A 113889-nucleotide genomic window follows, 5' to 3' on the forward strand; every position below is an offset into this window, starting at 1 on the left:
GCGAGGTCACCGCCGCCGAGCACCGGCTTGTCCTCGGGCGACTCGGCGGGCATCGGGAAGACGCCGACCAGGTTGTCGAGGTCCGCGATGACCTCGTCGGGCAGCACACCCTCCTGGGCGACGAAGTTGCCCTGGCGGTACATGAAGCAGCCCGGCGGCTCGTCGAACAGCGGGAAGGCCGCGGTGCCGAAGTTGTTGCTGGCGATCGACTGCCGGCCACCGTTGGTCCGGCCGTCGGCGAGCAGCAGCTCGTCCATCTGCTCGAGCGTCTCGACGACCGACGGGTCGTTGAACGGGATCTCGTGGTTGACCCACTCGTTGTAGGCGTCGGCACCGTTGTTGATCACGTACAGGTTCTCGACCCAGTCGGTGGCCGGCCAGCCGGTGGCCGCCTCGGACTCGATGCCGAAGCACCACGGGGTCGTCCCGGTGGCTGCGATCTGGTCGGTGAGGGCGACGAGGTCCTCGTAGGTCTCGGGGATCTCGAAGCCGGCGGCCTCGAACGGCTGCTTCGGGTAGAACACGATGCTCTTGACGTTGATGCTCATCGGGACCGCGTACTGCGTCCCGTCGACCTGACCGGTCTCGAGCACGCCCTGCACGTGCTGCTCGAGCTCGCCCGCGTCGACCACGTCGGAGAGGTCGGCGAGCAGGTCGCGCTCGGCCATGTCGCGCATGATCCCCGGCTGCGGGAACAGGGCGACGTCGGGCGCGTCGTTGCCCTGGACGCGGGTGTTGATGAGCTGGTTGAAGTTGCCGGTCTGCGAGAAGTTGACGGTGTAGCCGTTCTCCTCGGCCCACGCGTTGACCTCCGCCTGGAAGCCCTCCTCCTGGCCACCGGCGAAGGCGTACATGACCTCGATGGTGTCGCTGGTGTTGGAGTTGCCGCCGCCCCCATTGCCACCTTCGCTGAGGCAGCCGGCCGTGAGGACGGCGACGGCGCCGAGCGTGGCGGTCGCTGTGAAGCTCGATCTGATGCGCATGTGCACTCCTTCGGACACTGGCTTGGTCGACGGGACGGCCCGGTCAGCCGCGGAGCGGCCGGCCCGGGGGGCGGACAGGTCGGTGGATCAGGCCTGGCTGACGCGGGTGGCCCCGCCGGAGGGCGGCGCCGCGGAACCGGCACCGGTGGCGCTCACGACGTCGCCGGAGACGCGCCGGCCGTCCGCGGTCGAGAACACGTGGACCTCGGCCGGGTCGATCTGGATGTGGATGGTCTCGCCCTTCATGGGCGGCCTGCGGGCGTCGACGCGCAGCGTGATGAGCTTGTCGCCCTCCTTCGAGCGCGACGTGTGCATCGTTCCGTAGGCGAAGGCGTCCGACCCCAGTTCCTCGACCACCACGACCTCGAACGGGTAGCCCTCGCCCTCGCCGACGACCCGCGTCGACTCCGGCCGGAAGCCCAGCGTCGCCGTCGTCGAGTTGTCGGCCGCGAGCGCGGCCATCGTCTCCCGCGGCAGGGAGAACGAGCGGCCGCCGAGCGTGACGCCGTCCTGCTCGAGGTCGACCTCGATCAGGTTCATCGCCGGCGAGCCGATGAAGCCCGCGACGAACACGTTGTCCGGCTTGTCGTAGAGGTTGCGCGGGGTGTCGACCTGCTGCAGGTCGCCGTCCTTGAGCACGCACACCCGGTCACCCATCGTCATGGCCTCGACCTGGTCGTGGGTGACGTAGACCGTGGTGACGCCGAGCCGCCGCTGCAGCGCCGCGATCTCCGTGCGGGTCTGCACGCGAAGCTTGGCGTCGAGGTTCGACAGCGGCTCGTCCATCAGGAATGCCTGCGGCTTGCGCACGATCGCCCGGCCCATGGCGACCCGCTGGCGCTGGCCACCGGAGAGCGCCTTCGGCTTGCGGTCCAGGTACTGCTCGAGGTCGAGGACCCGCGCGGCCTCCTCGACCCGCTGGCGGATCTCTTCCTTCTTCATGCCGGCGATCTTGAGCGCGAAGCCCATGTTGTCGGCCACCGTCATGTGCGGGTACAGCGCGTAGTTCTGGAAGACCATCGCGATGTCCCGGTCCTTGGGGGCCAGGTGCGTGACGTCCCGGTCGCCGATCCGGATGCTGCCCTCGGTCACGTTCTCCAGCCCCGCGAGGGCCCGCAGCGACGTCGACTTGCCGCAGCCCGAGGGCCCGACCAGGACGAGGAACTCTCCGTCGGCGATGTCGAGGTTCAGCGCGTTCACCGAGGGCCGCTCGGCTCCGGGGTACTGGATGGTCGCGTGGTCGTACGTGATGCCGGCCATGTGGAGTCCTCTCCGCTGGTGCCCTCGGTCAGCGTGCACCGGGCCGTCTCGGAACCCCCGAACACGCAGGTGGCCGGGGTGGCCGGTGCTTGAGGGAACCTTGGCACGCCGTTGTGTCGCACGCCACAGTTCGGCCGCCTACCGGGATTTCCGTTACCCAGCGGTGACCCGCGGAAGAGGCTCAGCGGTCGCCGGTGCCGCTCACCGCGCCCCGGAGCACGGGCCCGGAGAGCTCGTGATCGCGCAGGTCGGGGCGCACGGAGCACAGCGTCGCGGCGACCTCCAGCACGACATGGGCGGGCTCCAGATCCATCCGGCGGCTGGTCGATCCGCCGTCCTCCCGGCGCACGCCGATCTCGGCGGTCAGCTCACCCGGCCCGGTCGGGCACGTGAGCCGGACCGAGAGCGGGATCTCGATCTCGCCACCGGCGCCCACCGGCCGCGCCCCCTCGTCCCGCATCCGCACGCGCACGCCGGCACCGGTGCCCTCGACCGCGGTGACCGACACCGGCAGCGGCCCCTCGTTGCGCACCACGAGGAAGAACCGCACCTGACCGCCCGGCGGGTCGGTCGAGGAACTGGCGATCCCGACCGTGGTCTCGAGCGCCACCCGCTCCCGCCGCTCCTGCTCGGCGGCGCGCTCACCCACGAGCACGACCCCCGCGACGGCGACGGCGACCACGAGCAGCGCCACGAGGACCCGGCGCCCCGGGGGCGGCAGCGCGGCCCAGGCCCGCCGCCACCAGGGCGGCCGCAGCCCGCCCTCCAGGACGTCCACCTGCTCGGGGCCGTCGGACACACGGCCATGGTGCCCGTTCGTCAGTCGGCCCCGGTGACCCTGCCGGTCTCGCCCCGCCAGCTGGCCAGGCGGCCGGCCCGGCTCACGGCGCGCAGGCGGCGCTCGGCCTCGGCCCGCGAGCGCCGGGCCGACACCAGCAGCGCCTGGTCCCCGCGCATCAGCCGGGTGGTGTCGTCGGGGACGAACGAGCGACCGTCGCGGACGATCAGGACGACCGCGGCGTCCTCGGGCAGCCGGAGCTCCGGGAGGTAGACGCCGTGCAGGCGCGAGCCCGGCGGGACGGTCAGCTGCATCAGGTCGGCGTCCAACTCGTCCAGCGGCGCCGACTCGACCTCGACGTCACGCGGCGTGATGGGGGCGGCGATCTGCAGGCGCTTGGCCACCCACGGCAGCGACCAGCCCTGCACGAGCGTGAAGACGACGACGAGCACGAAGACCGTGTCGAAGATGACCGTCGCGCCCGGGACGTCGAAGGTGAGGGGGAAGGTTGCGAGGACGATCGGGACGGCGCCGCGCAGACCCGCCCAGGACACGAACGCCTGCTGGGCCCAGGGCATGCGGAACCAGACGAGGCTCAGCGCCACCGAGAGCGGGCGGGCCACCAGCAGCAGCGCTCCGCCGACGACGAGCGCGGGGCCGAGCGCGCCGAGCAGCCGCTCCGGGGAGGCCAGCAGCCCCAGGAGCACGAACAACCCGATCTGGGCGAGCGAGGCCATGCCCTCGGCGAACCCGATGCTGGCCGAGCGGTGAGGCAGGGCCGCATTGCCGAGGAGGACCCCGCAGAGGTACACCGCGACGAACCCCGACGCGTGCGCCAGCGAGGCGGTCGCGAACGCGAGCACGCAGAGGGCGAGCAGCGCCAGGGGGTAGAAGCCGGCGACCGGGAGCGCCACCCGGCGCAGCAGCTCGGCACCGAGGTAGCCGATCAGGACACCGACCACCGCGCCGCCGGCCAGTTCGAGGACGATCTCGCCGAGGAGGAACCACCACGCGTGCGCCTCGCCGTCGGTGAGGTACCCCGCCAGCGCCGTCACCAGGAGGATCGCCGGGGCGTCGTTGAGCCCGCTCTCGGCCTCGATCGAGGCGGCCAGCCGCCGCGGGAGGGGCAGCCGCCGCAGCGCCGCGAAGACCGCGGCCGCGTCCGTCGAGCTGATCACCGCAGCCAGGAGCAGCGCGAACCCCCAGGACGCGTCGAGCAGCCAGACCGTGACCGCCGCGGTCACGCCGACGCTCACGCCCACCCCGACGGTGGCGAGGGTGACTCCCGGACCGATCGCCCGCCGGACGTCGGACCACCGGGTCGTCAGCCCACCCTCGGCCAGGATGATCACCAGCGCCGCGACGCCGAGGGTCTGGGTGAGCTCGGCGTCCTCGAAGTCGACACCCAGGCCGCTCTCCCCCAGCCCCAGGCCGAGGGCGAGGTAGAGCAGGAGGCTGGGCAGCCCCAGCCGATCGGCGACGCGCAGCGCGACCGCGGCCACCAGGACGACGACCGCACCGATCGCCAGAGCGACGGTGACCGTGGTGTTCACCGGCCGCCGCTCCCCATGGCCGCAGTCTTCCGTACCGGGCGGTGCGCCGGGCGTCACCTCCGGTCGGGGATGATGGACGCCGTGAGCTCTCCCGGTCCCTTCCGCGCACTGGCCCCGCAGGTCGACCTCCCCGCCCTCGAGCAGGAGATCCTGCAGCGGTGGGAGGCCGACAAGGTCTTCGCCCGGTCGATGGAGGCCACCTCCGACCGCCCCCAGTGGGTCTTCTACGAGGGCCCGCCCACCGCCAACGGACGTCCCGGCACCCACCACATCGAGGCCCGCGCGTTCAAGGACGTCTTCCCGCGCTTCAAGACCATGCAGGGCTGGCACGTCCCCCGCCGGGCGGGCTGGGACTGCCATGGCCTGCCGGTGGAGATCGCCGTCGAGCAGGAGCTGGGCTTCGCCGGCAAGCCCGACATCGAGCGCTACGGCATCGCCGAGTTCAACGCCCGCTGCCGGGAGTCCGTCGAGCGGCACGTCGACTCCTTCGCCGCGCTCACCCGCCGGATGGGCTACTGGGTCGACATGTCCACCGCCTACTGGACGATGGACCCGGCCTACATCGAGAGCGTCTGGTGGTCGCTCAAGCAGGTCTTCGAGAAGGGCCTGCTCGTCGAGGACCACCGGGTCGCCCCCTACTGCCCCCGCTGCGGCACCGGCCTGTCCGACCACGAGGTCGCCCAGGGCTACGAGACCCTCACCGACCCCTCGGTCTACGTCCGGCTGCCCGTCACCAGCGGCGAGTGGGCCGGCAAGGCCGACCTGCTGGTCTGGACGACGACGCCGTGGACGCTGCCGTCGAACACCGCCGTCGCGATGCACCCCGACGTCACGTACGTGGTGGCACGGACCGAGGCCGGCACCTTCGTCGTCGCCGAGCCGCTGCTGGCCGCCGTCCTCGGCGACGAGGCCGAGGTGCTGGCCCGCACGTCGGGCGCCGACTGGGAGCGCGTCACCTACCAGCGGCCGTTCGAGCTGGTGGAGTTCCCCGAGCCCGCGCACTACGTCGTGCTCGCCGAGTACGTGACGACCGAGGACGGTACCGGCCTGGTGCACCAGTCCCCCGCCTTCGGCGCCGAGGACCTCGCGGTCTGCCGCGGCTACGGCCTGCCCGTCGTGGTGCCGATCGACCCGACCGGGCACTTCCTGCCCGAGATCCCGCTCGTGGGCGGCCACTTCTTCAAGGCCGCCGACCCCGCGCTGGTCGAGGACCTGAAGCAGCGCGGGATCCTCCTCCGCGAGCTGCGCTACGAGCACAGCTATCCGCACTGCTGGCGGTGCCACACGCCGCTGATGTACTACGCCCAGCCGTCCTGGTACATCCGCACCAGCCAGATCAAGGACCAGCTGCTCGCCGAGAACGAGAAGACGAACTGGTACCCGGAGAGCATCAAGACCGGGCGCTACGGCGACTGGCTGAACAACAACGTCGACTGGGCGCTGTCCCGCGACCGGTACTGGGGCACGCCCCTGCCGATCTGGCGCAACGACGCCGACCCCGCGCGGATGATCGCCGTCGGCTCGCTGGCCGAGCTCTCGGAGCTCACCGGCCGCGACCTCGCCGACCTCGACCCGCACCGGCCGTTCATCGACGACGTCACGTTCACCCGGCCCGGGGAGGAAGGCACCTACCGGCGGGTCCGCCAGGTCATCGACGCCTGGTACGACTCCGGTTCCATGCCCTTCGCGCAGTGGGGCGCGCCGCACCGCAACAAGGAGGAGTTCGAGGCCGCCTACCCGGCGCAGTTCATCTGCGAGGCCATCGACCAGACCCGCGGCTGGTTCTACACGCTGATGGCCGTCGGCACCCTGGTGTTCGAGAAGAGCTCCTACGAGAACGTGCTGTGCCTGGGCCACATCCTCGCCGAGGACGGCCGGAAGATGAGCAAGCACCTGGGCAACATCCTGGAGCCGATCCCGCTGATGGACCGGCACGGCGCCGACGCCGTCCGCTGGTTCATGCTGGCCGGCGGGTCACCGTGGTCGGCCCGCCGGGTCGGGCACGAGACGCTGTCCGAGGTGGTCCGCAAGGTGCTGCTCACCTACTGGAACACCGCCAGCTTCTTCACCCTGTACGCCGAGACCAACGGCTGGGACCCGACGGGTGGGCGGGACGGTGGCATGGCCCCGGCGCGGGCGGACCGGCCGCTGCTGGACCGCTGGGCGCTGGCCGAGCTGGCCTCGGTCACTCACGGCGTCACCGACGCGCTGGAGGACTTCGACACCCAGACCGCAGGCCGGCTGATCGCGCAGTTCGTCGACGACCTGTCCAACTGGTACGTGCGCCGCTCGCGGCGCCGGTTCTGGGACGGCGACCCCGCCGCCCTGGCCACCCTGCACGAGGTCCTCGACGGCCTCACCCGGTTGATGGCGCCGTTCACGCCGTTCGTCACCGAGGAGGTGTGGGGCCGGGCCGTCCTGCCGGGGCTGGCCGGGCGGAGTGCGCCCGACTCGGTGCACCTGGCCACCTGGCCGACCGTCGACCAGGACGCCCGGGACGAGACCCTCGTGGCGCAGATGACCCTGGTCCGCCGGCTCGTGGAGCTGGGGCGGTCGGCGCGCACCTCGGCCAAGGTGCGCACGCGCCAGCCGCTCGCGCGCGCCGTCGTCGCCGCCCCCGGCTGGTCGACCCTGCCGCGCGACCTGGTCGCGGAGGTCGCCGACGAGCTCAACGTGGTGGAGATGGTCGAGCTCGCGGGCGCGGTCGGCGGCGAGCTCGTCGACGTGAGCGTCAAGATCGACTTCCGCGCCGTGGGCCGCCGGCTCGGCAAGCAGGTGCAGGCCGTGGCGACGGCGGTCGCCGCCGCCGACCCGGCAGCCCTGACCGCCGCCTACCGGGCGGGCACCGCGACCGTGGAGGTCGACGGCTCCCCGGTGCCGCTGGAGGACGGCGACCTGGTCATCACCGAGACCCCCCGGGAGGGCTGGACGGTCGCCAGCGGCGGCGGCCTGACCGTCGCGCTGGACCTGACGCTGACCCCCGAACTCGAACGGGCCGGGCTGGTCCGCGAGGTGGTCCGGCTGATCCAGGAGGCCCGCAAGAACAGCGGCCTGGAGGTCAGCGACCGGATCGAGCTGTGGTGGACCGCCGGCGGCGCGCTCGCCCAGGCGCTCGAGGAGCAGGCGGAGCAGGTGGCCGCCGAGGTGCTGGCGGTCACGGTCCACGCCGCGACGGCGGGCTCCGGCGACGGCGTCGAGGGCCCCGAGGGCTCGCGGTTCTGGGTGGCGCGGGCCGCCTAGCCCCGCTTGCGGGCGCGTTCCCGGTCGGCGAGGTGCCGGTCGGGGGTGCACCAGCCGCACGGGGTGAAACCGTCGGTGCGGGCCTCGTCCAGGGGCAGCGGGATCGTCTCCCTGCGGGAGAGGAAGCGACAGCCCTCGAGGTGGTACCGGGGGTGCTCGTCGACGACGAGCACCTCATCGGTGAGGTCGACCACCAGGAGGAGGTCGGTGACCTCGACCTCCTCGACCGGCGGCTCGTGGGCGTCGTCGGACACCGGCTGCTCGGGAGCGGCGTGCGAGCCGGTGGAGGTGGCACTCGCCGACCCGGCGGCGGTCGCGCCGGGCGTCCGGTGCGCCGTCGCGTGCACACCGGCGGGCACCGCGTCCCCGGTCGCCGGAGCCGCGTCGTCCGCGGTCGAGCCGCCGGCGTCCACGGCCGGCTGCTCCGCGGTGCGCGCCGCCGCCTTCGCGGCCGGCTCGTCCCGGGCCGGCTCGGCCGGCGCGGCGCGCAACTGCCTCCGGGAGGCGATCAGCAGCACGGCGGCCACGGCGCAGGCGGCGACGCACGCCCAGTAGAAGGCCGTGGCACCGGTGAGGATGCCGGCGACGAACAGGCCGAGGCCCAGGAGCACGAGCAGTCCGGCAGCCAAGATCACGCGGGAACTGTATCGGCGCACCGGCTCTCCCACAGCGTCGAACGACGACAGGCCCGGAACCGTGACGGTTCCGGGCCTGTCGTGGTCCGACGCTCGAGCGAGCCTCAGGCGTGCTGCGTCTGCCGCGCGTTGGACGCCGGCTCGGCCGAGCCGCGGCTGTCCAGGTCGCGCAGGTGCGACTCGAGGTAGGAGCGCAGGCGGGTGCGGTACTCCCGCTCGAAGGTCCGCAGCTCCTCGATCTTGCGCTCGAGGCTGCTGCGCTTCTCCTCGAGCGTGCCCATGACCTCGGTGTGCCGGCGCTCGGCGTCCTGCTCGAGCGCAGCGGCCTTGGCCCGCGACTCGCGCTCCATCGTCTCGGCGCGGGTTCGCGCGTCACCGATCATGCTGTCGGCGCGGTGCTTGGCCTCGGCGACCATCTGCTCGCTCTTGGTGCGCGCCTCGGTCATCATCCGGTCGCTGTTGGTCTTGGCGCTGCCGAGCATCTGCTCCGCCTGGGCCTTGGCCTCGTTGACGTAGCGGTCCGCGGTCTCGGTGGCCAGCGCCAGCATCCGCGAGGCCCGCGCGCTGTCGTCCTCGCGGGGCTGCTGGACCGGGGGCGGCGGGGCCGCGACCGGGGCAGGCGTCGGAGCCGGAGCCGGCATCTCCTCGGAGCGGGGGCCGCGAGCGGCGCCCGCGCCGGCGCGCAGCTCGTTGTTCTCCTCGATCAAGCGGGCCAGTTCGGCCTCCACGACGTCGAGGAAGGCGTCGACCTCGTCCTCGTCGTAGCCCCGTTTGCCGATGGGCGGCTTCTTGAAGACGACGTTGTGCACGTCGGCAGGCGTGAGTGGCATCGGGGTCACCTCGGGTCGGACGGCGGGAACAGGGACGTTCTCGGGCGGGCGGCGGCTGACCACGGCCGTTCCGCGTCCATGCCCCCGGGGGAAAGTGCTGTCACGCGTTGATGGCGAGTCGGGTCGTGATGCTCCGGAGGATCACCACGGCGATCAGCAGCACCATAAACCCGAGGTCCAAACGGATGGACCCCAGGTTCAGGGGCGGGATGACCTTGCGGACCGCTTTCAGCGGCGGGTCGGTGGTGCTGTAGACGACCTCGAGACCCGCAGCCACCAGCCCCGAGGGCCGCCAGCTGCGGGCCAGCACCATGACCCAGTCGACGACGAAGCGTGCGAAGAGCAGGACGAGGAAGACGAGCAGCACCGACGAGACGATGTACCAGAAGCTAGCCACAGTCCTCGTTCGTTCGGGGCACCGCGCGTGCCGTTGTCACCATCACGCCCCATTGTGGCGCAGGGACTCAGGACTGGTTGAAGAAACCGCCTTCACGGATCCGCGCCTTGTCCTCAGCCGTCACGTCGACGTTCTGCGGGCTCAGCAGAAACACCTTCGCCGTGACGCGCTCGATGCTACCGCGCAGCCCGAACGACAGTCCGGCGGCGAAGTCGACCAGCCGCTTGGCGTCGGCGTCGTCCATCTCGGTGAGGTTCATGATCACCGGCATGCCGTCGCGGAACCGCTCACCGATGGTGCGCGCCTCGTTGTAGGTGCGCGGGTGCAGGGTGGTGATCCGGTAGGGCTGCGGGGCCGGCGCGGGGGCGGGCTCCGGGGCGACGGCGACGATCGGCTCGCGCACGGCCAGCCCGGCGGCACTCACGGGGCCGCTGCCCATGGCGCTCACGCGGGCCCCGCCCGAGCCGGACCCTCCCCCGGTGGGGGCGAGGCCGAGCGGGCGGTTGGGCACCACACGGCGGGTCGAGATCACCGGCTCGGGCTCGCGCACCGGCTCGGGCTCCTCGTCGTCGTAGTGGTGGTCGTCGTAGTGGTCCTCGTAGTGCTCGTCGGCGTACCGGCCGTAGCGCCGGTCGTCGTGGGGCTCGGACTGACGCGAGTCGTACCGCCCGTATCCACGCGGGTCGTCGTCCTCGACGAGCCCCAGGTAGATACCCATCCTCCGCATGGCTCCAGCCATCGGACCTCCCCCTCTGCCGGCGTCCTCAGCGTCCCGCCCGAACTCGTCACGCCGGGGCGCGCGGGACCCGTGTGACTGGTGTGACTCGGTCTTCCCCGGAGGGTAGGGGGCGCTCCCCGAACAACGCGGTTCCGACACGCACGATCGTCGCCCCGGATGCGACCGCTTCCTCGAGGTCGCCGCTCATGCCGGCGGAGACGTCGACGGCGGCCGGATGGTCGGCCCGCACCCGGGCGGCCAGCTCGGCGAGCCGGGCGAACGCCGGACCGGGGGCGACCCCGCGCGGGGCGACCGCCATGAGGCCGCGCAACCGCAGCCCCGCGGTCGTGGCGACCGCGTCGCACAGGGCGGGCACCTCGGCGGGATCCGCCCCGCCGCGGGCCGCCAGGTCACCCTCCGGTCCGCCGAGGTCGACCTGGACGAAGACCTCGACCGGCCGCCCGGCCTCCTGCCCGACCCGGTCGAGCGGGGCGATCAGCGCCGCCCGGTCGAGCGAGTGGACGACGGCGCCGGTCCGCGCCACCGCGGCGGCCTTGTTCCGCTGCAGCTGGCCGATGAAGTGCCAGCGCAGCGGCAGGTCCGCCAGCTCGAGATCCCGCAACTGCTGGACCTTCGCGAGCAGCTCCTGCGCCCGGTTCTCCCCGAAGTCCTCCTGCCCGAGCGCGTGCAGCGCCCGGACGGCGTCGGCCGGCCACGTCTTGCTCACCGCGAGCAGCGCCACCGACCCGGGGTCCCGGCCGGCGGCCCGCGCCGCCGCGTCGATCCTGGCCCGCACCGCGCGCAGGTTCTGCGCGAGCGCCGTCATCGACCGCCCCGGTCCAGCCACACGAGCCCGGCCTGACGCCCGGTCACGCCGTCCCGCCGGTGGGAGAACAGGTGCGGGTCCTCGGCCGTGCAGCGCGGGTCGTGCACGACCTCCCGGACACCGGCCCGGGCCAGCAGCTCGGCCAGGCCCAGCCGCAGGTCCAGGCCCGGCGTGCCGGCCCGCGTGCGCACGGCGGCCGCGGGCGCCACCCGGGCGACCTCGGCCTGCATCGCCTCGGGCACCTCGTAGCAGGCGCCGCACACCGCCGGCCCCAGCAGCGCGGTGACGTGCCGGGCCCGCGCCCCCAGGCTCGCCATCGCCGACAGGGCCGCCGGGAGCACGCCGCGGCGCACCCCCTCCCGGCCGGCGTGGACGGCGGCGACCACGCCGGTCTCGTGATCGGCCAGGAGCACCGGGACGCAGTCGGCGACCAGCACGCACAGCACCAGGCCGGGCGTCGCGGTCACGAGCGCGTCGACGTCGGCCACCGGCCCGTCCTGCGGCCCGTCGACGACGGCGACTCCGGTGCCGTGCACCTGGCTCATCCACACCAGCCGGTCACCGGGGACGCCCAGCTCGCGGGCCACGCGGGCGCGGTTGGCCGCGACCGCGCCCGCGTCGTCGCCGACGTGGTCCCCGAGGTTGAACGAGTCGTAGGGCGACAGCGAACGGCCGCCCCGCCGGTCGGTCACGACCCTGCGGGGTCGGACCGGCGACGGGGCGGCCGGTTGCGTGCTCATGTAGGCGAAGCCTACGAGGTGACGTGCTGGCACGGCCCCCTGCAGGGGCCCGCCGCGCGCTGGCGAGCGGTGGGGGCAGGGGGTCCTTCGTCAGCCCTTGAGGAACTCGGGGATGTCGAGCTCTTCCTCGAAGTCCTCGTTGGACAGCGGGCGCCGACCGGCGACCGGACCCGGGATCGGCGGCAGCGGCGGCACGGTGATGCCGCCCCCGTTCACCGCCGGGCGGGCCGGCGGCGCGGGTGCCTGCGCGACCGGGCTCGGTGTCGCGGGCTGCGCCGGAGCCGCGGCGGCCGAGGGCACGAGCCGCTCCCCCGCCCCCTGCGGCGCCGCGTGCGTCGACATCGGGCGACGGTGCGGGGACAGCCCGCCGGCCACCGGCGCCGAGACGGCCGTCGGGACCGCCGATGTACCGGCGTCCTTCCGGCTGCTGGGTCGACCGCCGTCGAATCCGGCCGCGATCACGGTGACCCGCACCTCGTCGCCCAGGGCGTCGTCGATGACGGCACCGAAGATGATGTTGGCGTCGGCGTGGGCGGCGTCGGAGACCAGCGAGGCGGCCTCGTTGATCTCGAACAGGCCGAGGTCGGAGCCACCGGAGATCGACAGCAGGACGCCGTGGGCACCTTCCATCGAGGCCTCCAGCAGCGGGCTCGCGATCGCCTGCTCGGCGGCCAGCAGCGCGCGGTTGTCCCCGCGGGCACTGCCGATGCCCATCAGCGCCGACCCCGCCCCCGACATGACCGACTTGACGTCGGCGAAGTCGAGGTTGATCAGGCCGGGCGTGGTGATCAGGTCGGTGATGCCCTGGACACCGGAGAGCAGCACCTGGTCGGCGGTGCGGAAGGCGTCCATCACACTGACGTTCCGGTCGCCGAGCTGCAGCAGCCGGTCGTTCGGGATCACGATCAGGGTGTCGCACTCGTTGCGCAGTTCCTCGATGCCCGACTCGGCCTGCACCGCGCGTCGCTTGCCCTCGAAGGCGAACGGGCGGGTGACGACGCCGATGGTCAGCGCGCCGAGCTTGCGGGCGATGGACGCGACGACCGGGGCACCACCGGTGCCGGTGCCGCCTCCCTCGCCCGCCGTCACGAAGACCATGTCGGCCCCCTTGAGGACCTCCTCGATCTCCTCACGATGGTCCTCAGCCGCCTGGCGGCCCACGTCCGGCTGCGCGCCGGCCCCGAGACCGCGCGTCAGCTCGCGACCGACGTCGAGCTTGACGTCGGCGTCGCTCATGAGCAGCGCCTGGGCATCGGTGTTGATGGCGATGAACTCGACCCCCTTGAGGCCGACCTCGATCATCCGGTTGACCGCGTTCACCCCGCCGCCGCCGATGCCGACGACCTTGATGACCGCTAGATAGTTGTGCGGAGGTGTCATGCGGCGCTCCCCAACTGGACCCTCATCCTCAAGTTCAGCCTTACAGTTATGTCAACTCGGTCCGACTGGGACGAAGTTAGGTGGGTCCGGAGGGCGCCACAAACACCCTCCGGGGGTCGGCGTGTCGGTGGACCGGGATCGCACGAATCACTGGCGACCCGATCGTCACATCAGCACCACTGGATGTGACGACCCGCCTGGGAAACGTCTCATCCCAGGGTCAAGACCCGGGAGATGCAGCGTCTGCGGAACTCTCGAAAACGACTTCGCGTGTCGGGCGTGTCGCACTGGACGGCGTGTCGGTCGGACGTTCTCGGATCCACCCCCGCATCCGCGCGGTCACCGTCGGCGACCGGTCAGGGGCGCGGCACCCGCCCCATCAGGTAGAACTCCTCGTTCGGCGGGATCGCCGCCCAGTGCGCGAGCCGGTTGGACAGCGCGAAGAACGACACGATCGCGCCGACGTCCCAGACGTCGTCGGTGCTCAGGCCGTGCGCCCGCAGCCCCGCGAGGTCCTCGGCGGTGACCTCGGCCGGGCGGACGGCCAGCGTCATGGCGACCTCGAGCACCGCGCGCATCCGTGCCTCCAGCGGCGCCTTCCGCCAGTCGACGGCGACCTGGTCGGCGAGGTAGGGGTCGCGGGCGCGGACCCGCGCGATCGCGCCGTGCGCGATCACGCAGTAGAGGCAGTCGTTGGCCGCGCTCGTCGCGACGACGATGAGTTCCCGCTCGGCCTTGGACAGCCCGGGGGTCTCCTTGTCCATGAGCGCGTCGTGCATCGCGAAGAACGCCGTGGCCTCCGCCGGTCGCCAGGACAGCGCGGCGAACACGTTGGGCAGGAAGCCCGAGCGTTCCTCGACCGCGGCGAACCGCTCCTGCAGGTCGGGCGGCAGCTCCGACCGGGGCGGGACGGGGAATCGACTGATCGGACCGGCTTCGGCGGGATCGGGCACGGGCCCATCCTGGGGCCGGGAACTACCGGAGCACCACCGCGTCGGGAGCGCTCACGTCGATCGTCGTCGCCGGTTCGAGCGACCCCGAGGCGATCTGGTCCACCAGGGCGGCCAGCGCGCTCGCCTTCGCCGGTGAGTCCTCGGCGCTGCCCCACCGCACGATCGTGCCGTCGGTCAGGGCCATCGAGATGTCCTCGGGATCCGCGGCGGCCACCCCGGCGACCTGCTCGCGGAGCGCGTCGGGCAGCGAGCCGATCGCGGTGAGCGCGGCGGTCGTCGCGGCGTCGTCGGGACCGGGGTTCTCGACGACGAGCTGCACGACACCGGCGGGCGGCTCGCCGGACACGGAGTCGAAGAGCACGCCCTCGGCGTCGACCAGCGAGCGCCGGCCCGGCTCCCCCACCACGGCCACCGGCACGCGCTCCACGACCGTGACGACGACGGTCTGCGGCCACCCACGGGTGACCTCGACCGAGGCCACCTGCGGCAGGTCGGCCACCCGCGCCTCGGCGGCGTCGACGTCCACCCGCAGCAGCGGGGTGCCCTGCTGCACCCCGGCCGCCTCGCGGACCAGCTCGGCCGACAGCGACGAGACGCCGTCGACCCGCACGGTCGACACCGCCAGGAGCGGACCGGCCCAGACCAGCCAGACGGCGAGCCCCAGCGCCAGCACCCCGGCTCCCGCGAGCACCGTGCGACGGCGGCGGCCGCCGCGCCGCGGGCGGCGCCGGGTGGCCAGGGGCGTGACCGGCGAGGAACCGCCGTGCCGTTCCGCCGTCCGTCGCGGTGCCCGGATGCGGTCCCGCGTGGTGGTACCGGTCCGGCTCACCGGGGCCCCTCCCCCGGATCGTCCTCCCCCGGGACCCGGCCGGCGAGCGCCTCGAGGACCTCCGGCCCGACCATCGACACGTCGCCGGCGCCCATGGTCAGCACGAGGTCGCCGGGGCGGGCCCGTGCGGCCAGCGCCGGCGCGGTCGCCGACCAGGACGGCTCGAACACCACCCGGTCACCCGGCAGCGGCACCGCGTCGGCGACCATCGCGCCGGTGACACCGGGCACCGGGTCCTCGCGGGCGCCGTAGACGTCCATGACCACGACCTCGTCGGCCAACCCGAGCGCCGCGCCGAACCCGGCGGCGAACTCCCGGGTGCGGCTGTAGAGGTGCGGCTGGAAGGCGACGACCAGGCGTCCGCTGCCGGCGACGGCGCGGGCGGCGCGCAGCTGCGCGGTGACCTCGGTCGGGTGGTGGGCGTAGTCGTCGTAGACCCGGACCCCGCCGGCGACACCCTTGAGCTCGAAGCGGCGGTGGACGCCGCCGAAGCGGGCCAGCCCGTCGACGAGGGCGTCGCCCGGCAGGCCCAGCTCGAGGCCGGCCAGCAGCGCGGCGGCGCTGTTGAGCGCCATGTGCTCGCCGGGGACGCGGATGCGCACCCGGCCGAGCACGGTGCCGTCGAGGACGGCGGTGTAGCTGGTCCCGTCCTGGGCCACGTGCAGGTCGACCAGCCGCAGGTCGGCGTCCTCGGCCCGGCCGTAGGTGCGCAGCCGCGCCGGTCCCTCCACCGTCCGCAGCCGCGCGGCACCCGGATCGTCGGCGCAGACCACGACGAACCCCTTCGGGTCCACCGTCTGCAGGAACCGGTCGAACGCGGCCTCGACCGCGGCCAGGTCGCCGTAGTTGTCCAGGTGGTCGGCCTCGACGTTGGTGACCACGGCGCCGAAGGGATCGAGCAGGAGGAAGGAGCGGTCGCTCTCGTCGGCCTCGGCGACGAAGACGTCGCCCTGCCCCGCGTGCGCGTTGCTGCCCGACTCGTTGAGGTCCCCGCCGATGGCGAACGAGGGGTCCACGCCGCAGGCCTGCACCGCGACGGTCAGCATCGAGGTGGTCGAGGTCTTGCCGTGGGTGCCGGCCACCGCGATGCTCCGGCGGCCGGCCATGACCGAGGCCAGGGCCACCGCGCGCGGGAGCACCCGCAGTCCCCGCTCCCGCGCCGTCGCGAGCTCGGGGTTGTCCGCCCGGATGGCCGTGGAGACGACGACGGTGTCGGCGTCGCCGAGGTGCGCCGGGTCGTGCCCGACCTCGACCCGGGCGCCGAGGGCGCGCAGCGCCAGCAGGGTCGGGGTGTCGCGGCGGTCGCTGCCCGAGACCCGCACGCCACGGGCCAGCAGGATCCGGGCGATGCCGCTCATGCCGGCCCCCCCGATGCCGATGAAGTGGACCGCGCCGAGCTCCTCGGGGGACGGCACGGGGTCCGTCCAGGCCGCCACGTCAGCGGCGCTCACTGCTCGCCACCTCCAGCACGATGTCGGCGAGCCGCTCGTGGGCGTCGGGGACCCCCGCGTCGGCGGCGTGCCGGGCGTAGCCGGCCAGGGCTGCCGGATCGGTGAGCAGCGGCAGCAGCTGCGCCTCGATCCAGGCGGGCCCGAGGTCGGCGTCCTCCACCAGCAGCCCGCCCCCGGCGTGGACGACGGGCAGGGCGTTGCGCCGCTGCTCGCCGTTGCCGATGGGCAGCGGCACGAAGGCCGCGGGCAGTCCCACGGCCGAGAGCTCGGCCACGGTCACCGCACCGGCCCGGCACAGGGCGAGGTCGGCGGCGGCGTAGGCGAGGTCCATGCGTTCCAGATAGTCCACGACGACGTAGGGCGCGCTCCCGGCGGGGCGGGGCGGCACGATCACGTCGGTGTTCTTGGGGCCCCGGGCGTGCAGCACCTGGACGCCTGCGGCGGTGAGCGCGTCCGCGGCGGCCACCGCGGCCCGGTTCAGCGAGGCGGCGCCCTGCGATCCGCCGACGACCAGCAGGGTCGGCCGGTCGGGCTCCAGCCCGAACTCGGCGCGGGCCTCGGCCCGGCGGGCGGCCCGGTCGAGGGTGCCGATCGCCGTCCGCAGCGGCATGCCCACGTGCTCGCCGTGGCGCAGCGGGGTGCCCGGCACGGTCACCGCCACGCGGGCGGCGAGCCGCGCCCCCACGCGGTTGGCGAGGCCGGGCAGCGCGTTCTGCTCGTGCACCACGATCGGGACCCGGGCCCGCCGCGCGGCGAGATAGGCCGGGAGCGCCACGTACCCGCCGAACCCGACGACGACGTCCGCGCCCACCTCGTCGAGCACGGCCCGGGTCTCGGCCACGGACCGGCGCACGCGACCGGGCACGCGGAGCAGGTCGAGCGTCGGCGTGCGGGGCAGCGGCACCGGCGGGATCAGCCGCAGCTCGTACCCGCGGGCCGGCACCAGGCGCGTCTCCATGCCGCGCGCGGTGCCGAGACAGGTGATCCGGATGTCGCCGTCGCCCCGGCGGCGCAGCGCGTCGGCCAGCGCGAGCATCGGCTCGATGTGCCCACCGGTTCCGCCCCCGGCCAGGACGACGCTGACCGGGCGGCTCATCGCGGCCCGCCCGGGCGGCGGGCCGCGCCCGGGGCCGGCTGCCGGCGGGCGGCGGGCGGCGGCGACTGCCGGCGGGCGGCGCCCGACGGTGGTTGCCGGCGGGGCGGGACGGCGCCCGTGGCGTGCACGACCGTGCGACCGCCGCCGGCCACCGAGCGCGCCGGCACCCGGTCCTCGGGACGGCGCCGCGGCCGGACCGGGTCGACGGCGACCGCGGGCACCGGCAGGAGGAGACGGGACAGCCGGCCGCGCGGGTGGGTCCGCTGGCTCTCGATCGCCGCCGGCTCCGCGCGGGCGAAGCGGGCGAGCAGACCGACGATGAACAGGGTGAGCACCAGGGACGTGCCACCGGCGGAGATCAGCGGCAGCTGGACGCCGGTCACCGGCAGCAGTCCGACCACGTACCCCATGTTCATGGCGGCCTGGCCGATCAGCCACACGGTGATCGCCACGCTGGCCAGCTGGACGAACCGATCGGCCGACCGGCGGGCGATCCGGAAGCCGGCGTAGGCCAGCACCCCGTAGAGGGTGACGACGACGAGGCAGCCGAGGAAGCCGAGCTCCTCGCCGATGATCGCGAAGATGTAATCGGACTGGGCGTGCGGCAGGAGGTTCCACTTCATCGCGCTGTTGCCCAGCCCCACGCCCCACAGGCCTCCGGTGGCCAGCGCGTACATGCCGCGGATGGCCTGGAACCCGCCGTCGGCGGGGTCGGCGAACGGGTCGAGGAACGCGGTGATGCGGGCCATCCGGTAGGGCGCCAGCCAGACCATCATGGCGATCCCCGCCGCGGCGACGCCGATGAGGATGCCGAACCAGCGCAGCGGCATGCCGCCGGCCCAGAGCAACCCGATCAGCACCAGCCCCAGGCTGACCACGGCGCCGAAATCGGGTTCGGCGATCAGCAGCAGCGACAGGATGCCGAACACCGGCAGCACCGGGACCAGCAGGGACGTCGTCGTCAGGTACCGCTCGCGCAGCGCCAGGACGTGCGCCCCCCACAGCGCGAAGACGAGCTTGGCGATCTCGGACGGTTGCAGGTTGGCGAAGCCCAGGTCGAACCACTGCCGCGCCCCGTTGAGCTTCAGCCCGATGCCCGGGACGAGGACCAGCAGCAGCATCGCGACGACGACGAGCAGGGCGATCGGCGACCAGCGGCGCACGAGCCCGGTGGGCAGCCGGAGCGCGACCAGCATCGCGCCGACCCCGATGCACGCCCAGATGAGCTGCTGCACGCCGGGCGCCCAGGCCGGCTGGTCGTCGAGGGCGGCCTCGATCGCGGAGGCGGAGAAGACCATCACGAGCCCGATGGCCAGCAGCAGGCCCGCGGCTCCGAGCACGAGGTGGCAGCTGGTCATCGGGCCGTCGAGCCAGGCCGGGCCGACGAGGCGGGGCGGGGCCGGGCGCTCCACGCGCGTCGTGCGGCCGCCCGGGCGCAGTGGCGCCTCGGTGCTGCTCACGCGGGGCCGCCCAGCGCCCGGACGGCGTCGGCGAACGCCCGCCCCCGGTGGGCGTAGTCGCGGAAGACGTCCATCGAGGCTGCCGCCGGCGCCAGCAGCACGGTGTCGCCGGGTCGGGCCAGCCCGGCCGCGGCGGCGACGACCCGGGTCATCGTCTCCTCCGCAGCGGTCGCCGTCCCGTCCATCCGGTCATCGTCGCCGCTGGCGACCGTGACCAGTGGGACTGATGGGGCGTGTCGCGCGAGGGATGCGGCGATCCGCTCCCGGTCGCGGCCGAGCAGCACCACCCCGGCCAGCCGCGGCGCGACCGCGGCGACCAGGGGGTCGACGTCGGCGCCCTTGAGCAGCCCGCCCGCGATCCAGACCACGCGGGGGTAGGCGGCCAGGGACGCGCCGGCCGCGTGCGGGTTGGTCGCCTTGCTGTCGTCGACGTAGTCCACCCCGCCCACGGTCGCCACCAGGACGTTCCGGTGCGCGCCGCCGCGGAAGCCGGCCAGCCCCTGGGCGACCGCGTCGGCCGGGACCCCGGCTGCCCGGGCGAGGGCGGCGGCGACCAGGGCGTTGACCGTGTTGTGCGGTCCCGGGAGCTCCAGGGCGGTGCGCTCGAGGAGCACCTCGCCCGCCGGGTCGCCGGAGAAGGCCCGGTCGACCAGCACCCCGGACCGGACACCGAGCTGGCCGGGGCCGGGCTCACCGAGGGTCACGGTCACCGGGTGCGGATGCGCCGCCACCAGCGCGGCGGCGACCGGGTCACCGGCGTCGGCGACGGCGACCGGCGCGTGCCGGAGGATCGCGGCCTTGGCATCCCGGTAGGCCTCGAAGGAGCCGTGCCAGTCGGTGTGGTCGTCGGCCACGTTCAGCACCGCGGCCGCGGCGGGGGCCAGCGACGAGGACCAGTGCAGCTGGAAGCTGGACAGCTCGACGGCGATCACGTCGTAGGCGGGCGCGCCGTCGTCGCCCCGGGCGGTGACGACCTCGACCAGCGGCCGCCCGACGTTGCCGGCGGCCACCGCGCGCCGGCCGGCGGCCAGCAGGATCGCCTCGAGCATCGTCACCGTCGTGGTCTTGCCGTTGGTGCCGGTCACCGCGAGCCACGGGGCAGCGGTGCCGTCGTCGGCGCCGGCGCGCAGCCGCCAGGCCAGCTCCGGTTCCCCCACCACCTCGACGCCGCGGCGCGCGGCGTCGGCCAGCAGCGGCGCGTCGGGCCGCCAGCCCGGGGAGGTGACCACCAGGTCGACGGAGCCGGGCACCTCGGACAGCGCCCCGAGCCAGCTAGCGCCGGCGGCCACCAGGTCGGCGACGACCGGCGGCTCCGCGGCGTCGGTGAGCAGCACGTGGGCCCCGCCGTCGAGCAGCACGCGGGCCGCCGCAGCACCCGAGACCCCGAGCCCCGCGACCAGGACCGTGCGACCGGCCAGATCGGACATCACAGCCCGACGAAGTTCAGCCAGTCGGCGTAGAACAGCCCGATCCCGAACGCCACGGCCATCCCGGTCACCAGCCAGAACCGGACGATCACCGTGTTCTCGGTCCAGCCGGCCAGCTCGAAGTGGTGGTGCAGCGGGGCCATGCGGAACACCCGCCGCCGGGTCGCGCGGAAGAACGCCACCTGGATCACGACCGAGAGGGTGACGGCGACGAACAGGCCCCCGGTCACGACCAGCAGCAGCTCGGTGCGCGTGACGATCGCCAGCCCGGCCAGGACGCCGCCCAGGGCCAGCGACCCGGTGTCGCCCATGAAGATCCGCGCCGGGCTGGTGTTCCACCACAGGAAGCCGATGCACGCGCCCAGGCCGGCCGCCGCCACGAGGGTGACGTCGAGCGGGTCCCGGACGGTGTAGCAGCCCTCGATGAGCTCGTTGGCGCAGTCGTGGGTGAACTGCCAGAAGGAGATGAAGACGTAGGAGGAGAACACCATCGCCGAGGAGCCCGCGGCCAGGCCGTCGAGACCGTCGGTGAGGTTGACCGCGTTGGAGAACCCGGCGATGAACAGGTAGGCCAGGATGACGAACCCGACCGCGCCGAGGGCGAACGGCGCGATGTCGCGGACGTAGGAGACCGTCGTCGACGCCGGCGTCACGTCATCGCTGTTCGGGAAGTTGAGCGCCAGCACCGCGAAGGCGACGCCGATCACCAGCTGGCCGACCAGCTTCGCCGTCTTGTTCAGCCCGAGGCTGCGGCGGTGCCGGATCTTCAGGTAGTCGTCGAGGAACCCGACGGTGCCCATGCCGACCATGAGGAACAGCAGCAGCAGCCCGGTGGCCGTGAAGCCCCATCCGGGCCGGCCGGCCAGGGGCAGGTGCGCGGCCACGTACCCGACGACCGTCGCGCCGACGATCACGGTGCCGCCCATCGTGGGCGTGCCCTGCTTGGACAGGTGGGTCTCGGGACCGTCGTCCCGGATCTCCTGCCCCAGGCCCTGACGCCGGAACAGGCGGATCGCCAGCGGCGTGATCAGGATCGAGATGATCACGGCGATGCCGGCCGCGATGAGGACCGATCTCACGAGGCGCCCCCGTCGGTCAGCAGGTCGGCGGCCAGGAGCTCCAGGCCGTAGGACCGGCTGGCCTTGACCAGCACCACGTCGCCGGGACGCAGCAGGTGCGCCAGCAGCTCGCGGGCTGCGGCCCGGTCCGGCACGTGCACCGACTCCTTCCCCGCGCGACGTCCGGCAGCGGTCGCGCCCTCGGCTATGCCTACCGCATCGGCACCCACGGCCACGATCAGGTCGACCCCGGCGGCGGCCGCGTCGCGGCCCAGCCGCTCGTGCTCGGCGGCGGCGCCCTCGCCGAGCTCGGCCATGGCACCCAGGACGGCGATGCGCCGCTCCCCCGCCATCCCGGTCAGCGCGGCGAGCGCGGCGCGCATCGACTCCGGGTTGGCGTTGTAGGCGTCGTTGACCACGGTGACGCCGTCGGGACGGCGACCCACCTCCATGCGCCAGCGGCTGCGAGACTCGGCGGCCGACAGCGCCTCGGCGACGGCGGCCGGCGTCATCCCGACAGCCAGGGCGGCCCCCGCCGCGGACAGCGCGTTGGCCACCTGGTGCTCCCCGACGACGCGGAGGTCGACCGCGTGCGCCTCGTCGGCGGCGAGCAGCGTGAAGCGGGCCCGACCCGACGGGTCGAGGACCACGTCCGTCGCCCGGACGTCGGCGTCGTGGCCCCGCCCCACGGCCAGCACCCGCGCGCGGGTGCGGGCTGCCATGCCCCGCACGCGCGGGTCGTCGTGCGTCAGGACGGCGGTGCCGTGCTCCGGCAGCGCCTCGACCAGCTCGCCCTTCGCCGCGGCGATGCCCTCCGGGCTGCCGAACTCGCCCAGGTGGGCCGAGCCCACGTTGAGGACGACGCCGACCTGCGGCGGGGCGACGCGGCAGAGCCGGGCGATGTGCCCGGGCCCGCGCGAGCCCATCTCCAGCACCAGGAAGCGGGTGCGCTCGTCGGCGCCGAGCACGGTGAGTGGCAGCCCGATGTCGTTGTTGTACGAACCCGGCGGGCTGACCGTGGGGCCGGCCGTGGCGAGCACCTGACCCAGGAGGTCCTTGGTCGACGTCTTGCCCGACGACCCGGTGATGCCCAGCGTCGCCATGCCCCGCGCGCTCAACCGCTCGTGGACGCCGGCCGCCAGCCGGCCGAGCGCGGCGACGGGGTCGGGCACGACCACGCAGGCCAGCGAGTCGTGCGGTCGCGTCGTGAGGGCGGCCACGGCCCCGGACGCCGCGGCGGCGTCGACGAAGTCGTGTCCGTCGACGCGCTCGCCCGGCACCGCCACGAACAGGTCGCCGGCCCCGACGGTGCGCGAGTCGAGCGTCACCGAACCGGTGACGCGCCCGTGTCCCCCGGCACCGGTGAGCTCGCCGCCGACCAGCGCGCTGATCTCGGCCAGTGAGAGTTCGATCATGCGTGCGTCCCCAGCTCCGCGAGCACCTCGCGCAGCACGTCGCGGTCGTCGAAGGGATGCACCGTCCCGGCGACCTCCTGTCCGGTCTCGTGGCCCTTGCCGGCGACGAGCAGCGTGTCGCCGGGGCGCGCCAGGCGGACGGCGGCGGCGAGCGCGGCCCGCCGCCCCGGCACCTCGTGCACCTCGGCGCGGCGTTCGGCCGGGACGTCCTGGACGCCGGTGAGCATGGCCGCGCGGATGGCGGCGGGATCTTCCGATCGCGGATTGTCGTCGGTCACGATCAGTACATCGCCGCCGGCGGCCGCAGCGGTCCCCATCGCGGGACGCTTCCCGGGATCGCGGTCCCCGCCGCAGCCGAGCACCGTGATCAGCCGCCCCGGAGTGGCGGCCCGCAGTGCGGCGAGCGCTGTCGCCACGGCGTCCGGGGTGTGCGCGTAGTCGACGACGGCGACGAACTGCTGCCCGGCGTCGACCGGCTCCATGCGGCCGGGCACGACCGTGTCGGCCAGGCCGGCCAGCGCCGTCCCGACGTCGACACCGACGCCGTCGAGCAGGGCGACGGCGAGGACGGCGTTGGCGACGTTGAACCGGCCCGGCAGCCGCAGGCGGGCCGGCCACGACCGGCCGCCCGGGCCGTGCAGGGTGAAGGTGGACCCGCCGTCGTCGGCCGGCGCCACCTCGGTCGCCCACCAGTCCGCGCGGCCCTCGGCGGAGACGGTCGTGGCGTCCGGGCGCAGGGCGGCCAGGCGCCGGCCGCCGTCGTCGTCGACCGTCAGGACCTCCCGGCCGGCCCGGCCGTCGAACAGCAGGGCCTTGGCGCGGAAGTAGTCCTCGAGGTCGCCGTGGAAGTCCAGGTGGTCGCGGCCGAGGTTGGTGAAGCCGGCGGCGGCGAAGCGCAGCCCGCCGACCCGGCCCAGCACGAGCGCGTGGCTGGAGACCTCCATGACCACGGCGGAGACGCCCGACTCGGCCATCGTCGCCAGCAGCGCGTGCAGGGCGGGTGCCTCCGGCGTCGTCCGGACGCTCGGGAAGGCCGTCACCGTCGGGGCGCCGTCGGCCCCCGTGCCGCGGGTGCGGGTCTGCACCGTGCCGATCAGGCCGGTGCCGAGACCGGCGGCGGCGAGCCCGGCCTCGACGAGGTACGCCGTCGTCGTCTTCCCGTTCGTGCCGGTGATGCCGACGACGGTCAGCCGGCTGCTCGGCTCGCCGTAGACCCGGTCGGCCACGGCGCCGAGCACCACGCGGGGGTCGTCGACGACGCAGACCGGGAGGCCCGACGCCAGCGCGGCGTCGCGACCGGAGGGATCGGTGAGGACGGCGACCGCGCCGCCGGCGACGGCCTGGTCGAGGTGGGCGACCCCGTGCGTGCGGGCGCCGGGCAGCGCCGCGTAGAGGTCTCCGGGGCGCACGTCGCCCGAGGCCAGGGTGACGCCGCGGATCTCGGGGTCCGCACCCGAACCGGCGGCCACCGCCTCGCCCACGAGGTCGGCTCTCCCCACCATCGGCTCGCCCACGAGGTCGGCGAGTCGAGCCAGGGGCACCGGCGCGTTCCCGGCAGGCCGGGGCGCCGACCCGGGGGCGGTCGGGGTCACGGGGCTCCAATCTACCGGCGGGACCGTGCACCCCCGTGCAGGTGACGAGTGTCCGCCCGGCGCGGCAGGTTCCGACGGCCGGGCCAGGTGCGGGCGCGGCCGGCCGTCAGGGGGTGCCGGTGAGGACGAACTCCGGCCGCGGCGTGCCCGACGGGACCACGCCGTTGGCCGTCAGTGCGTACCGCATCACGTCGCGGAAGACCGGTGCGGCGACCTGGCCACCCTCGGCCGAGCTCGTGGGGCGCTCCAGGTCGACGGCCACGACGTAGCGGGGCTCGTCGGCCGGCGCGAACCCGACGAAGGTCGTGACGTAGCCGCCGCCCTCGTAGCAGTTGCACTCGGGGTTGGCCCGCTGCGCGGTGCCCGTCTTGCCGGCGACCCGGAAGCCCTCGATCTGACCCAGCGGCGCGGTGCCGCCCTCGCCGACGACGGCCTCGAGCATGTAGGCCATGTCGTCGGCCGTCGCCTGGCTGATCACCCGGGTGCTCTCGGGCTCGGGCGCCGCCGTCACGTCGCCGTCCGGGCCGGTCACCGCCTGGACCAGGCGCGGCTCGATGCGCACGCCGCCGTTGGCGATGGTCTGGTACATGGAGGCCATCTGCAGGGTGGTGACCGAGACGCCCTGGCCGATCGGCACGTTGGCCGCGCGGCTGGCCGTCCAGTCCGCCGAGTCCTCGAAGATGCCGGCGCTCTCGCCCGGCAGCTCGATCCCGGTCCGGCTGCCGATGCCGAACGCCCGCATGTACTGCTCGAGCGTCTCGTCGCCGACCTCGCGCGCCAGCATGATCGTGCCCACGTTGCTGGACTTGGCGAGGATGCCGGTGACCGTCCAGTCGATCGGGGCGTGGTCGTGCGCGTCGGTCACCCTGCGGTCGCCCGCGTCGATGTGCCCGTTGACGGTCAGGACGGTGTCGGGCGTCGCGACGCCCTCCTCGAGGGCCGCCGCGAGCGTCACCGCCTTCATCACCGACCCGGGCTCGAAGACGTCGGAGACGACCGGGTTGCCGAGCAGGTCCGGATCGGTCGAGGAGTAGGAACCGGGGTCGTAGCCCGGGCACGAGCCCATGGCCACGACCTCACCGGTCGCGACGTCGAGGACCACCGCGGAGGCGCGCGTCGTCGCGCCGTCGGCGCACGCCTGCGCCAGCCGCTGCTCCATCACGTACTGCAGGTCCTGGTCGATGGTCAGCTGCACGGTGCTGCCGTCGACGGCGGGGGTCGACTCGTCGATGCCCGACGGGATGGGGTTGCCGCCGCTGCCCACCTCGACGGTGCGTTCCCCGGGGGTGCCGGACAGCTCCTCGTCGAAGGTCTGCTCGATGCCGGCCAGGCCGGTGTCCTCCCGGCCCACGAAGCCGACGACCTGCCCGCCGACGGCCCCGGCCGGGTAGAGCCGCACCGGGTCGTCCTCGAACAGCACGCCCGGCAGCTCCAGCGCCTCGATGGCGTCGACGGTCTCCGGGGAGATCTGGGTGGCGAGGATGACGTACCGGCCGTCCGCCGACAGCTTCTCGGTGAGCTCGGGCACCGGCACGTCGAGCAGGGTCGTCAGCGCCAGCGCGGTCCGGGCGGGGTCCTCGACGACCGTCGGGTCGGCGACCACGCGCGAGGCGTCGACGGTGTAGGCGAACGGGCGACCCTCGCTGTCGAGCACCGCGCCGCGCAGTGCCGCGACCGGGTAGGTCCGCAACCGGTCCTGCTCGGCGGCGTTGGCGTAGGCCGCGCCGTCGACACCCTGCAGCACCGCCAGGCGGCCGACCACCAGGACCAGCAGCGTGATCATCACGATCAGGCCCCAGCGGTTGCGCAGCCCCCGCTGGTCGATGGAGAGCCCGGCGCCGCTGCGCCGGCTGCCGGGGGCGCGCCGCGACGTGAACGCACCCGGCGTGCCGCGACCGCCGGGCGGACGCTGCCCCGACCGGGCGATCGTGCGTCCGGTCGTGCGGGGGCCGACCGTGTTCGGCACCGCTCAGCCACCGTCCGTGGGCTCGGCGTCCGGTGCGGGAGCCGGCTCGGGGGTACCGCGCAGTTCCACCGATCCGTCGGGCGCGATGACCAGGTAGCCGGCCGGCCCGGCCGGCACGAGGCCGGCCGCGGCGGCGGCAGCGGCGATCTGCGCCGGCGACCCGCCGGCGACCACCCGCCGCTCGAGCCGCTGGACGTCCTGGGCCCGCTCGGCGTTCTCGGCCTGCAACTGCGTGGCCTTGAGGGAGTCGACCGCGATCGCGGTGTTGAGGATCAGCAGGCCCAGCGTGGTGCCCACCAGCAGGCCGACGACCAGGAGCACGAACGGCGCCCGGCGACGGGTGGCGTCGTGCCGGGTGTGGCGCCGCGGGCGGGCGCCGGCCGGCGCAGCGGTGCCGACCAGCCGCAGCTCGGGGCGCACCGGCGTGGCCCGCTTCGCGGGCGTCCGGGGCACCGCGGTCCGGGGGGTGGTGGCGCGGGCTGTGGTGGCGCGGGGGGTGGTGGCGCGGGCTGTGGTGGCGCGGGCCGTGGTGGCGCGGGCCGTGGTGGCGCGGGCTGTGGTGGCGCGGGCCGTGGTGGCGCGGGCCGTGGTGGCGCGGGCCGTGGTGGCGCGGGCTGTGGTGGCGCGGGCCGTGGTGGCGCGGGCCGTGGTGGCGCGGGCCGTCGCGCGGTCGCTCATGCCGCCCTCCGGATGCGCTCGGCGGCCCGGACACGGGCGGATGCGGCCCGCGGGTTGGCCGCGACCTCGCTGTCGGAAGCGGCCTCGCCGCCGCGGGTCAGCAGGCGGAGGACCGGTCCGAGCTCGGGGACGGGCACCGGGAGGTCCGGCGGCGTGCGGTCGGCGGCCCCCGCGGCGAGGGTCTGCTTCACGATGCGGTCCTCCAGCGAGTGGAACGTGATCACCACGACCCGCCCGCCGACGGCCAGCGCGTCGATCGCGGCCGGCAGGGCGCGCTCGAGCGCACCCAGCTCGTCGTTCACCTCGATGCGCAGCGCCTGGAACGTGCGCTTCGCCGGGTGCCCGCCGGTGCGCCGGGTCGCGGCGGGGATCGAGTCGCGCACGAGCTCGGCCAGCCGGGCGGTCGTCGTGAAGGGCTGACGGGCTCGCTCCCGGTCGATGGCCGCGGCGATCCGCGAGGCGAACCGCTCCTCGCCGTAGACCCGCAGCACGCGGGCCAGCTCCTTCGGCGAGTAGGTGTTGACGACGTCGGCGGCGGTCCGCCCCGCGCCGGGGTCCATCCGCATGTCCAGCGGCGCGTCGGTCGAGTAGCTGAAGCCGCGCTCGGGCCGGTCGAGCTGGAGCGAGGAGACGCCGAGGTCGAACAGGACGCCCTGCACCTCGTCGATCCCGAGCCGGTCGAGCACGTCGGGGAGCTCGTCGAAGACGGCGGGCACGAGGGTGGCGCGGTCCGCGTACCCGGCGGCCTCGATGCGGCGGGCGGCCTCGGCGCGGGCCTCGGGGTCGCGGTCCAGGCCGATCAGCCGCAGCTCCGGATGGGCGGCGAGCATGGCCAGCGAGTGCCCGGCGAGGCCCAGGGTGGCGTCGACGAGGACGGCGCCGGGCGCGCTGCAGGCAGGGGCGAGGAGTTCGGTGACGCGTTCGAGGAGGACGGGCACGTGCACCGCGGGCCGCGAGGGCTCGGGCGCCGCGGCGGAACCCGTGCTGCTCATCGTCGACTGCCTCTCGAAGGGTCCGGGTCTGCTCCCGGAATGGTGCCGCGCGCGGCCGCGCGGCGGTGGGACGCGGGGCCATGCGATGCGTAACGGTTCCGGTGGAGCCGAGTGGGGCGGTGGGCCGCGGTGGGGCCGGTGGGGCGCAGTGGGGGCGGTGGGTCCGAGTGGGGCCCGTACCCGGTGGCGGGCCCGCTGCCCGCCACCCGCGGGGCCCGCCTGGCGTCGGGGAAGAGCGCCAGGTGGAGCCCCGCGGGGGTGGGGTGGATCTCCTGGGCCGGGAGCGGGTCTCCGTTTCGTCCGGGACCGAGCCGCGGGGAAGGCGGCTGGGGCCCGGGTCCGGTCGAGCCGCGGGGAAGGCGGCTCGTTCGGGTGCGGTCGCGGAGGCCCGCAGGAGCGGTTGCTGCTGGCCGGCAGGCGATCCCGGGATTCACGACAGGGTCGGCATCCCCTCGCTCTCCATGTCGGCGTACGCCGCTTCCTGCTCCGCCACGTAGGCGTCCCAGGTGCTCTGGTCCCAGATCTCGAACCGGGTGTCGACTCCGACCACGACGACGTCGCGGTCGAGGTGCGCGTACTCCCGGAGGCTCGCCGGGATGGTGATGCGACCGGTCTTGTCGGGTTCGATCTCGACCATCGACCCGAAGCTCATGCGGGCCCGCATGCGGGCCGCGGCGGTGTCGGAGGGGGCCATGGCGGCCACGGCGGCGCTCTGCTCGGCGACCCGGGCCATGGTCAGGCCGTAGATGCAGTGCTCCTGGCCCTTCTTGATCACCATGCCGCCGGCCACCTGGTCGCGGAAGCGGACGGGCAGGGCGAGCCGGCCCTTCTCGTCCAGCCGCAACTGGTAGCTGCCGACGAACACCGGATCACCCCCTGCATCGGTCCTCCTATGGCTCCGCAGTGACCCCTGGTCGGTCCCTGCCTCCCCACCGGGCGACACAGTAACCCACTAGCCCCCACTCGACACCACTCGTCGCCGTGTCGTGACCTGTCCGCCCCACTGCTCCCGCAGCCCTCCCGGCGCTGGTCAGCGGCGCGCGGAACGGCTCCGGAGCGTCGCGGCGCCGAGACCTCTCCCAGAGCGCCCGCGGCCACGTACGGTGGATGACGTGACGGAGGCGACACGGACCGCCGACGGACCGGCCTCCTCGGTCGACGTCGCCGCGGAAGGCACGCGGATCGCGGCCAACATCGGGCGCGTTGTCCAAGGCAAGCCCGACGTCGTCCGGCTGGCCCTCGTGGTGCTGCTGGCCGAGGGCCACCTGCTGATCGAGGACGTGCCCGGCGTGGGCAAGACCACGCTGGCCAAGGCGCTGGCCGCGTCCGTCGACGCCACCGTCCGGCGGATCCAGTTCACGCCCGATCTCCTGCCCAGCGACGTCACCGGGGTCGCGATCTACGACCAGGAGTCGCGGGAGTTCGAGTTCAAGCCCGGCGCAATCTTCGCCAACATCGTGGTGGCCGACGAGATCAACCGGGCCTCGCCCAAGACGCAGTCGGCGCTGCTGGAGTGCATGGAGGAGCGGCAGGTCACCGTCGACGGCGTCAGCTACGAGCTGGCCCGGCCGTTCCTGGTCATGGCGACGCAGAACCCGCTGGAGATGGAGGGCACCTACCCCCTCCCCGAGGCCCAGCGCGACCGGTTCACCGCCCGCGTCTCCATGGGCTACCCCGACCGCGACGCCGAGCTGTCGATGCTCGACGAGCGGTCGGTGGCCGACCCGCTGACCACCCTGGCCCCGGTGGCCGATGCGGCGACCGTCCGCGAGCTCGTGGCCGCGGTCGGCCGGCTGCACGTCTCCGACGCGGTCCGCCGCTACGTCGTCGCCCTGGTCGAGGCCTCCCGCCGCTCCCCCGACCTGCGCCTGGGCGCCTCACCGCGGGCCGGCCTCCAGCTGCTGCGCGCCGCCCGCGCGGCGGCGGCCCTGACCGGCCGCGACCACGTGCTGCCCGACGACGTCCAGGCGCTGGCCGGCCCCGTGCTGGCCCACCGCCTGCTCCTCACCGCCGACGCGGCCCTCGGCCGCCGCAGCACCGAACAGGTGGTCGCCGACCTGCTGACCACCGTCCCGGTCCCCCGCGGGCGCTGACCTCCCGTGCGCGGGCCGGCCGGCAGGGTGCTGTCCTTCCTCACGCTGCGGGGCCGCTGCCTGGTCGGCGGCGCCGGAGCGCTCCTCCTGCTGGGGATGCTGCTCGGCGAGCGGCCCCTGGTGCAGCTCTCGGTCTTCGCGCTCGCGCTCCCGCTGCTGTCCTCCGCCGCCGTCGCGCGAGAACGCTTCCGGCTGACCGCGCGGCGCACGCTGTCCCCCGCCCGGGTCCCGCGCGGCGACAGCGCGGACGTGCTGCTCGAGGTCACCAACGCCGACGGCCGCGCCGGCGGCCTCTGGATGCTGGCCGAGCAGCTGCCGCCGGAGCTCGGCCCCGCCCCGCAGTTCGTCGTCGAACGGCTCGGCGGCGGCGCGACCGCGGCCCTGCCCTACCGCGTGCACGGCGCCCGCCGGGGCCGGCACGCGCTGGGCCCGCTGCGCCTGCGACTGGTCGACCCGTTCGGTCTGGTGGAGCGGACCGCCGTCGGCGCCGGCACCGCGCCGCTGCTCGTCGTCCCCCGGGTGCGCCCGCTCGGCCCCGGCGGGCCGGCCGGAGGGCACGGCGGCGGCGGCGACGGGGCGCGCCGCTCGATCGCCGTCCACGGCGAGGACGACGTGAGCACCCGCGAGTACCGCCACGGCGACGACCTACGCAAGGTGCACTGGCGGGCCACCGCCCGCGTGGGCGAGCTCATGGTTCGCCTGGAGGAGCGTCCCTGGCGGGCGCAGGCGACCCTCTTCCTCGACACGCGGTCACGGGCCCACGTCGTGGCCGGCCGCGCGACGGAACTCCCCGCGACCGGCCCGGCCGGCGACGACTGCCCGCCCCCCGACAGCCTCGAGTGGCTGGTCGAGGCGGCGGCGAGCATCGGCACCATGCTGGCCCGCCGGGGGGCGGCGCTGCGCCTGGTCACCGACGTCGGCGAGCTGGTCCCCACGACGGGCCGGGGCCGGCTGACCCCCGACGACCTGCTCGACCGCCTCGCGACGGTCGGCCCGTCCCGCGTCCCGTCCCTCGCGCACGGCATCGAGCAGCTGGGCCGGGCCGCCGGGGAGGGGCCGGTCGTCTGCCTCCTCGGTGCGGTCGGGCCCGACGACGTCGTCGACCTGGTGCGCGCGCGATCCGGGCCGACGCGAGACTTCGCGATCCTCGCCGACCTCGGCAGCTGGGCCGCCGGCCCGGCCCGCGGTCGGCGGGCGCTGTCGGCCGCCTCCCGGGAGACGCTCGACCGGCAACGGGAGGACGCCGCGAGGCTGCTGCGGGCCGCTGGCTGGCAGGTGGCAACCGCAGGCGCCGACCTGTCGGTCGCCGACGTGTGGGCCTCGCTCGGCGGGCCCGTCGCCGCCGCCCCGTCCGTGCCCGGCGGGTTGGGGGTGCCGGCATGACCCGCGCGGACGTCCGGACGGCGGTGACCGCGGCGCTGGCCACGCTGCTGGGTGCGCTCGCGCTGCGTCCGGTCTTCGCCACCGGCCGCTGGTTCCCGCCGGCCCTGGCCGCCGTGCTCGTCGTCCTCGCCGGGGGCCTCCTGCTCCGCGGCGGTGGACCGGTTCTCTGGTCGTGGCTCTCCCGCGGGCGCCCGGTGCCCGACCGCGTGGCGGGGCTCGGCGTGATCCTGGTGCCCGTCGGTCAGCTCGTGCTGCTGGCGGGTCTGCTGTCCGCCCTGTACGCGCCGGGCGGGGCGTTGCTCGGCCTGCTGCCCACCCCGGCGAGCCTCACGGAGGTCCTCGGCGTGCTCGCCGACGGCGCGGCCGAGGTGCGCGAGCAGGCGCCCCCCGCGCTGGCGCTGACCGGGCTGGTGTCGCTGACCACGCTGCTCGTCGGGTTCGTCGCCGTCATCGTCGACCTCGTCGCCGTGGCGGGGCGGCAGGCGGCGGTCGCGGGGCTCGGGCTGCTCGTCCTCTACTGCGTGCCGGTCGGCACGATCACCGGCGGCATCGGGCTGCTCCCGGTCGCCGCGCCCGCGGCGGGCCTGGCCCTCCTGCTGTGGACCGACCAGCACCGGCGGCTGGCCGACCGGGAGCGGTCCGCACGCAGCCGCGGCGGCGGGCTGCGTCCCGGCACCGGCACGGTCGCGGCCGCGCGCATCGGGTTCTCGGCGCTGATCACCGGCCTCGTCGTCGGCGCCGTCGTCCCGACCCTGGCCGAGGGTTCCCTGGCCACCGGCCTGGGAGGCGGCACCGGCGGGAGCACGGGCACGGCGCTCGACCCGGTCGCCGAGCTGCGCGGCCAGCTCACGCTGCCCGAGCCGATCGACCTGTTCCGGATCAGCACGTCGGTCGACGACCCGGGCTACCTGCGCGCGGTGGCGCTGGACCAGTTCGACATCGAGGCCGGCTGGACCTTGAGCAACCTGGCCGGCGAGACCTCCATCGCCGAGGACGAGCGGCTGGCCCCACCGCCGGATCCGGGAGAGGCGCGGCCGGTCGATGCCCGCATCCGGAGCATCCGGCACGACGACCGCTTCCTCCCGGTCCCCGGCAACCCGCTGTCGGTGCGCATGGACGACGGCAGCGACGAGAGCTGGCGCTTCGACCCGGCCACCGCGACGATCTACGGCCGCGAGGTGACCACGGCCGGCGTCAGCTACTCGGTGTCCGCCCTGGAGGCGCGACCGTCGGCGGACGTGCTCGCCGCAGCGCCCCAGCTGCCGCCCGGTGACGAGATCCAGGACCGCTACACGGCGCTGCCCCCCCTCGACGCGACGGTCACCGACCTGGTCACCGAGCTCACCGCGGGAGCCGAAGGGCCCTACCAGCGGGTCCGCGCGATCCTGGACCACCTGACCAATCGGGCCAACGGCTTCATCTACAGCCTGTCCACGGCCCCGGGCACGAGCGGCGACGACCTCGTCGACTTCCTCCGGCTCAAGCGCGGCTACTGCGAGCAGTACGCCGGGGTCATGGCGGCGCTGGTGCGGGTCGCCGGGGTGCCCGCGCGGGTGGTGCTGGGCTACACCCCGGGCAGCGAACGCTCCGACGGCAGCCGGGTGGTCACCAGCGACGACGCGCACGCGTGGGTCGAGGTCTACTTCGCCGGGCTCGGCTGGGTGCCCTTCGACCCGACGCCGATCGCCGCCGATCGCGCCGTGGACCTGCCCTGGGCGCCGCGGGTGGGCGGACCGACCGCCGATCCCGGCGTCGACGAACCGGTGCCGACCGCGGCTCCGCTGCCGAACGTGCCGCGCGAGGACCGCGCGAACGAGCCCGTGCCGACCACCCCCGGGAACGCCTCCGAGACCGGCCCGCTGAGCACGCTCCTGCCGGTCGCCGGCGCGGTCCTGCTGGTCGCCGGCCTCCTCGCGCTGCCTGCGGGGGCACGGACCTGGCAGCGCCGGCGCCGCATCGCCGACGGCAGCGCGGGAGCCCTGTGGGACGAGCTGACCGCGACCGCGCTCGACCTGGGACTCCCCCGCAACCCGGCGTGGACGCCGCGGCAGACCGCGCGCGAGCTGGCCGGCGCAGCACGCACGGCCGACCCCGCGGTCGGGGACGCCGTCGCACGGCTCGCGCGGGCCGAGGAGGCGGCGAGCTACGGGCCGGCCGGCCGGGACGTCGCGGGGCCGGAGCTGCTCGAGGCGCTGCGGACGGCGCGGCGCGGGTTGCTCGGGGCGTCCTCCCCCCGCACCCGCGCACTGGCGCTGGGCTGGCCGGCCTCGTTGCGGGCCGCCGTCCGCGACCGGGTGGCCGGCTGGCTCGACCGCCGTCCGGTGCTGCTCGGCGGCCGCCGCTCGCGGACGGTCTGAGGGCTACTGGTCGTAGCGGCGGCGGAAACGCTCCTCGAGGCGGCTCTTCAGCGGCTGCTTCCCAGAGCGGCCACCGCGGCCGGAGCGGCCCGACGAGGTCGAGCCGCGGCCACCGACGGGCCCACCGCCGGCCTCGACGGCACCGGTGGCGGCCTTGTAGTGGAAGACGCCGAGGGCGACGCCGGCGAAGGCGATCAGGAAACCGAGCACCCCGAGCGGCACCGACCGGGCCACCGCGCCACCGACCAGGACGGCGAAGCCGACCAGGACGAGGAGAGCGCCCAGCTGTAGCTTCCGGCGCGCCTTGAGGCGCCGGTCACCGGTACGGACGGTCGACGCGAACTTCGGATCGTCATCGACGAGTGCACGCTCGATCTGCTCCAGCAGACGCTGCTCGTGCTCGGAGAGCGGCACGTCGACCTCCAGGTGGGCGGAGCCATGGCCGTCGGAGGCACCCTCCGGCGGTGACATCGAGGATACGAGCCGTTTGCAGGCAGCGAAAGGCGGCCGTGCGGCGGTGCCCCAGGATCATCGTTTGGTCACTCCTCCGAGTGGCGTTCGTCGGTGGCCCGGCGGGACCTTCGACACCTCTGGGGAACGTCGTCCGCGCAGGTCAGCCGGGTCGGCGGTCGCGGTGCAGCAGGGTCGCCGGCCGGACGGCGCCGGCCCCGAACCGCCGGGCGGCCCGGTCGGCGGCGAGCTCGGCCTCCCGGCGGCCGTGCTCGCGCGCCCCCAGCTCGAGCTGCTGGGGCGCCGTGTCGGCCTCGACCAGCCGCTCGGCCCGCACGCCGACGAGCCGGATCCGCGCCCGGTCCAGCCCGAGCGCGTCGAAGAGCCCGCGCGCGGTGTCGTAGATCTCCTTGCCCACGTCGGTCGGGACGTCGAGCGTGCGACTGCGGGTGATGGTGGCGAAGTCGGCGAAGCGCACCTTGATGCTCACCGTGCGGGTCAGCCACCCCCCGGAACGCAGCCGGCCCGCCGTGCGCTCGGACAGCAGCAGCAGTTCCCGGTGGATGACCACGGGATCGTCGATGTCGGTACCGAAGGTCTCCTCGTGGCCGGTGGACTTCTCCGGCTCGTCGGGGACCACCCGCCGCGGGTCGCGCCCCCACGCCAGATCGTGCAGATGGCTGCCGGCCGCCGAGCCCAGCGCCCGCTGCAGGGTCTTGGCCGGCACGTGCGCCAGGTCGCCGACGGTTCGCAGGCCCAGCCGGAGCAGGACCTCCTCGGTCTTCGGGCCCACCCCCCACAGCGCGCCGACCGGCAACGGGTGCAGGAAGTCCATGACCTCCGCGGGACGGACGACGCGCAGACCGTCGGGCTTGGCCGACGTCGAGGCGAGCTTGGCGACGAACTTGGTGCCGGCCACGCCGACCGAGCAGGTGATGCCCTGCTCGTCGAAGACCCGGGCGCGCAGGTACTCACCGATCTCCGCCGCGTCGCCCAGCCGGCGGCGGGATCCGCGGACGTCGAGGAACGCCTCGTCCAGGCTCAACGGCTCCACGAGCGGGGTGATCGAGCGGAACAGCGCCATGACCGACCGGGAGACCTCGGCGTAGAGCGCCAGGTCACCCGGCAGCACCGTCGCCGTCGGGCACAGCCGCAGCGCGCGGGAGGTCGGCATCGCCGCGTGCACCCCGTAGCGGCGCGCCTCGTAGGTGGCCGAGGTGACCACCCCCCGGTTGCCCGCGCCCCCGACGATCACCGGGGTGCCGGCCAGCTCGGGGCGCCGGCGCACCTCGACGCTGGCGAAGAAGGCGTCCATGTCGACGTGCAGCACGGTGCACCCCGCCGCCCGGCCGCCGGTCACCTGCCACCTCCTCGACACGTCGAACACCTGTTCGACTCAGGAGGAGAGTAACGCCCCCCGGCGGCCGCGGCCCGGTTCGGCGCGCGGGCAACCAACCCACGACCACGATCGAGGACGCCGGTGCGCACGAACGGTCCCGAGCGCGGATCACCGCACCGTTCCGGCCTGCGTCCGGCGGCTCGGATGGGCATGATCGTCATCGGTGGACAGCGCCCGATCGGACCGCAGGACCGCGGCCGGCGCGACGACCGGATCGGAGATGACATGGCACTCGACGACGACGACATGACCAGCACGGAGGGCCCGGCCGACGGCGGAGCTGACGGCGGGGCCGACGGTGGCGCTGACGGCGGTGCCGACAGCGGTGCGCACGGCCCGGCGGACGGTGGCGCGGACGGCGGTGCCGACGGTGGAGCGGACGGCGGTGCCGACGGTGGCGCTGACGGCGGTGCCGACGGTGGCGCCGACGGTGGCGCAGACGGTGGCGCAGACGGTGGCGCAGACGGTGGCGCAGACGGCGGTGCCGACGGCGGCGCGGACGGTTCCGCCTGACCGAGAACCCGACCTCGCAGGACCGGGCGGAGCATGCGCTCCGCCCGGCCCTGCGGCGGTGCACGAACCTCGACCCGGAGGTGTTCGCGGAGCAGTACTGGGCCCGCCGCCCCCTGCTGACCCGGGCCGCCGACACCGGCGACTCCTTCACCGACCTGCTCGACCTCGCGGCCGTCGACGAGCTGCTCTCGACCCGTGGCCTGCGCACCCCGTTCCTGCGCATCGCCAAGGACGGCGCCGTCGTCGACCCGAAGCGGTTCACCTCCTCCGGAGGCGCCGGCGCGGAGATCGCCGACCAGGTGTCCTCCGACGCGGTACTGCGCCTGTTCGCCGACGGCAGCACCGTCGTCCTGCAGGGGCTGCACCGCCTCTGGCCGCCGCTGATCGAGTTCGCCGACCAGCTGGCCGCCGACCTGGGCCACCCCACCCAGGTCAACGCCTACATCACGCCGCCGTCCTCGCGCGGTTTCAGCCCGCACTACGACGTGCACGACGTCTTCGTGCTCCAGGTGGCCGGCGAGAAGCACTGGCGGATCCACGAGCCGGTGCTCCGCGACCCGCTGCGCACCCAGCCGTGGAACGACCGCGCCGCCGCGGTGGCCGCGGCCGCGGAGGGCGAGCCGGTCGTCGACGCCGTCCTGCGCCCCGGTGACGCCCTCTACCTCCCCCGCGGCTTCCTGCACTCGGCGACGGCGCTCGGCGAGATCAGCGCCCACCTGACCGTCGGCGTCCACTCCGTGACCCGCTGGGCCGCGGCCGAGGCCGCCCTCGACCTGGTGCGGTCGCTGGCCACCGACGACCCCGAGCTGCGCGGCTCGTTCCCGCTCGGCGTGGACCTCGCCGACCCCGCGACCCTCGAGGCCGACATCGGGGAGGTGCTCGGCGCGCTGCGCGCATGGCTGGACCGGGTCGACCCGGCCGAGGTGGCCGAGCGGCTGCGGGCCCGCACCTGGGCGCAGGTGCGCCCCGAGCCGGTGGCACCGCTGGCCCAGGCCTCGGCCGCCGCGGCGCTGACGTCGGACTCGGTGCTCCGGATGCGCCGCCGGCTGCGCTGCGCGCTCCGCGACGGCACCGAGGGCCGCGTCGAGCTGCTGGCCGGGCGCCGCACGCACACCTTCCCCGGCGAGGTGCGCGCCGCACTGACCGAGCTGCTGGCCGTGGGCGAGCTCAAGGTGGGCGACCTGCCCGGGCTGGACCCCGACGACCGGATGACGCTGGCCCGACGACTGGTCACCGACGCGATCGCCACGGTCCCCGACGGACCCGATCGGGCCGCCAGGCACGATGGGAGCCGTGGGGACGCGAACGGGAGCGACCGATGAGCCGGTCGGAGGCGTGACGGGCGGCTCCCCTGCCGACGCTCCCGCCGTCCCGGTCCGGCCGCTCGGCCGGCTGGACGACAGCCGCTGCTCGGTGCAGGCGCTGTCGCGCGGGGACTCCCCCGTCGCGACGGCGGCGCCGGCCCAGCGGTGGGTGCTGATCGAGCAGCCCGGGCCGTGGGGGCGGGACGCGCTGGCCGAGTCGCGCTTCGACCGTCTCGTCGCGCCCGCCCTGGCCCGCCGGTCCCGGGCGGAGAACGTGCGGCTGCTGCTCGTCCGGCGGCCGGGCGGCCGCCTCGCCGACTCGGGCCGGCGGTGGGCATACGCCGACAGCCACCCGGGACGCGAGGGCCTCTGGTGGTCGGTGCGCTCGAGGGACGCCGACCTGCTCGACGCGCCCTGGGACGGCTCGGTGGGCGAGCCGGCCAGCGGCCCGGTCTACCTGGTGTGCACGCACGGCGGCCACGACGCCTGCTGCGCGCTGCGCGGGCGGCCGCTGGCCCGGACGCTGCCGGCGCCGGGTCCCGCCGACGTGTGGGAATGCAGCCACCTGGGCGGCGACCGGTTCGCCGCGAACGCCGTGGTGCTGCCGTACGGCTTCTACTACGGGCAGGTGCCCGGCGACGGCGCCGACCTGGTCGCCGCGCACAGCCGGGGCCAGGTGGCGCTGCCGTGGCTGCGGGGGCGCGCCGGGGTGCCGCCGCCGGCGCAGGCGGCCCAGCACGAGGCCCGGCGGACCCTGGGCCTGCTCGGCATCGACGACCTCCCCGTGGTGGCGGTCCGGCAGCTCACCCGCCCCGGCGAGGAGGTCGAGCGGTGGGTGGTCACCCTCGCCGGGCCGTCCGGCGACGTCGTGGCCGCGGTGGAGAGCCGCCCGTCGGTGGAGGCGGTGCACCTGACCTGCCGGGCCACGCACGCCGCCCACTCGCGCACCTGGCACGTGACGCTGGGCGCAGATCTCAGCTGAGGGCTGCCCCGCGGGCGAGCAGCAGCGGGATCGCGGTCTCGGTCGCGGTGATCGAGCCGTGGTAGCCGATCAGCCGGCTGGGGCCGGGCTCGCGCTCGGTGGCGGTGAACGCCCAGGTGCCGCGGGCGAGAGCGACGACGTCGCCGATGCGGGCGGCCAGCGCGTCGTCGACCCGGCCGAACACACCGCTGGCGATGGCCTCGTCCCGCGAGGTCACCCAGGCGCGGTCGCCCAGGACGGTGCTCCATGCCGCCAGCACGTCGTCCGCGGCACCGTCGACCGCGTGCACGTAGCGGGCGCGGGGCTCCCCCGCGAGCAGGCGGACCCCCTCGTCGAGGGCGGGCTCGGAGTCGAGATCGACCCGCGTCGAGGCCGGGATGTCGAGCATCCCCTGGTCCGCGGTGATCAGGAGGGCGGCGTCGGCGGGCAACGTGTCGACCACCTGCTCGACGATGCGGTCGATCAGCGCGAGCTGCGCCCGCCAGGCGTCGGAGTCCACACCGCGGACGTGCCCGGTCAGGTCGAGTTCGGCCAGGTAGCCGTAGACGAGCGCGCGGGGTGCCGCCGTGAGCGCGTGTCCCATCTGCGCGGACAGGTCGCCGGGCCCGACCGACCCGGGGTAGTGGGCTCCGCGGTAGACGGCGCGGGTGAGACCGGAGCCCTTGTAGAGGTAGGGGCCGACCGCGGTCACCTCGACGCCGTCGGCGGCGGCCTGCTCGAAGACGGTCGGTCGCGCCTGCCAGGCGGCCGGGTCGGGGTCGTCACCCCACTGGACGTGGTTGAGGGTGCGCTCCTCCCCCGGGACGGCGGTGACGAAGCCGAGGATGCCGTGGGCGCCCGGCGGCATGCCGGTGCCGAGGGTGGCGAGGCTGACCGGGGTGGTACTCGGGCACGGCGCGGACAGGTCGCCGGCGGGGCCGCTCATCGCGGCGAGGGTCGGCGCGAGGTCCGCGTGCGCGCGGATCAGGTCGGCCCCGAGACCGTCGACCAGGAGGACGGCGACGCGCCGCGCCCCGCTCAGCGCGGCGGTCAGTCCCAGCGGGTCGGCCGGCAGCCCGTCGCGCTCGACGCGGACGCCGAGCGCGGCCCCGACCCCGGGCAGCACGTCGGCGAGCGAGGCCGAGCCGTAGGCGGGCTGGTGCAGGTCCGCCGGCAGGCTGGCACCCGGGTGGTCCCCGCCCTGGCCGCTCATGGGCGGCTCACTTGCGGGCGGCGAGGACGTGCAGGCCGGCCGCCACGTCGCGGTAGGGCGAGGCCTCGGCCAGCGCGAGCTCCAGCGTGCGGACGGCGTCGGGGGCGGCGTCCGAGCTGGCCTCCAGCAGATCGGCGACCACGGACACGCCGCGCCACGGACCGGGCTCGAGCCCGGCCGACCGCACGAGGGCCAGCAGGCCCGCGGGGTCGAACCGGCGGCGGGCGGGGCGGGCCCGGCCCGGCGTGGGGTCCTGGTCGGCCAGCAGCGCCAGCGCCTCGCGGGGATGGCCGCCCAGGGCGCGGGCGAGGACGGCACCTGCTCGGTTCGCCGTCGCCACACTCACCTGGCCGCCCGGCCGCAGGGCGCCGGCGATCTCGCGGAGGGTGACCGCCGGGTCGTCGACCACCTCGAGGACGGAGTGGCACAGCGCGAGGTCGTAGCCACCGGTGTCGTCGGCGGGCGGGAGCACGGCGTGGAGCCGGTCGCCGTCGCCCTGGACACCGCGGACCCGGGCACCGACGCCGGCGGTGTCGGCCCGGCGGCGCAGCGTGGCCAGCGCGTCAGCACTGGGGTCGACGACGGTCACCTCGTGGCCCAGCCGGGCCAGCGGCACGGCGAACATGCCGCTGCCGCCGCCGACGTCGAGGACGCGCAGCGAGGTGGCCCCGCCCACCACCGGATCGAGCGCGGCCCAGACGGCGGCGGTCCGGGCGGGCAGCTGCTCGGCAGCGGGCGAAGCGGTCGGCACTCCCGGGAGCCTAGTGGCGGGCTCCCGGCCGCACCGGCCCGCGCCGCCGAGGGCGCTCAGACCGGGACGCTGTCGGCCGCCCGCCTGATCTCCGCGACGTCGATGCGGCGCATCTGGAGCATCGCCTGGGTGGCACGCTGCGCCCGTTCCGGGTCGGGGTCCTGCAGGAGGCTCATCGCTTCGGTGGGCACGACCTGCCAGGACACCCCGAACTTGTCCTTGAGCCAGCCGCACTGGCTCTCCTCGCCGCCCTCGGTGAGGCGGGTCCAGTAGTGGTCGGCCTCCTCCTGGTCCTTGCACATGATCTGGAAGGAGATCGCCTCGCTGAAGGGGAACTGCGGCCCACCGTTGAGCCCGGTGTACTCCTGCCCGTCGAGGGTGAACTCGACGGTCATGACGTCGCCCTCCTTCATCGGCGGGGGCATGTTCGGCCCGTAGCGGGTGATGTCGCCGATGCTCGAGTTGGGGAAGATCGAGGTGTAGTGCTGCGCGGCCTGTTCGGCGGTGCCGTCGAACCACAGGCACGGGATCTGCTTGGGCATCGCTCGTCCTCTCCGGAATCCGGCTGTCCCGCCGGCTGACAGGTAGACCTTGCCCCGCACATGAAGTCATCGGTGGGCGATGGAGCGCCGTGCGCTCGTCACCGATGGTGGGCGGATCCCGCCGACGCGCGGGAGCCGCGGTCGACGGCCCGGCCGTGGTCGGAGCAGCCGGCTCGACGGCCCGGCCGGTGTGGTCCGGGCAGCCTCGCTCGAGCCGCGGCCCGGATGGCGCGCGCCTGGATCCTGCGGATTCAGAAGGGCGGTGGGTCGTCGTCGGGGTGGTCCGGGGGTGGTTCGGGTGGGCGCAGGCCCGGTGGCCGGGTGGTGCGGGTGATCCCCGTCGGGGTGGTGACGTGCAGGGTGCCGTCGGGCTCCATGACGAACTGCCAGCCGCGGGCGAAGGTCTTCAGCCGGTGATGCGACCGGCACAGGCAGCACAGGTTGGTGCAAGCGGTCTGCCCGCCGCAGGAGTGCGCGACGACGTGGTCCAGGTCGGCCCAGCCGACCCGCTGCCCGCAGTTGGGCATCCGGCAGGTGCGGTCCCGGGTCTTGGTGAACGTCTGCTGCCGGCCGGTGGGCTCGTAGCGATCGGTGGCGGCGGGCGCGCCCAGCACCGGGCAGCCGCAGTCCTCGCCCGGGTGCTGCGCGCAGCCCTTTCTGGCCACCCGCAGCAGCTCGGCCACCGTGGTGGTGGCCAGCAGCCGCCCGTCGGCGTCGGTGACCGCGAAGGTGAGGCTGCCCCCGTCGGGGGCGTGCAGCCCGAGGGCGCCGATCCGGGCGAGCAGCTCGCGGGCGTGCGCGGCGGTGACCGCCAGCCCGTTCACGGTGCCGGCGGTCGTGGCGGTGCCGGCCAGCGAGTCGAGGGTGGCGGTGATCGTCAGCTGCGCGGCCACGCCGGGCTGGCCGGGCCCGCCGGGGCGGCGCAGCAGCAGCGAGAACAGCTCGACCCGGATCGCCGCGATCGGCCGGGGGTCGCCGTCGGCCTTGGCCAGCCGGGCGAGCTGGTCGATCAGCGCGTAGGCCTCCGCGGCCTCGTCGGCGGACAGTTCCGCGCCCAGGGTGGCCATGCCATCTTGACCGGGCTGCAGGAACACGTCCGCGGACCGCTGGGCCCGCTCGCGGCGCTGGTCGGCGGCGGCGGCGTCCAGCTCGGCCAGCAGCTCCAGGGCGCGGGCCCGCAGCCGGGCCACCGACAGGTCCACCGCCTCGGGCAGCAGCCGGGCCTCGACCGCCCGGGCCAGCTCCGGGCGGGTGGTGCCGAGCACGTCGGCCAGCGCCGCGGCTCGTGCCACGTCCAGCTCCCCGGCGGCCAGCGCCGCGTAGGTGGCGGGCAGGTTCTCCCGCCACGCCAGCGCCCGGTGATGCAGATGCCGCGCGGTGCCCCGGCCGCGGTTGAGCACCAGCGCCAGCTCCCCGGCGAAGAACTCACTCACCCCGGAAGCCTCGTCGTCCCCGGCCGACCAGCCGGGCGTGCGCGCCCCCGGGCTGCCGGGCTGCGGGTCGTCGCCGTCGGGGGTCAGCTCGGCCAGCCGCAGGATCAGCTCCGCCTCGTAGGCGGCGTCCATCGCCTGCCGCCGCTGCCGCCGGGCCAACTCCGCGGCCGCCTGCCGCCTCGACAACAGATCCACCGGCAGCTGCGGCGGATCGACCGGCTGGCCCAACGACCAGTCGATCAGCACGCCCTCGAAAGTCGAGGAGCCAGAGATCCGAGACACACCGACACGCTATGGCGGGGGTACGACATTTCCGTCGCTGTCGTTCGAGGGGACGGCCGTGCGGGACGGCCCGGCGGACCGGGTCCGCGCCGAGTCGATGAGCTAACGCTCCCGGACCGCGTAGGTCAGGTGGGTCACTCGCTGCGTCGGCTCCGCGCGGACCTGTTCCAGGGCTACCCGGCCCGCGTCCACGCCCTCGAACAGGCGGATTCCGGAGCCGAACAGCACGGGTGACAGCGCGATCGTGAACTCGTCGATCAGGCCGGCGTTCACGTACTCGAGGATGGTTGCGCCACCGCCCGCGATGCGGACGTCGCGGTCGCCGGCGACCTCGCGGGCCTGGTCGAGCGCGGACTCGATGCCGTCGTCGACGAAGTGGAAGGTGGTTCCGCCCGGCCGCTCCCAGGGGTTCCGCTTCTCGTGCGTCACGACGAAGACCGGCGTGTGGAACGGCGCCTCCTCCGGCCACATCTGCTCGCCGGCGTCGAACATGCGCTTGCCCATCACGCTCGCGCCGGTGCGCTCGAACGTCTCCCGCACGATGTCGTTGTCGCGCCCTTGCTCGCCACCCTCGCCGAGCTTCAGGTTCTCCCGGAAGAACCGCGTCGGGAAGACCCACGCCTGCAGCTCCATCCACTGCTGCCCCATCAGGTCCGAGAGGGACTCGGGCGCGATGAAGCCGTCCAGCGACATCGACACGCTGAAGAACACCTTTCCGGCCATCAGCTCTCCACTCCCGTCCGAACCATCTCGGTGACGTAGGCGGCCAGGTTGCCCAGGGTCTGTCGGCCGCCCTCGATCGCGTGGTACTTCTCGACCGCCTCGTCGCGCAGCTCCTTGGTGGGGAACACCGTGCGCATCTCGATCCGGGTCGCCGCGCCGTCGGGCGCGAACGTCAGGACCGACTCGAAGGCGTTCGGGTCGCCGCGGGACTCACCGTGCAGCAGCGCGATCCGCTCCGGCGGGACGATCTCGATCCAGGTGATCCACTCCTGGTAGTCCGTCCCGTCCGGTCCGTGCATCACGAAGTCCCACTCCCCGCCGACGCGGAACTCGAACGCCCGCGTGGTGGTGGTGAACCCCTCGGGTCCCCACCATCGCGACAGGTGCCGGACCTCGGTGAACGCCTCGAACACCAGCTCCCGCGGGGCACTGATGACCCGCGAGATCACGATCTCGCGGTCAACCGTCGCTGGGTGCGCCGGCGCATCCCGTCCTGTCGATGCCATCGGTCACTCCACCCGCCTTGCCTGCTCGAGGTCCTGCACATAGGCGTCCAGCCGGTCGAAGCTCTCGTTCCAGAACCGCTCGAACCCGCCGGTCCACTGGTGGACCGGTCGCAGCCCGCGGGCGTCAAGGCCGTACAGGCGCTGCTTGCCCGCCTTGCGGTCCCGCACCAGCCCGACCTCCCGGAGCACCCGCAGGTGTTTCGACGCCCGCGGCTGGGCCATCCCCAGCTCCTGGGCCAACTCGGTCACCGGCCGCTCGCCCGCCCGCAGGAGCACCAGGATCTCCCGACGCTGCGGCTCCGCGATCGCGTTGAAGACGTCCGACGTCGTCGCTGCTCGTGCCATGGACGCCATCGTATGCCTATATCGGCATGCGTCAATCCTGCGATGCTGGCCGAGTGGTGCCGGTTGTCCTCCGCGTAGAACCCGATGAGGAGTTCGAGGAGTGCGCGCTCCTCTGTGTGGACGGAACGGTGTCCGGAGCACGGCATCGGTTCGTGCTGGATTCCGGGAGTCCGACCACGCAGATCGCGGACCCCGATGCGCTGATCTCGGCCTCCGTGGTCGGCGAGGACACTGCAGAGGGTCTCTTCGGCCGCGCCCCCGTCGAGCGGGTGGTCCTGCCGGATCTCACCGTGCCCGGCCTCACCGCAGGACCTCGCACCGTCGCGCGGCTGCGCACCGGCGGTGCCGGTGCACGTTCACTGCTGGGGCTCGACGTCCTCGGTGAGCACGCACTCCTGCTCGACGGCCCGGCGGCGACCCTCTACACGACGGTGGCCGGTGGTCTGACAGCCGACCTGCCACTCGAGCGCGGCACGCGGGGGCACTGCTACCTGCCGGTGGCCCTGCCCGGAGGAAAGGTGGTCCGGGCACTGTGGGACACCGGTGCCGATATCACGGTGGTCGATCGGGAGCTGGTGACGTCGCATCCCGAGCTGTTCACCGCGATGGGGAGCGCCAGTGGAACCGACTCCTCGGGGACGACCGCGGTCACGGACGTAGGCCGCATGGCGGGCTATCGGATCGCGGATGTGTCCTTTGCGAGCCATACCGTCGCCATCGCCGATTTCGGGGCCGTCGTCGAGCTCCCCGAGCCCTTCACGATGGTCCTCGGCTACCCGACGTTGCACCAGGCGATCTGGTCCATGGATCTGCCGTCGGGGCGATGGGCAGTGAGCCGCCCGAGCGTCTGCTCGACAGCTGAGCCGGTTCCCTAGAGGCCCATCTCGTGCTGCACGTTCAGTGGCCCGAGCTGCCCGGGCTGGAATGCCAGAGCTTGCGGGGTGGGCCGGACGCCGCCCGCCGGGCCGCGACCTTGGAGTCCTCCCCCGCCGGCTTGATGTCGGCGTAGGGCGACATGCGGAAGCCGGTCGGGTGCACGAGCACCGGCCGCACCATGACCGGCCGCGAGTTGCGGGACGCCGCCGCCCCGGCGATCGCCCGCTCGGTGAACTCCCCCGTAGCCGCCATCAGCTCGCGGACGCCCTCGAGACCGTCGGCCTCCCACGCCTCGTGCAGCGCCGGCAGCTCCCAGGCCCCGGTCGCCCGCAGCGAGACCCCGCGCGGGCCGGTGCGCCGCAGCACCCCGCGGATGACCAGCAGCCACGAGTGGAACACCGTGGCGGCGTAGGGACCCTGCGCGTCCTCGAAGAACGTGGAGTCGGTGCAGCCCGAGCCGTCGTCGAGGGTCACGAACACCACCCGTCGTCCGGAGCGGATCGGCGGGGTCTGGGTCGCGACCTTGACCCCGGCCACCAGCACCTCCGCCCCGCTGCGGCAGGTGAGCAGCTCCCCCGCCGGCACCGCCCCGAGCGCATGGAGGAACGGCCGGTAGAAGTCGATGACGTGCCGGCTGGCGTCCAGGCCCAGCACCTCCAGCTCGGCGCGCACCAGCTCGGCGTCGGTGAACTCGGGCAGCCCGCTGCCCTCGGCCCAGCTCGGTGCGGCCGCAACGCCCTCCTCCGCGACCCCGAGATCCGCCGACTCGGGCAGCTCCAGCCCCATGAGGTCGAGGCTCAGCTGCCCGTTCGAACTCTTCTTGGCACCGCTGCGGCTCCACCGGTCCAGCTCGCCGATCTGCAGCAGCAGGTCGCGCCGGGTCACCTGCCGACGGCGGTGGGTCGGGCGCCCGGCCTCCCGGTCGCGCACCCCGAAGCCGTACAGCGAGTCGAACCCGCCGGCGAGCACCAGCCGCTCCACCACCGGCCGTGACACCGAGCTCCGCGACCAGAAATCCGTCAGCGACCGGTAGGGCTGACCGGCCACGATGCGGGACACCTCGTCGTCGGAGATGCCCTTCACGTCGGCGAGCGAGACCCGGACGCCGTAGCGGGACGGGTCGGCCATGGCGGCCGGCATCCACTCCGGCCGGGGCCTACCCGCCGGCACCCCCTCAGGCTGCGACAGAACCTCGACCTCCACCTCACCCTCAGGGTCGGCGTCCAGCAGCTCCACCCGGTAGGTGTCGGACGAGGCGTTGACGTCGAGGCCCAGTACCCGGATGCCGAAGTTGCGGGCATCGTCGAGGATCAGCCGCTTCGGGTACATGCCGGGGTCGTGGGTGAGCACCCCGGCCAGGAATGCCGCCGGGTGGTGGGTCTTCAGCCACGCCGACTGGTAGGTGGGCAGGGCGAACGCCGCCGCGTGCGCCTTGCAGAAGCCGAACGACCCGAAGGCCGCCAGCACCTCCCAGACCCGCTCGGCGACCTCCACCGGATAGCCGGCCCCGATCGCCTGCGGCACGAACCACGCCCGCACCTCGGGATGGGCGTCCTTCTCCCCCAGCGCCCGGCGCACCTCGTCGGCCTCGGCCAGGGTGCAGCCGGTCATGCGGGCGACGATCTGCAGCACCTGCTCGTGGAAGACCACGACCCCGGCGGTCTCCTCGAGGGCGAACTCGAGGTCGGGGTGCGGGTAGACCGCCGCGTTCCAGCCGTTCCGGGCCATGAGGAACGGGGTGACCATGTCGCTCTTCACCGGCCCGGGCCGGAACAGCGAGATGTCGATGATGATGTCCTCGAACGTCTGCGGCCCGAACTTGCCGACCAGCTCCCGCTGCCCCGGCGACTCGATCTGGAACATGCCGAGCGTGCGGGTCGAGCGGATCAGCTCGAACGTCGTCGGGTCGTCGCGCGGGACGGCGTCGATGTCGACGGTCACGCCGTCGACCCGGGCCACCTCGTCCAGCGCGTGCGCGATCGCCGACTGCATCCGGATGCCCAGCAGGTCGAGCTTGAGCAGCCCGAGCTCCTCGACGTCGTCCTTGTCGAACTGGCTCATCGGATAGCCCAGGTAGCTGCTCTCCACCGGGGTGCGGTCGAGCAGCGTCGCGTCCGACAGCAGCACCCCGCACGGGTGCAGCGCGATGTGCCGGGGCAGGCCGTCGAGCCGGGCGACGAGGTCGAACATCAGGTCGAGATCGCCGCTGCCCCCGGACCGCTTCGAGCCCAGCCGGCTGGCCCGCAGCTCCGGCAGGTCCTTGAGCGCGGCGTGCACCTGGTTGGCCCGGATGTGCGGGAACGCCTTGGCGACGGCGTCGATCTCGGCCGGCGGCAGCCCGAGCGCGGCGCCGACGTCGCGGATGGCGTGCCGCACCCGATAGGTGTCCATCATCGAGATGCAGCTGACCCGGTCGGCGCCGAAGCGGTCGATGACCGCGTCGTAGACCTCCATGCGCCGCGCGGACTCCACGTCGATGTCGACGTCGGGCAGCTGGTGGCGCAGCGGGGAGAGGAAGCGCTCCATCAGCAGGCCGTAGCGGATCGGGTCGACGTCGGAGATGCCGAGCAGGTAGGTGACCAGGCTGCCCGCCCCGGACCCGCGGGCCGCCGCCCGCACCCTCAAGCTCTTGATGAGGTCGACCACGTCGGCGACGGTGAGGAAGTAGGACGGGTAGCCGAGGGAGTCGATGACCGCCAGCTCCTCCTCCAGCCGCTGCCGGACCCGCTCCGAGGGCGCCATGCCGCGCCGGCCCAGGCCCGCCTCGCAGCGCGCCCGCAGCACCTGCGAGGGGCTCATCCCGCGCTCGGCGACGGTGGTGACGACGTCGAGTTCGGGATAGCGGACGCTGCCGATGCCGAGGTCCTCCCGGATGTCGACGGTGCACTGCTCGGCCAGCCGCGCGGTGCGCTCGAGCAGCCGCAGCGCGGCGTCGCGGTCGGGGCCGACGAGGTCCTCGGCGACCTCGGCCATCTCCTTGCCCGACTTCAGGTACCCCTCGGCGGTGCGCCGGTCGACGTGCCGCAGGTCGAGCGCGACCAGCCGGCGGGACGCGTCGAGCACGTCGACCGTGGGGGCGTCGAGGGCGTCGACGTACCGGACGGCGTTGCTGAGCACCACCGGCACGCCCTGCTCGGCGGCGAACCGCAGCATCGCCTGGGCGCGCTGCCGGTCGCCGCGCCCGCGGTGGTGCACGACCTCGAGCACCAGCCGGCCCGGCCCGAAGGCGGCCCGCCAGGCGTCGAGGTGGGCGGCGGCGTGGTCGGCCCGGCCGGTGAGCAGCGCCCGACCCACCGGCGAGTCGGGCCCGAGCACCGCGATCAGCCCGGAGGCGTGCTCGGCGGCCGTGGCCAGCGAGCTCACCGGCTCCCCGCGCGTGCCGCGCAGGTGCGTGGCGCTGGTCAGCCGGCACAGCGAGCGCCAACCGGCGCCGTCGCGGGCGAGGAAAGTGACCCGCGGCAGCCGCGGGTCGACGCTCGCCCCGCCGCGGGCGGGGCTCTTGCGCAGCGGCGCAGCCGTGCGCAGCCGTGGCGGCCGGGCGCCGGACTCCTCGCCCCCCAGCGCGGTGGCCCGCGCCGGGTGCGACGTGGCACCGAGAGCGGGAGCGACGGCGAGGTCGACGCCGAAGATCGGCCGCACGCCGGCCGCACGGCAGGCGAGGGCGAACTTCACCGTGCCGTACAGCCCGTCGCGATCGGTGAGGGCCAGCGCCGACATGCCGTGCTCGGCGGCGCGGGCCACGAGGTCGGCGGGGTGGTTGGCCCCGTACTGCATGGAGTAACCGGACGCGACGTGCAGGTGGACGAAGGGGTCGCTCACGCGGACTCCTCGCTGGCGCTCGTCGACCGCGTGAGCGTGGCTGCTGCGTCTACCGGTGAGCTCGCAAGCTCGCTCACTTCCGTGATCCGGCGCCACGAGCCGGCGTCGGACGGCGGAACGGTGAGCGGGGCGGCGCGGGCAACGCGCCGAGGCAGTTCTCCACCACGGCGAGGAAGCCGCCGACGTCGCGGACCAGGTCGTCGGCCTCCCGCTCGGTGACCGCATGGGAGAGCCCCGCCTCGGCCGCCGCCCGCTTGGCGGCACCGGCGGCGAAGAAGGTGGCCCACTCCCCCATCTCGGGCGCGACCTGGGCCAGCAGCACCCAGGCGCTGCGCGGGCGGCGGCGGGCGGGTTCGGGCCGGGTGCGGGCGGCCAGCACGGCGGCGGCCGCGCGCAGCGCGCCCAGGTGCGCCGTGGCGTACCGCTCCCGGGGATCGGTGGCGGCCGACGCCTCGGCCAGCGCGCGGTGCGCCTGGTCGAGGAGCTGGCCGGCGGCGGCGGGCAGTGCCGGGGGCAGGGGCAGCTGACCGGCGGGCACGGCGCGGACGGCGCCCATCAGTCGTGCACCCGCACGAGCCACCAGCGGTTGCCGGCGGCGTCCCACGACAGGTCGAAGACGCCGGCGAAGCTCATCCGCGACCGGCCGGCACGCACCGCCTCGACCCGCCACACCTCCCGGGTGGCGACGAGCTCGGCGGAGGCGCCACCGGGAGCCCCGCCCAGGACCGAGGTGTCGCGCAGCCACCACGGCGCGGTCTCGACCCACGAGTCGAGCAGCTCGCCCACCACGTAGCGGGAGGAGCCGCGCCAGAACTGCACCGGCCCGAGGGCGCCGCGCTCGACCTGCACCTCTTCACCGACCCGACCGACGGTCTCACCGAGCACCCGGCTCATGACAGACTCCCCACCTCGTACCCGCACCCACCCCGCGCCGGCCCCGGCCACCGCTCCGGGCGGGGAAGGGCCGAGGAGCGGTGGTGGACCGGCGGTGTCCTGCTTGTTCGAACACGTGTTCGAACGACTCCAGTAGACCCGACCCCGTCCGCGCCGTCAAGACCGGCGGCGACCGTGTCGGCACCGGTCCGAGGCCGGTGGCAGGATCAGCCGCATGACCGCACCCGAGCACCCACGGGTGGCCGAGGTCGCCCGGCTGCTCGCCGACGCCGGCGCCCAGGCGGAGGTCCGCGTCCTGCCCGCCGAGGTGCGCACCGCCGCCGCGGCCGCCGCGGCACTCGACGTCCCGCTCGGCGCGATCGTCAACAGCCTGGTCTTCGCCGTCGGCGACCTGCCGCTGCTGGTGCTCACCAGCGGCGCCCACCGCGTCGACGAGCCCACGGTCGCCGACCTGCTCGGCGTCGAGCGAATCGCCCCGGCCCCGGCCGACTTCGTGCGCCGGCACACCGGCCAGGCGATCGGCGGGGTCGCCCCGATCGGGCACCCCGCGCCGATCGGCACCCTCGTCGACGTCGAGCTGGCCCGCTACGAGCGCGTGTGGGCCGCCGCCGGCCACCCCGCCGCCGTGTTCTGCACCAGCTACGACGAGCTGCTCCGCCTGACCGAGGGCACCGCGGCCGAGGTCGGTGCGGGCCCCACCCACACCCAGGCGACTGCATCCGGCCCCGTCCCGGTCCCCGAAGGGCAGGTGTGCACCTCATGACCGGCACCAAGCCGACGACCCGCGTCACGGAGCTGTCCACCGCCTGGCTGCGCGAGCACATGCACGAGGCGCTGATCATCTACGGGCTCGCCATGGGCTACGACTCGTCGGTGGTCGCCGGCCGGTACGGCTACGCGATCCAGCACACCGACCGGCCCGGCTTCCGTGCCGTCGGCGCGTTCGCCGAGACCGACAACGACGACCAGCTCGTCGGCTTCGGCTACGGCTACCTCGTCGAGCCCGGCCAGTGGTGGCACGACCAGGTCCGGGCGGCCCTGGACCGGCGGACGGCGAAGCGCTGGCTGCCCGGCGCGTTCGAGGTGTGCGAGCTGCACGTCCACCCCGACCACCAGAGCCAGGGGCTGGGGCGCCGGCTGCTGCACGCCCTCGTCGACGGCCTCCCCTATCCCGCCGCGCTGCTGTCGACCCCCGACGCCGACACCAAGGCGTTCCGGCTCTACCACGCCGACGGGTTCGTCGACCTCGCCCGCGGCTACCACTTCCCGGGCGATGCCCGGCCCTTCGCCATCCTGGGCGCCACCCTGCCGCTGCGGCTGCACGGCGCCGGAACGGGTGCCGGCAGCTCGCGCCCCCGGTGAGCCCCGGCGACACGACCGCCGACGTCGTCGTGGTCGGCTCGGGCCACAACGGGCTGGTCGCGGCCTGCTACCTGGCCCGGGCGGGCCTGCGCGTCGAGGTCGTCGAGTCCGACGAGGTGCTCGGTGGCGCCGTCTCGACCGTGGAGCGCTGGCCCGGCGTGCGGGTCGACCGTGGCTCGAGCGCGCACGTGATCGTGCGTCACAGCGGCATCGTCGAGGACCTCGACCTCGCCGCCCACGGGCTGCGCTATCTCGACTGCGACCCGTGGGGCTTCGCCCCGGCGCCCGCGCCCGGAGATCCCGGCCCGGACGGGCAGCCGCTGCTGTTCTCCGTCGACCTCGACGCGACCTGCGCCTCGATCGCCGCCGCCTGCGGGGCCGCCGACGCCGAGGCCTACCGCCGGTTCGTCGGCGTGTGGGGCCCGCGCAGCCGCGCCGTCGCCACCTCGTTCTCCCGCCCGCCGACCGCGGCCGGCCTGGTGCGCTCCTTCTGGCCGCTCGGCGCCCCGTCGAACGGGCAGCCGCGCACCCCGGGGGGCGACCTCGCCGTCGACTTCCTGGGCTCCGGCGACGCCCTGCTCGACCGGTGGTTCGGCAGCGAGCGGCTCAAGGCGGCACTGGCCTGGTTCGGCGCGCAGAGCGGGCCACCGATGTCCGAGCCGGGCACCGCCGCGATGGTCGGGTGGGTGGCCCTGCTGCACGACGTTCCCCCGGGCCACCCGGTCGGCGGCTCCGGCGGGCTCACCGCGGCGCTGCGCCGCAGGCTCGAGGCCGACGGCGGGCGCGTGACCCTCGGGGACGGCGCCGCGCGGCTGCTGGTCGAGGACGGCCGGGTGACCGGCATCGAGACCGTCTCCGGACGGCGGATCGACGCCGGCGCCGTCCTCGCCGCCTGCCACATCGGCGCCACCCGGACGCTGGCCGGTGACGCCGCACCACCTGCCCTGGCCGACGCCGACCCGCCGATCGGCAACGGGTTCGGTCTCGTCGTCCGGGTGCTGACCGACGCGCTGCCGGCCTACCCGGGCGTCGACCCGGCGCTGGCGCTGCAGGGCCTGCAGCTGCTGTGCACCGACCGCGCCGAGCTGGCCGCGGCGCACGGCGACTGGGGCGCCGGCCGGCTCCCCCGCTCCCCCGTCCCGCTGGCGATGAGCTTCTCGGCGAGCGACGAGACGCTCGCGCCGCCGGGGCGGCACGTCGTCACGATCTGGGGGCAGTGGTACCCCTACGCGCTCGCCGACGGCGGGGACTGGGACGCGCTCGCCGACGCCGAGGCCCGCCGGCTGGTCGACGCCGTCGACCGCTTCGCGCCCGGCTTCGCCGCGTCGGTGCTCGACACGTACGTCCAGACCCCGCTGGCGCTGGAACGCGAACTGTCCCTGCCCCGTGGCAACGTCATGCACGTGGAGATGGGGCTGGCCAGCATGTTCGCCTTCCGGCCGAGCCCTGCCCTGTCCGGCTACCGGGTGCCGGGGCTGGCCGGCCTCTACCTGGCCGGTGCGTCGACCCACCCCGGCGGCGGGGTGTCGGGCAACTCCGGCCGCGCGGCCGCGCGCACGCTGCTCGCCGACCGGCGGCCGCTGCGCCGGCTCCTCGCACGGGCCCGCCGATGACCACGCAGGTGACCAAGCCGCGGAGCACGGCGGTCGCTCCGCGGTCGCTGCGCCCCAATCCCGCGGCGGTGCCGCTGGTCCTCGCGCTGCTGCTGATCGCGACCGCGATCGCCTACCCGCTGACGTCGGGCGGGGCGCGCGACGCCGTCTCCTGGACGATCGTCGGCCTCGGCTCGGCCCTCTCGCTGGTGCACGCGGGCACCAGCCGCGGCCGGCGCACCGCGCTCGGCCTGCTGCTGCTCGTCGGTGGAACCGCGGTGGCGTTCGAAGCGGTCGGGCTGGCCACGGGTTTCCCGTACGGCGAGTACCGGTACAGCGACGCGCTGGGCCCCACCCTGCTCGGGGTCCCGTTCCTGGTGCCGCTGGCCTGGCTGATGATGGCCTGGCCGAGCTTTCTGCTCGCCGAGCACCTCGCCCGCCGGCGCCCCGTGCGGATCGCCGTGGCCGCCGCGGTGTTCGCGGCCTGGGACGTCGTGCTCGACCCGCAGATGGTGCAGGCCGGCTACTGGACCTGGACGCATCCGCAGCCCGGCCTCCCCGGCATCGACACCGTCCCGCTGACCAACCTGGCCGGCTGGCTGCTGGCCGGCACCGTGCTGATGACCGCGCTCGATCTGCTCGTGGCCCGCACGCGGGCCGCCGGGTCACCGCGGATCGGCCCCGCCGCTCCCCTGCTGGCCCTGGCCTGGATGACGCTCGGCGGCGCGCTGGCCCACGCCGGCTGGCTCGGCCTGCCCGGCTCGGCGGCCTGGGGCGTGGCGCTCGCCGTACCGGTGCTGGGAGCTCTGGCCCTCCAGCGGTGGCGCCGGTGAGCGGTCGGGCGCTGCGCGCGCTGGCCGGCGTCTCGGTGCTCGGCGCCGTCCACGCGGCGCTCAACATGGCCCTGCTGCGGCGTCCCCCGGCGGAGCCACCCCCGGTCCGCCGGCCGGTCACCGTCGTCCTGCCGGTGCGGAACGAGGAGCGGCACGTCGCGGCCTGCCTGGCCAGCCTGCTCGACCAGCGCGGCGTGGCCGACCTGCGGATCGTCGTCGTCGACGACGGCTCCACCGACGGCACGGCGAAGGTCGTCCGCGAGGTGCCCGATCCGCGGGTCCGGCTGGTCACCGCCGATCCACCGCCGCCCGGCTGGCTGGGCAAGCCGCACGCGTGCGCGACCGGGGTGGCCGCCGCGGGGCCCGGCGACGACGGCGTGCTCGTGTTCGTCGACGCCGACGTCCGGCTGTTCCCCGACGCCCTGGCGGCCGCCGTCGCCGTGCTCGACCGACAGGGTCTCGACCTGGTCTCCCCCTGGCCGCGCCCGCTGGCCGAGGGGCTCCCGGAGCGGCTGGTCCAGCCCCTGGCGCCCTGGCTCTGGGCCACGACGCTGCCCGTCCGGCTCGCCGAACGGTCGCGGCGGCCGTCGCTGTCGGCGGCCAACGGCCAGTTCCTCGTGCTCACCGCCCGCGGGTACGCCCGCGCCGGCGGGCACGCCGCGGTGCGCGGCGAGGTCGTCGAGGACGTCGCCCTGCTGCGCGCGGTGAAGCGGTCCGGCGGCCTCGGCGGCCCGATCGACGGCTCCCGGTTGGCGGCCTGCCGCATGTACGAGGGCTGGGCCGAACTCCGGGAGGGCTACGCCAAGTCGTTGTGGCAGGCGGTCGGCGGCTCGCCGGCCGCCAGCGTGGCCGCGGCCGCAGCGCTGACCGCCGTCTGGGTGGCGCCCCCCGCCGCCGCGCTGCGCGGCTCGCGGGTCGGCCTGCTCGGGTACGCGGCCGGGGTGGCCGGCCGGGCGGTCGTCGCCGCCCGCACCGGCGGCCGGGTCTGGCCCGACGCGCTCGCGCACCCGGTGTCGGTGCTGCTCCTCGACGTGCTCATGGCGCGGTCGCTGCGCGGCCGCCGGAGAGGGACCCTCACCTGGCGCGGCCGACCGCTGGCCGCGGCGCCCCGAGCGCAGTGGGTCACGATGGACCGGTGACCGACTCCCTGCCCCGCGTGACCTTCGATCCGGCCGAGATGGAGCGCACGGCGTTCTACCGGGTGCTCAACTCCGTCGTCGTCCCGCGGCCGATCGCCTGGGTGTGCAGCCGGTCGGCCGACGGCGTGGACAACCTGGCGCCGCACTCCTTCTACACGGTGGCCTGCGTCGCGCCGCCGATCGTGCAGTTCACGTCGGTCGGCCGGAAGGACTCCCTGAACAACGTCGAGGCAACCGGGGAGTTCACCGTCAACCTGACCCCGGAGGCGCTGTTCGAGCAGGTCAACGCCACGGGCACCGACTTCCCGCCCGACGCCAGCGAGGCCGAGCAGGCGGGGGTGCGGCTGGAGCCCGCCGAGCGCGTGGCCGCCATGCGCGTGGCGGAGTCGCCGGTGTCGATCGAGTGCACGCTGCACGCCACCCTGGGCCTCGGTGACAGCACGCTGGTGCTCGGCCGGGTGGTGCAGATCAGCGTCTGGGCGGACGCCGTCCGCGACGGTCGGCCACGCATCGAGCAGCTCAAGCCGCTGGCCCGGCTCGGCGGCAACGAGTGGGCGACGATCGGCGAGGTCAAGGAGATCCGCCGGATCCCCTATCAGAAGTGGGCCGCGGACCCCTCGATCGGAGAACGCGTCCGGGGCGAGTGAACCGGGGCGGGTGACCTACGGCAGGAACGCGGCGACCTCGTCCGCGGCGTCGCGGCCGAACGCCTCGGCGAACCGGCCGAGGAAGCTCTCCCGCGGGAGGTCGTACTCCTGCGTGCCGACGACCTCGACGGCCGCCGTCGCGACCGCCGACCCGAGCTGGGTGGCCCGCTCGAGGCCGAGGCCCCACATGCGGCCGGCGATGAAGCCCGCCCGCAGCGCGTCGCCGCCACCGGTCGGTTCCACCGGCTTGGTCTCGGGCACGGCCAGCACCGACAGCGGCTGCTCCCCCGCCTGCCGCACGAGCACGCCCTCGGCGGCCCGGGTGGTCACCCAGGTGCCGACCCGGGCCAGCACCTCGTCGGCGTTCCACCCGGTCTTCTGCAGCAGCAGGGCCGCCTCGTACTCGTTGGTGAACAGCAGCTCGGCACCGTCGACCAGGTCGCGGATCATCTCGCCGTCGGCCCATGCCAGCTGCTGGCTGGGGTCGGCGGCGAAGGCGAAGCCCCGCTCCCGGCACTCCTGGGTGTGGCGCACCATCGCGGTCGGGTCGTTGGGGCCGATGACGACGAGGTCGAGGTCGCCGACGCGGTGGGCGACCGGCGCCAGCTCGATCTGGGACGCCTCGGACATCGCGCCCGAGTAGAAGGAGGCGATCTGGTTGTTGTCGGTGTCGGTCGTGCAGACGAACCGGGCGGTGTGCTTGAGCTCCGACCAGTGGACGCTGCGGGTGTCGACCCCGTGCCGGGAGAGCCAGGCCTCGTAGTCGGCGAAGTCGCTGCCGACGGCGCCGACGAGCACCGGCTCGAGACCGAGCAGGCCCATGCCGTAGGCCATGTTCGCGCCGGCCCCGCCGCGGTGCTGGACCAGGTCGTCGACGAGGAACGACAGGGAGACGTTCTCCATCTGGCCCTCGACGAACTGCTCGGTGAAGCGGCCCGGGAAGGTCATCAGGTGATCGGTGGCGATCGAGCCGGTGACGGCGACGGGCACGGGGGATCTCCCTGGGTGGTGGCGCTGGGAGGAAGGTCCAGCGGCCGGACGGCGACGGGCCCGTGAACGGTCGGGGCCCCGCACAGCCTAGGAGCCGCCCGGGCCGGGCGCTCGCCCGGAGGCCTCCGGACCGGCCAGGACACCGCGGAACCAGAGCCCGAGCTGGACGGTGCCGACCGCCCCGAGCGCCGCGCCGACGCCGGTCCCGGCGAGCACGACCAGGTCGGCGTGGCCGAGCCCGGCGACCACTCCCGCGCCCCCGAGGGTCATCCCTGCCATCGCCACGCGGGTGGGCCGCTCCCAGACCGAGAGGGGGCCGGTGCGGTCGATCCCGGCCTGACCGGCCCGCGCGCGCAGGTAGTCGGGCAGCCAGCACAGCGCACCGAACGCGACCGCGAGCCAGCCCGGCGCACCCGCGGCCCACAGCGCTGCGGCGTACGCGGCCTCGGTCAACCGGTCGGCGACGGAGTCGAGCACGAAGCCCCGCTGCGACGCCCGCCCGGTGCCGATGGCCAGCGCGCCGTCGATCGAGTCGACCAGCCCGGAGAGCCCGATCAGCAGCCCGGCCGCGATCAGCCACGCGCCCCCCGCCGCTGCCGGCACGATCGCCGCGGCCGCGACGACGACACCGAGCGCGGTCGCCACGGCCGGGGGGAGGCCGGCGATCGGCCGGGCCAGGGCGTAGGCGATCGACAGCCACCCCCGCACCAGCGGGCTGGCCGTGCCGGTGCCGCCGTGCCACTCCGACCACGCGGCGAGGTACTCCTCACGGCTGCGCACCCCGCCGCCTCCCTTCCCCGCCACCGAACTGCCGACATCGATTGCCGTCACGCGGGACAGTAGGGGTGTGCTCGTCGGTCTCTCCCCCGCGCGTCGGCGGTTCCTCCTCGGCGTGGCGGCCCTCGTCGTCGTCGCGCTGACCGCGCTCGCCGTCGTCCTCGTGTCGCGGGGCTCGGCTCCGGCGGCCGAGCCGGTGTCCCAGGAGCGGCCCGGGCCGGTCCTGCTCGTCCCCGGCTACGGCGGTTCGACGTCGTCCCTGCAACCGCTGGCCGACCTGCTGACCGCCCAGGGCCGGGACGCCACGGTGGTGCGGCTGCCCGGTACCGGAACCGGTGACCTGGCGGAATCGGCGGCCGCGCTGGGCGCCGCTGCCGACGCGGCGCTGGATCGCAGCGGCGCCGACAGCGTCGACGTCGTCGGCTACTCCGCCGGCGGTGTGGTGGCCCGGCTGTGGGTGGCCGACGGCGGGGCCGCCGTCGTCCGGCGGGTGATCACGCTCGGGGCCCCGCACCACGGGACCACGCTGGCCGACCTGGCCGGGGAGGTCGCCCCCGACCAGTGCCCCCTGGGCTGCGTGCAACTCGGCACCGGCAGCGCCGTCCTCGCCCGGCTCAACGCCGGCGACGAGACGCCGGCCGGGCCGACCTGGGTCTCGATCTGGACGACGCAGGACCGCACCGTCACCCCGCCGGACTCCGCCCGGCTCGACGGGGCGCTGAACCTGCCGGTGCAGGAGGTGTGCCCGCAGGCGCAGCTGGGTCACGGCGAGCTGCCGCGGGACGCCGTCGTCCAGGCGATCGTGCTGGCGCAGCTCGCCGCCGGGGACCCGGTGCCGCTCGACGCGGGCGACTGCGCCCGCCTCGGCGGCTGAACTCAACTGGTGACGTCCTTGGTCGTGAAGTTCGCCCATGCCGCCGCGAGCAGCACGCCCACGTAGACGCCCTGCAGCGCCAGCCCGCGGGTGATGTCGCGCCAGTGGATCGGGTCGCGGAAGAAGTCGACGAACGCCAGCCAGTACCGGGTGGGCAGGTAGGGCGCGATCGGTGAGGCCGCGTCGAGGGTGAACAGCAGGGACGACGCGACGAGCACCGCCAGCGCACCCATGGTGGCGCCCAGCGGGGAGTCGGTGAGCGTGGAGAAGAACAGGGCGAAGGCGGCGACGCCCAGCATGGAGACGGCGACGTAGCCGATGGCCAGCAGCGTCCGCACGGAGAGCTCCTGCGAGCTGAGGGACGTGCCCGACACCGACGTGCCCGCCGCCGGCTGGGCGTCGAACAGCGTCGCCCCCAGCACGTAGCCCACCCCGGCGACGACCAGCACCGTGACGAGCACGAACACCAGGACCGCGACCAGCTTGGCCACCAGCAGCCGGGTGCGGCCGGCCGGGCGGGCCAGCAGGTAGCGCAGCGTGCCGGCCTGGGCCTCGCCGGCCACCGAGTCACCGGCCACGACGGCGACCGCGATGGGCAGGAACAGCGGCAGCACGATGGCCAGCGCGGCCAGCGGGTAGAGGGCGCCGTTGGACAGCACCGCCGACAGGAACGGCGGCCCCTCGCCCGGCCGCGGCGCCAGGTCGGTGACCACCAGGAGGACGGCGACCAGGACCGGCAGCGCGTTGAGGACGCCGATCGTCGCCCACGTCCGGGGACGGCGGAACAGCTTCCGCAGCTCCACGACGATCACCGGGGCGCCTCCACCCGGTCGGTGCTGGTGCCGGCCGCGGCGAGGACCACCTGTTCCAGCGTCGGCCGCTCCAGCGAGAGAGCGGTGACCGCGATGCCGGCCCCGACGAGCCGCGCGTTCACCTCGGCGGGGTCGGCCCCGCGCACCACGACCCGCTCGCCGTCGGTCGCGGTCACCCGCCCGTCGAGGACGGCGCGCACCCGGTCCGGCGTGGGCGTGTGCACCACGGTCGACCCGGTCGGGGCGGTGAGCGCCGCGAGCTCGTCCTGCAGCACCAGCCGGCCCCGGTCGAGCACCCCCACCCGGGAGCAGAGCTGCTCGACCTCGGCCAGGAGGTGGCTGGACAGGAAGACCGTCGTGCCCTCGCGGTGCAGGTCGAGCAGCAGCTCGCGCACCTCGGTGATGCCCTGCGGGTCCAGGCCGTTGGTCGGCTCGTCGAGAACGAGCAGCTCCGGGCGGCGCAGCAGCGCGCCGGCCAACCCGAGGCGCTGGCGCATGCCCAGGGAGTACGCCTTGACCGGGCGCCGGCCGACACCGGCCAGGCCGACCTGCTCAAGGACCTCCCCGATCCGTGCCCGGCGGGTGCGCCAGGACCCGCCCGGCCCCGCGGCGTCGAGCAGCGCGAGGTTCTCCCGGCCCGACAGGTGCCCGTAGTGCGCCGGGCCCTCGATCAGCGCCCCGACCCGCGGCAGCACCCGCCGCCCGGCCCGCGGCATCCGGCTCCCGAGCAGCTCGATCTCCCCGCTGGTGGGCAGCACCAGCCCCAGCAGCATCCGCACGGTGGTGGTCTTGCCCGAGCCGTTGGCCCCGAGGAAGCCGTAGATGTCACCGGCGCGGACGTCGAGGTCGATGCCGTCGACGGCACGGAGCCGGCCGAACTGCTTGACCAGCCGTCGGGTGGTGATCACGGCGCGGGATCCTGCTGCAGCTGCCCGGCGGCGGCCGCCAGGGCGTCGAGCGTCACGGTGCCGGTGAGCACGTAGGGGCCGTGGCCCGGCTCCACGAGCATGAGCGCGACCGGACCGACGGCCAGCCGCGCCCCGGCGTCGTCGCGGACGGCGTCCGGACTCTGGTCCAGGGCCGTGCGCAGCCCCCGAGCCAGCCCGGGTGGCACGGGCGCGACGGCCAGCACCGTCACGCCGCGGCCGTAGAGGCCGATCCCGGGCGGCGCCCCCTCCAGCTGCCGGCGGGGCAACCCCGCCAGCTCGTCGGGCAGCGGCACGGGCGTGATCCGGCGCCCGGCCTCGAGGACGACCTCGGCCTCGCGCGCCTGCCGGACCGACGAGCCGACCGGCGGGAAGAACGCGGTCACCGCGGCCGCCGGGACGGCGAGGTCGAGGTCGAGGAACCGGGTGTCGAGCGCGGGGCGGTCGGCTCCCTTCCCGTACACCTCCACCTGCAGGGCCAGCCCGCTGTCGGGCTCCACCCAGACGTCGACCCGCTCGACGCCCGCGGCGTCCTCGGCCGGCACCAGCCGCAGCCCGAGGGCGTCCCGGCCGGCCACGCGGCGGGCGCCGATCCGGGCCAGTTCGGCGTCGTCGGCCTCCGAGAGCAGGCGCCGCGCGAGCGAGGTGGGCAGCACGTCGGGCGGCGCGGGCAGGGTGAAGGGGGTCAGCGCGCCCCGGGCGGCGGTGGCCCGCTCGTACTCCCAGGTCCAGGTGCCGGTCGCGTCCCGGTGGGTGCCCGTCTCCCCCGCCCCCGAGAGCACGTCGACCCGGTGGTCCTCGGGCCCGCGCCACCACACGCGCATCGCCGTCCGGTCGCTGAACAGGTCGGCCAGCGAGGGCAGCTGGTCGCCCACCGGGAGGGCCAGCCCACCGGCCGACACCGCGTACCCGGAGAAGCCGACGTCGGCGCTGCCGAGGACGGCGGCCGCGAGGTCGGCCGCCGGCACGTCGGCGTCGGCGGCCGGCAGCGCGCGGAGAACCAGCGGCGTCGCCACCAGGACGACGACGAGTGCGACGACGACGGCCCACCTCCGGGCCGCACCGTGTCCTCGCGCCGCCATGCCCGCCACGGTACGAGCCACCCGGCGCGCCAGGTCGGGCTCAGACCTTCAGCGCGATGACCAGGCAGCACAGCGCCAGCACGAGCGCGACCGGCGTCATCACCAGGCGCTCGGGCCGGCTGCGGGAGGCCGCGTTCGCGAGGACGCCGATGCCGAAGTACGCCGTCAGCACCCAGAGGGCGGGAGGGGTCTCGTAGACGTAGTCGCCGAACTCGGTGGCCCGCGCGACGGCGGCCGAGATGATCCAGGCGAACAGCGCGTACAGCGGGACCGACAGCGCACTGGCCACCCGCAGGCCGCGCGGCAGCACGCGGTGCTTCCCGCCCCAGGCGAGGTGCCCGAGCGGGGCGCCGGCGACCAGGGCGATCTGGAACGCGGCCAGCCCGGCCAGCAGCACGTAGGCGACGACCGCCGCGACCATGATCACGGCCGGCAGGCTAGTCGGAATGCCCGGCCCGGATCCGGCCGTCGTCCACGATGTCCCCCGGGCGGACACGTCGACGTGAGAAGTGTCCTCCTCCGGGGCATCGATCGACGGCTCGGCGGGTGTTGATCTCGCGCGGCCCTGGGCATGACCCCTGCATGGCTCCCCCGATCAGCGACGCCGTCGTCGTCGACGTGTTCCGCCGGGTCGACCGGCTGCTCACCCCCCTGGTGACCCGGCTCGGCCGGCCGCCGTCGCGGCCGCAGCGCGAGCGCGACCAGTGGTGGGCCGAGTCCGTCACCCGGTTCGCGGCCGGCCTGTCGGCAGCACCCCGCTTCGTGGGTCGCCTGGCCGACCTGCTGCCGCTGCAGAACACCGTCGGCACCGCGGTCCAGTCGATGGTCGTCCTGGGCGTGGCCGGTGAGCACGGTGTCGACGACCCGGCCGAGCGGGTGTCGCTGCTCGCCCGGGTGCTGCTCGGTCGCGACCTGCCCGCGAGCCGCGTCGAGCCCCTGCTCGGCCACGTGAAGGGCACCTACCGCGGCGAGGCGCTGGGCGCTCCCGGCGAGCGGGGCGCGGTCCGCACGCTGTGGCGCGCGTCGCGGCTGCTGGCCCGCATCGACGAGGCCCTCGACGCCCGGCCGAAGGGCAAGCTGCGCCACCGCGCGCTGTCGAACCTGCCGGTGGTCGGCGTGCTCGGCGGGTACGCGGCCGAGCGGGAGGGGCTGCGCCGCGCCGCGGACCTGGCGGCCGCCGAAATCAGCGGATAGGAGCGGCGACCGCGCCGTCGGAGGCCGGCAGGTCGTCGTCGTCGACCTGGGGGTCGGTGGCGAGGTTGGCGTAGACCTCACGCGTCGCCGTCGACCGGTTCATGGTGATGAAGTGGATGCCGGGCACGCCCTCGTCGAGCAGGGTGCGGCACAGCTCGGTGGCCACCTCGACCCCGAAGGCCCGCACCGCGGCTTTGTCCTCGGGCCGGTCCCCGTCGAGCTCGGCGAACCGGGCGGCGAGGTCGGGCGGGAACGCCTGCCCGGAGAGCTGGACGATCCGGGTGATCTGGCGCGCGTTGGTCACCGGCATGACCCCGGCGATGATCGGCACGTCGCAGCCCCGGGCGGTCACCCGGTCCCGCATGCGGAGGTAGTCCTCGGCGCGGAAGAACATCTGGGTGATCGCGAAGTCGGCGCCCGCCCGGCACTTGCTCACGAACATCTCGACGTCGGAGTCGAAGTCCGGTGAGCGCGGGTGCCGCTCGGGGAAGGCGGCCACGCCGACGCAGAAGTCGCCCATCGACCGGATCAGCTCGACCAGCTCGGAGGCGTAGTGCAGCCCCTCCGGGTGGGCCAGCCACTCGGCCTGCGGATCGGCGCCGGGCGGGTCACCGCGCAGCGCCAGCATGTTGCGGACCCCGGCGGCGGCCAGCCGGCTGACGACGTGCCGCAGCTCGGCGACGCTGTGGTCGACGGCGGTGAGGTGGGCCAGCGGGGTCATCGTCGAATCGGTCGCGATCCGCTCGGTGACCGAGACCGTGCCCTCGCGGGTCGTTCCGCCGGCGCCGTACGTGACCGACACGAACGACGGCTTCAGCCGCTCCAGCTCGCGCAGCGCCGTCCACAGCTGCACCTCCGCCTCGGGCGTCTTCGGCGGGAAGAACTCGAACGACCACGTCGGGCGTGCCGAGGCGAGCAGCTCGCGAACGGTGCGGGTCACGAGCACCCAGGGTACGGACCGTCCCGCCGACGAATCGCACCTGGCGCGCGCATCCAGGCCCCCCGTCCCGGGAGAAGAAGGGACGACGGCGACGGCGACGGAGGCGGAATGGGAACCAACGGGACCCCCCGGGTAGGCGTGCTCACCGGGTCGCGCCCCGCGGGCCTGGGCGATACTGGCCCGGTGACGGTCGGGGCGCAGCAGCGGGACAGCGACGCCGCCGACGGGTCCCCGCCGCTCGAGGCCGCCGGCCTGGACCGGTTGCGGGCGGCGGTGAGCGCCGCGCTCGACGAGTTCCTCGACCGGCAGAGCGACGTCCTCGCCGCCATGGACGCCACGCTCGTCCCCCTCGTCGACGAGGTCCGCGCGCTGGCCGCCGGCGGGAAGCGGCTGCGCCCGGCCTTCGCCTACTGGGGCTGGCGCGGCGCCCGCGGAGCGCACGGCGAGGACGAGGCGGCGGTGCTCCGCGCGGTCGCCGCCCTGGAGTTCGTGCACGCCAGCGCCCTGGTCCACGACGACGTGATGGACGGCGCGCAGACCCGCCGCGGCCGCCCGGCCACGCACATCGGGTTCGCCACGCGGCACGACGCGAGCCGCCTGGAGGGCGACGGCCGGCTGTTCGGCACCGGGGCGGCGATCCTCGTCGGCGACCTCGCCCTGGTGTGGTCGGACGAGCTGCTGCGCCGCTCGGGCATCTCCGCGGCCGCACTCGGGCGCGCGCGCGGGGTCTGGGACACGATGCGCACCGAGGTCACCGCCGGGCAGTACCTCGACCTGCTGCACGCGGCGGGCGGGCTGCCCGGCCCCGACGGGGCCCTCACCGTGGCCCGCTACAAGAGCGCCGGCTACACCGTGCAGCGGCCGCTCCAGCTCGGCGTCGCCCTGGCCGGCGGCGGTCCGGAGATGCTCGAGGCCTGCACCGCGATCGGTCTGCCGCTCGGCGAGGCGTTCCAGCTGCGCGACGACGTCCTCGGGGTGTTCGGCGACCCCGAGGTCACCGGCAAGTCCGCCGACGACGACCTGCGCGAGGGCAAGCAGACCCTGCTCGTCGCCCTGACCGAGCAGGCCGCCGACGCCGGGGGCCGGGCGCTGCTGGGCGACGTCCTCGGGCGCGCCACGGCCGGGCCTGACGAGTTCGATGCGCTCCGCCGGCTCATGGAGAGCACCGGCGCCCGTGCGGCCGTCGAGGAGCGCATCACCGAGCGCACCGCCCTGGCCCGCAGCGCGATCGCCGCCGCCCCGCTCGCCGCCGACGCCCGGGCCGCCCTCGACGCGCTCGCCGTCGCCGCCACCTCGCGCAGCGCCTGACCGTGCGCACCGTCCCCGGCCGCACCGACCGCGTGGTCGTCGTCGGTGCCGGGCTGGCCGGCCTGGCGGCGGCGCTCCGGCTGCGCGGCGCCGGCCGGGAGGTCACCGTCGTCGAGCGCGGCGACGGCCCCGGCGGTCGAGCCGGGGTGGTCCGCCGCGACGGGTACGTCCTCGACACCGGCCCGTCGGTGTTCACCGCCCCCGAGATCGTGGCGGACACGCTCGCCGCGGTCGGCGAGAAGCTCGCCGACCGCCTCGACCTGGTCCCCCTGGAGACGACGTACCGCGCGCAGTTCGCCGACGGGTCGCACCTGGACGTGCACGCCGACCGCGAGGCCTTCGCCGCCGAGGTCGCGCGGCTGGCCGGCCCGGCCGAGGCGGACAACCTGCGCCGCTACCTCGCCGACCTGGCCGAGCTCTACCGGCTGCAGCTGTCGACCTTCATCGACCGCAACCTGGACTCGCCGCTGGACCTGCTCGGCCCGGAGCTGCTGGCCCTGATCCGCCGCGGCGGCTTCGGCCGGCTGTCCCGGCACGTCGGACGCGCGTTCGGCGACGACCGCCTGCGCCGGCTGTTCAGCTTCCAGGCGCTGTACGCCGGGGTCTCCCCCTTCCGCGCGATCGCGGCCTACGCCGTCATCGCCCAGCTCGACATCGGCGCCGGCGTGTGGCACCCGATCGGCGGCATCGGCGCCGTGCCCCGCGCATTGGCCGCCGCCGCGGCGGATGCCGGGGTGGAGTTCCGGTACGGCGCGGAGGCCGACCTCGAGCTGCGGGGCGGCCGGGCCGTCGCCGTCCGGACCTCGGACGGCGACCGGCTGCCCGCGGACGCCGTCGTCGTCACCACCGACGCGCCGTGGCGGCTGGTGCCGGGTCTGCGGCCGCCGCGCCGGCCCACCTACTCCCCCAGCTGCGTGGCCCTGCACGTCGGCGTCCGTGCCGAGCTGCCGGGCCAGGCGCACCACACGATCAGCTTCGGCGCGGCGTGGGAGCAGGTGTTCGCCGAGCTGACCCGCGACGGCGCGATCATGACCGACCCGAGCCTGCTGGTGAGCATGCCGTCGGTGACCGACCGGTCCCTGGCCCCGGCCGGCGGCCACGTGCTCAGCGTCGTGGCCCCCACCCCGAACCTGGACCGGCGCAGCGGCGGCAACCCCGACATCGACTGGACGGCGCTGGGCCCGCGCTACCGCGACGAGATCCTCCGCACCCTGGAGGACCGCGGCTGGACCGGGCTCACCGGGTCGATCGAGGTGGAGGAGATGGCGACCCCGCTCGACTGGGCCGCGCAGGGCATGGCCGCCGGCACCCCGTTCGCGCTGGCCCACACGTTCGGCCAGACCGGGCCGTTCCGGCCGCCCACGCTCCCCCGCCGAGGCCCGGAGAACGTCGTCCTGGCCGGCTCGTCGGTGCAGCCCGGCGTCGGCGTCCCGATGGTGCTGATCAGCGGGCGCCTGGCCGCCGAGCGGATCACCGGGGCCACGCGGTGACGGCCGTCGCGGGGCGGCAGGCCGAGCTGGACGCCGCCTACCGGCACTGCGCGGCGATCGCCGCCCGCCACGGCAAGAGCTACCACCTCGCCACCCGGCTGCTGACCGCCGACCGCCGTCCGGCCGTGCACGCGCTCTACGCCGCGGCCCGCACCGCCGACGACCTGGTCGACCACCCCGGCGCCGACCCGGCCGGCGACCTCGCCGACTGGTCCCGCGCCCTGCTGGCCGAGCTCGAGGAGGGCTGGTCTGCGGATCCCGTGCGGCTGGCGCTGGTGCACACCTACCGGCGCTACGCGATCCCGGTCGAGCACCTGCTCGACTTCCTCGCCGCGATGGCCAGCGACCTCGACGTCACCGGGTACGCCGACATCGCCGCCCTCGACCGGTACATGTGGGGCTCGGCCGCGGTGATCGGCCTGCAGGTGCTGCCGGTGCTGGGCACCGCGCGCGGCGTGAGCCGCGAGGAGGCCGCGCCGCACGCCATCGCGCTCGGCGAGGCCTTCCAGCTGACGAACTTCCTCCGCGATGTCGGCGAGGACGTCGACCGCGGCCGGGTCTACCTGCCCGAGGACCTGATGGCCGCGCACGGGGTGACGCGGGAACAGCTGGCCGAGAAGCGGCACGACGCGCGGTTCGAGGCCCTGATGCGGGAGATGGTCGCCGTCGTCCGGCGCCGGTACGACGACGCCGCCCCGGGGACGCCGCTGCTCGCGCCCGAGTCGCGGGACTGCGTGCGCGCCGCCACGGCCCTGTACGGCGGCATCCTCGACGAGATCGAGAAGGCCGACTACCGGGTGCTCGACCGCCGGGTGTCGGTGTCCAAGCCGCGCCGTCTCGCGGTGTTCGCCCGCCGGTTGACCGCCGCCCAGGTGGCCAGGGTGAGGGTGACCATCGCGAAGCCGAAGAGAAGGTCCTCGACCGGCGCGTAGGCGATCCGCGGGCCCCAGATCGCGTTCTCGTCGTAGGTGACGACGTCGAGGCCGGTCAGCACGCCGTTCATGAGCAGCTGGAACGACACGATGATCGCGTACGCGACCCAGAAGACCGCCCGGGTGACCAGGCGGGTGCGGTAGACGGCCACGTCGAGCACGAGGACGACGACGACGGCGGTCACCGCCAGGGCGGAGTAGCTCATTCGTCGGCCTCCTCGGTGCCGCTACCCGACTCCGCGCCCCGGTCCGCTCCTCGCTCGTTCCTCGCTGCGATGCTCCCGGGGCTGTCGTCGGGGACGGGATAGCCCGCGTCCCAGCCGGTCACCCGGCGCACCGCCTCGAAGGCCAGCACCGAGCACAACGGGACGACGACGAAGAAGAGGACCTCCTCGACCGGGATGCCGCCGGGCAGCCGGACGTCGAGGGTCAGCTGCGCGCTGTAGTCCCAGTGGCCCTGGTCGATCGCGTAGAGCACCCAGGCGACGAAGACGACGAACTCCGGCAGCACGGCCAGCAGGAACCGCCGCCAGCGGGCATAGACCCGGGCCCGCAGCACCAGCTCGAGGGGCGCGGTGACCACCAGGCAGCCGGCGAGCAGCGCGGCGTAAGTCCAGTGCCCCACGAGACCGTCAGAGCGCCATTACAGGGCCATGGCCTGGGCGCGCCGGGTGACCTCGGTGTGGCGGTTGTCCCGGAGGGCCTGCACGGGAGTGCCGGGCAGCGAGTCGTCCTCGCGGAACAGCCAGTCGAAGGCCTCCTGGTCGCTGAACCCGCCGTCGTGCAGGACCGTCAGCAGGCCGGGCAGGTGCTTGAGGACGGCGCCGTCCTGCACGAAGTCGGCGGGGATCTTCCCGTTGCCGCTGCCGGGGACGGCCATCAGCTTCCCGTCGCGCAGCAGCTGGCGGACCCGGTTGGGCGAGACGCCCAGGAGCTGGGCGACCTCCGCCGGGGTGAGCGTCTCCATGACGGACAAGCCTATGGCGAGCGATCCGGGGCGGATCGACCGGCGTGTCGCGCGCCCCCGCCTCCCGCGGGCGCGCCCCGGCGCACACCATGAGGGAGTGCGGCCTGCCGGACGTGCGGTCGGTGCCCCGGGCCCAGGGGCCACCGGCCCGCTGACCCAGCCGGGTGCCCCCGCGCGGGCGCCCGGGTCGGTGACGTCGGCCACCGCCCCGGCGGCCGGACCCCCCGCTGACCACGTGCACCAGCCGTCCCGGCCGCCCCCTGAACCGCGTGGTTGGCCGAAACCCGGCGATCCCACTCCTACACTCGACCGGGTGGACACCGTGGTGAGCGACCCCGTGGTGGGGGTCGTCCTCGAGGGGCGCTATCGCCTCGAGGAACGCCTCGCCCGTGGCGGCATGTCCACGGTGTACTCGGCCACCGATCTGCGGCTGCACCGCACCGTGGCCGTCAAGGTCATGGCCGACCACCTCGTGCACGACCCGACGTTCGTCGACCGGTTCACCCGCGAGGCGCGCGCCGCCGCGATGCTCAGCCATCCCAACGTCGTCTCGGTCAGCGACCAGGGCAGCGACCAGGGGCTGGTCTTCCTGGTCATGGAGCTCGTCCGCGGCCGCACGCTGCGCGACCTGCTCACCGCCCGCGGCCGGCTCACCGTGGGCGAGGCGTTCGCCGTGCTCGAGCCCGTGCTGTCGGGCCTGACCGCCGCGCACCGGGCCGGCATCGTGCACCGCGACATCAAGCCCGAGAACGTGCTGATCGGCGTCGACGGCGTCGTCAAGGTGGCCGACTTCGGCCTCGCGCGCGCCGTCGTGGGCACCGGCCAGACCAGCCAGACCGGCGGCGTGCTCATCGGCACGGTCGCCTACCTCTCCCCCGAGCAGCTCGAACGCGGGCGGGCCGACGCCCGGTCCGACATCTACGCCGCCGGGATCGTGCTCTACGAGATGCTGACCGGGCACCCGCCCTTCGGCGGCGACACCCCGCTCGCGGTGGCCTACCAGCACGTGCACCACGACGTCCCCGCGCCGTCGGAGGAGGTGCCGGGCATCCCGTGGCAGGTCGACGAGCTGGTCGCCCGCACTACGCGGCGCGACCCGGCCGGCCGACCGCTCGACGCCGGCGCCTTCCTCGCCGAGCTGTCCGACGTGCGCAAGGACCTCGGCGTCGAGATCGTCCCGGTGCCCACCGGCCGCAGCACGGCCGGCCCCGGCACGCTGCGGCCCACGAACCGCCCCACCCGACCCCGCCACCCGAGCGACCCGGGCACCGCCGTCCTCGGGCACCGCACCGACCGCGCCGGGCGCACCAGCATGCTCCCGGCCATGGGCGCCGGCCCGACGATGAACGTCAACGGCCGCAAGCCCGCGCTCGAGCGGACCCGGCCCGGAGTGCCCCAGCACGTCCGCCGCCGCCGGGCCCGCCTCGCGTTCGCGATCGTGATGCTGCTCGCGATCACGATCGGCGCCGTCGGCTGGTGGCTGGGCTCCGGCCGCTGGACCGACGTCCCCTCCCTGGTCGGCAAGGACCGCGAGGCCGCGATCGACCTGCTGCAGGCGGCGGGGCTGGACCCCAACCCCGTCACCGAGGCGTGGAGCGAGACCGTGCCCGAGGGCGTGGTCATCTCCACCGACCCGGCCGACGGCGAGGCGATCCGGGGCACCGACGTCGAGATCGTCGTCTCGAAGGGACCCGAGCGGTTCGTCGTCCCGGTGGAGCTGGCCGGCCTCGAGGCGGACGCCGTCCTCCAGCAGCTGCAGGAGACGCTGCCGTTGCAGGTGACCACCGCCGACCAGTACGACGACCAGGTGGCCGCCGGCCTGGTGATCGGGTTCGACCCGCCCGCGGGCACCCAGCTGCCCCGCGACGCCCTGGTCACCGTGATCGTCAGCCAGGGCCACGCCCCGGTCGCGATCCCCGACGTCATCGGCCAGACCCCCGAGGCGGCCACGGCGAACCTCGAGCAGCTCGGCTTCACCGTCACCCGGATCGACGACGGCCGCAGCGCCGCCGTCGACAAGGGCGAGGTCATGGCCGTGACCCCAGACCCCGCCGCCGGGCCGGTCCCCTACGCGAGCACCGTCAGCATCCAGGTCTCGGCCGGGATGCCGCAGGTGCAGGTGCCCGACGTCGGCGGCAAGAGCTCGGCCGAGGCCAAGCGGATCCTCGAGGCCGCCGGGCTGAAGGTGGAGACCTCCTCCTGGATCACCGGCGACCGCGTCGTCGGCCAGACCCCGAAGGCCGGCGAGACCGTCGACCAGGGCACGACCGTCAAGATCCTCCTGAGCTTCTGGTAGGCCGATCCTCCGTGCAGAACTCCTCCCCCATCGGCGCGCACGTCCAGACCAGGGGTGGCCTCGCGAAGGGTGGGCTCGCCTACACCGACGCCGTCGCGGCCCGCGCCGTCCAGGTGTTCGTGGGCAACCCGCGCGGCTGGAAGCTGACCGCCGGCACCCCCGCGCAGGACGCCCTGTTCACCGCCGGGTGCGCCGAGCGCGGCATTCCGTCGTTCATCCACACGCCGTTCCTGGTCAACGTCGGCTCCCCCACCGAGGCGACCGTCGAGCAGTCGATCGCCTCGATCGCGCACAACCTCGCCCGCGGGGCCGAGCTCGGCTGCTCCGGCGTCGTGGTGCACGCCGGTTCCGCCGTCGGCGAGGACCGCTACGAGGCGGCGCTGGCCCAGCTCCGCGAGCGGCTGCTGCCGGTGCTCGACGCGGCCCCCGCCGACGGGCCCCGGCTGCTGATCGAGCCCACGGCCGGGGGCGGCAAGTCGCTGGCCGCCACCGTCGAGGACCTCGGCCCCTACCTCGCGGCGCTGGACTTCCACCCCCTCGTGGGCGTCTGCTTCGACACCTGCCACGCGTGGGCCGCCGGGCACGACCTGGCGGCTCCCGGCGGGATGACGGCGACGCTCGACGCGCTCGAGGCCACCGTCGGTCCCGGCCGGCTCGGGCTGGTGCACGCCAACGACTCGCTCGACGAGTGCGGCTCCAAGCGGGACCGGCACACCACGATCGGCGAGGGCTCGATCGGGGTGGCGCCGTTCGCGGAGCTGTTGGCCCACCCGTCGATGTCCGGCGTCCCCGTGGTCGTGGAGACGCCGTCCGAGCTCGACGGCTCCCCGTCGGCCGGCCACAAGCGCGACATCGCCCTGCTGGTCTCGCTGATGGCACCCGCCGAGGACCGCACCGCCGCCTGAGCAAGATCACCACACGGTCACGGCTGTCGATCGGCCGTTCTGGCAGCCCTAGCCGCGTGTTGATCATGGTTGTGGACGGCGTCAGCGGGACAGGGCAGGTTTCGGCGATCCTCACTCCCCGTGCCGCTCTTCGATGGTCCGTTCCTGGGCAGTGACGCTCTCCAGCGGGGAGTACTGACCCGGGCACAGCTGCGGGGATCACGATGGCGACGCCTGAGGCGCGACGTCTACTGCGATGCGCGACTTCCCCTGACCCACGCCGTCATGGCCCGGGCGGTCGGGCTCACAGCACCGCGCGAAGCGGTCTTCGGCGGTCTGACCGCGGCGTCGTGGTGGAGTACGCGCGGTCCGCTCGCCGGCCCGGACGACGTGGTCGAGGTCATCCTCCCGCCGCACCTCCGCTGGAACCCGGGTCCCGGCGTCATGGTTCGCCAGGCGCTGACCTCGGACGACGTCGTCACGGACGGAACCCTGCGGTACACCGATCGGACCCGGACGGCGCTCGACCTGATCCGCCGCGGCGTCCTCGACGACGCCGTCGTGCTCCTCGACCAGCTCGTGTACCACCGCGCCGCATTCCTCGACGACGTGCGCATCGCGGCCGCTCGGCTCCCGAGGTGTCGTGGCAGCGCCCTGGCCAGGAGAGCCGCCGCGCTCGCCGACGGATTGGCGCAGAGCCCGCCGGAGACCCGGCTACGGCTGCTCATGCTCCGCTCGGGACTGCCGGTGCCGGTGGCCCAGTACGAAGTGCGTCACGATCGACGTCTCGCCGCGCAGGTCGACTTCGGATTTCCCGAGCAGAAGTTCGCCGTCGAGTACGACGGGGAGTGGCACGGCGGCCGTGCTCAGCTCCGGCTGGACCGGGCGCGCATGAACCGCCTGTTGGCCGTGGGCTGGCGGGTTCTCTTCGTGACCGCCGCGGACATGCATGACCCCATAGCGCTCGTCGCGCGGATCGCGGCAGCGCTGGCGGCATGATCACCGCGCACTGGTGGCTGCCAAGGGAACGGCTCGTCGACCACCACTGCGTGGTGATCATGGAAGGGCGGGCTACAGAAGGCTCGCGAGGACGGCGGCGGCGCGGTCCACCCCGGCCCGGTCGACGTCGAGGTGCGTCACCAGGCGGATCCGGCGCGGGCTCACCTGGCTGACCAGCACGCCCTGCGCCTTCGCGGCCTGGGCCACGACCGGTGCGGCGACGTCGTCCAGCACGACCATGTTGGTCTCGACGGACGCCGGGTCGACGCCAAGCCGCTCGGCCAGGAGCCGCGCGTGCTCGTGGTCCTCGGCCAGCCGGTCGTAGTGGTGGTCGAGCGCGTAGATCCCCGCGGCCGCCAGCACGCCGGCCTGGCGCATGCCGCCGCCGAGGCGCTTGCGCCACAACCGCGCGGCGGCGATCCGCTCGGACGACGACACCAGCACCGACCCGACCGGCGCGCCCAGCCCCTTCGACAGGCAGACCGACACCGTGTCGGCGAGCCGGCCGTAGGTCGACAGCTCCAGACCCGCGGCGACGGCGGCGTTCCAGATGCGCGCGCCGTCGAGGTGGACGGCGACACCGGCCTCCCGGGACCAGTCCCACAGCTTCTGCAGCTCACCGAGGGGCTGGACGAGCCCGCCGCCGCGGTTGTGGGAGTTCTCGACGGCGATCGCCGCGGTGGCCGTCAAGTGCCAGTCGCCGCGCGGCCGCACCTGCGCGATCAGCTGGTCGGCGTCCAGCCGGCCCCCCGACGAGACCACCGTGCGGGTGGAGATGCCGAAGATCGCCGCGGCGGCGCCCATCTCGTAGGTGACCACGTGCGCGTCGGCGTCGCAGAGCACCTCCTGGCCGGGCTCGCAGACCAGCCGCATGCCGATCTGGTTGCCCATCGTCCCGGAGGGCACGAGCAGCCCCGCCTCGTGACCGAACAACTCGGCGACCCGCTCCTCGAGGGCGGTGATCGTCGGGTCCTCGCGGTAGACGTCGTCCCCCACCTCGGCCTCCGCCATGGCGCGCCGCATGCCCGGCGTCGGCCGGGTGACGGTGTCGGAGCGGAGGTCGACGGTCGGGCTACCCACGCAGCATCTCCGCCACGAGGAACGCCAGCTCCAGCGACTGCCCGGTGTTCAACCGGGGGTCGCAGGCCGTCTCGTAGCGGCTGTTGAGGTCCTCGTCGCTGATCTCCATCGCGCCGCCGAGGCACTCGGTGACGTCCTCACCGGTGAGCTCCACGTGGATGCCGCCCGGCCAGGTGCCCAGGGCGCGGTGCACGTCGAAGAAGCCGAGCACCTCGTCGACGACGCGGTCGAAGTGGCGGGTCTTGTACCCGGTGGACGACTCGTGGGTGTTGCCGTGCATCGGGTCGCACTGCCACACGACCTGGTGGCCGCTGGCGGTGACCTTCTCGACGATGCCGGGCAGGACGTCGCGGATCTTGCCGTTGCCCATCCGGCTGATCAGGGTCAGCCGGCCGGGCAGGCCCTCGGGGTCGAGCCGCTCGACGAGCTCGGTGGCCTGCTCGGGCGTCGTCGTCGGGCCGATCTTGACGCCGATCGGGTTGGCCAGCTTCGAGACGAACTCGATGTGCGCGCCGTCCATCTGGCGGGTCCGCTCCCCCACCCACACGAAGTGCGCCGAGGCCGCGTAGGCCCGGCCCTCGTGCACCCGGAGCAGCGCGCGCTCGTAGTCGAGGATCAGGGCCTCGTGGCTGTTGAACAGGTCGACGCTGTGCAGCGCGCTCGAGTCGACGCCGCAGGCACGCATGAAGGCCAGGGCGCGGTCGATCTCGCGGGCGATGACCTCGTACCGGACCCCGGCCGGCGAGTTCGCGACGAAGTCCTTGTTCCAGTCGTGGACCGCGTGCAGGTCGGCGAGACCGCCGCGGGCGTAGGCCCGGATCATGTTCATCGCCGCGGCCGAGTTCGCGTAGGCGCGCACCAGCCGGTTCGGGTCGGGGATGCGCTTCTCCAGCACCGGCTCGAGCGAGTTGACCATGTCGCCCCGGTAGGAGGGCAGGCCGAGCGCGTCGAGCTCCGAGGAGCGGGGCTTCGCGTACTGGCCGGCCACCCGGCCGACCTTCACCACCGGCACGCTGGCGCCGTAGGTGAGGACGACGGCCATCTGCAGCAGCGTGCGCGTCGTGCTCTGCAGGTGCGGCTCGGTGTTGAGGTCGAACGTCTCCGCGCAGTCCCCGCCCTGCAGCAGGAACGCCTTGCCCTGGGCGACCTCGGCCAGACGGCTGCGCAGGTCGTCGATCTCGGCGGGCGCCACGATCGGCGGCACGGTCGACAGGGTGCCGAGGACCGCCCGCAGCGCGGCGTCGTCCGGCCACTTCGGCTGCTGGGCGGCGGGCAGCTCCCGCCACCGGTCCAGACCGGGGACCAGCTCGGCGGGTTCGGGGAGCGTCACGTCACGAGCGTACGGCGCGCCCCGGGATCAACCGAAGAAGACCTCGGCCTCGGCGTAGCGCTCCGGCGGGACCAGCTTGAGCTGGGCGGTGGCCGCCGACAGCGGCACCCGCACGATGTCGGTGCCGCGCAGCGCCACCATCACCCCCGACTGCCCGTCGTGGACGGCATCGATCGCGGCCAGGCCGAACCGGGTGGCGAGCACCCGGTCGAACGGCGTGGGCGTGCCACCGCGCTGGACGTGGCCGAGCACGACCGCCCGCGCCTCCCGCCCGGTGCGCTCCTCGACCAGCGATGCCAGGGCCGTGCCGATGCCGCCGAGCCGCACGTGCCCGAACGCGTCCTTCTCCCCCGTCGCGAGCACCATGTCCCCCTCCTTCGGGGTCGCGCCCTCGGAGACGACGACGATCGGCGAGTAGCCCGAGTCGAACCGGTGCTGCACGTGCGCGATCACCGCGTCGACGTCGAAGGGCACCTCGGGGATGAGGATGACGTTCGCGCCACCGGCCATCCCGGCGTGCAGCGCGATCCAGCCCGCGTGCCGTCCCATCACCTCGACGACGAGGGTGCGGTGGTGGCTGTCACCCGTGGTGTGCAGCCGGTCGATCGCCTCCATCGCCACGGTGACGGCGGTGTCGAAGCCGAAGGTGTAGTCGGTGGAGTCCAGGTCGTTGTCGATCGTCTTCGGGACGCCGACGACGCGGACCCCGGCCTCGGCGAGCTTCGTCGCCACCCCGAGGGTGTCCTCCCCGCCGATCGGCACCAGCGCGTCGATGCCCAGGCGCTCCAGGTTGGCCATGACCCGGTCCGGACCGCCTTCGACGCCGTACGGGTTGGTGCGCGAGGTGCCGAGCACCGTGCCGCCGCGGGGCAGGATCCCGCGCACGGCCTTCAGATCCATCTCCACCGTGTCGGCGTCGAGCACGCCCCGCCAGCCGTCGCGGAAACCCACGATCTCGTCGCCGTGCTCGCCGATCCCCTTCCGGACGACGGCCCGGATGACGGCGTTGAGACCCGGGCAGTCGCCGCCGCCGGTCAGGATGCCGATGCGCATGAGGGGTCCTCCGGGAAGGGTCGGGGGCGGTGCGGGGTTGTCCCGCGTCATGATGCCGCAGGTCACGCCGCACGACACGGGTTCGCGATGATCGCCGTCACCGGTGCCACCGGCACCCTCGGCGGCCGGGTGGCCGCCCGGCTGTCCGCCGCCGGGGTCCCGCTGCGCCTCGTCGTCCGGGAGGCCGGGCGCGCACCGCACCTTCCCGGGGCGGAGATCGCCGAGAACCCGGGCGGCTACTCCGACGCCCACGGGTTCCGGGCTGCGCTGGCCGGCGTCGACACCCTCTACCTCGTGTCGGCCGCCGAGGCCGAGGACCGGCTGCAGCAGCACCTCACGGCCGTCGGCGCGGCGGCGGACGCCGGGGTGCGCCGGATCGTCTACACGTCGTTCGTCGGGGCCAAGCCCGACGCCGTCTTCACCCTGGTGCGCCAGCACCACACCACCGAGCAGGCCATCGCGTCCACCGGCGTCCGGCACACGTTCCTGCGGCACAGCATGTACGCCGACTTCGTGCCGTTCTTCGCCGTGCGCGAGGGCGACGGTGCGGTGATCGCCGCGCCGGCCGGTGACGGCCGCACCGGGTTCGTCTCCCGTGACGACCTGGCCGACGTCGCCGCCGCCGTCCTGCTGCGCGACGACGACGAACTGGACGGCGCGACCCTCGACATCACCGGCCCCGAGGCGCTGACGCTGACCGAGGCGGCCGCGACGCTGGCCGAGGTCACCGGCATCCCGGCCGAGTACCGGCCGCAGACGGTCGAGGAGGCCTGGGCGACCCGCCGTCCCTCCGGGCACCCCGACTGGGAGATCGAGGGCTGGGTGACCAGCTACCTGGCGATCGCTGCCGGCGAGCTCGCCTCCGTGACCGACGTCGTCGAGCGGGTGGCCGGCCACCCGGCCCGGACGGTGGCCGAGCACCTGCGCGCCCATCCGGAGGACTGGGCGCATCTGCGCTAGACCCCGGTGGCGCCGTTGATCCCCTCGCGGATCAGGTCAGCGTGGCCGTTGTGCCGCGCGTACTCCTGGATCAGGTGGTTCATGATCCGGCGCAGGGAGTACTCGTCCCCCGAGCGCCGGTCGACGCCGACCACGTCCAGGGACGGCGCGGCGACCTCGATGTCACGGGCGATCGCGATCTCGGCCTGCCAGGCCGCGAACGCCTCCTCCGGCGCCGCGCCCGCTGCGTCGTAGGCGACCTGGAAGTCCCCGTCGGGAGACCAGACCAGCGGCACGCGCTGCCCGTCGAGCACCCGGCGGAACCAGGCTCGCTCCACCTCGGCCATGTGCCGCACCAGCCCGAGAAGGGTCAGCGAGGACGCCGTCGTCCGACGCCGCAGGTCGTCGTCGGAGAGGCCGGCGCACTTCAGCGCCAGCGTCTCCCGGTGGAAGTCGAGGTAGGCGCGCAGCGTCTCCCGCTCACCCCCGGACTTGGGGACGTCGGTCCGCGCGTCGGTCACGCCCGACGCTCCAGGACCTGGCCGGGCCAGCCCTTCACGTCGAACGGCACGCTCCGCGTGAAGCCGGCCGACTCGTAGAAGCGCACCAGCTTGCCGTCGTCCCCGGCGTAGCAGTCGACCCGCTGCAGCCGCAGGCCGGCGGCCCGGGCCCGGGCCCACGACTCGTCGAGCAGCGCCCGCCCGGCCCCGCGGGCCGCCGGGTCGCTCACCAGCAGCAGCACGAAGTCCTCGGGCTCGCCGGCCGGCGGCACGTAGTCGTGCGCCCGCGGTCCGTGGGCCAGCGCAGCGACCGGTCGCCCGTCCTGGTCGAGCACGAGCAGCTCGCCGCCCTCGATCATCCCCCGGAGGCGCTCCACCCGTGCCGGCGACGCCGACCAGGGCTGGTCGCCCCACTGCCCGGTGCGGCCCTGGCTCACCAGCCAGGCGACGGCGCCGTCCATCAACGCCACGACCGCGTCGAGGTCGTCGACCGATCCGACGCGCAGCAGCCGCTGGTCGCTCATCGGGCGGCCTCCATCGCCTGCCAGCGGGCGAGGTTGTAGCGCGCGTCGACGAGCGCGTCGTGGGTGCCCGTGGGCTTGGCCGGCAGCTCGGGCTGCCCGAGGTCGTCCCACCGCTGCCGCAGCTCGCGGGTGAACCGCGGGATCGGCCGCGGCAGCGCCGGCATCGCGCCCCACAGCTGGCAGAGCGCGACGTGGTCGTAGGCGCCGAACCACGCCCACAGTTCGATCTCCTCGCCCGGGCCGGTCAGGAAGGCGAGCAGGTCCTCGCGGATCCGCTCGCGGCTGCGCCAGGCCCGGTCGGCCGGCGGGGGCAGCTGATCGAGCACGTTGCGGCGCACCCACGGGATCGCCTTGCGCTCGTCGAACTCGGTGCTGACGGCGTAGAACTCCCGGCCGGTCTCGTCGACGACGCCGATCGAGACCAGGTCGATCGTGGTGCCGTCCTCGATGAACTCGGTGTCGTAGAAGAAGCGCCGCACGCGGCCAACCTATTGCGCGGGTTAGGTTCGCCCCCATGCCGGTACTGGCCATCGACGCAGGAACCACCGGGGTGACCGCGCTGGTCGTGGGCGAGGACGGCGGCGTCCTGGCCCGCGGCTACCGCGAGTTCGCGCAGCTGTTCCCCCGCCCGGGCTGGGTGGAGCACGAGCCCGACGACATCTGGACGGCGACGGTCGCCGCGTGCCGCGAGGCCCTGGCCCGCACCGACGCCGCGCCGACGTGCATCGGCATCACCGACCAGCGCGAGACCGCCGTCGTCTGGGATCCCCGGACGCTGCACTCGCCGCGGCCGGCGATCGTCTGGCAGGACCGGCGCACCACCGCCATCTGCGACCGGCTGCGGTCCGACGGCGTCGAGGAGCGCGTGGCGATGCTGACCGGTCTGCGGCTGGACCCCTACTTCACCGGCACCAAGTTCGCCTGGCTCGCCGCGGAGGAGCCGCAGCTGTGGAGCCGGGTGCGCGACGGCAGCCTCGTCCTGGGCACCGTCGACTCCTACGTGATCGCCCGGCTCACCGGCGGCGCGGCGCACGTCACCGACCCGAGCAACGCCAGCCGCACGCTGCTGTTCGACCTGGAGAAGGGCACCTGGTCCGACGAGCTGTGCGAGCTGTTCGACGTCCCGCGCGCGAGCCTGCCGGAGGTGGTGCCGAGCTCCGGCGTCGTCGGCACCACCGATCCGGACGCGTTCCTCGGCCTGTCGCTGCCGGTCGCGGGCATCGCCGGCGACCAGCAGGCGGCGCTGTTCGGGCAGGCCTGCTACTCCCCCGGCGACACGAAGTGCACTTACGGAACCGGATCGTTCGTGCTCACCAACACCGGCTCGACACCGGTGCGCTCCGAGGCCGGCCTGCTCTCCACCGTCGCCTGGGACATCGGGAACGGGCTGGTGTACGCGCTGGAGGGCTCGATCTTCGTGACCGGCGCGGCCGTCCAGTGGCTGCGCGACGGCCTGGGGCTCATCGACTCCGCCGCCGAGACCGAGGGCCTGGCGCGCACGGTGCCCGACTCCGGCGACGTCGTCTTCGTGCCCGCCCTGACCGGGCTCGGCGCGCCGCACTGGGACCCGCACGCGCGCGGCGCCGTCCTCGGCATCACCCGCGGGACGACGCGGGCGCACCTGGTGCGGGCGACGCTGGAGGCGATCGCGTTCCAGGTGCGCGACGTCGTGGAGGTGATGGTCTCCGAGGCCGGGCTGTCGGTGCCCGAGCTGTCCGCGGACGGCGGGGCGAGCGCGAACGGCCTGCTCATGCAGCTGCAGGCCGACGAGCTCGGCGTTCCGGTCCGCCGGCCCGTGGTGGCCGAGACGACGGCGCTCGGCGCGGCGTTCCTGGCCGGACTGGGCACGGGCGTCTGGGGTTCCACCGACGAGCTGGCGGCGACCTGGACCCTCGACGCCCGCTGGGAGCCCACGCCGGGGCGCCGCGAGGACGGCCGGCACGACCGCTGGCGCGACGCCGTCCAGCGCGCCGGCGGCTGGACGCGCTGACCGCTCCGGTCAGCGCGGCCGTTCGTGCCGCAGCAGGACGACGCCGTTGCCGAACGTCCGCGTCTCGACCAGGCGCAGGTCCGTGGGCGTCTCACCCGGCCCGAAGAGCAGGTGCCCCCGCCCCAGCAGCACCGGGTTCACGTAGAGCCGGTACTCGTCGATGAGGTCGTGCCGCCGGAACGCCGCGCCCAGGGCGGCCCCGCCCAGGACCATGTCGCCCCCGGGCTGGGCCTGGAGCGCCCGCACCTCGTCGGGCACGACGTCGGGCACCACGGTGGCGTTGTCGCCCGCGGTGGCGAGGGTGCGCGAGTAGACGACCTTGGGCATGGTCCGCCAGATGCCGGCGAACTCGACCGTGGTCGGCGCGCTGTCGGGGTCCTGGTCCGCCGTCGGCCAGAACGCCTCCATCTGCTCGTAGGTGACCCGGCCGAAGAGGAAGGCGCTCATCGCGGCGAGCTCCTGGTTGATGTGGGTCAGCATCTCCTCGTCGACCCGGTGCCAGCTGATGTCGCCGTCCGGGCCCTCGAAGTACCCGTCGAGCGACACCCCCATCTGCGCCACCACCCTGCGCATGGCCTTCTCCCGTCCCGCTCGCCTGGCCTACGACAGATGAGACCGCCGTGGGGTGCCGTGCTCATCGGTCCCGGGCGGCGCCGGGGTCCCGGCGCCATGGTGGCACCGTCGAGGCCGGTCGGAGAACCTCCCTGCCACCTGCAGGAGGACATCAGGCGGCGGGGTTCGCCTTCGCCTGCGCGCCGACGGAGTTCTTGCCGAACTCCTGGCCGTTCAGGGCAGCGATGTCGCGCTCGAGCTGCGGCACCCGCTTCGCCGAGACCTTCATCGCGACCTTCTCGGCGACGACGCCGGTGACCAGCTGGCGCAGCGCCGACACGACGCCGACCGAGCCGGGGACGAACACCCGACGTCCCCGGGTCTCGAGGTTCTCCACGAGCGCCTCGGCGCACGCCTCGACCGAGGTGAAGGCACCCAGCGGGCCGGGGAGCTCCTTGCGCGTCCGCGCGAAGGTCGGCAGCGCGGCCTCGGTGTCGCGCACCATGTCGGTGTCGATCCAGGTCGGGTGGGCGCTGGCCACGGTGACCCCGCGGTAGGCGACCTCGAGGCGCAGCGCGTCGCCGAACCGCTCCACGCCGGCCTTCGCGGCGCAGTAGGCGCTCATGCCGGGCAGCACGGTGAACGCGGCGGCGGAGCTGATCAACAGCACGTGGCCCTTGCGCTTCGCGATCTCGGGCAGCGCGGCGTGGGTCGTCAGCATCGCGCCGATCAGGTTGACCTCGATCGTGCGGGCGAGTGCGTGCGCCGAGCTGGTCATCACCGTGGTCAGCGGCGCGATGCCGGCGTTGGCGACGACGATGTCCAGCCCGCCGAACGTGTCGACCGTCCGCTGGACGGCGGCCTGCAGCGCCGCCGGATCGGTGACGTCGGTCTCGACCCACAGGTGCTCGGGGCCCAGCTCGTCGGCGACGCGGGCCAGCTGCTCGGGCTCGAGGCCGACCAGCGCCACGCGGGCTCCCCGGGCGGCGGCCTTGCGCGCCAGCTCCGCCCCGATCCCACGGGCGGCTCCGGTGATGAGGACGGACTTCCCGGCCAGGGACGTACGCGGACGCTGCCTGCGCAGGCTGAACCCCATCGCTGCTGCTCCCTCGGGTCTGGGCGCTCGAATTGAGCACCGCTGCGTAACCGTTGTAGCTTGTTGAGCGTTGCTCAGCAAGCCGAGGACGATGGACCGCGAGCACTCCGAAGGAGCCGATCGGTGACCAGCACGCTCGAGAACCACCCCGCCGCCACGACCCGACCCGTCCGCGAGGTCGGCGTCGCGATCATCGGCTCGGGCTTCGCCGGCCTGGGCATGGCGATCGCGCTCCGGCAGCGGGGCGAGGAGGACTTCGTCGTCCTGGAGCGGGCGCAGCAGGTCGGTGGCACCTGGCGCGACAACACCTACCCCGGCGCCGCCTGCGACGTGCAGAGCAACCTCTACTCGTTCTCCTTCGCCCCCAACCCGGACTGGCCGCGCTCCTACTCCGAGCAGCCGGAGATCCAGGCCTACCTCGAGGGTGTCGCCGACCGGTTCGGCGTCCGCCCGCACTGCGTCTTCGGTGCCGACGTCACCTCCGCGCAGTGGGACGACGAGGCCCGCCGCTGGCACGTGCAGACGACCGCCGGCGAGTTCCGGGCCCGCGTGCTGATCTCCGCGGCCGGGGCCCTGGCCGACCCGACGTACCCCGACATCCCGGGTCTGGACACGTTCACCGGCACCGTCATGCACTCCGCGCGCTGGGACCACGGCCACGACCTCGCCGGCGAGCGGGTCGCCGTCATCGGCACCGGGGCGAGCGCGATCCAGATCGTCCCGGCCATCCAGCCCGTCGTCGACAGCGTCGCGGTGTACCAGCGCACGCCGGCCTGGGTCGTCCCCCGCACCGACCACCCCGTCAAGCCGTGGATGCAGAAGCTCTACCGGTTCGTCCCCGGCCTGCAGAAGACGGTGCGGGCGGCGCTCTACCTGATGCGCGAGTTCCTGGTCATCGGCCTGGCCAAGCGCCGGCGCTTCCTGAAGCCGGTCGGCAAGCTGGCCCGGGCGCACCTGCACCGCCAGGTCCGCGACCCGCTGCTGCGCGAGGCCCTGACCCCCGACTACACGATCGGCTGCAAGCGGATCCTGATCAGCAACGACTACTTCCCCGCCGTCGCCGCCCCCAACGCCGAACTGGTGACGGCGGGCATCGCGGCGGTGCGGCCCCGCTCGATCGTCACGGCCGACGGCGTCGAGCGGCCGACCGACACCATCGTGCTGGCCACCGGCTTCCACGTGACCGACCTGCCGATCGCCGAGAAGATCTGCGGCCGCGCCGGCCGCAGCCTCGCGCAGGTCTGGGCCGACGGCATGGTGAGCAACCGCAGTGCCGCCGTCGCGGGCTTCCCGAACCTGTTCCTGCTGGTCGGGCCGAACGTCGGCGTCGGCCACACCTCGATGGTCTACATGATCGAGTCGCAGGTGGCCTACGTGGACTCGGCGCTGCGGGCCATGGCCGAGGAGGGCCTCGAGGTCATCGAGACCACGCCCCAGGCGCAGGAGGCCTACCGCGACCTGATCGCGGAGAAGTCGCAGGGCACCGTGTGGCTGGCCGGCGGCTGCGCCAGCTGGTACCTCGACAAGCACGGCCACAACACGACGCTCTGGCCCGACTTCACGTTCCGGTTCCGCAAGCTGACGAAGACCCTCGACCGCGAGAACTACGTCGGCACGCCGGCCGGCACCCCGGCCCGGACGACGGAGGTGGCCGCGTGAGCACCGTCCTCAAGCGCACCGCCGCGGTCCGGCTGCCCGACGGCGCGCAGCTGCACGCCACCGTCGAGGGCCACGACGACGCGCCGGTCACCGTCGTCCTCGCGCACGGCTGGACGCTGTCGCAGGCCGCGTGGGACGACGTCGCCGAGCGGCTGGTCCCGCGCATCATCGCGCGCGAGCTCCGGCTGGTCCGCTACGACCAGCGCGGCCACGGCCGGTCGAGCTGGGGCACCGACGCCGACGAGCTCGGCGAGCTGTCCATCGACCACCTGGGCGCCGACCTCGGCGAGGTGCTCGACCAGCTGGTGCCCGACGGCCCGGTGGTGCTGGGCGGGCACTCCATGGGCGGCATGACGATCATGGCGCTGGCCGCGGGGCGGCCCGAGCTGTTCGGCGAGCGCGTGCGCGGCGTCGCCCTCGTCTCGACGTCCGCGGGCGACCTCAACCCCGAGCCCCGCACCCGGCTGGAGGCCGTGCGGCAGAAGCTCACCCCCGGCGCGCTCGCCCTCGCGCTGGCCGGCGCCCGTGTGCTCGAGCGGCTGCGCGCGCTGGTGCCACCGCACCACCCCCGCCACCGGAAGATCGTCCGGGACCTGCTCTACGGCGCCGACGCGACCGACGAGATGGTGGTGCGGGGCGCCGAGATCATGCACGCCTCGACCGTGCGCGCCTTCGCCGTCTTCCTGCCCGCGCTCGGCGAGCACGACAAGCGCGAGGAGCTGCACGCGCTGCAGGACGTCGCGGTGGAGATCCTCGTCGGCGACAGCGACAAGCTCACGCCCGCGCGGCACTCGCGGCACCTGGCCGGGGCCCTGCCCGACGCGGTGCTGCACGTCGTCGACCGGACCGGCCACATGCTCACCCAGGAGCGCCCGCACCTCGTCGCCGAGGCCGTCCACCGGCTGGTCGCCGCCGCGACCAGGGACCGGGCGGCCGCATGACGGCCGCTCCCGCACCGCGTCCGCTGCGCAGGTCCGCCGACGACCGGCGGGCCCAGCTCGTGCAGATCGGCCTGGAACTGCTGCCGACGACGCCGGTGCAGGAGCTCACGATCGACGAGGTGGCCCGGCGGGCGGGCATCAGCCGGAGCCTGCTGTTCCACTACTTCGCGACCAAGCGCGACTACTACACGGCGGTCACCCGCGCGGCCGCCGACCTGATGCTCGAGCACCTGCTCCCCCCGCCCGGCGCCGCCCTGGCGGAGCAGGTGACCGGGATGCTCGACCGCTACGTCGGCTGGGTGGAGGCCTACCGCGAGTCGCACCTGGCGTTCGTGCGCGGCGCGGCCGGTGGCGACCCCTGGGTGGCGGAGGTCTACGAGGAGACGCGCGACCGGCTGGTGGCGGTGGCGCTCGACGCGCTGGAACTCCCCGACGGGCCGTTGCACCGGCAGCTGGTGACCGCCTGGTTCGCCTTCACCGAGGACCTCGTGGGCCAGTGGACGCGGGAGCCGACGATGCCCCGCCCGGAGCTGCTCGCCCTGCTGCGCGACGTCCTCGACCGGCTGGTCACCCGTTAGTCCAGCTTTCGGTACCGAAAGCCGCGCCTCGCACCGCAGCTTTCGGTACCGAAAGCTGGTGTCAGCCGGCGAGGGACGTCGGTGCGCGGTCGCCGGCCTCGTCGATCGGGGGCTGCAGCGTGGCGACCACCTCGGGTGCGCTGGCACCGGTGGAGTCCATCGACTTCTTCACCGTGGCGCCGTAGACGTCGACGTACTCCTGGCCCGACAGCGTCATGATCTCGTACATGATCTCGTCGGTGATCGACCGCTCGACGAAGCGGTCGCCGGAGAGGCCCTCGTAGCGGGAGAAGTCCAGCGGCTCCCCGAACCGCACGTGCACCCGGGTGATCTTCTTGCCGAACGGCAGCCGCTTGGAGCTGTAGACCATGGCGACCGGGATGACCGGCGCGCCGGTCTCCAGTGCCATGCGCGCCACGCCGGTCTTGCCGCGGAAGAGCCTGCCGTCGGGCGAGCGGGTGCCCTCCGGGTAGATGCCCAGCAGCTTGCCCTCGCGCAGGGTCCGCAGGCCCGTCTGGATCGCGTTCTCGGCCGCAGACGCGCTCGACCGGTCGATGGGCACCTGCCCGGCGCCGGAGAAGAAGGCGCGCTGCAGGAACCCCTTGATGCCCGTGCCGGTGAAGTACTCGGCCTTGGCGAGGAAGGTGACGCGGCGCTTGAGCTGCAGCGGCATGAAGATCCAGTCGGCCGCCGAGAGGTGGTTGCTCGCCAGAATGGCCCCGCCCGTCGCCGGAACGTGCTCCGTGCCCTCGGCCCGTGGCCGGAAGATCAGGTGGACCACCGGGCCGATCGCGACGAACTTGAGGAACCAGTAGAACAACACGCCTCCCTCGTGAGCTGCCAGACTAAGGAGCGCAGCGGCCGAATCACAATCGGCGGCTTTCCCTGTGAGCGATCACCCACGTACGGACGGCATCGGAGCCGGACCCGAGGAGGACCCCCGTTGGCTGGACCGTCGACCGCCGTCATGGCCGGAGCCGAACCCTTCGCCTTCCCCGGTGGTGACGGTCCGGAAGGCCGCACCGGGGTGCTGCTCGTCCACGGGTTCACCGGCACCCCGATGAGCATGCGGCCCTGGGGCGAGCACCTGGCCGCCGCGGGGTTCGCGGTGCGCTGCCCCCTGCTGCCCGGCCACGGCACCCGCTGGCAGGACTGCAACCTGGTCACCCACGACGAGTGGACGACGGCGGTCGGCGCCGCCTTCGACGAGCTCGCCGCCGACTGCGACCGCGTCTTCGTGGCCGGCCTGTCGATGGGCGGCACGCTGTCGCTGCGGCTGGCCGAGGTCCGGGGCGACGACGTCGCGGGGCTCCTGCTGGTGAACCCGTCGCTGCTGACCGAGCGGCTGGACGCGAAGCTGCTGCCCCTGCTGGCGCGCATCACCCCGAGCTGGGCGCCGATCGCCAGCGACATCAAGAAGCCGGGCATCACCGAGCTGGCCTACCCGAAGCTGCCCACCCGCGCGGTGCTGCAGCTGCGTGAGCTCTGGGCGGCCACCCGCGCCGACCTGGGCAGGGTGGAGGTCCCGCTCATCCTCTTCCGCAGCCGCGTCGACCACATCGTCGAGGCGACCTCGGGGAAGGTGCTGCTGGCCGGCGTCTCGAGCACCGACGCCACCGAGGTCGTCCTGGAGGACAGCTTCCACGTCGCCACGCTCGACAACGACGCCCCGACGATCTTCGCCCGCTCCGTGGAGTGGATCCGGGAGCGGACACCGGCCGCGGAGCCGCGATGACCGGGGCGCGGCGGGGCCGGGGGCGTCGGGACAACGGGCTCGACGCCGTTCTCTGGAGCCCGCTGCGCGACGTCGATCCGCGCATCGGCGAGCACCTGCTCGACGTCCTGCACGCCGTCGGCATCGCCGCCTACCTCGAGCCGTCGGCCGACGTCGGGCCCTACACGCGCACGGTGTTCCTGCCGAGCCCGCCGACCGACCGGCTGTTCGTCGACCGGTCCCGCCGGGCCGAGGCCCGCACGCTGGTCGAGGAGCAGGTGGGTCGGGAGGGGGCCGACCGCCGTCCCGACCCGGTGCCCGAGCGGGCCGCCCTGCGGCGCGATCTCGACGAGGACGCGGAGTGGGCGGCGATCGTGTCGGCGTTCGAGGCCGAGCACGGCCGGGCCGTCGCCGCCGAGGAGCCGGCGCAGGCTCCCCCGCCCGCGCCGCACGAGCCGGCGGTCCTCGACCGGCCCGACGAGCACTACGAGCCGCCGCCTCCCCCGCCGGTGCCGGTGCCGGCGCCTGCCTCGCTCTACGCCGTCCTGGTGGTTCTCGGCGGGGTGCTGCTGGTGTTCGCCCCGGGCCTGCTCCGGCTGTCCGCCGACGTCGGCCTGGTGCTGGGCGTCGCCGCGATCGCCGCCGGTGTGGCACTGCTGGTCATGCGCATGCGCGACCGCAGCCTGGAGGACGACGGCGACGACGGGGCCGTCGTCTAGGTTCTGGGCCGTGATCACGCATGCCCACGCCACCACCGTCGCCCTGACCGGCCACCTCATGGACACCGGCATCCTCGCCCGGGTGCTCGACGACGTCCTGGAGTACGGCGGTGACTACCGGATCGAGCAGCTCGACCTGGGCCGGCAGCACGAGGACGAGTCGCGCGCCCTGATCCAGGTACGCGCCGAGGACGCCGAGCTGCTCGACCGCATCGTCATGCGGGTCCAGGTGCACGGCGCCAACCCGGTGGACCCGGGCACCGCGATCACCCGGCCGGCGCCGGTCGACGGCGTCTTCCCCGAGGACTTCTACTCCACCACCAACCTCGACACCTTCGTGCGGCTGGACCGCGACTGGCTGACCGTCGACCGGGCCGAGATGGACTGCGGACTGGTCGTCGAGGAGCGCGACGGCCGCCCGTTCATCCGCAACGTGCCGGTGAGCGACGTGCGCGCCGGCGAGGCGGTCGTCTGCGGGGCGCACGGCGTCCGGGTGCAGATGCCGCCGGCGGTCGCCCGCGGCGAGGAGGAGAACTTCGGCTTCATGAGCTCGGCGGTGTCGAGCGAGAAGCCGCAGGCGCTGCTGGTCCGCCAGATCGCCGAGCGGATGCGCGAGGTGAAGGCCGAGGGCAAGCGGATCCTGTGGGTCGGCGGTCCCGCGGTCGTGCACACCGGCGCCTCCCCCGCGATGGTGCGGCTGGTCCGCGCCGGGTACGTCGACGTCCTGTTCGCCGGGAACGCGCTGGCCACGCACGACATCGAGTCCGCGCTGTTCGGCACGTCGCTGGGGGTCGACCTGGCCAAGGGGTCGGGCGTGCCGCACGGGCACGAGCACCACATCCGGGCGATCAACACCATCCGCGCCGCCGGCTCCATCGCGGCGGCGGTCGAGTCCGGCATCCTCACCGGCGGCGTCATGCACGCCATGGTCGAGGCCGGCAAGCCGTTCGTCCTGGTCGGTTCCGTCCGCGACGACGGGCCGCTGCCCGACGTCTACACCGACGTCATCGAGGGGCAGCGCGCGATGCGGGCCCAGCTCCCGGACGTCGGCTTCGCGATCATGGTCGCGACGATGCTGCACTCCATCGCGACGGGGAACATCCTCCCGGCGGCGGTCCCGCTGGTCTCGGTGGACATCAACCCGGCGACGGTCACCAAGCTGGCCGACCGGGGCAGCGCCCAGGCGATGGGGATCATCACCGACATCGGCCTGTTCCTCGAGCAGCTGGCCCGCGAGCTCGCCCCCGAGTGATGTCGTGACGAGTGGGGGCCCGGAGGGTCCCCGCGAGGAACGACAGGAGCCGCCCCTGCGAGGCGGCCCGACGAAGGGGGGCCGGAGGTCTCCCTGAGGAGGGCCGGAAGCGGCTCCGCGCAGGTGGGGAACGGCCGTTGGCCGCGGTGCGGTCCGGAGGACCGCGATGTCATTGCCTCACCAGGTCGGCGGCGCCGATGAGGCCCGCCTCGGGGCCCAGTTCGGCCGCCACCACGCGCGGGCCCGGCCGGAAGCCACGGCCGGGCAGCGCGCGGTCCAGCCGCTCGCGGGCCGGTCCCAGCACCATCTCGCCCAGCTTGCTGACACCGCCGCCGATCACGACCACCTCGGGATCGAGGATCGCGGCGAGGTCGGCGATGCCCTGCCCCAGCCACTGGCCGACCTCGGTGACCAGCTCCAGTGCGAGCGGATCGCCGTCGGCGGCGGCGCGGGCGACGTCCTCGCCGGTCAACCGCTCGGCGTCGCCGTCCACCCGCTCCAGCAACCGCGCCGCGGCCGCGCGCGAGGTCCGGGCCACCTCGCGGGCGGTCTGCGCCAGCGCCGTCCCGCTGGCGTACTGCTCCCAGCAGCCACGGTTGCCGCATGCGCACAGCCGGCCGTCGGGGACGACCCGCATGTGGCCCCACTCCCCCGCCACCCCGTGCGAACCGCGCCGCAGCAGGCCGTCGAGCACGATCCCGCCGCCGATGCCCGTGCCGAGCGTGATCATGAGCGCCAGGTCGGCCCCCCGGGCCGCGCCGAAGCGGTACTCGGCCCAGGCCGCCGCGTCCGCGTCGTTGCCCACCCACAGCGGCCGCTGCAACCGGGCCTCGAGGTCCTTGCGCAGCGTGGAGTGCCGCCAGGCCAGGTGCGGGCTGAACAGCACCGTGTCGCCCGTCCGGTCGAACCAGCCGGCCGCGCCGATCCCGACGCCGACCAGTTCGCCGTCGTGACCGGCGGCGAGCTCCTCGACGACGGCGACGATCGCGTCCTCGGTCTCGGAGACCGACGAGCCGGGGGTCGCCCGGCGGGCGGTGGCGCCGATGGTCCCGTCGGGCGCCACGACCCCGCCGGCGACCTTGGTGCCCCCGATGTCGATGCCCAGTGCGGCGGCCCGCCCCGCGGCCCCGCCGTCGCTCACGCGATGTCGATCCGCTGCAGCACCGGCGGCGGGTCGCCGGGGCCCTCGCCCTGCTCCGGCGCCGTCTCACCCTGCGCCGCCTCGGCCACGGCGTCGGACTCTGCCGGCCGTCCGGCCTCGGCGAAGGAGCGCAGCGCGGCGGCGGTCGCGGTCAGGACGTCGGCCAGGGCCGCGGTCACCTCGGGGCGCTCGCCCCGGACGACGGCGGCGGCCTGGCACACCGGGCACCAGCTGCAGTCGGTGCCGTGCGCGTCCCCCTCGGGCCGCGCGGCGACGCCGCTCTTCAACATCTCGAGCAGGCCGCGGGCCTGGTCGATCCAGTCGGTGGCGGGGTTCATCGGTTTCTCCCCTCAGCGGCCAGCAGGTCTGCGGGCCAGAGCCGTGGATCGGGTCGGAACGTGACCTCGAGCGCCGCCTCGGCGGTACCGGCGTGCCGCAGCCGGCCGCCGGTCACCTCGCAGCGGCGCAGCAGCGCGTCCAGCCGCAGCGAGCGGCGCACGCCGGCGGCGGTGACGACGAGATCATCCGCCCAGCGGATCAGGTCGACGGCCCCGCGCTCGGCGAACGGCAGCGGCAGCGTCAGCGCCCAGCCGTCGTTGGTGCGCTCGGGTGCCGGCGCGGGCAGGCCACCGCTGGTGGGCAGCTCCCACCCCTCGAGCAGGTCGGCCACCGCGTCGGCGTCCCCCGGCGCGATCGGCCGCTCGGGCACCCGGTGGACCGGGGCGACCGCGCCGAACGCGGTCACCGCCTCGTTCTGGTCCGCCGCCCGCCGCGCCCACCACTGCCCCGGCCCGCCGCCGGGCAGGACCCGGGTGAGGACGGTGCCGGCCCGCAGACCGTGCAGTCCCAGCGCGGTGGCGGCGGTGCGCAGGGACTCCGCGGCGGCGGTGCGCGAGGGGACGACCACGTGCACGGCGGTGTCGGTCGGGTCGGCCAGCCGGTCGCGGGCCAGCAGGCGCTCGATCACCGGCACGGCCTCGAGTGCCGCGTCGACGGGCCCGCGCCTGGCGGCCCCGTAGGTGACGGCGGCCGTGCGGACCGCGCCGAGCGCCCGGACCCCGGGCGGCAGGAGCTGGTCGAGCCACCAGCGCAGCGTCGCGGGCAGCCCGATCAGGCCGACCGCCTCCTGGATCGGCCCCGCGTCCAGGACGACCAGGTCGGCGTCGGCCCGTGACAGCTCGGCCAGGAGCGCCAGCTCTGCGGTGCCCGGCAACGGGACGACCGAACCCGGGGGCGGCAGGGTGAGCTGCGGGAGGACGGCGGACAGCGCGCCCGCCGACGTGCTCCACAACCCCTCCAGCGCCGTGCGCGGGTCGACCACGGCGAGGGTCAGGCCCGGCTCGACGTCCAGCCCCGCCACCGGAGCCGGTGACCGCGACAGCAGCACCGTCCGGCGACCGGAACGGGCGGCGCGCACGGCGGCAGCCGCGGCGATGGTGGAGGTACCGGCCCCGCCGGGGCCGGTGACGATCAGCGTGCGCACGGGCCGATCAGCCCTCGACGCGCTTCTTGAGCTCCTTGAGAGCCGTGTCGAGGATGACCTTCTCCGCCTTGCGCTTGATCATCCCGAGCATCGGGATCGACAGGTCGATGGCGATCCGGTAGGTCACCTCGGTACCGCCGTCGGTCTCCTCGAGGGTGTAGGAGCCCTCCTGCCGCTTCTGCATCTGGCCCTGCACGAGGGTCCAGGAGACCGCGCGGTCGCCGTCCCAGGTGTACTCGAGGACGTACTCGTCCTTGATGGCGCCGGCGTCGAGCACGAAGTGCACCCGGCGGGCGCGACCGTCGTCCCCCTGCTCCTCGACCTCCACCTTCTTCGCCGCGGCGACCCACTGCGGGTACGACGGGAAGTCGGCGATGACCGCCATCACGTCGGCCGCGGGCGCATCGATGACGATCGACTGGGTGGACTGGTCGGCCATGGGCAGCAGGCTAGCCGCTCAGCAGGCCGCAGGCCCCGCACTCTGCTACTCATGGGTAGGACGAGCCGCTAGATTTGCAGTGACGTCCCCGTCCGGGGCCGTGGGCGACGGCGCCCCGGCCGGCCGGGGAGGAGAGGACCGGGCGTGCGCGAATTCAGCGTTCCTGCGACCACCGAGGTGGGCCCCGACGAGGCGCTCCCCGACCTGCTCGCCGCGAACGTCGCCGAGGTAGGCGACCAGACCGGCTTCCGGGTCCACCGCGGCGGGGCGTGGCACGACGTGACCTGGAAGGAGTTCGCCGACCAGGTCGCCGGCGTGGCGAAGGGCCTCATCGCCTCCGGCGTGGCGGCGGGAGACCGGGTCGCCATCCAGGCCAAGACCCGCTACGAGTGGGCCGTCATCGACTTCGCCATCTGGGCCGCCGGCGCGGTCACGGTCCCGATCTACGAGACCTCCAGCCCCGACCAGGTGGCGTGGATCCTGTCCGACTCCGGCGCCACCGCGGTGATCGTGGAGCGCGACGAGCACGCCACCGCGGTGGAGTCCGTGCGCGACCAGACCCCCGAGCTGAAGTCGGTGCACGTCATCGACGACGACGCGGTCGGCACGCTGACCCAGGCCGGCAAGGACGTGCCCGACAGCGAGCTCGAGGCCCGCCGGGCCACCCTCAAGGCCGACAGCCTGGCCACGCTGATCTACACCAGCGGCACCACCGGCCGGCCCAAGGGCTGCGAGCTGACGCACGGCAACTTCCTGTTCGAGATCGGCAACGGGATGAGCCTGCTCGGCCGGTTCCTCAACGTCGACGGCTCGATCCTGCTGTTCATCCCGCTGGCCCACGTGCTGGCGCGGGTCATCCACGTCGGCGCGGTCAAGACGCGCACCGTCGTCGGGCACACGCCCGACGTGAAGAACCTCGTCGACGACCTCGGCGCTTTCCGGCCCACGTTCGTCCTCGCCGTCCCGCGGGTGTTCGAGAAGGTGTTCAACACCGCCAAGGGCAAGGCCGAGGCCGACGGCAAGGGCAAGATCTTCGACAAGGCCGCGCAGGTGGCCATCGACTGGTCGCGGGCCCAGGACACCGGCGGCCCGGGCCTCCTCCTGCGGGCCGAGCACGCGCTGTTCGACAAGCTCGTCTACGGCAAGCTGCGCGCGGCGCTGGGCGGACGGTGCCTGGGCGCGATCTCCGGCGGCGCACCGCTCGGTGAGCGGCTCGGCCACTTCTACCGGGGCATCGGGGTCACCGTCTACGAGGGCTACGGCCTCACCGAGACCACCGCCGCCGCCTCGGTGAACCACGACGAGGGGCTGCGCATCGGCACGGTCGGCCGCCCCCTGCCCGGCGTCGACTTCGCCATCGCCGAGGACGGCGAGGTGCTCATCCGCGGCGGCATCGTGATGCGCGGCTACTGGAAGAACGAGGACGCCACCCGGGAGGCGATCGACTCCGACGGCTGGTTCCACACCGGCGACCTCGGCGAGCTCGACGACGACGGCTTCCTCAAGATCACCGGGCGCAAGAAGGAGATCCTGGTGACCGCCGGCGGCAAGAACGTCGCCCCCGCGGTGCTCGAGGACCGGCTGCGCGCGCACCGCCTGGTCAGCCAGTGCATCGTCGTCGGCGACCAGCGGCCGTTCATCGCCGCCCTCGTCACCCTCGACGAGGAGGCGTTGCCCGGCTGGTTGGAGTCCAAGGGCAAGGACGCCGGCCTCACGGCCGAGCAGGTCCGGGACGACGAGGACCTGCTCGCCGAGCTCGACGCCGCGGTCAAGGAGGCCAACAAGGCCGTGTCGCAGGCCGAGGCGATCAAGAAGTTCCGGGTGCTCGGCACCGACTTCACCGAGGACAACGGGATGCTGACCCCGAGCCTGAAGCTCAAGCGGGCCGTCGTCATGAAGGAGTTCGACTCCGAGGTCGAGGGGCTCTACGCCCGCTGATCCCGGCTGCTGAGCCCCCGTCCCGCCTCGGCGGACGGGGGCTCAGTGCTGTGCGGGCCCCTCCAGCAGGTCGGCGAAGGTCGCGGCGATCGTCGTCCAGGACCAGCGCTGCTCGACCCAGGCCCGACCGGCCGCGCCCATCGCCCGCGCCCGGTCGGGGTCGTCGAGCAGTCCGACCAGCGCCGCCGCGACGGCGTCGGGCGACCGCGGCTCCACCACGTGTCCGGTGACGCCTTCCCGGACGGTCTCCGGGGCGCCGCCGGAGGTGCCGGCGACCACCGGCAGACCGCACGCGGCGGCCTCGAGGAAGACCATGCCCAGCCCCTCGACGTCCAGACCGGCCCGGCGCGTGCGGCACGGCATCGCGAAGACGTCGCCCGCGGCGTAGTGCGCCGGCAGCTCGCCGAACGGCACCGCCCCGGTGAGGACGACGGAGTGCTGCAGGCCGCGGTCGGCGACGGCCCGGCGCAGGGCCGCCTCGGCCGGGCCGCCGCCGACCAGCAGCAGCCGGGCGTCGGGATGGCGCTCGAGCACCCGCGGCCAGCCGCGGACGAGCACGTCCTGACCCTTGCGCGCGACCAGCCGGGACACGCACACCACCACCGGGGCCTCCCCCAGGCCGTGCCGCCGCCGGACCGCCGTGCCGTCGACGCCGGGGGTGAACCGCTCGACGTCGACGCCCGGGGAGAGCTGGGCCAATCGGGTGCGGCCGGCCAGCGCCGGGGCGAGCCGGTCGCGGGTGTACTCGCTGATGTAGGTGAGCACGTCGAGCTGCCCGGCGATGCGCTGCAGCAGCTGCCGGGAGCCGGGCAGGGCCACCCACCCGGTCTCGTGGCCGTGCGTGGCGCCGACGAGGCGCCGGACACCCGCCGCCCGCAGTGCCGGGGCGATCAGCCCCAGCGGGGCCGCCGCCCCGAAGAACGCGGTGTCACAGCCGTGCCGGCGGGCGAGTTCCGCCGCCACCCGTCCGGTCGCCGGGGTGGGCAGGAGCATCGCGGTGGGCCGGCGCACGACCGGGTAGGGCAGCGCGGCGTCGTGCTCCTCCCAGCCCGGGGACCGGGAGGCGAGCACGACGAGGCTCTCCGGCGGGCGGCGCTCCAGCAGCGCGGCGACGAACGTCTGGATGCCGCCCTGGCGGGGCGGGAAGTCGTTGGTGACGACGAGGGTGCGGTTCACTTCGCCCGCAGCTCCGCCCAGTCCTTCGCGAGGGCGACGCGCTGCGCGGTGGTGGGGTGCGAGCCGAAGAACCACTGCCAGGCTGCGGGCGGGTCGGGATCGCTGAGGTTGGTCCTGGCCAGGCCCTGCTGCATCTCGACGAAGGTGCCCGGGTCCCCGGTCAGGTCGAGGGCGTGCACGTCGGCGCGGGCCTCGACGTGCCGGGAGACGAGGTTCTGCACCGGGGCGGAGGCCAGGCTCCCGACGGCGACCAGGAACAGCACCAGCGGGATGACCCGGGGGTCGCCGACCGAGTCCGCTCCCGCCCGGCGCAGCAGCCGCGGCGAGACGACCCAGCCCAGCACGGCCACTCCGGCGGCCGACCCGAGGGCACCGATGAGCGTGCCGGTGAGCACGTCGTCGGTCGCCACGTGGCCGAGCTCGTGCGCGGTGATCGACTCGATCTCGGCCTCGCTGAGCCGGTCGAGGACCGTGTCGTAGACGACGATCCGGCGGGTCGAGCCGAAGCCGGAGACGTAGGCGTTGAGCGCCGTCGTGCGACGGGACGCGTCGGACACGAGCACGTCCTGCACCGGGGTGCCGTTCTCCTCGGCGAGGGCGAGCAGGTCGGTGCGCAGCTGCCCGGCGGGCATGGGTTCGAAGCGGTTGAACGCCGGCTCGATGACGACCGGCCACAGGAACGACCCGGTGACCACGAGAGCCGCGGCGCCGACCGCCCCCCATGCCCACCAGGTGCGTGGAGCCTTCCGCGCGAGGGCGACCAGAGCCAGCAGGGCCAGCGCGGTCAGGCCGGCGTCGATCCCGGTGGAGACGGCGACGTCGCGCAGCCAGAGCCCCCAGCCACGGGTGGACAACCCGTAGCGGTGCCGGACCACCTCGCCGTAGGCCGACAGCGGCAGCGTGACCAGCCGGCCGATCACGGCGAGGGCGAGGATGCCGAGCAGCACGTCCCCCGCCCAGCGGTTGCCGAGCGGCCGGCCGGCGGCGCGCACCACGCGGGCACCGAGGCGGGTCAGGCCGAGGACGCCGGACACCGCGAGGCCGAGCACCAGCGAGGCCAGCGAGGCGGGCCGGAGGGCTGCCACGAAGGACTCCGCCCGGCCGATCTCGGCCGGGGACAGCCCGGCGGTGGGGTCGACCGGCGAGGACCCACCGGGCGGCTCGGGCAGGACGTCCCACGGGGTGCGCAGCGCGATGACGAGGACGAGCGCCGCACCGAGGACCACCGCGGCGACCAGCGCGGCGCGGCGGGCGGTCACCCGGCCGATCCTATGCGGTGCCGTCGGCACACCCAGGGAACGACGAGGGCCGGTGACCCCCGCGGGGGTCACCGGCCCTGGCCGTGTGGAACAGGAGGTCCTCTATCAGCCCGCGATCCGGCGAGCGTGGGTGAACCCGCTCATCGAGTCGAAGGAGACGACCTGGACCGGCGTGCCCGACGTCGAGGCGTGCACCATCTGGCCGTTGCCGATGTACATCGCCACGTGGCTGGTCGGGCTGTAGTAGAAGAGCAGGTCGCCCGGCTGCAGCGAACCGACGGGCACGGAGGCGCCCATCTGCGACTGCATCCGGCTGGAGTGCGGCAGCGACACCCCGGCGGCCGAGTAGGCGTACTGCGTCAGACCCGAGCAGTCGAAGGCATCCGGCCCGCCGGCACCCCAGACGTAGGGGTCACCGACCTGGGCGAGCGCGGTGTCGACGGCGACCTGGGCCGCGGCGCTCGGGGCGACACCGCCGGCCACAGCCGCGACCGGGATCGCGTCACCGGCGTGAGCGGCGTTCACCTCGGTCTGCTGGGCGGCGGTCAGCGCATCGAACTGCGCCTGGTAGTCGGCGATCTGAGCCTCGAGGTCGGCCTGCTGGGCGGCGATCTCGTCGTAGGACTCCTGCGCCACGGCCGCGGCCGCGTCGGCCTCCTCCTGAGCCCGGTTCGCCGCGTCGGCGGCGACCGAGACCTCGGCGAGGACGTCGTTGGTGTGGCCGGCGATGACGTCCAGCGTGCCCAGCTGGGACAGGAAGTCCTCGGCCGAGTCGCTGGTCATCATCACGTCGAGCTGGGAGAGGCCGTCGCTGGTGTACGCGATGCGGGCGAGCTGGCGGATCTGCCCGTCGAGGGCGTTCAGCTGCTCGCGGGCGCCCGCGGCTGCCTGCTCGGCGGCGGCGGCAGCGGCCTGCTGCTGCTCGAGCACGACCTTGGCGGTGTTGAGCTCCTCGGTGACGACCTCGAGCTGGTGACTGGCCTCGGCGACCATCTGCGTGGCCTGCTCGGGCGTGGTGGCATCGCCGGGGACGGCGACCGCGGTGCCGGGCATGACCGTGAAGGTCAGCGCGACGGTCGTGGCCCCGATCAGCACCCCGGAGCGGAGCCGGCGGGATCGGCTGCTCGGCAGCCGGCCGGCCGCGGGAGCGGCGAGGAGATCGGAGCGGGACTGATCGTGGGCATGCGTGCGAAAAGCGTGAGGGGTCGCCACGTGCGGCGGCTCTCCGTTTCTTCCTCTGCAACCGCCTACCGAGTTAGCTGACGGGTTCGGGCTGGGAAGACTCGCCCTATCCCCTGCAGCCCGGCGAGCCGGCCAGCAGGGGAACTCACCCCAGAACTGCGGTGGGTCCCCGGTTCGCCGTCGAGCGCCTCGCGGCGCCGTCGAGCGATTCGGCGGTGAACGTCCGAGGCCGCCCGGGTACGGGCGACGACCACTCGGTCGAACGCGACGACACTACGGCCGTGATGTGGTCGTGACAAATGGGGATCTGCGCGACAGATGTGACGCACGTCCCTCTGATCGCAACATTTCCGCCCAGCGCGCCTCCCACGGTTACGCCGAACGTGTGGCAATCGCCACGGTTTATGGAACGGTGTCGGCCGTCTCGCGAGCAGTTCAGCCGGTGCGGCGACCGCGCGCCGCCGGCCCGTCCGGACCGCTGTCTGCGGCGCCCCGGTGCCGCAGCGGGGGCACCAGCCCGACGTCGGCCAGGGCGCGCACGGCACGGCGCTCCACCTCGTCGAACTCCACGACGACGCCCGGCGGGGGCACCACGACGTCCTCGGCCGTCGACGCATCGGGGACGGCGTTCCCGCCGGCCGGGCGGGCGCGCGCGGTCATCGGGACGACGACCGGGTCGACGCCCTGCCAGCTGGGCGGTGCGCCGAGCAGCACGGTGACGACGCAGTCGCCGCAGCCGGCGCCCCGGGCGGTGCAGGTGTCGCAGTCGATGAGCATGTGTCCTTCTCTCCTCCGTGAGTCCTCCGCACGGTAGGAGCGGCCACCGACATTTCCCGCCCGCCGGAACCAGGTGGCCGGCTCAGGTGCCCGCGTACTCCCAGTGCCAGGGCTCCTCGCGGCCGTTGCCAGGGTCGGCCCACGTCGGGTGCAGGTAGCCGAACCGTCCGGCGTTGGCGGCCATCCAGGCGTACTGCGGGGTGCCGAAGTTCTGGATGCCGCCGCACAGGTCCACGGCCAGACCCCAGCCGTGGTTGCTGGTGCCCGGGACGGCCGCCAGCGCCGGCTTCTGGCCGTAGAGCCGCACCTGGCTGGCGTAGGTCCGGTAGGAGTCGGTGATGCAGATCGGGCCGCCCATGTCGGCGGCGTAGGCCGCGGACATCGCCCGGTAGGCCGCCGCCGCGTCGCAGCGCAGCTGGTGCCCGGCCACTCCCAGCGGGCACATGGCGCTCGGCGGGATCAAGCCGTTGGGATAGCCACCCCACTGACGCGCGCCGTCGAAGCTCGGCGGATAGACCGTGTTGCCGCACTCGACCCGGAGCGCGCCGTCGACCGGCCCGGGCACGCCGGCCGGGGCACGCTGACCCAGACTCGGTCGGCCGATGCCGATCACCTGGTCGGCGGGCAGGGTCCGGACGACGACCGCGCCGGCCCGCGCGTCGGCGGCCAGCATCGTCTGCGGGTCCAGCGCGATGCCGACGTGCCCGAGGCCGGACTCCTGGGTGCCGAGGAAGACCAGATCACCGGGCAGGACGTCGGCGGCGGCGATCGGTGTGGTCACCCCGAACAGGCCGGCCTGGTCGGTCGGCAAGGGGATGCCTGCCGCGCCGTAGACCGTGGAGACCAGCGAGCCGCAGTCCCACGAGTCGGGGCCGGCCGTCCCGGGCGCGTACGGACGACCGAGCGCGTCCATGGCAGCCGTCACCGCGGCCAGCGTCTCGGCCGGGAGGACCAGCAGGGAGTTGGGCTGGCCGGGCTTCTGGGCCGCGCCGCGCTGCGCCCCGCCCTCGCTCGACGACACGGGCACCAGCCCGTCCGGCAGCCCGGACGGCGGATCCTGCAGAGCGGATGCCGGAGGCGGCGTGATGCCCGCCGCCGTGAGCTGGTCGACGTAGGCACGCCAGTTGGCCGCCGTCTGCTCGTTGACCTGGACCTGCTCCGCCTGCAACTGCGCGAGCTGGCGGTCCACCTCGCCGAGGGCCTCGTCGAGCTCGTCGGTCACGGCGGCCGCCTGGGCCTCGAGCTCGCGCACCCGCGCGTCGACCTCGTCCGCCCGCGCCTGCGCCTCCGCGAGGGCGTCGGCGGCCCGGCGCTGCACGTCGAGCGCCTGCTGCCGCAGCTCCTCGGCCGCGCCGATCACCTCGGCGGCGTGCCGGTCGACGACCTCGAGGAAGCCCATGGCCGCCAGCACGTCACCCGGGTCCTGGCCGGAGAGGAGCAGGGTGAGCGGGGTCACCGCCCCGCCGTCGCGGTAGACGGCGCGCGCGTACCCGGCGACGACGTCCTGGTACCTCGCGAGCTCGCCCTCGGCGTCGGTGAGGACCGACCGGGCCTCGGCGACGTCGGCCTCGGCTCGGGCCTTGGCCTCCTGCGCGGCCAGGACCTCGCCCTGCTGCGCCCGCAGGCCCTCCTGCACCTCGGCGGCGCGCTGCTGCAGCCGGTCGAGCGCCTCGCTCTCCAGCACCGCCGTGGTGCCCCCGGGCTGGTCGCTGGGGTCCGCCGACGCGGGGCCGACCAGCGGGAGGGTGAGCGCCAGAGCACCGGCCGCGACGAGGACCATGCGCGACGCCGTCGTCCGGCGTCGGTCGCGCCGCCGCGAGCGCAGGAACATTCCACCACCCCATGAGGTCGGCTTCTTCTGGGCCGACGAGGGAATGGTGTCCTGCACCGGGACATATCGCCAGGTGAGCACGCGCGTTCCCCCACCCGGGCGAGGGACCGCCTGCCGTCCCGGACCGGCGCGGCATCACAAGAGTGTCATTAGCCCGATCTAGCGTCCGCCCCGTGCCCCCCTCCCCCGCCCTCCTGCGCGGCGAACCGGCTCGCTTCGAGCAGGTCACGATCGACGAACTCGGCACTCCGCTGGCCGACGTCACGTTCGTCGTCGTCGACCTCGAGACCACCGGCGGCTCGCCGAAGGACAACGCCATCACCGAGATCGGCGCGGTCAAGGTCCGCGGAGGCGTCGTCCTCGGGGAGTTCCAGACCCTCGTCGACCCGGGCCAGGAGATCCCGCCCTACATCAGCGTGCTGACGGGCATCACCTCGACGATGGTGGCGGCGGCGCCCCGCATCGGCGCCGTCCTGCCGACCTTCCTGGAGTTCGCCCGCGGCGCGGTGCTGGTCGCCCACAACGCCCCGTTCGACCTCGGGTTCCTCAAGGCCGCGTGCGCCGAGAACGGTCTGGCCTGGCCGCCGGCGGCGTCGGTCGACACCGCCGTGCTGGCGCGACGGCTGCTCACCCGCGACGAGGTGCCCAACTGCAAGCTGGCCACCCTCGCCCCTTACTTCTCGGCCACGACCTCCCCGACCCACCGCGCCCTCGACGACGCGCGCGCGACCGTCGACGTCCTGCACGGCCTGTTCGAGCGGCTCGGCCCGCTCGGCATCACGTCGCTGGAGGAGCTGACCGGGCTCACCCGGCAGGTCGACCCCGAGCGGCGCCGCAAGCGGCACCTGGCCGACGCGGTCCCGCACGGGCCCGGTGTGTACCTCTTCCGCGGCCCCAAGGACGAGCCGCTCTACGTGGGCACGTCCAACGACCTGCGCACCCGCGTGCGCAGCTACTTCACCTCCGGCGAGCAACGCAGCCGGATCACCGAGATGGTCGCGCTCACCCAGCGGATCGACGCGATCCCCTGCGCCCACGACCTCGAGGCCGCCGTGCGCGAGCTGCGCCTGATCGCCGAGCACAAGCCCCGGTACAACCGCCGGTCCCGCTTCCCCGAGCGCGCGCTGTGGGTCCGGCTGACGGAGGAACCCTTCCCCCGGCTGTCGGTGGTACGTCGCGTGCGGCCCGGTGCGGGTGTCTTCCTCGGTCCGTTCCCCGACCGGCGGGCGGCCGACGCCGCCGTCGTCGCCGTCCACGAGTCGCTGCCGCTGCGGCAGTGCACCGGCCGGCTCTCCCTCCGCGTGCTCGGCACGGAATGCGCGCTCGCCGGCATGGGGCGGTGCGGCGCGCCCTGCACCGGCGCGCAGTCGGTCGACGAGTACGCCTCGATCGCGGCGGTCTTCCGCGCCGCGGTGGCCTCCGACCCCCGTGGCCTCGTCACGCCGCTGCTCGAGCGGGTCGACCGGCTCGCGGCCGAGGAGCGCTACGAGGACGCCGCGGTGCTGCGCGACCGGGTGGCGGTCCTGCTGCGCGCGGTGCGTCGCCGGCAGCGGCTGGAGTCGCTGGCCGCCGTCCCCGAGCTCGTCCTCGCCCGGCCCGACGGCGCGGGTGGCTGGCAGCTGTCGGTCGTCCGGCGCGGCCGGCTGGTCGCCGCGGGCTGCGCCCCGCAGGGCACCTCGGTGCGGGCGACCCTGGCCGGGTTGATGGCGACGGCGGAGACCCCGACCGGTCCCGACGAGGAGGCAGCCGCCTCGGTCGACGAGACCGAACTCGTGCTGCGCTGGATGGAGAAGCCCGGCACGCGGCTCGTCGAGCTCGCCGGCACCCTGGCCAGCCCCGCGCCGGGCATCGGCGCCTACCGCGCCTTCCTCGCCCGCGTCGAGGTCGGGCGGGTGCACCGCGACCCGTTCACCGACGGGCGGTCGCTGGGCACCCGCGCCCGACCCGACCGCGTGACGGCGGGTGCGGGCGGCCCGAGGCGCACCCCGATAGCATCGCCGGCGTGATCACCGCCATCGTGATGATCGATGCAGCCACCGACTCGATCCCCGAGGTGGCGGCGGCCGTCGCCGACCTCGACGGCGTCAGCGAGGTCTACTCCACCGCCGGCGAGGTCGACCTGATCGCCATCGTGCGGGTGCGCGAGTTCGACCAGGTGGCCGAGGTGATCGCGGGCCGGATCAACAAGGTGCCCGGCGTGCTCGACACCGAGACCCACATCGCCTTCCGCGCGTACTCGCAGCACGACCTCGAGGCCGCGTTCTCGATCGGCTTCGACACCGCCGACTAAGCCCCGACGGCGTCCCGGGCCGTCTTGCTGACGGCGATCCATCGGTCGAGCAGCGCTGCTGCGGACCCGTCGTCCACGGCCCGTGCGGCACGCTCCATCCCGGCGCCCAGGGCGTCGTGCAGCCGCGAGGCCCGCTCGTCGAACGCGGCCAGAGCGCCCGCGGCGTTGAGCAGCACCGCGTCGCGCACCGGCCCCTGCTCGCCCTCCATCACGCGGCGGAAGACATCGGCGTTGACCGTCGCGTCGCCGCCGCGCAGGGCGTCCGGCGGCGGCGTCGCGATCCCGAGGGCGGTGGGGTCGAGCCGGTCGGGTTCGACCTCGCCGTCGCGGACCACCCACACCGACGACGTCGTCGCCGTGGTGAGCTCGTCGAGGCCGTCGTCGCCGCGGAAGACCAGCGCCCGGCTCCCCCGCCCCGCGAGCACGGCCGCGAGCACCGGGGCCATCCGCAGGTCGGCGCAGCCGATCGCCGAGGCCACCGGCCGCGCCGGGTTGGTCAGCGGGCCGAGGAAGTTGAAGACGGTGCCGATGCCGATCTCGCGGCGCGGGGCGCCGGCGTGCCGCATGCCGGGGTGGAACACCGGCGCGAAGAAGAAGCCGATCCCGGCCTCCTGGACGCAGTACGCGACGGCCGCGGCGGGGAGGTCGATGACCACACCGAGCGCCTCCAGCACGTCCGCGGCCCCGGAGGACGACGACGCGGCCCGGTTGCCGTGCTTGGCGACCGGCACGCCTGCGGCGGCGGTGACCACCGCCGCCATGGAGGAGATGTTGACGGTGTGCGCGCCGTCACCGCCGGTGCCGACGATGTCGACGCAGGCCAGGGGCAGCCGCACCGGGGTGGCCCGCTCGAGCATCGTCGCCGCCATGCCGGCGACCTCGTCGGGCGATTCGCCCTTCGCCCGCAGCGCGACCACGAACGCCGCGATCTGGGCCGGGGTGGCCTCCCCCGCCATCACCTCGTTCATCGCCCACGCGGTGTCGGCGGCGGAGAGGTCCTCGCGGCGGAGCAGACGGTTGAGCAGGCGCGGCCAGGTCGGCGTCGCGCCTGGCGCCGCGCTCACCGGCGGACGACGGGCCGCCGCGCGTGCTCGCGCAGGAGGTCCGCGACGACGCCGGGAGCGGTCAGCGGGTCGACCGGCATGGGCAGCGTGCCCTCGGCGCGCGACCAGTGCGCCAGCCACCGGTCGGCGTCCCGCGCGATGAGGACGCACACCGTCGGGCGGTCCGCGACCTCCTCGTCGAGCTGGCGGCAGACCGCCAGACCGCCGACCGGCTGCGCCTCGCCGTCGAGGATGCACAGGTCGATGCCGCCCCGGTCGACGGCGGCGATGACCTCGTCACCGGTCGAGCACTCGATCCAGGTCAGCGGGCCCACGTCGGCGGCAGGACGGCGACCGACCGCCGTCCGCACGGCGTCGCGGACGTCCTGGCGGTGGCTGAAGACCAGGACGCTGGCCTGCAGGGCGGGGGTGTCGGCGGTCGAGGAGGCGCGGCTCACGGGCCCGAGACTAGTGCCCGCACCGCTGCTGTCCCGGACACGCCGGGCGGTGACCGTCTCGGGCTGATCACTTTGTGCGCCACGCGGTCGACCCGGAGTCGTTACCGGCCCCTGCCGATGCCATGATGACCCCCGTGACAACGGCCCCCGTCGCGAGCAGCACCTTCGACACATCGCGGGTGCACTCCCTGACCCGACCGAACATGGTCAGCGTCGGCACGATCATCTGGCTCTCCAGCGAGCTGATGTTCTTCGCCGGCCTGTTCGCCATGTACTTCACGGCACGCGCCCGGGCGGAAGGAGAGTGGCCCCCGGCGCCCACCGAGCTCGACCTGCCCTACGCCACCGTCTTCACGGTGATCCTGGTGCTGTCGTCGGTGACCTGCCAGTTCGGCGTCTTCGCCGCCGAGCAGGGCAACGTCTACGGCCTGCGCCGCTGGTTCTCGATCACGTTCCTCATGGGCCTTGTCTTCGTGCTCGGCCAGGCGAACGAGTACCGCGTCCTGGTCACCGAGCACGGGACGACGATCTCGTCGTCGACCTACGGCTCGGTCTTCTACCTGACGACGGGCTTCCACGCCCTGCACGTCATCGGAGGCCTCGTCGCCTTCGTCTACCTGCTCATCCGGTCCACCATGGGCCGGTTCACGCCCGCGCAGGCGACCGCGGCCATCGTGGTCTCCTACTACTGGCACTTCGTCGACGTCGTGTGGATCGGGCTCTTCGCCACGATCTACCTGATCCGCTAGGGAACCGGTGTCCACCACGAACCCGCAGTCCGACGCCCTGCCCGGCTCCTCGGAGCCCGACGGCACCCCGGTCGCCCGCGCCCGGGCCCGCCGCCGGTCGAAGGCCCGCCGTCGCCTCGCCAATGTCGCCGGCCTGCTCGCCGCCCTGTTCCTGACCGGCGCCATGTACTCGGTGTTCTCGCCGGCGCAGGCCGCCGACGACGGCACGTCGGAGTCCGCCGCCGAGGCCGCGGGCCGCGAGCTGTACGAGCAGAGCTGCATCAGCTGCCACGGCTCCAACCTCGACGGCGTCGAGGGGCGTGGCCCGTCGCTGATCGGCGTCGGCGAGGCGGCCGTGTACTTCCAGGTGCACACCGGCCGCATGCCGCTGGTCCGTCAGGAGGCCGACGCCCACAAGAAGGAGTCGGTCTTCAGCGACGAGGAGATCGACCAGCTCATGGCCTACGTGCAGGCCAACGGCGGGGGCCCGACGGTCCCCTCGGGCGACCTGCGGGACGGCGACCTGGCCCAGGGCGGTGAGCTGTTCCGGCTCAACTGCGCCTCGTGCCACAACTTCGTGGGCCAGGGCGGCGCGCTGTCCTCCGGCAAGGCGGCCCCGAGCCTGCTCGACGCCACCGACCTCGAGATCTACACCGCGATGCTCTCCGGACCGGAGAACATGCCGGTCTTCGGCGACAACCAGCTGACGCCCGAGGAGAAGCGCGCGGTCATCAACTACGTGCAGACCATCACGGCGCAGGCCGACCCCGGCGGTGCCGGCATCGGCCGCGTCGGCCCGGTCGGCGAGGGCCTCGTGATCTGGGTCGTCGGGATCGGCGCCCTGATGTTCGGCATCTTCTGGATGGGGAGCAAGGCGTGAGTACCCGCGACACCCGCCCCGGCGCGGACGCCACTGGCGAGCTGTACGGCGGACCAGACGACGACTACACCCCCGAGCAGCTCGCGGCGATGGACCGCGAGGAGCTCGACCGCCTCGGCGCCCGGTACGACCACGTCGAGATCCTGCACGTCGAGCCCGGCCCCGAGCCCGGTTCGGCGATGGAGAAGCGGGCCCTCAAGCAGGTCGGGATGCTCTTCACCCTGGGTGGCCTGTTCGCTTTCCTGTTCGTCGCCGCCTACGTCGGCTCGGGCTGGTTCCTGCCCGACTGGCACTGGGAGGTCGACGAGGGCGGCTGGAGCGCGTTCTTCACGCCCGTCCTGGGCCTCTTCATGGGCCTGGCGCTGATCTGCGTCGGCGTCGGCTTCGTGCTCTTCACCAAGAAGCTGCTCCCGCACGAGACCGCGGTGCAGGCCAAGGAGGAGGGCTCGCACTTCGACCGCGTGACCACCGGCGGCACGTTCACCACCTGGGGTCACCGCAGCGGCCTCGCCCGCCGGAAGATGATCACCCGCTCCCTGCTGTTCATGGGTGGCGGTCTCGGGCTGATGCTGATCATGCCGCTCGGCGGGCTGATCAAGAACCCGAACAAGGGCAACCCGCTGGGCCAGACCTCCTGGCGCGAGGGCGTGCGGCTCGTCCGCGACGACGGCAGCCCGATCCGCCCTGGCGACCAGGAGCCCGGCTCGCTGGAGACGGTCTTCCCGGCCGTCGAGGGCGGCAACCGGCAGGCCGACGCCGCGACCATGCTCATCCGCCTGCGTCCCGAGCAGCTGGCGAACCTGCGGCCGCAGGACGGCCAGGCGGACTTCGGCTACGGCGACTACGTCGCCTACTCCAAGATCTGCACCCACGCCGGCTGCCCGGTCTCGCTCTACGAGCAGGAGACCAGCCGGATCCTGTGCCCCTGCCACCAGTCGCAGTTCGACGTCACGCAGGGCGCGAAGCCGGTCTTCGGGCCGGCCACCCGGTCGCTCCCGCAACTGCCGATCACGGTCGACGACGAGGGCTTCTTCGTCGCCCGCGGTGACTACCCTGAGGCCGTAGGCCCGACGTACTGGAACCGGGAGCGCATCTGATGGCCACCCGCACCGCCGCCTCCCCCGGGGCCCCCACGACGCGCCTGGGCAAGGGGGCCTACGAGCTCGACGAGCGCATGCACCTGACGCCGTGGATCCGGCGGACCCTCAACAAGGTCTACCCCGACCACTGGTCGTTCCTGCTCGGCGAGATCGCGCTCTACTCGTTCATCGTCCTGCTGCTCTCGGGCACGTACCTGACGTTCTTCTTCGACGCCTCCATGCAGGAGGTCGTCTACCAGGGCTCCTATGCGCCGCTGCGCGGCGTGGAGATGTCCGCGGCCTACGACTCGACGCTGCAGCTGTCCTTCGACGTCCGCGGCGGCCTGTTCATGCGCCAGGTCCACCACTGGGCGGCGCTGCTGTTCGTCGCGGCGATCGTCGTGCACCTGCTCCGGATCTTCTTCACCGGCGCGTTCCGCCGGCCGCGGGAGACCAACTGGCTCATCGGCGTCGTGATGCTGGTGCTCGCGCTGCTCATGGGCGTCACCGGGTACTCGCTCCCCGACGACCTGCTGTCGGGCACCGGCCTGCGCATCATCAGCGCGATCCTGCTGTCGGTCCCGGTCATCGGCACGTGGGCGCACTTCGCGGTGTTCAACGGCGACTTCGTCGGCACCGAGATCATCGGGCGCTTCTACATCGTCCACGTGCTGCTGCTGCCGGGCATCCTGCTGCTGCTGATCACCCTGCACCTGCTGATCCTGATCAAGCAGAAGCACACCCAGTTCCCCGGCCCGGGCCGCACCGAGCACAACGTCGTCGGCAACCGGCTCTTCCCCGTGTTCGCAGGCAAGGCCACCGGGTTGTTCTTCGTGGTGTTCGGCGTCTGCGCCGCGCTGGGCGGGCTCGTCCAGATCAACCCCGTGTGGCTCTGGGGCCCGTACAACCCGGCCCAGGTGTCGGCCGCGTCCCAGCCCGACTGGTACATCGGCTTCCTCGACGGGTCGACCCGCCTGTTCCCGCCGTTCGACATCAACCTGCCCGGTGACTACACGATCCCGGCGCTGTTCTGGCCGACCGTCGTCATCGCCGGCCTGATGTTCACGGTCCTGGCGCTCTACCCGATCATCGAGCGCAAGATGACCAAGGACGAGACGTCCCACCACCTGCTCCAGCGGCCTCGCGACGTGCCCGTGCGCACCGCTCTCGGGGCGATGGCGCTGACGTTCTACCTCGTGCTCATGATCTCCGGCGGCAACGACGTCATCGCCGACAAGTTCGACATCAGCCTCAACGCGATGATCTGGGTGGGCCGCATCGGCTGCATCGTGCTCCCGCCGATCGCGTACGTGCTCACCTACCGGATCTGCCTGGGCCTCCAGCAGCACGACCGCGAGGTGCTCGAGCACGGCATCGAGACCGGTGTCATCCGGCGACTGCCGCACGGTGAGTTCATCGAGGTGCACCAGCCCCTCGGACCGGTCGACGAGCACGGTCACGGCTCGCTGTCCTACGGCGGCGCTCCGGTGCCGAAGCGGATGAACCACGTGGGCGGCGCCCGCCGGGCAATCCGCGGGTTCTTCACGCCGATCGAGGAGCCGTCCCAGGTCGAGATCGAGGCGCGCGCCGAGGAGCGCGGCCACGCGACGGGCGAGCTCACGTCGTCGGGTCGCCCGACCGAGGGCGGTCGTCCCGCCGACGGCGGTCGGCCGCAGGAGCCTCGCGACTAGGTCGGCACACCCAGCAGCACCCAGAAGGGCCCCGGTGGACTCCACCGGGGCCCTTCTGCATGGCGCGGGGTAGGCGAGAGTGCCCTCCGGCCGCCGCCGCGTGTCGTTCGGCCCTGAGCGGCTCGTCCACCCGGGCCGACGATCAGCCCGGACGGAGGTGGACGATGTCATCCCTGGACCACAGCGACGCCCGGCCCTCTCCGGGCCATGACGCGGGGGCGTTGCGGCGGGCCTGGATCGCCGTCGCGCTCGTCCCGGTGTTCTTCCTGCCCGCACTGGCGCTCGGTTACGTCATGTACGACCTGTTCGGCTACGCGGCGGAGAGCCCCGCCGCGCCGCTGTGGGTCGACGTCGTCTGCGCACTGCCGCCGCTCGCGCTCTACCTGGCGCCCTGCGTCGCCGCCGTCGTCCTCGGCCGTCGTGTCTCCCGCGCCGGCGACCGCCGCGGTCTGGTTCCCCTCGCCGTCGGGGCGGGCGCCGGCCTGGCGCTCACCGTGCTCACGGTCGTGACAGTGATCAACAGCTAGCCGGGCCGAGCATTGGCCCCCACGCGGCCACTCGGCCCCCCGGATGGCCGGTTGCGGGCCACTGCCCGCCCAAGGTGGCCCGGAAAGACGAGGGCCCCGTCCGCAGGTGCGAACGGGGCCCTCGGCAGGACGGGGGTGCTCGGCGTCAGTGGGCTGCGTTCTGACCCACGTAGTACTCGAAGAGCAGGCCGCCGATGGTGACGAGCAGCGCCACCCCGGCGATGAGGATCAGCCAGGTGTAGAAGAACGCCAGCGCGATGCCCATCAGGCCGGCCGAGAGCGCGAGCGCGAAGGGCCAGTAGCTACCGGGGCTGAAGAAGCCCAGCTCGCCGGCCCCCTCGGCGATGTCGGCGTCCTTGCGGTCCTCCGGGCGGGCGTCGATGCGCCGGGAGACGAACCAGAAGAAGCCACCGATCAGCCCGGTCAGCCCGCCCGAGAGCACGAGCGCCGTGGTGCCGATGGGCTCCTGCGCCCAGAAGCCGTAGACGACGGCCGCGATGACGCAGGCCAACGCGATCACGTTGAAGATGAGCGCCTCGACCTTCATGGCCGTGCCTCCTCGTGGTTGCTCGTGGTGCGGACCCGGGACGAGATCAGATCAGCCACCGTTGGCCTGCTGCAGGTCCTGCCCGAGGTCGAAGGGCTGGGTGGTCGTGGCCTTGCCGGGCTGGCCGATCTCCTCGAGCGCCTCGAAGGTGGTCATGCCCTCCTCGCGGGCCTGCAGGTAGGCGTCGTAGTCGTCGCCGGAGACCGCGCGAACCTCGAAGTTCATGAACGCGTGGTAGGTGCCGCACAGCTCGGCGCAGCGGCCGACGTAGGCGCCTTCCTCCTGCACCGTGACCTCGAAGACGTTGTCGCGCCCGTTCTCGTTGCCCGGGATGACGTCGAGCTTGAAGAGGAACTCGGGCACCCAGAAGGAGTGGATGACGTCGGCCGAGGCGACCTCGAAACGGATCGTGCGGTCGGTCGGCAGCACGAGGATCGGGATCTCGTCGCTGGTGCCCACCGTGTCGACCGGCTCGCCGTCGGGGCCCTGGGTGTCGGGGTAGACGAACCGCCAGTTCCACTTGAACGCGTTGACGGCGATCGTCTCGTCAGGGTTGTCGCTGCGCTCCATCACCTTGTTCTGCACGATCACCGTGTAGAAGAACAGCGCCGCGATGATCAGGAACGGGGCGATCGTGTAGACGATCTCCAGCGGCAGGTTGTACGCCGTCTGCCGGGGCAGGTCGTCGCTGCGCTTCCGGTGGCGGACCACCGGGAACAGGATCAGACCCCACACCAGGATGCCGACGATCAGCGCGGCGATGACCGATCCGGTCCACAACTCGCGCATGTCGGTCGCCTGCTCGGTCACGCCCTCGGGCCAACCGAACCGCCAGAACTCGTTGTTCGGCATGGAGCAACCGGTGAGGGTCAGCACCCCCAGGAGACCGAGCGCGGCCAGCCGCGCGAGCCTGCTGCCTCGAGCCACTGCTCGCTGCCTCCTCGTCCTCCGCCCGGGCGGCCCGGGCGGTCCTCCGCGTGGTCCGCCGGCCGGTTCGGCCGACGGCGCTCACGCCGATCCAGTGTGGGGCGAGACTAGCCGACTCCGCTCGGCGGCTGACCACCGGAGACACGTTCCCGGCGGGTCGCCGCCGCGGCGGCCCGGATCACGCCCCGAGCGCGTCCGGTCCGCCGCCGCCGGCGGTTAGAGTCGGAGCGTGTACACCCGGCTGCTGACCCCCAAGTGGCTACTGCTCCACCTGCTCGTCGCCGTGCTGTTCGTGGCCACCTTCTTCCTCGGCTACTGGCAGCTGTCCAAGGCCGAGGCGGGCGGGGGCGCGGTCAACTGGAGCTACGCCCTGCAGTGGCCGCTGTACGGGTTCATGGGTCTGTGGTTCTACATCCGCATGCTCCGGATCGAGCTCCACCGCGACCCCGACGAGGGCGCCCCCGGCAACCAGGTCGTCCTGTACCAGCGGCCGCGGATCGACACGACCGGCGACCCGGAACTGGCCGCCTACAACGCCTACCTCGCCGAGCTCAACGAGCGCGCCCTCGGGCAGGGGCTCAGCACAAAACGGAGCAGCAATGGCCGCTGAGCGGACCGACACCTCGCGCACGACCGGCCGCGGCTCCGACCAGGCGGTGGCAGCCGCGCTGCAGCGCTACCGCTTCATGGCCAACGTCGTCGGCGTCCTGCTGATCGCGCTGATCGTCGTCGCCGTCCCGCTGAAGTACCTGGCGGACATGCCGACCCCCGTGCTGGTCCTGGGCACCGCGCACGGCTGGCTCTACTTCCTGTTCTTCCTCTCGGCGATCGACCTGGCGCTGCGCGCGAAGTGGAGCCTGAAGGGCACCGTCCTCACCGTGCTCGCCGGCACCGTGCCGTTCCTGTCCTTCTACGCCGAGCGGACGGCGACCCGGAAGACCCGCGCCGGCCAGCGCGTCTGACCCTGTGCCGCCCGCTCTCCTACCCCCGAGGACCTGCGCCTGATGTGTGGCCTGCTCGCCTACCTGTCCACCGACGCCGACCGCGTTCTCGACGACACGGTCGCGGGGGTGCAGGAGGCCCTGCACTGCCTGCACCACCGCGGGCCGGACGACACCAAGGTCTGGTGGGACAAGCGGGTCGTCCTGGGCTTCAACCGGCTGTCGATCATCGACGTCGACGGCAGCCCGCAGCCGCTCCCCTACGCGGGTGGGCGGTACCGGATCCTGTTCAACGGGGAGATCTACAACTACCTCGAGCTGCGCGAGGAGCTCGCGGCCGCCGGGGCGGTGTTCGCCACGGAGGGCGACACGGAGGCGATCGTCGCCGGGTACCACCTCTGGGGCGAGGACGTCGTGCCGCGGCTGCGGGGCATGTTCGCGTTCGTGATCTGGGACACCCACACCGGGACGGCGTTCGGCGCGCGGGACCCCTTCGGCATCAAGCCGCTGTTCCACGCCCGGCTGGCCGACGGCGGGATCGCGTTCTCCTCGGAGAAGAAGGCGCTGCTCGAGCTGCTCGGCGGCGACAAGGGCGCCGGCGGTGTCGACGCCGCCTCGCTCCAGCACTACCTGACGCTGCAGTACGTGCCCGAGCCGGCGACGCTGCACCGCGGGATCCGCCGGATCGAGAGCGGCACAACCTTCCGGGTCGCCGACGGCGAGCTGACCACCCGCCGCTACTTCTGGCCCGAGTTCCCGGTCCGCTCGGTGAGCCGGGACGAGCAGCAGGCCCTCTACGACCGCATCGCCGAGGTGCTCGACGACTCGGTGCGGGTGCACATGCGCGCCGATGTCACGGTCGGGTCGTTCCTCTCCGGCGGCATCGACTCCACCGCGATCGCCGCCCTGGCCAAGCGCTACAACCCCGACCTGATGACGTTCACGGTCGGCTTCGAGCGGGAGGGCTTCTCCGAGATCGACGTCGCCGCCGAGTCGGCGAAGGCGATCGGGGTCGAGCACATCACCAAGGTCGTGACGCCCGAGGAGTTCGCCGACGCCATCCCGCTGGTCGTCTGGTACCTCGACGAGCCCGTCGCCGACCCGGCGCTGGTGCCGCTGTACTTCGTCGCCCGCGAGGCCCGCAAGCACGTCAAGGTCGTGCTCTCCGGCGAGGGCGCCGACGAACTGTTCGGCGGGTACAACATCTACCGCGAGCCGCTGTCGCTGGCGGCCTTCGACAAGCTGCCGACCGGCCTGCGCCGGGCCCTGGGCACCCTGTCGACCCGACTGCCCGACGGCATGCGCGGCAAGGACCTGCTGCGCCGCGGCTCGATCCCCCTGGAGGAGCGCTACTACGGCAACGCGCGCATCTTCCGGGACGACGAACTGGGCTTCCTCGAGCGCCGCGATCCCGACCTGTCGCACGTGGCGGTGACCAGCGAGCTGTACCGGCGCACCCGCTCCGCCGGCTACGACGACGTGACGGCGATGCAGTACGTGGACCTGTTCACCTGGCTGCGCGGCGACATCCTGGTCAAGGCCGACAAGATGACGATGGCCAACTCGCTGGAACTGCGGGTGCCGTTCCTCGACCCCGAGGTGTTCGCGGTGGCGGGCACGCTGCCGGTGGACCAGCGGGTGACGAAGGCGACGACGAAGTACGCGCTGCGGCAGGCCCTCAAGCAGATCGTGCCGCCGCACGTGCTCAACCGGCGCAAGCTCGGCTTCCCCGTCCCGACGCGGCACTGGCTGGCCGAGGGGCTGCACGACTGGGCCCGGCAGATCATCGAGGAGAGCCAGACCGACGAGTGGCTCGACCGCAGACAGGTGCTGGCCATGCTGACCGCGCACCGGGAGAACCAGCGCAGCGGCTCGGCGGTCGACTACTCCCGCAAGCTCTGGACGCTGCTGGTCTTCATGGTCTGGCACGGCATCTTCGTCGAGGAGCGGATCACGCCCGCCGTGCCCGAGACGGTCTACCCCGTCCGGTTGTGAGAGACGGCCCGGCTCCGATGCGGAGCCGGGCCTTCGTCACGGTGTCCAGGTGAGCCGCCCCCGCGAGTGGCGGTGCCGCGACGCGGGGCCCGGAGGGTTCCCGGCGGGGTGCCGCGGACTCACTCGTCGCAACAGGGGGACGGCGCCTGGCCGTAGTGCGATCCGGAGGATCGCGATGTTCTAGTTGAAGCTGTCGCCGCAGGCGCAGGAGCCCTGCGCGTTGGGGTTGTCGATCGTGAAGCCCTGCTTCTCGATGGTGTCGACGAAGTCGATCACGGCACCGCCGAGGTAGGGGCCGCTCATGCGGTCGACGATCACCTCGACGCCGCCGAAGTCATAGGTCTGGTCGCCGTCGAGGAACCGCTCGTCGAAGAAGAGCTGGTACCGCAGGCCGGAGCAACCGCCCGGCTGGACGGCGATCCGGAGCCGCAGGTCATCGCGACCCTCCTGGTCCAGCAGCGCCTTGACCTTCGCGGCCGCGGGGTCGCTCAGGACGACGCCGTTCTGCACCGAGGTGGTGTCCTGCACCGACATGTTCCGTCCTCCAAGATCCGAGGGTGCCGCTGAGGCACGTCCTGCAGCGGAGCAACACGGCACGGACGTCGCCTGTTCCGCTGCGGCCCCTACTGTACGGCGCTCGAGGCGAGTTCCCAGAGCTGTGCGGGTGCACACGTAGACTTCGAGCTCGTGAAGCTCCGCCTGCCCGGCCGCCGCGACCGCGCCGAGACCACCATCGAGACGCCCTCGGACTCCGCCGCCGAGGCCGCCACCGGCACGGGCAAGGGCCGGCCCACCCCGAAGCGGAGCGTCGCGCAGGGGCGCCGTCCCGGTCCCCCGCCGCCCCCGCCGACCACGCGGAAGGAGGCCTACAAGCGGATGCGCGAGCAGCAGGCCTCCCGCCGAGCCGAGTCGCGCGCGGGCATGGCCCGCGGCGAGGAGGCCTACCTCCCGGCCCGCGACCGCGGCCCGGTGCGCAAGCTGGTCCGCGACATCGTCGACAGCCGCCGCAACGTCGGGAGCTTCTTCCTGGTCATCGCCGGCGTCGCGCTGATCGGCACGATCGTGCCCAGCATCGTGGTGCGCAACTACGCGAGCTACATGCTGTTCGGCTTCTTCCTGCTCCTGATCGTCGACTCGGTCGTCCTCAGCCGGAAGATCAAGGGCAAGGTCGCCGAGCGCTTCCCCGACGCGCCCAAGACCCGGGGCGTCGTCTGGTACGGCATCAGCCGGGCCACGATGATCCGGCGCTGGCGTTTCCCGAAGCCCGAGGTGCCCCTCGGCGCGGACGTCTGAACCGGCCCTCCTGCAGGGTCCCGCCGCGAGCTTGCGAGCGGTGGGGGGCAGGAGGGTCCTTCCACTAGCGTTGGCATCCGTGGAATTCCGACGCCTCGGCCGCTCCGGCCTGAACATCTCCGAGATCGCCTACGGCAACTGGCTCACCCACGGTGGCCAGGTCGAGGAGGATGCCGCGCACCGTGCGTGCGC

General features: G+C 74.2%; 112 protein-coding genes, 1 pseudogene and 1 riboswitch (2 of these 114 cut by a window edge). Of the genes and pseudogenes, 43 read left to right on the forward strand and 70 right to left on the reverse strand.

Annotated features, from left to right (window positions below; translation table 11 throughout):
• The 4 genes from ABD644_RS12625 to ABD644_RS12640 all read right to left on the reverse strand — a co-directional run.
• Positions 1-983 carry the 5' portion of an ABC transporter substrate-binding protein gene (locus ABD644_RS12625; RefSeq protein ID WP_344689248.1) on the reverse strand. It extends 325 nt beyond the left edge of the window, so 983 of the gene's 1308 nt are visible here — the first part of the coding sequence; it begins with the start codon at positions 981-983; the stop codon falls past the left edge of the window.
• 87 nt (positions 984-1070) lie between these two features.
• Positions 1071-2243: an ABC transporter ATP-binding protein gene (locus ABD644_RS12630; RefSeq protein WP_344689251.1), complete on the reverse strand. Its 1173-nt coding sequence runs from the start codon at positions 2241-2243 to the stop codon at positions 1071-1073.
• Between the two features lie 181 nt (positions 2244-2424).
• Positions 2425-3042, reverse strand: coding sequence for a hypothetical protein (locus tag ABD644_RS12635; protein ID WP_344689252.1), 618 nt, complete (start codon positions 3040-3042; stop codon positions 2425-2427).
• A 20-nt stretch (positions 3043-3062) separates the two neighbouring features.
• Positions 3063-4574: a potassium/proton antiporter gene (locus ABD644_RS12640; RefSeq protein ID WP_344689253.1), complete on the reverse strand. Its 1512-nt coding sequence runs from the start codon at positions 4572-4574 to the stop codon at positions 3063-3065.
• An 81-nt stretch (positions 4575-4655) separates the two neighbouring features.
• Between ABD644_RS12640 and ileS the strand changes: the two genes are divergently transcribed.
• Entirely contained in the window at positions 4656-7814 is a 3159-nt protein-coding gene (gene ileS / locus ABD644_RS12645; RefSeq protein WP_344689254.1) for an isoleucine--tRNA ligase, read from the forward strand.
• Here ileS and ABD644_RS12650 read toward each other — a convergent pair.
• The 20 genes from ABD644_RS12650 to mraZ form a co-directional block, all read right to left on the reverse strand.
• Entirely contained in the window at positions 7811-8449 is a 639-nt protein-coding gene (locus ABD644_RS12650) for a hypothetical protein (RefSeq protein ID WP_344689255.1), read from the reverse strand. The two genes, ileS and ABD644_RS12650, sit on opposite strands and share 4 nt — an antisense overlap.
• A gap of 104 nt (positions 8450-8553) precedes the next feature.
• Positions 8554-9279 carry a DivIVA-like cell division protein Wag31 gene (gene wag31, locus ABD644_RS12655; RefSeq protein WP_344689256.1) on the reverse strand — a complete coding sequence of 242 codons (726 nt, stop codon included), beginning with the start codon at positions 9277-9279 and terminating at the stop codon, positions 8554-8556.
• A gap of 100 nt (positions 9280-9379) precedes the next feature.
• A complete protein-coding gene (locus ABD644_RS12660; protein ID WP_344689257.1) occupies positions 9380-9676 on the reverse strand; it encodes a YggT family protein in 297 nt (98 codons plus the stop codon).
• A gap of 67 nt (positions 9677-9743) precedes the next feature.
• Positions 9744-10415, reverse strand: a complete 672-nt coding sequence (locus tag ABD644_RS12665) for a cell division protein SepF (RefSeq protein WP_344689258.1) — start codon at positions 10413-10415, stop codon at positions 9744-9746.
• A gap of 46 nt (positions 10416-10461) precedes the next feature.
• Positions 10462-11220 carry a YggS family pyridoxal phosphate-dependent enzyme gene (locus ABD644_RS12670; protein WP_344689259.1) on the reverse strand — a complete coding sequence of 253 codons (759 nt, stop codon included), beginning with the start codon at positions 11218-11220 and terminating at the stop codon, positions 10462-10464.
• Positions 11217-11960, reverse strand: coding sequence for a peptidoglycan editing factor PgeF (gene pgeF / locus ABD644_RS12675; protein ID WP_344689261.1), 744 nt, complete (start codon positions 11958-11960; stop codon positions 11217-11219). The genes ABD644_RS12670 and pgeF overlap by 4 nt, the downstream gene beginning before the upstream one ends.
• A 90-nt stretch (positions 11961-12050) precedes the next feature.
• The gene (gene ftsZ / locus ABD644_RS12680) at positions 12051-13340 is read right to left on the reverse strand and encodes a cell division protein FtsZ (protein ID WP_344689262.1); all 1290 of its coding nucleotides are present in this window, start codon (positions 13338-13340) and stop codon (positions 12051-12053) included.
• Positions 13341-13696: 356 nt separating this feature from the next.
• Positions 13697-14293 (reverse strand): peroxidase-related enzyme, encoded by a 597-nt coding sequence (locus ABD644_RS12685; protein WP_344689263.1) that lies wholly within the window; start codon positions 14291-14293, stop codon positions 13697-13699.
• Between the two features lie 22 nt (positions 14294-14315).
• A complete protein-coding gene (locus tag ABD644_RS12690) occupies positions 14316-15122 on the reverse strand; it encodes a cell division protein FtsQ/DivIB (RefSeq protein ID WP_344689264.1) in 807 nt (268 codons plus the stop codon).
• Positions 15119-16573 (reverse strand): UDP-N-acetylmuramate--L-alanine ligase, encoded by a 1455-nt coding sequence (murC, locus tag ABD644_RS12695; RefSeq protein WP_344689265.1) that lies wholly within the window; start codon positions 16571-16573, stop codon positions 15119-15121. The genes ABD644_RS12690 and murC overlap by 4 nt, the downstream gene beginning before the upstream one ends.
• The gene (gene murG / locus ABD644_RS12700) at positions 16560-17669 is read right to left on the reverse strand and encodes an undecaprenyldiphospho-muramoylpentapeptide beta-N-acetylglucosaminyltransferase (protein WP_344689266.1); all 1110 of its coding nucleotides are present in this window, start codon (positions 17667-17669) and stop codon (positions 16560-16562) included. Before murG ends, murC begins: the two co-directional genes overlap by 14 nt.
• Complete coding sequence (gene ftsW / locus ABD644_RS12705; RefSeq protein WP_344689267.1) at positions 17666-19129, reverse strand: putative lipid II flippase FtsW; 1464 nt, start codon at positions 19127-19129, stop codon at positions 17666-17668. Before ftsW ends, murG begins: the two co-directional genes overlap by 4 nt.
• Positions 19126-20556, reverse strand: a complete 1431-nt coding sequence (gene murD / locus ABD644_RS12710; protein WP_344689268.1) for a UDP-N-acetylmuramoyl-L-alanine--D-glutamate ligase — start codon at positions 20554-20556, stop codon at positions 19126-19128. Before murD ends, ftsW begins: the two co-directional genes overlap by 4 nt.
• On the reverse strand, positions 20556-21635 hold the full coding sequence (gene mraY, locus ABD644_RS12715) for a phospho-N-acetylmuramoyl-pentapeptide-transferase (RefSeq protein WP_344689269.1): 1080 nt from the start codon (positions 21633-21635) through the stop codon (positions 20556-20558). Before mraY ends, murD begins: the two co-directional genes overlap by 1 nt.
• Positions 21632-23029, reverse strand: a complete 1398-nt coding sequence (locus ABD644_RS12720; RefSeq protein ID WP_344689270.1) for a UDP-N-acetylmuramoyl-tripeptide--D-alanyl-D-alanine ligase — start codon at positions 23027-23029, stop codon at positions 21632-21634. Before ABD644_RS12720 ends, mraY begins: the two co-directional genes overlap by 4 nt.
• On the reverse strand, positions 23026-24621 hold the full coding sequence (locus tag ABD644_RS12725) for a UDP-N-acetylmuramoyl-L-alanyl-D-glutamate--2,6-diaminopimelate ligase (RefSeq protein ID WP_344689271.1): 1596 nt from the start codon (positions 24619-24621) through the stop codon (positions 23026-23028). The genes ABD644_RS12720 and ABD644_RS12725 overlap by 4 nt, the downstream gene beginning before the upstream one ends.
• Positions 24622-24727: 106 nt before the next feature.
• Positions 24728-26587 carry a peptidoglycan D,D-transpeptidase FtsI family protein gene (locus ABD644_RS12730; protein WP_344689272.1) on the reverse strand — a complete coding sequence of 620 codons (1860 nt, stop codon included), beginning with the start codon at positions 26585-26587 and terminating at the stop codon, positions 24728-24730.
• A 3-nt stretch (positions 26588-26590) separates the two neighbouring features.
• Complete coding sequence (gene ftsL, locus ABD644_RS12735; RefSeq protein WP_344689273.1) at positions 26591-27265, reverse strand: cell division protein FtsL; 675 nt, start codon at positions 27263-27265, stop codon at positions 26591-26593.
• Positions 27262-28257 (reverse strand): 16S rRNA (cytosine(1402)-N(4))-methyltransferase RsmH, encoded by a 996-nt coding sequence (gene rsmH / locus ABD644_RS12740; protein ID WP_344689274.1) that lies wholly within the window; start codon positions 28255-28257, stop codon positions 27262-27264. Before rsmH ends, ftsL begins: the two co-directional genes overlap by 4 nt.
• A 430-nt stretch (positions 28258-28687) precedes the next feature.
• Positions 28688-29122: a division/cell wall cluster transcriptional repressor MraZ gene (gene mraZ, locus ABD644_RS12745; RefSeq protein ID WP_344689275.1), complete on the reverse strand. Its 435-nt coding sequence runs from the start codon at positions 29120-29122 to the stop codon at positions 28688-28690.
• Positions 29123-29369: 247 nt separating this feature from the next.
• Here mraZ and ABD644_RS12750 point away from each other — a divergent pair, with 247 nt between their 5' ends.
• The 3 genes from ABD644_RS12750 to ABD644_RS12760 are packed head-to-tail and all read left to right on the forward strand — an operon-like array spanning position 29370 to position 34090.
• The gene (locus ABD644_RS12750) at positions 29370-30350 is read left to right on the forward strand and encodes an AAA family ATPase (protein ID WP_344689276.1); all 981 of its coding nucleotides are present in this window, start codon (positions 29370-29372) and stop codon (positions 30348-30350) included.
• A 6-nt stretch (positions 30351-30356) separates the two neighbouring features.
• On the forward strand, positions 30357-31733 hold the full coding sequence (locus tag ABD644_RS12755; protein WP_344689277.1) for a DUF58 domain-containing protein: 1377 nt from the start codon (positions 30357-30359) through the stop codon (positions 31731-31733).
• Positions 31730-34090 (forward strand): transglutaminase TgpA family protein, encoded by a 2361-nt coding sequence (locus ABD644_RS12760; protein ID WP_344689278.1) that lies wholly within the window; start codon positions 31730-31732, stop codon positions 34088-34090. Before ABD644_RS12755 ends, ABD644_RS12760 begins: the two co-directional genes overlap by 4 nt.
• Before the next feature lie 3 nt (positions 34091-34093).
• Here ABD644_RS12760 and ABD644_RS12765 read toward each other — a convergent pair whose 3' ends face one another.
• From ABD644_RS12765 to ABD644_RS12775, 3 genes are all read right to left on the reverse strand, one after another.
• Positions 34094-34561 carry a DUF3040 domain-containing protein gene (locus ABD644_RS12765; RefSeq protein WP_344689279.1) on the reverse strand — a complete coding sequence of 156 codons (468 nt, stop codon included), beginning with the start codon at positions 34559-34561 and terminating at the stop codon, positions 34094-34096.
• Positions 34562-34703: 142 nt separating this feature from the next.
• The gene (gene dinB, locus ABD644_RS12770) at positions 34704-35900 is read right to left on the reverse strand and encodes a DNA polymerase IV (RefSeq protein ID WP_344689280.1); all 1197 of its coding nucleotides are present in this window, start codon (positions 35898-35900) and stop codon (positions 34704-34706) included.
• A 147-nt stretch (positions 35901-36047) separates the two neighbouring features.
• Complete coding sequence (locus ABD644_RS12775) at positions 36048-36272, reverse strand: hypothetical protein (protein WP_344689281.1); 225 nt, start codon at positions 36270-36272, stop codon at positions 36048-36050.
• 260 nt (positions 36273-36532) lie between these two features.
• Here ABD644_RS12775 and ABD644_RS12780 point away from each other — a divergent pair, with 260 nt between their 5' ends.
• Together ABD644_RS12780 and ABD644_RS12785 are read left to right on the forward strand one after the other, a co-directional pair.
• Entirely contained in the window at positions 36533-37774 is a 1242-nt protein-coding gene (locus ABD644_RS12780; protein WP_344689283.1) for a cupin domain-containing protein, read from the forward strand.
• A 13-nt stretch (positions 37775-37787) separates the two neighbouring features.
• A complete protein-coding gene (locus tag ABD644_RS12785; RefSeq protein WP_344689284.1) occupies positions 37788-38738 on the forward strand; it encodes a ferredoxin family protein in 951 nt (316 codons plus the stop codon).
• Here the strand turns inward: ABD644_RS12785 and ABD644_RS12790 are convergent.
• From ABD644_RS12790 to ABD644_RS12820, 7 genes are all read right to left on the reverse strand, one after another.
• Positions 38731-39930, reverse strand: coding sequence for an alkaline phosphatase family protein (locus ABD644_RS12790; RefSeq protein ID WP_344689285.1), 1200 nt, complete (start codon positions 39928-39930; stop codon positions 38731-38733). The genes ABD644_RS12785 and ABD644_RS12790 overlap by 8 nt on opposite strands.
• 7 nt (positions 39931-39937) lie before the next feature.
• The gene (locus ABD644_RS12795) at positions 39938-40681 is read right to left on the reverse strand and encodes a class I SAM-dependent methyltransferase (protein WP_344689286.1); all 744 of its coding nucleotides are present in this window, start codon (positions 40679-40681) and stop codon (positions 39938-39940) included.
• A 56-nt stretch (positions 40682-40737) separates the two neighbouring features.
• Positions 40738-41223: a VOC family protein gene (locus ABD644_RS12800; RefSeq protein ID WP_344689287.1), complete on the reverse strand. Its 486-nt coding sequence runs from the start codon at positions 41221-41223 to the stop codon at positions 40738-40740.
• 251 nt (positions 41224-41474) lie between these two features.
• Positions 41475-42938, reverse strand: a complete 1464-nt coding sequence (locus ABD644_RS12805) for an HNH endonuclease signature motif containing protein (protein ID WP_344689288.1) — start codon at positions 42936-42938, stop codon at positions 41475-41477.
• Between the two features lie 102 nt (positions 42939-43040).
• Positions 43041-43661: a dihydrofolate reductase family protein gene (locus tag ABD644_RS12810; RefSeq protein WP_344689289.1), complete on the reverse strand. Its 621-nt coding sequence runs from the start codon at positions 43659-43661 to the stop codon at positions 43041-43043.
• Complete coding sequence (locus ABD644_RS12815) at positions 43661-44167, reverse strand: SRPBCC family protein (protein WP_344689290.1); 507 nt, start codon at positions 44165-44167, stop codon at positions 43661-43663. Before ABD644_RS12815 ends, ABD644_RS12810 begins: the two co-directional genes overlap by 1 nt.
• 3 nt (positions 44168-44170) lie before the next feature.
• Complete coding sequence (locus ABD644_RS12820; RefSeq protein WP_344689291.1) at positions 44171-44512, reverse strand: ArsR/SmtB family transcription factor; 342 nt, start codon at positions 44510-44512, stop codon at positions 44171-44173.
• Between ABD644_RS12820 and ABD644_RS12825 the strand changes: the two genes are divergently transcribed.
• On the forward strand, positions 44506-45387 hold the full coding sequence (locus ABD644_RS12825; protein WP_344689292.1) for an aspartyl protease family protein: 882 nt from the start codon (positions 44506-44508) through the stop codon (positions 45385-45387). The two genes, ABD644_RS12820 and ABD644_RS12825, sit on opposite strands and share 7 nt — an antisense overlap.
• Before the next feature lie 22 nt (positions 45388-45409).
• Here the strand turns inward: ABD644_RS12825 and ABD644_RS12830 are convergent, their stop codons facing one another.
• The 3 genes from ABD644_RS12830 to ABD644_RS12840 form a co-directional block, all read right to left on the reverse strand.
• Positions 45410-49207 carry a DNA polymerase III subunit alpha gene (locus ABD644_RS12830; protein ID WP_344689293.1) on the reverse strand — a complete coding sequence of 1266 codons (3798 nt, stop codon included), beginning with the start codon at positions 49205-49207 and terminating at the stop codon, positions 45410-45412.
• A gap of 73 nt (positions 49208-49280) precedes the next feature.
• Positions 49281-49763: an SAV_6107 family HEPN domain-containing protein gene (locus ABD644_RS12835; RefSeq protein ID WP_344689294.1), complete on the reverse strand. Its 483-nt coding sequence runs from the start codon at positions 49761-49763 to the stop codon at positions 49281-49283.
• Positions 49763-50101, reverse strand: coding sequence for a DUF6504 family protein (locus ABD644_RS12840; RefSeq protein WP_344689295.1), 339 nt, complete (start codon positions 50099-50101; stop codon positions 49763-49765). Before ABD644_RS12840 ends, ABD644_RS12835 begins: the two co-directional genes overlap by 1 nt.
• Before the next feature lie 214 nt (positions 50102-50315).
• Between ABD644_RS12840 and ABD644_RS12845 the strand changes: the two genes are divergently transcribed.
• Genes ABD644_RS12845 through ABD644_RS12870 form a run of 6 tightly spaced genes read left to right on the forward strand, consistent with a single transcriptional unit; the run spans position 50316 to position 55674 of the window.
• On the forward strand, positions 50316-50864 hold the full coding sequence (locus tag ABD644_RS12845; protein WP_344689296.1) for a YbaK/EbsC family protein: 549 nt from the start codon (positions 50316-50318) through the stop codon (positions 50862-50864).
• Complete coding sequence (locus ABD644_RS12850) at positions 50861-51463, forward strand: GNAT family N-acetyltransferase (RefSeq protein ID WP_344689299.1); 603 nt, start codon at positions 50861-50863, stop codon at positions 51461-51463. The genes ABD644_RS12845 and ABD644_RS12850 overlap by 4 nt, the downstream gene beginning before the upstream one ends.
• The gene (locus ABD644_RS12855; RefSeq protein WP_344689301.1) at positions 51460-53076 is read left to right on the forward strand and encodes a phytoene desaturase family protein; all 1617 of its coding nucleotides are present in this window, start codon (positions 51460-51462) and stop codon (positions 53074-53076) included. The genes ABD644_RS12850 and ABD644_RS12855 overlap by 4 nt, the downstream gene beginning before the upstream one ends.
• Positions 53073-53888: a carotenoid biosynthesis protein gene (locus ABD644_RS12860; protein WP_344689302.1), complete on the forward strand. Its 816-nt coding sequence runs from the start codon at positions 53073-53075 to the stop codon at positions 53886-53888. The genes ABD644_RS12855 and ABD644_RS12860 overlap by 4 nt, the downstream gene beginning before the upstream one ends.
• A complete protein-coding gene (locus ABD644_RS12865; protein WP_344689303.1) occupies positions 53885-55027 on the forward strand; it encodes a glycosyltransferase in 1143 nt (380 codons plus the stop codon). Before ABD644_RS12860 ends, ABD644_RS12865 begins: the two co-directional genes overlap by 4 nt.
• On the forward strand, positions 55024-55674 hold the full coding sequence (locus ABD644_RS12870; protein ID WP_344689304.1) for a flavin reductase family protein: 651 nt from the start codon (positions 55024-55026) through the stop codon (positions 55672-55674). Before ABD644_RS12865 ends, ABD644_RS12870 begins: the two co-directional genes overlap by 4 nt.
• 15 nt (positions 55675-55689) lie before the next feature.
• On the opposite strand, the gene ABD644_RS12875 is transcribed toward ABD644_RS12870, so the two are convergent.
• Complete coding sequence (locus ABD644_RS12875; RefSeq protein WP_344689305.1) at positions 55690-56664, reverse strand: carbohydrate kinase family protein; 975 nt, start codon at positions 56662-56664, stop codon at positions 55690-55692.
• Between the two features lie 87 nt (positions 56665-56751).
• Positions 56752-57444: a CDP-alcohol phosphatidyltransferase family protein gene (locus tag ABD644_RS12880; protein ID WP_344689306.1), complete on the reverse strand. Its 693-nt coding sequence runs from the start codon at positions 57442-57444 to the stop codon at positions 56752-56754.
• 67 nt (positions 57445-57511) lie between these two features.
• On the opposite strand from ABD644_RS12880, the gene ABD644_RS12885 reads away from it, so the two are divergent.
• A complete protein-coding gene (locus tag ABD644_RS12885; RefSeq protein ID WP_344689307.1) occupies positions 57512-58315 on the forward strand; it encodes a lipase family alpha/beta hydrolase in 804 nt (267 codons plus the stop codon).
• 2 nt (positions 58316-58317) lie between these two features.
• Here ABD644_RS12885 and ABD644_RS12890 read toward each other — a convergent pair whose 3' ends face one another.
• From ABD644_RS12890 to ABD644_RS12905, 4 genes are read right to left on the reverse strand one after another with little or no spacing between them, the layout of a single operon-like run.
• A complete protein-coding gene (locus tag ABD644_RS12890) occupies positions 58318-59127 on the reverse strand; it encodes an ABC transporter permease (RefSeq protein WP_344689309.1) in 810 nt (269 codons plus the stop codon).
• Positions 59124-60035, reverse strand: a complete 912-nt coding sequence (locus ABD644_RS12895) for an ABC transporter ATP-binding protein (protein WP_344689310.1) — start codon at positions 60033-60035, stop codon at positions 59124-59126. The genes ABD644_RS12890 and ABD644_RS12895 overlap by 4 nt, the downstream gene beginning before the upstream one ends.
• On the reverse strand, positions 60032-61135 hold the full coding sequence (locus ABD644_RS12900) for a transcriptional regulator (RefSeq protein ID WP_344689311.1): 1104 nt from the start codon (positions 61133-61135) through the stop codon (positions 60032-60034). Before ABD644_RS12900 ends, ABD644_RS12895 begins: the two co-directional genes overlap by 4 nt.
• Before the next feature lie 40 nt (positions 61136-61175).
• Positions 61176-61556 carry a hypothetical protein gene (locus tag ABD644_RS12905; RefSeq protein ID WP_344689407.1) on the reverse strand — a complete coding sequence of 127 codons (381 nt, stop codon included), beginning with the start codon at positions 61554-61556 and terminating at the stop codon, positions 61176-61178.
• 161 nt (positions 61557-61717) lie between these two features.
• Here ABD644_RS12905 and ABD644_RS12910 point away from each other — a divergent pair, with 161 nt between their 5' ends.
• Entirely contained in the window at positions 61718-62329 is a 612-nt protein-coding gene (locus ABD644_RS12910) for a hypothetical protein (protein ID WP_344689312.1), read from the forward strand.
• On the opposite strand, the gene metF is transcribed toward ABD644_RS12910, so the two are convergent.
• Positions 62319-63269, reverse strand: coding sequence for a methylenetetrahydrofolate reductase [NAD(P)H] (metF, locus tag ABD644_RS12915; RefSeq protein ID WP_344689313.1), 951 nt, complete (start codon positions 63267-63269; stop codon positions 62319-62321). The two genes, ABD644_RS12910 and metF, sit on opposite strands and share 11 nt — an antisense overlap.
• Before the next feature lie 183 nt (positions 63270-63452).
• Between metF and ABD644_RS12920 the strand changes: the two genes are divergently transcribed.
• Genes ABD644_RS12920 through ABD644_RS12930 form a run of 3 tightly spaced genes read left to right on the forward strand, consistent with a single transcriptional unit; the run spans position 63453 to position 66999 of the window.
• Complete coding sequence (locus ABD644_RS12920; protein WP_344689314.1) at positions 63453-64577, forward strand: polyprenyl synthetase family protein; 1125 nt, start codon at positions 63453-63455, stop codon at positions 64575-64577.
• Between the two features lie 2 nt (positions 64578-64579).
• Positions 64580-66067 carry a phytoene desaturase family protein gene (crtI, locus tag ABD644_RS12925; RefSeq protein ID WP_344689315.1) on the forward strand — a complete coding sequence of 496 codons (1488 nt, stop codon included), beginning with the start codon at positions 64580-64582 and terminating at the stop codon, positions 66065-66067.
• On the forward strand, positions 66064-66999 hold the full coding sequence (locus tag ABD644_RS12930; RefSeq protein ID WP_344689316.1) for a phytoene/squalene synthase family protein: 936 nt from the start codon (positions 66064-66066) through the stop codon (positions 66997-66999). The genes crtI and ABD644_RS12930 overlap by 4 nt, the downstream gene beginning before the upstream one ends.
• Here the strand turns inward: ABD644_RS12930 and ABD644_RS12935 are convergent.
• The 3 genes and pseudogenes from ABD644_RS12935 to ABD644_RS12945 all read right to left on the reverse strand — a co-directional run.
• Positions 66996-67205, reverse strand: a pseudogene (locus tag ABD644_RS12935) (lycopene cyclase domain-containing protein); the annotation flags it as partial. The gene ABD644_RS12930 and the pseudogene ABD644_RS12935 overlap by 4 nt on opposite strands.
• Positions 67202-67624, reverse strand: a complete 423-nt coding sequence (locus tag ABD644_RS12940) for a lycopene cyclase domain-containing protein (RefSeq protein ID WP_344689317.1) — start codon at positions 67622-67624, stop codon at positions 67202-67204. The gene ABD644_RS12940 and the pseudogene ABD644_RS12935, both read right to left, overlap by 4 nt.
• 18 nt (positions 67625-67642) lie before the next feature.
• The gene (locus tag ABD644_RS12945) at positions 67643-67966 is read right to left on the reverse strand and encodes an Rv2175c family DNA-binding protein (RefSeq protein WP_344689318.1); all 324 of its coding nucleotides are present in this window, start codon (positions 67964-67966) and stop codon (positions 67643-67645) included.
• Positions 67967-68279: 313 nt separating this feature from the next.
• Between ABD644_RS12945 and pknB the strand changes: the two genes are divergently transcribed.
• From pknB to ABD644_RS12960, 3 genes are all read left to right on the forward strand, one after another.
• Positions 68280-70262: a Stk1 family PASTA domain-containing Ser/Thr kinase gene (gene pknB, locus ABD644_RS12950; protein WP_344689319.1), complete on the forward strand. Its 1983-nt coding sequence runs from the start codon at positions 68280-68282 to the stop codon at positions 70260-70262.
• An 11-nt stretch (positions 70263-70273) separates the two neighbouring features.
• A complete protein-coding gene (locus ABD644_RS12955; RefSeq protein ID WP_344689320.1) occupies positions 70274-71167 on the forward strand; it encodes a deoxyribonuclease IV in 894 nt (297 codons plus the stop codon).
• A gap of 264 nt (positions 71168-71431) precedes the next feature.
• Positions 71432-72145, forward strand: a complete 714-nt coding sequence (locus tag ABD644_RS12960) for an endonuclease domain-containing protein (protein WP_344689321.1) — start codon at positions 71432-71434, stop codon at positions 72143-72145.
• Positions 72146-72217: 72 nt separating this feature from the next.
• On the opposite strand, the gene ABD644_RS12965 is transcribed toward ABD644_RS12960, so the two are convergent.
• From ABD644_RS12965 to ABD644_RS12975, 3 genes are read right to left on the reverse strand one after another with little or no spacing between them, the layout of a single operon-like run.
• Positions 72218-73225, reverse strand: coding sequence for a threonine aldolase family protein (locus ABD644_RS12965; protein WP_344689322.1), 1008 nt, complete (start codon positions 73223-73225; stop codon positions 72218-72220).
• Entirely contained in the window at positions 73218-74555 is a 1338-nt protein-coding gene (locus ABD644_RS12970) for a class II 3-deoxy-7-phosphoheptulonate synthase (protein WP_344689323.1), read from the reverse strand. The genes ABD644_RS12965 and ABD644_RS12970 overlap by 8 nt, the downstream gene beginning before the upstream one ends.
• A gap of 27 nt (positions 74556-74582) precedes the next feature.
• Entirely contained in the window at positions 74583-75608 is a 1026-nt protein-coding gene (locus tag ABD644_RS12975; RefSeq protein WP_344689324.1) for a 6-phosphofructokinase, read from the reverse strand.
• An 87-nt stretch (positions 75609-75695) separates the two neighbouring features.
• Here ABD644_RS12975 and ABD644_RS12980 point away from each other — a divergent pair, with 87 nt between their 5' ends.
• A complete protein-coding gene (locus tag ABD644_RS12980) occupies positions 75696-76568 on the forward strand; it encodes an NAD(P)H-binding protein (RefSeq protein WP_344689325.1) in 873 nt (290 codons plus the stop codon).
• On the opposite strand, the gene ABD644_RS12985 is transcribed toward ABD644_RS12980, so the two are convergent.
• From ABD644_RS12985 to ABD644_RS12995, 3 genes are read right to left on the reverse strand one after another with little or no spacing between them, the layout of a single operon-like run.
• On the reverse strand, positions 76565-77068 hold the full coding sequence (locus ABD644_RS12985) for a DinB family protein (RefSeq protein WP_344689326.1): 504 nt from the start codon (positions 77066-77068) through the stop codon (positions 76565-76567). The genes ABD644_RS12980 and ABD644_RS12985 overlap by 4 nt on opposite strands.
• Positions 77065-77571 carry a GNAT family N-acetyltransferase gene (locus ABD644_RS12990; protein WP_344689327.1) on the reverse strand — a complete coding sequence of 169 codons (507 nt, stop codon included), beginning with the start codon at positions 77569-77571 and terminating at the stop codon, positions 77065-77067. The genes ABD644_RS12985 and ABD644_RS12990 overlap by 4 nt, the downstream gene beginning before the upstream one ends.
• Positions 77568-78050: a polyadenylate-specific 3'-exoribonuclease AS gene (locus tag ABD644_RS12995; RefSeq protein WP_344689328.1), complete on the reverse strand. Its 483-nt coding sequence runs from the start codon at positions 78048-78050 to the stop codon at positions 77568-77570. The genes ABD644_RS12990 and ABD644_RS12995 overlap by 4 nt, the downstream gene beginning before the upstream one ends.
• 35 nt (positions 78051-78085) lie before the next feature.
• On the opposite strand from ABD644_RS12995, the gene glpK reads away from it, so the two are divergent.
• Positions 78086-79561 (forward strand): glycerol kinase GlpK, encoded by a 1476-nt coding sequence (gene glpK, locus ABD644_RS13000; RefSeq protein WP_344689330.1) that lies wholly within the window; start codon positions 78086-78088, stop codon positions 79559-79561.
• 9 nt (positions 79562-79570) lie between these two features.
• Here glpK and ABD644_RS13005 read toward each other — a convergent pair whose 3' ends face one another.
• Positions 79571-80134, reverse strand: a complete 564-nt coding sequence (locus ABD644_RS13005) for a dihydrofolate reductase family protein (protein WP_344689331.1) — start codon at positions 80132-80134, stop codon at positions 79571-79573.
• Positions 80135-80285: 151 nt separating this feature from the next.
• A complete protein-coding gene (locus ABD644_RS13010) occupies positions 80286-81209 on the reverse strand; it encodes an SDR family oxidoreductase (protein WP_344689332.1) in 924 nt (307 codons plus the stop codon).
• A gap of 123 nt (positions 81210-81332) precedes the next feature.
• On the opposite strand from ABD644_RS13010, the gene ABD644_RS13015 reads away from it, so the two are divergent.
• The 3 genes from ABD644_RS13015 to ABD644_RS13025 are packed head-to-tail and all read left to right on the forward strand — an operon-like array spanning position 81333 to position 84387.
• On the forward strand, positions 81333-82868 hold the full coding sequence (locus ABD644_RS13015; RefSeq protein WP_344689333.1) for a flavin-containing monooxygenase: 1536 nt from the start codon (positions 81333-81335) through the stop codon (positions 82866-82868).
• Entirely contained in the window at positions 82865-83809 is a 945-nt protein-coding gene (locus ABD644_RS13020; RefSeq protein ID WP_344689335.1) for an alpha/beta fold hydrolase, read from the forward strand. The genes ABD644_RS13015 and ABD644_RS13020 overlap by 4 nt, the downstream gene beginning before the upstream one ends.
• Positions 83806-84387, forward strand: a complete 582-nt coding sequence (locus ABD644_RS13025; protein WP_344689337.1) for a TetR/AcrR family transcriptional regulator — start codon at positions 83806-83808, stop codon at positions 84385-84387. Before ABD644_RS13020 ends, ABD644_RS13025 begins: the two co-directional genes overlap by 4 nt.
• A gap of 61 nt (positions 84388-84448) precedes the next feature.
• Here ABD644_RS13025 and ABD644_RS13030 read toward each other — a convergent pair whose 3' ends face one another.
• Positions 84449-85210: a lysophospholipid acyltransferase family protein gene (locus tag ABD644_RS13030; protein ID WP_344689339.1), complete on the reverse strand. Its 762-nt coding sequence runs from the start codon at positions 85208-85210 to the stop codon at positions 84449-84451.
• 120 nt (positions 85211-85330) lie between these two features.
• Here ABD644_RS13030 and ABD644_RS13035 point away from each other — a divergent pair, with 120 nt between their 5' ends.
• The 3 genes from ABD644_RS13035 to ABD644_RS13045 are packed head-to-tail and all read left to right on the forward strand — an operon-like array spanning position 85331 to position 88072.
• Positions 85331-86122 (forward strand): alpha/beta hydrolase, encoded by a 792-nt coding sequence (locus tag ABD644_RS13035; RefSeq protein WP_344689340.1) that lies wholly within the window; start codon positions 85331-85333, stop codon positions 86120-86122.
• The gene (locus ABD644_RS13040) at positions 86119-86820 is read left to right on the forward strand and encodes a hypothetical protein (RefSeq protein WP_344689341.1); all 702 of its coding nucleotides are present in this window, start codon (positions 86119-86121) and stop codon (positions 86818-86820) included. The genes ABD644_RS13035 and ABD644_RS13040 overlap by 4 nt, the downstream gene beginning before the upstream one ends.
• Before the next feature lie 10 nt (positions 86821-86830).
• A complete protein-coding gene (locus ABD644_RS13045) occupies positions 86831-88072 on the forward strand; it encodes an ornithine cyclodeaminase, nickel-pincer nucleotide-dependent (RefSeq protein ID WP_344689342.1) in 1242 nt (413 codons plus the stop codon).
• A 169-nt stretch (positions 88073-88241) separates the two neighbouring features.
• Here ABD644_RS13045 and ABD644_RS13050 read toward each other — a convergent pair whose 3' ends face one another.
• From ABD644_RS13050 to ABD644_RS13065, 4 genes are read right to left on the reverse strand one after another with little or no spacing between them, the layout of a single operon-like run.
• Positions 88242-89213, reverse strand: a complete 972-nt coding sequence (locus ABD644_RS13050) for an ROK family glucokinase (protein ID WP_344689343.1) — start codon at positions 89211-89213, stop codon at positions 88242-88244.
• The gene (locus tag ABD644_RS13055; RefSeq protein WP_344689344.1) at positions 89210-89551 is read right to left on the reverse strand and encodes a hypothetical protein; all 342 of its coding nucleotides are present in this window, start codon (positions 89549-89551) and stop codon (positions 89210-89212) included. The genes ABD644_RS13050 and ABD644_RS13055 overlap by 4 nt, the downstream gene beginning before the upstream one ends.
• Complete coding sequence (locus tag ABD644_RS13060; RefSeq protein WP_344689345.1) at positions 89548-90696, reverse strand: ArsA family ATPase; 1149 nt, start codon at positions 90694-90696, stop codon at positions 89548-89550. The genes ABD644_RS13055 and ABD644_RS13060 overlap by 4 nt, the downstream gene beginning before the upstream one ends.
• A 7-nt stretch (positions 90697-90703) precedes the next feature.
• A complete protein-coding gene (locus tag ABD644_RS13065; RefSeq protein WP_344689346.1) occupies positions 90704-91135 on the reverse strand; it encodes an SRPBCC family protein in 432 nt (143 codons plus the stop codon).
• Positions 91136-91279: 144 nt separating this feature from the next.
• Here ABD644_RS13065 and ABD644_RS13070 point away from each other — a divergent pair, with 144 nt between their 5' ends.
• Complete coding sequence (locus tag ABD644_RS13070; protein WP_344689347.1) at positions 91280-93073, forward strand: AMP-dependent synthetase/ligase; 1794 nt, start codon at positions 91280-91282, stop codon at positions 93071-93073.
• Between the two features lie 42 nt (positions 93074-93115).
• Here the strand turns inward: ABD644_RS13070 and ABD644_RS13075 are convergent, their stop codons facing one another.
• From ABD644_RS13075 to ABD644_RS13085, 3 genes are all read right to left on the reverse strand, one after another.
• The gene (locus ABD644_RS13075; RefSeq protein ID WP_344689348.1) at positions 93116-94249 is read right to left on the reverse strand and encodes a glycosyltransferase family 4 protein; all 1134 of its coding nucleotides are present in this window, start codon (positions 94247-94249) and stop codon (positions 93116-93118) included.
• Positions 94246-95508 carry a M48 family metallopeptidase gene (locus tag ABD644_RS13080; protein WP_344689349.1) on the reverse strand — a complete coding sequence of 421 codons (1263 nt, stop codon included), beginning with the start codon at positions 95506-95508 and terminating at the stop codon, positions 94246-94248. Before ABD644_RS13080 ends, ABD644_RS13075 begins: the two co-directional genes overlap by 4 nt.
• A gap of 105 nt (positions 95509-95613) precedes the next feature.
• Positions 95614-96561: a C40 family peptidase gene (locus ABD644_RS13085; protein ID WP_344689350.1), complete on the reverse strand. Its 948-nt coding sequence runs from the start codon at positions 96559-96561 to the stop codon at positions 95614-95616.
• On the opposite strand from ABD644_RS13085, the gene ABD644_RS13090 reads away from it, so the two are divergent.
• The gene (locus ABD644_RS13090) at positions 96560-96682 is read left to right on the forward strand and encodes a hypothetical protein (protein WP_344689351.1); all 123 of its coding nucleotides are present in this window, start codon (positions 96560-96562) and stop codon (positions 96680-96682) included. The genes ABD644_RS13085 and ABD644_RS13090 overlap by 2 nt on opposite strands.
• 54 nt (positions 96683-96736) lie before the next feature.
• A riboswitch (cyclic di-AMP (ydaO/yuaA leader) is annotated at positions 96737-96915 on the reverse strand.
• Between the two features lie 210 nt (positions 96916-97125).
• On the opposite strand, the gene ABD644_RS13095 is transcribed toward ABD644_RS13090, so the two are convergent.
• Complete coding sequence (locus tag ABD644_RS13095) at positions 97126-97467, reverse strand: hypothetical protein (protein ID WP_344689352.1); 342 nt, start codon at positions 97465-97467, stop codon at positions 97126-97128.
• Positions 97468-97549: 82 nt separating this feature from the next.
• Entirely contained in the window at positions 97550-99379 is a 1830-nt protein-coding gene (locus tag ABD644_RS13100) for a D-alanyl-D-alanine carboxypeptidase family protein (protein WP_344689353.1), read from the reverse strand.
• A 92-nt stretch (positions 99380-99471) separates the two neighbouring features.
• On the opposite strand from ABD644_RS13100, the gene ABD644_RS13105 reads away from it, so the two are divergent.
• Both ABD644_RS13105 and ABD644_RS13110 read left to right on the forward strand, forming a co-directional pair.
• The gene (locus tag ABD644_RS13105) at positions 99472-101304 is read left to right on the forward strand and encodes a DEDD exonuclease domain-containing protein (RefSeq protein WP_344689355.1); all 1833 of its coding nucleotides are present in this window, start codon (positions 99472-99474) and stop codon (positions 101302-101304) included.
• Positions 101301-101588, forward strand: coding sequence for an Lrp/AsnC family transcriptional regulator (locus ABD644_RS13110; protein WP_344689356.1), 288 nt, complete (start codon positions 101301-101303; stop codon positions 101586-101588). The genes ABD644_RS13105 and ABD644_RS13110 overlap by 4 nt, the downstream gene beginning before the upstream one ends.
• Here the strand turns inward: ABD644_RS13110 and trpD are convergent.
• Together trpD and ABD644_RS13120 are read right to left on the reverse strand one after the other, a co-directional pair.
• A complete protein-coding gene (trpD, locus tag ABD644_RS13115) occupies positions 101585-102652 on the reverse strand; it encodes an anthranilate phosphoribosyltransferase (RefSeq protein ID WP_344689357.1) in 1068 nt (355 codons plus the stop codon). The genes ABD644_RS13110 and trpD overlap by 4 nt on opposite strands.
• Positions 102649-103089: a response regulator gene (locus ABD644_RS13120; RefSeq protein ID WP_344689358.1), complete on the reverse strand. Its 441-nt coding sequence runs from the start codon at positions 103087-103089 to the stop codon at positions 102649-102651. Before ABD644_RS13120 ends, trpD begins: the two co-directional genes overlap by 4 nt.
• 125 nt (positions 103090-103214) lie before the next feature.
• On the opposite strand from ABD644_RS13120, the gene ctaE reads away from it, so the two are divergent.
• The 5 genes from ctaE (at position 103215) to ABD644_RS13145 (ending at position 107994) form a co-directional block, all read left to right on the forward strand.
• The gene (gene ctaE, locus ABD644_RS13125) at positions 103215-103838 is read left to right on the forward strand and encodes an aa3-type cytochrome oxidase subunit III (RefSeq protein ID WP_344689359.1); all 624 of its coding nucleotides are present in this window, start codon (positions 103215-103217) and stop codon (positions 103836-103838) included.
• 7 nt (positions 103839-103845) lie between these two features.
• Complete coding sequence (gene qcrC, locus ABD644_RS13130; protein ID WP_344689360.1) at positions 103846-104697, forward strand: cytochrome bc1 complex diheme cytochrome c subunit; 852 nt, start codon at positions 103846-103848, stop codon at positions 104695-104697.
• Positions 104694-105794: a cytochrome bc1 complex Rieske iron-sulfur subunit gene (qcrA, locus tag ABD644_RS13135; protein WP_344689361.1), complete on the forward strand. Its 1101-nt coding sequence runs from the start codon at positions 104694-104696 to the stop codon at positions 105792-105794. Before qcrC ends, qcrA begins: the two co-directional genes overlap by 4 nt.
• A complete protein-coding gene (gene qcrB / locus ABD644_RS13140) occupies positions 105794-107467 on the forward strand; it encodes a cytochrome bc1 complex cytochrome b subunit (protein ID WP_344689362.1) in 1674 nt (557 codons plus the stop codon). Before qcrA ends, qcrB begins: the two co-directional genes overlap by 1 nt.
• Before the next feature lie 164 nt (positions 107468-107631).
• The gene (locus ABD644_RS13145; protein ID WP_344689363.1) at positions 107632-107994 is read left to right on the forward strand and encodes a hypothetical protein; all 363 of its coding nucleotides are present in this window, start codon (positions 107632-107634) and stop codon (positions 107992-107994) included.
• A gap of 145 nt (positions 107995-108139) precedes the next feature.
• Here the strand turns inward: ABD644_RS13145 and ABD644_RS13150 are convergent, their stop codons facing one another.
• Complete coding sequence (locus ABD644_RS13150; RefSeq protein ID WP_344689364.1) at positions 108140-108541, reverse strand: cytochrome c oxidase subunit 4; 402 nt, start codon at positions 108539-108541, stop codon at positions 108140-108142.
• A 51-nt stretch (positions 108542-108592) separates the two neighbouring features.
• Complete coding sequence (ctaC, locus tag ABD644_RS13155) at positions 108593-109468, reverse strand: aa3-type cytochrome oxidase subunit II (protein ID WP_344689365.1); 876 nt, start codon at positions 109466-109468, stop codon at positions 108593-108595.
• A 229-nt stretch (positions 109469-109697) separates the two neighbouring features.
• Here ctaC and ABD644_RS13160 point away from each other — a divergent pair, with 229 nt between their 5' ends.
• The 3 genes from ABD644_RS13160 to asnB are packed head-to-tail and all read left to right on the forward strand — an operon-like array spanning position 109698 to position 112404.
• Positions 109698-110078: a metalloprotease gene (locus ABD644_RS13160; RefSeq protein WP_344689366.1), complete on the forward strand. Its 381-nt coding sequence runs from the start codon at positions 109698-109700 to the stop codon at positions 110076-110078.
• Positions 110068-110430: a DUF3817 domain-containing protein gene (locus ABD644_RS13165; protein ID WP_344689367.1), complete on the forward strand. Its 363-nt coding sequence runs from the start codon at positions 110068-110070 to the stop codon at positions 110428-110430. Before ABD644_RS13160 ends, ABD644_RS13165 begins: the two co-directional genes overlap by 11 nt.
• Before the next feature lie 42 nt (positions 110431-110472).
• The gene (asnB, locus tag ABD644_RS13170) at positions 110473-112404 is read left to right on the forward strand and encodes an asparagine synthase (glutamine-hydrolyzing) (protein WP_344689368.1); all 1932 of its coding nucleotides are present in this window, start codon (positions 110473-110475) and stop codon (positions 112402-112404) included.
• 180 nt (positions 112405-112584) lie between these two features.
• Here the strand turns inward: asnB and ABD644_RS13175 are convergent, their stop codons facing one another.
• Positions 112585-112938, reverse strand: a complete 354-nt coding sequence (locus tag ABD644_RS13175; protein ID WP_344689369.1) for a HesB/IscA family protein — start codon at positions 112936-112938, stop codon at positions 112585-112587.
• 153 nt (positions 112939-113091) lie between these two features.
• Between ABD644_RS13175 and ABD644_RS13180 the strand changes: the two genes are divergently transcribed.
• Together ABD644_RS13180 and ABD644_RS13185 are read left to right on the forward strand one after the other, a co-directional pair.
• Complete coding sequence (locus ABD644_RS13180) at positions 113092-113697, forward strand: DUF3043 domain-containing protein (RefSeq protein ID WP_344689370.1); 606 nt, start codon at positions 113092-113094, stop codon at positions 113695-113697.
• Between the two features lie 186 nt (positions 113698-113883).
• Positions 113884-113889, forward strand: partial view of an aldo/keto reductase family protein gene (locus ABD644_RS13185; protein ID WP_344689371.1) — the beginning only. 873 nt of this gene lie beyond the right edge of the window; 6 of the gene's 879 nt are visible here — the first part of the coding sequence; the start codon lies at positions 113884-113886; its stop codon lies beyond the right edge, outside the window.

Origin of the sequence: Blastococcus jejuensis, from assembly GCF_039534705.1 — a bacterium.
Taxonomy (GTDB): domain Bacteria; phylum Actinomycetota; class Actinomycetes; order Mycobacteriales; family Geodermatophilaceae; genus Blastococcus_B; species Blastococcus_B jejuensis.

Bases quoted from the DNA above. Each gene is read 5' to 3' on its own strand.
- ABD644_RS12630 (WP_344689251.1), bottom strand. From the start codon at position 2,243: ATGGCCGGCATCACGTACGACCACGCGACCATCCAGTACCCCGGAGCC.
- wag31 (WP_344689256.1), bottom strand. From the start codon at position 9,279: ATGCCACTCACGCCTGCCGACGTGCACAACGTCGTCTTCAAGAAGCCG.
- ABD644_RS12665 (WP_344689258.1), bottom strand. From the start codon at position 10,415: ATGGCTGGAGCCATGCGGAGGATGGGTATCTACCTGGGGCTCGTCGAG.
- ABD644_RS12670 (WP_344689259.1), bottom strand. From the start codon at position 11,220: ATGACGGCGCTCGCGCAGAACCTGCGCGCGGTGCGGGCCAGGATCGAC.
- pgeF (WP_344689261.1), bottom strand. From the start codon at position 11,960: ATGAGCACGCAACCGGCCGCCCCGTCGCCGGTCCGACCCCGCAGGGTC.
- ftsZ (WP_344689262.1), bottom strand. From the start codon at position 13,340: ATGACACCTCCGCACAACTATCTAGCGGTCATCAAGGTCGTCGGCATC.
- murG (WP_344689266.1), bottom strand. From the start codon at position 17,669: ATGAGCCGCCCGGTCAGCGTCGTCCTGGCCGGGGGCGGAACCGGTGGG.
- murD (WP_344689268.1), bottom strand. From the start codon at position 20,556: ATGTCCGATCTGGCCGGTCGCACGGTCCTGGTCGCGGGGCTCGGGGTC.
- ABD644_RS12720 (WP_344689270.1), bottom strand. From the start codon at position 23,029: ATGATCGAACTCTCACTGGCCGAGATCAGCGCGCTGGTCGGCGGCGAG.
- ftsL (WP_344689273.1), bottom strand. From the start codon at position 27,265: ATGAGCGACCGCGCGACGGCCCGCGCCACCACGGCCCGCGCCACCACG.
- rsmH (WP_344689274.1), bottom strand. From the start codon at position 28,257: ATGAGCAGCACGGGTTCCGCCGCGGCGCCCGAGCCCTCGCGGCCCGCG.
- ABD644_RS12760 (WP_344689278.1), top strand. From the start codon at position 31,730: ATGACCCGCGCGGACGTCCGGACGGCGGTGACCGCGGCGCTGGCCACG.
- ABD644_RS12765 (WP_344689279.1), bottom strand. From the start codon at position 34,561: ATGTCACCGCCGGAGGGTGCCTCCGACGGCCATGGCTCCGCCCACCTG.
- ABD644_RS12790 (WP_344689285.1), bottom strand. From the start codon at position 39,930: ATGAGCGGCCAGGGCGGGGACCACCCGGGTGCCAGCCTGCCGGCGGAC.
- ABD644_RS12800 (WP_344689287.1), bottom strand. From the start codon at position 41,223: ATGCCCAAGCAGATCCCGTGCCTGTGGTTCGACGGCACCGCCGAACAG.
- ABD644_RS12810 (WP_344689289.1), bottom strand. From the start codon at position 43,661: ATGGCCGGAAAGGTGTTCTTCAGCGTGTCGATGTCGCTGGACGGCTTC.
- ABD644_RS12815 (WP_344689290.1), bottom strand. From the start codon at position 44,167: ATGGCATCGACAGGACGGGATGCGCCGGCGCACCCAGCGACGGTTGAC.
- ABD644_RS12820 (WP_344689291.1), bottom strand. From the start codon at position 44,512: ATGGCACGAGCAGCGACGACGTCGGACGTCTTCAACGCGATCGCGGAG.
- ABD644_RS12835 (WP_344689294.1), bottom strand. From the start codon at position 49,763: ATGGGCGCCGTCCGCGCCGTGCCCGCCGGTCAGCTGCCCCTGCCCCCG.
- ABD644_RS12840 (WP_344689295.1), bottom strand. From the start codon at position 50,101: ATGAGCCGGGTGCTCGGTGAGACCGTCGGTCGGGTCGGTGAAGAGGTG.
- ABD644_RS12845 (WP_344689296.1), top strand. From the start codon at position 50,316: ATGACCGCACCCGAGCACCCACGGGTGGCCGAGGTCGCCCGGCTGCTC.
- ABD644_RS12850 (WP_344689299.1), top strand. From the start codon at position 50,861: ATGACCGGCACCAAGCCGACGACCCGCGTCACGGAGCTGTCCACCGCC.
- ABD644_RS12860 (WP_344689302.1), top strand. From the start codon at position 53,073: ATGACCACGCAGGTGACCAAGCCGCGGAGCACGGCGGTCGCTCCGCGG.
- ABD644_RS12900 (WP_344689311.1), bottom strand. From the start codon at position 61,135: ATGGCGGCGCGAGGACACGGTGCGGCCCGGAGGTGGGCCGTCGTCGTC.
- ABD644_RS12905 (WP_344689407.1), bottom strand. From the start codon at position 61,556: ATGGTCGCGGCGGTCGTCGCCTACGTGCTGCTGGCCGGGCTGGCCGCG.
- ABD644_RS12910 (WP_344689312.1), top strand. From the start codon at position 61,718: ATGGCTCCCCCGATCAGCGACGCCGTCGTCGTCGACGTGTTCCGCCGG.
- ABD644_RS12945 (WP_344689318.1), bottom strand. From the start codon at position 67,966: ATGGAGACGCTCACCCCGGCGGAGGTCGCCCAGCTCCTGGGCGTCTCG.
- ABD644_RS12960 (WP_344689321.1), top strand. From the start codon at position 71,432: ATGGCCCGGGCGGTCGGGCTCACAGCACCGCGCGAAGCGGTCTTCGGC.
- ABD644_RS12975 (WP_344689324.1), bottom strand. From the start codon at position 75,608: ATGCGCATCGGCATCCTGACCGGCGGCGGCGACTGCCCGGGTCTCAAC.
- ABD644_RS12980 (WP_344689325.1), top strand. From the start codon at position 75,696: ATGATCGCCGTCACCGGTGCCACCGGCACCCTCGGCGGCCGGGTGGCC.
- ABD644_RS12990 (WP_344689327.1), bottom strand. From the start codon at position 77,571: ATGAGCGACCAGCGGCTGCTGCGCGTCGGATCGGTCGACGACCTCGAC.
- glpK (WP_344689330.1), top strand. From the start codon at position 78,086: ATGCCGGTACTGGCCATCGACGCAGGAACCACCGGGGTGACCGCGCTG.
- ABD644_RS13005 (WP_344689331.1), bottom strand. From the start codon at position 80,134: ATGCGCAGGGTGGTGGCGCAGATGGGGGTGTCGCTCGACGGGTACTTC.
- ABD644_RS13010 (WP_344689332.1), bottom strand. From the start codon at position 81,209: ATGGGGTTCAGCCTGCGCAGGCAGCGTCCGCGTACGTCCCTGGCCGGG.
- ABD644_RS13025 (WP_344689337.1), top strand. From the start codon at position 83,806: ATGACGGCCGCTCCCGCACCGCGTCCGCTGCGCAGGTCCGCCGACGAC.
- ABD644_RS13040 (WP_344689341.1), top strand. From the start codon at position 86,119: ATGACCGGGGCGCGGCGGGGCCGGGGGCGTCGGGACAACGGGCTCGAC.
- ABD644_RS13055 (WP_344689344.1), bottom strand. From the start codon at position 89,551: ATGAACCCCGCCACCGACTGGATCGACCAGGCCCGCGGCCTGCTCGAG.
- ABD644_RS13065 (WP_344689346.1), bottom strand. From the start codon at position 91,135: ATGGCCGACCAGTCCACCCAGTCGATCGTCATCGATGCGCCCGCGGCC.
- ABD644_RS13090 (WP_344689351.1), top strand. From the start codon at position 96,560: ATGACCGTGAAGGTCAGCGCGACGGTCGTGGCCCCGATCAGCACCCCG.
- ABD644_RS13085 (WP_344689350.1), bottom strand. From the start codon at position 96,561: ATGCCCGGCACCGCGGTCGCCGTCCCCGGCGATGCCACCACGCCCGAG.
- ABD644_RS13095 (WP_344689352.1), bottom strand. From the start codon at position 97,467: ATGCTCATCGACTGCGACACCTGCACCGCCCGGGGCGCCGGCTGCGGC.
- ctaE (WP_344689359.1), top strand. From the start codon at position 103,215: ATGACCCCCGTGACAACGGCCCCCGTCGCGAGCAGCACCTTCGACACA.
- qcrB (WP_344689362.1), top strand. From the start codon at position 105,794: ATGGCCACCCGCACCGCCGCCTCCCCCGGGGCCCCCACGACGCGCCTG.
- ABD644_RS13145 (WP_344689363.1), top strand. From the start codon at position 107,632: ATGTCATCCCTGGACCACAGCGACGCCCGGCCCTCTCCGGGCCATGAC.
- ABD644_RS13150 (WP_344689364.1), bottom strand. From the start codon at position 108,541: ATGAAGGTCGAGGCGCTCATCTTCAACGTGATCGCGTTGGCCTGCGTC.
- ABD644_RS13165 (WP_344689367.1), top strand. From the start codon at position 110,068: ATGGCCGCTGAGCGGACCGACACCTCGCGCACGACCGGCCGCGGCTCC.
- asnB (WP_344689368.1), top strand. From the start codon at position 110,473: ATGTGTGGCCTGCTCGCCTACCTGTCCACCGACGCCGACCGCGTTCTC.
- ABD644_RS13175 (WP_344689369.1), bottom strand. From the start codon at position 112,938: ATGTCGGTGCAGGACACCACCTCGGTGCAGAACGGCGTCGTCCTGAGC.